Below are 109,192 nucleotides of genomic sequence, written 5' to 3'. Positions count from 1 at the left end.
GCCGAGGTCTTTACCCGGGAGAACCTGGAACGCACCTTTGGCGGCGCCCTGCGGCTGTCTGACGGGCTGCAAGCGGAGCCGCGGCGGCGGGAGCGTGCCTGATGGAAGGGCTGCTGGAACCCCTGGCCTACGGCTACATGAGAAATGCCCTGGGCGCGGCGGCGCTGGTGGGCGGGCTGTGCGCCTTTCTTTCCGCCTACCTGATGCTCAAGGGCTGGTCGCTGATCGGCGATGCCCTGTCCCACGCGGTGGTGCCCGGCGTGGCCGGCGCCTATCTGCTCGGCCTGCCGCTGGCCCTGGGCGCCTTTCTCGCCGGCGGCGCGGCGGCCGGCGCCATGCTCGGGCTGCGGCACTACACCCGACTCAAGGAAGACGTCATCATCGGCCTGATCTTCAGCGCCTTCTTTGGTGGCGGGCTGTTCCTGGTCTCGCTGGCGCCGGTCGCGGTGGACATCCAGACCATCGTCTTCGGCAACATCCTGGCCATTACCCCCGAGGCCAGTCGCCAGTTGCTGACTATCGCCGCCGTCTCCCTGCTGGTGCTGCTGCTCAAGTGGCGCGACCTGCTGCTGGTATTCTTCGACGAGGGCCAGGCGCGCGCCTGCGGTCTCAATCCCACCCTGTACCGGCTGCTGTTCTTTACCCTGCTGGCGCTGAGCACAGTGGCGGCGATGCAGACGGTGGGCGCCTTCCTGGTCATCGCCCTGGTGGTGACGCCGGGGGCGACGGCCTATCTGCTCAGCGATCGCTTCTCGCGGGTGGTGCTGATCAGCGTCGCCATCGGCGTTGGCAGCGGGCTCCTGGGCACCTACCTCAGCTATTTCCTCGACGGCGCCACCGGGGGCTGCGTGGTGGTCTTGCAGACCCTGATCTTTCTGCTGGCCTTCGTCCTGGCGCCGCGTCACGGCCTGCTGGCCAACCGGCGCCGGGCGCGGCAGACGGCGGAGGCGGGCTGATGGACTGGCTGCTGCTGACCCTCGAAGTCGACTTCCTGCGCCAGGCATTGCTGATGGCCGTGCTGGTGGCGGTGCCCACGGCGCTGCTGTCCTGCTTCCTGGTGCTCAAGGGCTGGGCGCTGCTGGGGGATGCCATCGCCCACGCGGTCTTTCCCGGCCTGGTGCTGGCCTCGGCGCTGGGGGCACCGCTGGTGGCGGGCGCCTTCGTCGCGGGGCTGGGTTGCGCCCTGGCCACCGGCTATCTCAAGCGCCACAGCCGGGTAAAACAGGACACCCTGATGGGGGTGGTCTTTTCCGGCATGTTCGGCCTGGGCCTGGTGCTGCACGCCAGGCTGCCCACCGAGCTGCACCTGGACCACATCCTGCTCGGCGACCTGCTGGGGGTGTCCCCGGCGGCCTTCTGGCAGATGGCGGTGATCGCCGGCCTGGTGGTGCTGGCGCTGGCCTGCCGCTGGCGCGACCTGCTGGTGCTGGCCTTCGACGCGGCCCAGGCCCGAGCCCTGGGCCTACGGGTGGGGCTGCTGCACTACGGCCTGCTCGGTCTGATCGCCCTGACCGTGGTCGGCGCCCTGCAGGCGGTGGGCATGGTGCCGGTGGTGGCGCTGCTGATCGCCCCCGGTGCCACGGCCTTTCTGCTGACCCGTTCCTTTGGCTGGATGCTGCTGCTGGCCACCACCCTGGCCGTGACGGCGGCCCTGGGCGGGGTGCTGCTGAGCCTGGTCTGGGACAGCGCCCCGGCGCCCACCCTGGTGATGCTGCTGACGGCCGGTTTCCTGCTGGCTCTGGCATGGCGCCTGTGGCGGGATCGACGTCGTTCGGGCGACAAGGGCGTTCAGGTGGCCTGATGTAATCGACTGACCGGCCCTGCCAGGCACCTCCGGTCACGCTCGCCTCACCTCAGGAGAACCACAATGAAAACCGTCGCCCAGTTGCTTGCCCTGAAGACCCAGCAGGACGTCTACACCATCGCCCCCGACGCCTGGGTGCTCGACGCCCTGCGCCTGATGGCGGAAAAGAACGTCGGGGCGCTGCCGGTGATGCGCGACGGCGAACTGGTGGGCATCGTCAGCGAGCGCGACTATGCGCGCAAGGTGGCCCTGCAGGGGCGCGCCTCCTATGCGACCCCGGTCAGCGAGATCATGACCGAGGCGGTCATCATCGTGCTGCCGCAGCAGACCGTGGGCGACTGCATGCAGATGATGACCGACCACCACCTGCGCCACCTGCCGGTGATGGGCAACGGCAAGCTGATCGGGCTGCTGTCCATCGGCGACCTGGTCAAGGCGACCACCGTCCAGCAGGCGGAGCTGATCCGCCATCTGGAAGGCTATATCCGCGGCGAGTGAATGCCGCTGTCTCAACCTGTCCCAATTTCCGTAACGTCAATCATTACCATCCATGCCCTTTCATCGGAGGGCATGGCTCATGGCCAGGTTGCAACGTTTCATCGCTACGCCGCTGGCGCTCGGCCTGGCCGCCGCCAGCCTGGCGGTCCAAGCCGAAGAGATCACCGATCTCGACACCACGGTGGTCACCGCCGCCGGCTTCGAACAGCGTCTGGAGGACGCACCCGCTTCAGTCACCGTGATCGACGCCGAGACCCTGCGCAAGCGCCCGATCCGCGATCTGGGTGACGCCCTGCGCGACGTCGAGGGCGTGGTGGTCAACGGTGCGGCCAATGAAACCGATATCTCCATCCGGGGCATGCCGGGGGACTACACCCTGATCCTGGTGGACGGTAAGCGGCAGAGCGCGCGGGAGTCGCGGGTCAACGGCAATCGCGGCTACGAGCAGAGCTTCATTCCGCCGGCGGCGGCCATCGAGCGGATCGAGGTGGTACGCGGGCCCATGTCCTCGCTGTATGGCTCCGACGCCATCGGCGGGGTGATCAACATCATCACCAAGAAGAACGCCGCCACCTGGGCCGGCTCCCTGACCACCGACTACATCGCCCAGCAGCACCGCGACCAGGGCAATTCGCGCCAGGGCCAATTCTTTCTGAGCGGACCGCTGCACACCGACCTGCTCGGTCTGCAGCTCTGGGGCCGCTACCTGGATCGCCAGGCCGACGACGACATCGAGCGGACCCAGGGCTTCAGCAAGGCGCGCCATCGCGACCTGACCGGGCGTCTGGTCTTCACCCCGACCGAGAACCAAGAATTCCTGCTGGAAGCCGGGCAGACGCGCCTGCGCAACGGCGACGGCCTGAGCGACAACTGGGCGACCCGCCAGCAGGACAACGACCGCGATCACTGGTCGCTGAGTCACACCGGCCACTGGACCGGCGGGCTGCGCTCGGACGTGTCGCTGCTGCACGAAGAGACCTCTCGCGAAGGCCTTGCCACGCCGGAGCAGACCGATGTCTATGGGCGCAAGCCCCAGGTCGAGAACACCGTGTTCGATGCCAAGCTGGTGACGCCCCTGGATGACCACCTGCTCACCACCGGTCTGCAATACAACCGTGGCGAGGTGCAGGACTGGAACCAGGGGCTGAATGATCGCCGCCAGTATTCCTTTGCGGTGACCCAGCAGGCGCTGTTCGCCGAGGACGAGTGGGCCATTACCGACAGCTTCGCGCTCACCGGCGGGCTGCGCCTGGATCACCACGAGCTGTACGGCAATCACTGGAGTCCGCGGCTCTACGGGGTCTGGCATGCCACCCCTAAATGGACCTTCAAGGGCGGCGTCTCGCGCGGCTTCAAGGCACCGGAAATCCGCGCTGTTGCACCGGGTTACGCCTATCTGCGGCGCAACCGCTTCGTCATGCTCGGCAATCCGGATCTCAAGCCGGAGACCAGTACCAACTACGAGGTGGCGGCGCTCTGGTCCAACCGGCGCAATCTGGAAGCGGCGGCGACGCTGTTCTACAACGACTTTCAGGACAAGCTGTCCACGGTCACCACCACCGAGCGCTGGAATGGCTACATCCGCATGGACCGCATCAACGTCGACGAGGCGGTGATCCGCGGCGTGGAGCTCAGCGGTGGCTGGGACATCACCGAGGCCCTGCGCCTGGGCGGCAACTTCACCTATCTCGACTCGGAGCAGCGCAGCGGTCCCAACCAGGGTGCGCCCCTGGCCCTGACCCCGGAGCGCAAGGCCAACGCCCGCCTGGACTGGACCCTGTCGGACCGGCTCAATCTGTGGACGGCGCTGGATTACTTCGGTGAGGAATACGACGCCACCCTGACCGGCGAAGCGGCGCCGGCCTATACCACCTGGGACGTGGGCGGCGGCTTCGTGGCGACGCGCAACCTGAGCTTCAATGCCGCTATCCGCAACCTGAACGATCGGCGCCTGGACGACGAGACCTATGGCACGGTGAACTATGGTCGCCATCTTTGGGTGAGCGCGACTCTGAGCTTCTAAGGGAACCAGATGCTCCACGTGGAACCTCCACTGCGTTGGTGCCGGAACCGTAGCGTGGAAAACGGAGGAGCCTTTTCCACCAGGGAATCCGCTGTGAGGCACGCCCCGGAGGGAGAAGGCGCTATTCGAGCAGGCGTTCATCTCCAGAATCAGCCAGATCCTGATCGATCAAGGTGGCGCTACCCTGGGAGCCATTGTCCTGGCGCGACAAGGTCTTTTGTTTGGACGATCGCGGCCATGGGCCGCTCCTACGGGATATCTGGCTGCTAGGAGGTCGACGGCAGCAGGATCCGGGCGCAGAGGCCGCCTTGCGGGCGATTGCGCAGCTGCAGCTCGCCGCCGTGGGCGAGGATACAGGCCCGGGCGATGGCCAGGCCGAGACCGAGGCCACGAGCGCTGTCCTGGCCCGGAGGCCGGTAGAAGGGTTCGAAGACCCGTTCCAGCTGGTTTTCCGGCAGGCCGGGTCCGTCGTCGAGGATGTCCAGGCGGAGCAGCTGTGGCGCGGGGCGCGACAGCTCCAGTGTGGCGCTGCTACCGTGCTGCAGGGCGTTGTCGAGCAGATTGCCCAGGGCGCGCTTGAGGGCCAGTGGGCGACCGCGGAGCATTGCCGCGCCGGTGCCCGACCAGGATACCGTCTGGCCCAATGCCTGATAGCGATCCTGCAATGCCTGCAGCAGGGCGACGAGGTCGACATCCTGGTGGCTTTCGGTCCGGCGCTCGCCACGGATGAAGTCGAGGGTTTCCTGCACCATGGCGTCCAGTTCGGCCAGGCTTTCTTCCATGTCGTCGCGCTCGACCGAAGGCTCCAGCAGGGCCAATTGCACTCGCAGCGCAGCCAGTGGAGTGTTGAAGTCGTGGCTGATGGCGGCCAGCATGCGCACCCGATCATCCAGGTGGCGCAGCAGCCGTTCCTGCATCAGCTCGAAGGCCGCGGCCAGCTCCCTGGCCTCGCGTGGGCCCTGACGGACCTCCAGGCGACTGCGCTCGCCCCGGCTGAGTCCCTCCGCGGCGCGGGTGAGTCGTTGGAGCGGCCGTACCAGTTGGCCGATCAACAGCCAGGCCAGCAGCAGCACTGGGAGGGCGCCCAGCAGCAGCGACCAGCCCAGGGCGGTCAGCCAGCCGTCGCTGCGTGCCGGATACTGCACGGCATTGAGCCAGCGACCGTCCGAAAGGCGCACGCTGCTGCGCAAGCGCAGGGGTGCCCAGCCGGCCGGGGTCAGCGGTGAGGCGCGGGCGGCGTCGCCGGCGAGGCCTTCCAGCTGCATCACCAGACCCTCTTCGGCCTGTCCAAGGCGCCGCGCCAGATCCCGGGTCAGGCGGCGTTCTTCCGCGAGCATGGGGAAGGGCGCCACCTCCGGCGTCGTGGCTATCCAGACCTGTGCCGGTGACTCGGCCAGCACCCGCAGCAGGGCTTGCGCCTGCGCCGTCGGCAGGCGCTCGACCGCGGTACGGGCCACCGCCAGGCGCTCCAAGGCCTGGCCATAGGACAACGGATGGACCAGCGCGCCGGTCTGGTGCAGGACCAGCGCCGCGGCCGCGTGCGCCAGCAGCAAGGCCGCGCAGAACAGCAGGCAGAGGCGGGGGGTGATGCCCTGCAGCCAGCTACGCCAAGGCGCGATCATGGGCCGTCCAGGGCCTCCACCGGGCAGTCCAGCAGATAGCCGCGGCCCCAGACGGTCCGCAGCGGCGATTCGCCTGTCGGATCGGCCAACCGCAGGCGCAGGCGACTGACCTGGCGATCCAGGCTGCGGTCTTCCAGCGCGCGATCGGGCGGCTGTACCTGGTGCAGCAATAGATCACGATGCAGCACGGTCTGGGGCTGACACAGGAAGGCCAGCAGCAGGCGCGCCTCCGCCTGACCCAGGCGGCGGGTGCTGCCGTCCGGGTAGTGCAGGCGCTGACTGACGGCGGCGTAGTGCCAGCCCGCGAAACGATAGATCGCCGCCGGTACAGGCTCGCTCGGAGACGTCGGAGCGGTCGCCTGGTAGCGACGATGCAGGGTGCGAATCCGGGCCACCAGTTCGCGCGGTTCGAAGGGCTTGGTCAGGTAGTCGTCGGCGCCCTGTTCCAGGCCAAGCACCCGGTCATCCACCTCGCCCCGGGCGGTGAGCAGGATGATCGGCGTCGTGTCGCGCTGGCGCAGTTCACGGCAGAGACTGAAGCCGTCGCCATCCGGCAGCATCACGTCGAGGACGATGACATCGAAGCGCTGCTGCGCGAGCAACGCCTTCATCCGCGTGGCATCGGCTGCGGTGGTGGCTTCGAGCCCCTGGCGACGTAGGTAGATCGCCAGGGGCTCACGCAGCTTGCGGTGGTCGTCGACGAGTAGGACGTGGATGGCGGTCACGGCAAAGGGAGATTGGTGGTAGCAACCTCTCTAGGATAACGCTTTGCCTGCTCCGTTGGTATTGCTTCTCATTTGCCGGGCGCGACAGCCAGGGCGCTGAGCTGGCGTCCTTCGGCATCGAAATTCTCCGCCGCCAGCCAGCGCTGGAAGCCGGCGTCGACCGTGGGCCATTCGTGATCCAGCAGGCTGAACCAGGCGGTGTCGCGATTGCGGCCCTTGACCACCCGGTGCTGGCGGAACAGCCCCTCAGGGCGCATGCCCAGGCGTTCGGCGGCGCGTTTCGAGCGGGTATTGGCGTTGTCGCACTTCCACTCCAGGCGCCGATAGCCGAGGGCGAAGGCCTCCTGCATCAGCAGATAGAAGGCCTCGGTAGCCAGGGGCGTGCGCTGCAGGCGCCCGCCGAAGGCGACATGGCCGATCTCGATGCTGCCGTGTTCGGGGACGATGCTCATCAGGCTGAGTTGCCCCAGGGCGCGGCCATGGCGGGGATCCACCACGACGTAGAACAAGGGATCACGACCCTGGGCCAGGCCGGCCAGCCAGGTGTCGAAGGCGGCCCGCTCGGTGAAGGGGCCATAGGGCAGATAGTCCCACAGGACCGGGTCCTGGTCGTGCAGGGCTTCCCAGAGATCGTCGCCATGACGCGGCGGGTCCAGGGGTTCCAGGCGTACATGGTGACCCTGCAGCAAGCGGGGCTTGGGCACATGGGCCGGGGTCCAGTCGAGCGGGGTCATGATCTGTCTCCTAGCAGGTGACGGTACTGGATGAAGCCGGAGCGGGTGGCGATGCGATCGTAGAGCTGGCGTCCCGCATAGTTGGTCTCCTGGGTCAGCCAGTGCACCCGGTCGCAGCCGTCCGCTTTGGCATGGGCATAGACGTGCTCGATCAGGGCACGGCCCAGGCCGCCGCCGCGGTGGTCCTGGGCGACATAGAGATCCTGCAGGTAGCAGTAATCGCTCTCGGTCCAGCAGGACGGGTGATAGATGAAGTGCACCAGGCCCAGGGGCCGCTCGCCGTCCCAGGCCAGGGCGCCATGCAGGGGCTGGGCGGGATCGAGCAGGCGCTGCCAGGTGCGGGCATAGGTAGCCTCCGGCAGCACGGTCTCGTAGAAGGCCAGGTAGGCCTGCCAGAGGTCGTGCCAGACGGCGTGATCGGCTTCGCTCAGGGGGCGGATGGTCATGGGTGGCTCCAGGGTCAGGCGGGAGAGGGGATCAGGGCGGCCAGGGTCTGGTCGCCGGGTACCGGGCTGGCGGCCAGACCCTGGCGGACGCCTTCGCGATCGGCGGCGTTGCGATTCTGGCTGAGCTTGGCGAGGCCCTGGAGGCTGTCGAGGGGCAGGCGCAGGCCGCGGATGGCGCACAGCATGCCCTGGACATAATCCGCGGGCGCATCCGCGACCTGCCAGGGCCGGGCACGCCCGGCTTCGTGCTGGTCGGTGAGGCGCTCCAGCAGCTGCAGCAGGCGCTCGGGGTCATCGAACACCTCGACGCTGCCGCGGGCATGCAAGGCCTGGTAGTTCCAGGTCGGCACCACCCGCCCATGTTCGGCCTTGCCGGGATAGAAGGCCGGGCTGACATAGGCCTGGGGACCCTGGAACACCGCCAGCGCGACAGGGGCCTCGACCAGTGCCTGCGCCTGGGGATTGCTGCGTGCCAGATGGCCATAGAGGGTGCCATAGGGACCCTCGTCGGGCGCCAGCCAGAGCGGCAGATGACTCACCAGCGGACCGGCCTCGGTCTGGCTGACCAGCAGCGCCAGGGCGTGATCGCGCAGGTGCTGGTGCAGCCTGGGCAGGTCGTCGAGACAGAAGGCGGGATTGGGATACATGGGCAGTAACTCCAGCGATGTCCGACCATGCTAAGATCGCCTTTGGCTCCCTGTAAGAGCCAATTTCCATGACTTTCAGGGTGCCAATCCATGCTGGGATTCGAGCCGTCGGGGCTGTTGCTGGAGCCGGGTCGGGGGCTGGCGCGCCAGCTCTACCAGGGCCTGCGCGAGCGCATCCTGGCCGGTGAGCTGGCCGCCGGGGTACGGCTGCCGGCCAGTCGCGAACTGGCGCGGCTGCTGGGGATCTCGCGCAATACCGTGACCGCCGCCTACGAGCAGCTGCTGGCCGAAGGTTTTCTCGACAGCCGCCCGGGCGACGGCACCTATGTCGCGCCCTTGACCCGGGCGCTGGCCGCTCCCGAAGCCACGACCAGGGCCGCCCCCTTGCCCCTGGCCAGCGTGCCGCCCGGCGCGCCGTGCGCCTTTCGGGTCGGCCTGCCGGCGGTGGATCTGTTTCCCTTCGCCACCTGGGCGCGGCTGCAGCAGCGTTTCTGGCGCCAGCCGGAGCCGGCGCTGCTGGGCTATCGCGAACCCGGCGGCGAACCGCGACTGCGCCGCCTGCTCTGCGCCTATCTGCGCCAGGCGCGGGGCCTGGTCTGCGCACCCGAGCAGATCCTCATCACCAGCGGCGCCCAGCAGGCCATCGAACTCTGCGCCCGGCTGCTGCTGGCGCCCGGCGCCCTGGCGGCCATGGAGGATCCCGGCTATCGCGCCGCGGGCCTGGCCTTGCAGAGTGGCGGGGCGCGGCTGCAGGGAATCCCGGTGGATGCGGCAGGGCTGGTGGTGGAGCAACTGGCTGGCCAGCGGGACTGCCGACTGGTCTATGTCACCCCTTCGCACCAGTATCCCACCGGCGCCGTGCTGTCCCTGCCGCGCCGCCTGGCGCTCTTGGACTGGGCACGGCAGACGGACGCCTGGATCGTCGAGGACGACTACGACGGCGAATACCGCTACCAGGGTGCGCCGCTGGCGCCCCTGGCCGCGCTGGATCGCCACGGTCGGGTGCTCTATGTCGGCACCTTTTCCAAGATCGCCTTTCCCGGCCTGCGCCTGGGCTATCTGGTGGCCCCGCCCGCGCTGGTGCCGGCGCTGCTGGAGCTGCAACGGGCCGGCATCCGCCATCTCGACAGCGCCACCCAGACGGTCATGGCCGATTTCATCGAGCAGGGTCATTTCCAGCGCCATATCCGGCGCATGCGTCGGGCCGCGCGCAGTCGCCGTGATGCCCTGCTGGCCGGCTGGCCAGAGGTCGCCGGCTGCGCCCCGCCGGGTGTGCCAGTGGCCGGCCTGCATCTGTGCCTGCCGGTCACCCAGCTGGCTCGCGAAGCCGAACTGGTAGCGCGGGCGGCCGCGGTCGATGTGGAACTCAACGCGCTGTCGCGCTACTGGCTGCCCGAGGGCCCGACCCCGCCCGACGTCCGCGCCGGATTGGTGCTGGGCTTCGCGGCGGTGCCGGAGGCGCGGATCAAGGAGGCGCTGGCCAGGCTGCGGGAGGCCTGGAGTGAGTAGTTATGAAGGCAATAACGTTAGTTATGATATTGCCTTGAGATTATTAGGCTGACGCTAGTTTGGCTGTCATTGCAATTGAACCTACTTGTGCTTCACTTGCCATCCCCGATATCGGGATATAATCCAGGCTTCTATCCTGCTAGATAGAGCACCCGCCGTTTTCATGGATGAAACATCATAGGTCGTTTCATCCTGGTTATCCGTTATCTCCAGTAACCAGGAGTTACTTACGTGAGTCAGGCTTCTTTGCTTCCTTCCCGGCCAGTTCGCCTTGCTGCGCTGGCCGTAGCCATTTCCCTGGGCGTTACCGGCTGCGCCACCGTCGATAATTTTTCCAGCGGCCAAAGTCGTACCGTCAACTGTCTGGCTGGCGGTTTCCTCGGCGCCGCTACAGGCGTAGCCGCGGCTGCGCTGGCCAAGGGCGATGGTGCGACGCTGATCGCCGGGGCCGTGGTCGGCGCCTCGGTTGGCTGTGGCGCCGCCCTGGCCTACAAGAATCGTCTCGAGCGACTCAAGCAGATCGCTGAGCAGGAGAAGATCCCGCTTCAGGTGGAAACGTTGCAGACTGCCGCCGCTACGCCTTCGGCTGCGCCCCAAGAAGCGGGGCTGGTGGCTCAGATCGCCGATGAAGGCATGTTCCCGACAGGGAGTGCCCAGCTCAACGACGAAGGTCGCCGCAAGCTCGCCAAGCTTGCCAGTGCCTATGTTGGCAAGGAAGCCACACCCATTCTTATCGTTGGCCATACCGACGCTACCGGCACACCGGCCATCAACCAGGCGCTGTCGGAACAGCGCGCACGGGCGGTAGCAAGCATTCTGGTCGAGCAGGGCATTTCGCGAGATCGCATGTACTTCCAGGGTGCCGGCGCCTCACGCCCCATCGCCGACAACAGCGATCCGCTCGAGCGTGGCAAGAACCGTCGCGTCGAGATCGTCGAGTTGAACGACAAGGCGATGCTGGTCAAGCGTATCAACGCGGAAAAGAACAACGCCAAGTATCTGGCCCATGGCACCGCCACGGAGTCCGTGGCCAAGCCCGAGAGTAAAAAACCGGCTGTTGCCACGGCTTCGTCGAAAACCGTCAAGACGGCTGATGCCGAGGCGCCTCGGCAGGCGAAGCCGAGCGTGGCGAAAATCGATTTCGGCGGTCAGCCGGTTGCCAGCGGTGACTGGAAGCTGGGTCAGGCCCTGCGTCCGAAAAGCGGTGGATTCACGCTGATCTCCACTGCCTACGCCCAGGTGCCCATGAGCAGCTGTCAGCAGGACGCCCCGCGCGTCAGCGGCGAGGTCAAAAGCTTCGCCACCGGCGCTGCGCTATCTGACCATGCCACGCGCGAATACCTGCCAGGCATGAACGGACGCGCCTGGGCCGGCTTGGTCAATGGCCATCTGGTGACCCTGTCGCCGGTTGCCGTGCTGCGTGATAACGCTGCGCTGGTGAAGGATCCGAAAGTCTTCGTCACCCAGAACTATGAAAAAAACAAAGGCGGACCCAGCGATGCCTATACGGCCGTCGCCAATACCTATGAAGGTGAAGACGCCATTCTCTATCGGGTCTTCTTGGAACAACCCGAGCAGGCACCGGTAAGTTGTATTGATGTAGTAATTAAAAAGACCGGCGACAAAAGTATCGACGGCGACCTGTTTTACGACAATGGCACCAAGCCTTACATAGCGACTTACGCGCCTGTGCGCGGCTGATTCCGGGGACGAAACATGGAACTTTTCGAGACGTTGACTACAGCGCTGGCGGCTTATCGCTACGTGATATGGCCGCTGATCAGTCTGTTGGTGCTGGTCGTGGTAATTATCCGCTGGTGGGAGGAGGTCAAGTACTTCTTCCTCAATCTGGGCGTCAGCTTTCCGGTCGTAGGCTTTATCGCCAAGGCGTCCAAGCGCGATCTCATGCAGGATCGCGAAGAAGGAGGGACGGCCTGGTACAAGGCTGAGCGCGAACTGTGCGCGAAATACCATCGCTATTACGAGCGCGTGAACAAGGACGCAGCCTTCTACGACAAATGCGCAAACTATCTGAACAAGGTGGAAGAGCGCGGCCGCAAACCCACGGGATTGCCACTGTGGATTGGCAGCATCTTTCTAGTGATCCTCGAGGCGTTCATCTTCGCCCTGGTACTGGCGCCTTTCATTGCCAACAACATTTCCGCCAACCAGGCGGAATTCTCGGCCATCGTCATCTCCCTGCTGATCGGTACGATTCTGGTTCCTGCTACCCACCTCATGGGCGCCGAGATTCACCGCAACGGCCTTATCAGCAAGGCTCGCGAATGGCATCGGCAGGCTCGGCGCAACAACAATGCCAAGGATCTTCAGGCCGATGCCAACGTCGATCTGGACCGTACCGGTCTCGATGATAAAGAGCCCAAGTACCTGCATATCATCAATCGGGTAAAGCACAACGCCACGGTCTCCCCGACCTGGTGGACCACCATCATTGCTACGGCGCTTATCCTGACGCTGGCCATTGGTGCCTACTTCATCCGAGCCTCCACCATCAACGAACTGGAGACCCAGCAGGTAAACGGTTCGCCCTATGCTTCGGGTAGCGGTTCGGCGCTCACGCCAGACGCCTCGCCTTTCCAACTGCCCAGCGAAGCCACTGCCGATGGGCAGGCGGCTGACCAGCGTGCGGCCAGTGAGGTCGCGGGCGATCGGATCTTCGCCTACAAACTCACCTTCTTCATCCTGTCGGTCATTTTCATCGGCGTGCAGATCATCGGCATCCTGATCGGCGTTTTCCGTTCGTTCGCAGGCACCCAGTCACGGGAAGCAGCGGGCTATATCTCCGGCTTCAGCAGTGCCAGTGAATTCGCGGCCTATCAGCAGAGTCAGCGTGATCGAGTCGCCCGAGATGCCGAGGCCAAGCTCAGCAGCCTGCAAGAGCGGATCGAGCATCGTCATTCTCTAGGCGGTAGTGCTGACCGTGGTCCGCGTCGGAGCTTTGCGCTCTATGCCAACGAGAAGGAGCGGCAGAACAGCGAAAATCAGCAGCAGAAAAAAGCGCGTGCGGCCGCCAACGAGTTGGAAGAAATGCGTAAGGCGCTCGATACCGCCAGGGAAAAGCAGGCCTTGCAACGTGAATTGGCTGCGCTCAACAACGCGGCGGCTATTACTGAAGTCTCAGCTCCTGAGCGCTCGTCGAGCGCGACCGTTGAAGCACCAGCACCAGCACCAGCACCAGCACCAGCACCAGCACCAGTATCTGTACCAGCACCGGTATCGGCACCGGAGCCCACGGCTGCCTTGGACCAGAACGCCTTGATCGCCAATCTGGGCGATCTCACGGTCTATTCGCCCGAAGAACTGACCGCTATTGGCGAAGAGTTGGGTATCGACAACGCCGCGCTGCTGAGCAAGCAGAAAGTGCAGGTGGCGATAAAACGCGCCAAGAAAGAGGGTGCCTGAAATGCGTCTGACCGTAACCCTGGCAATCGCGGGTCTGCTATTGGCGCCTGCGGCAATGGCGGCTGAACGTAACGACCTGCCGAGCTGCTACAGCTATGCGCAATTGGCCAGCGAACAGCCAGCCGCGTCGGGGCGAGCGTTGACGGTGGTCATCGATGAAACGGTCAATATGCCCCAGGCGCTGAAAAGCAGTGCCTGGGAGCACACCCTGAGATACCTGCAGCCCGGCGACAGCATCAAGCTCTATCAATTTTCGGCGCTGTTGCAGAACAACTACATGAAGTTGCAGTTCGCCGGCGTCCTGGAAAAACCGTTGGTTGGCAAGGTGCGTAACCATATCGGCAATGCCAGTCTCAAGAAACTCGATACCTGTCTGCAACAGCAGGCCGCCTTTTTCCAGAAGACATTCGGCAAGCAATTCGTCGAGAGTTTCGGCAAGCCGAACGAGGAGATATCGCGCAGCGAAATCTTCGCCAGCCTCAAGAAAATTGGTGAAGACCTAGGCCAGGAGCCCAGCGCGGATCAGGTCATTCTGCTGGTATCCGACATGCTGGAAAACAGCGACTTCGGCAGCTTCTATCAAGCTAACCGCATTCGTGGAATCGACCCTGCAGCCGAGCTGGCCAAGGTAGAGAAGAAGGAACTGTTCGCCCAACTGCACGGCGCCCGGGTTTATGTGATGGGCGCGGGGCTGATCGGTGACGATGCCAAAGGCGCCTATCGTTCAGGCAAGGTACTGCAGAGTCTCGAACGTTTCTGGCAGGGCTATTTCGAACGTTCCAATGCCACGCTCGTCAGCTTTGGTACGCCAGAGCTGACCACCGATCTCAAGTAACTGCTGGATCCTGCTGCCTTAACTGCAATTTCAAAGGATCACTCCTCCTATAGCGGGTGTGATCCTTTGAAGAGCAGCCTTTTCGACGCTGGCTTCAGCAAATTCGGTCGGCATTCATCCCGGTTGGCGCCCGGTCGATCGGCTTGTACCAGGATCCTATCTCTCTGCCTGCGGCATAGCGGCTTTTGCCTGGGGACCATAGGTGGCTATGGCGTCCTCGATCTGTCTTCGATTGTCGAAGTCCAGACCGTTACGAAGTCTGCGGTATTCGCGCCGCCTGGCCCTCAGCTGATCGACACATACCTGATCCGGCTCTGGTTTTGCCTCTTCTGCATAGATCAGCCGAGAACAGTTGGCCATCAGTGATTCAAGTGCAAAGCGCGCCGTTTCAAAGCGGGCCAGCTTTTGAGTAGTGGTTTCTGTCTCAGTCATATGGCCTCCGGTTCTGCTCATAACAGCAAGGACCAGCCAGTAGTTGGTGGCAAGAAGACTCTATCAAACGCGCTGCCGACGTCGATCGGGCATCGTCCTTTGCCTCCGCCCGACCAAGCGACTCTAACGCCCCCGATACGCCTTCCCGTAGTGCCGCTCCAGGCGCGACTGCAGGAACTCCATGGCCAGGGACATCAGCCAGTAGAGCACCGCGGCGGTGGTCAGCATTTCAAGATAGCGATAGCTGGAGCGGCCATAGGACTGGGCGAGGAACATCACCTCCCAGACACCCATCACCGAGACCAGGGAGGAGTCCTTGAGCATGGAGATGAACTGGCTGGTGGTGGGCGGGATGATGCTGCGCATGGCCTGGGGCAGGGTGACGCGCCAGAAGATCACCCGTGGCGCCAGGCCCAGGGCCAGGGCCGCCTCGCGCTGACCGGCGGGGACGCCGAGCAGGCCAGCGCGAAAGATCTCGCTGAGGTAGGCGCCATAGTTCAGCGACAGGGCGAGGATGCCGGCGCTGATGGCGCCGGGCACCACGCCGATCTGCGGCAGGCCCAGGTAGATCAGCAGGATCTGGATCAGCAGCGGGGTGCCGCGAAAGAAGGAGGCGTAGAAGGTCGCCACGCCATAGGCCAGGGCGCTGGACGACAGCCGGCCCAGGGCCGCGGCGAAGCCCAGCAGCACCGACACCAGGATGGAGCTGAGGCTGAGGAACAGCGTCAGGGCCGCGCCCTGCAGGAAGCCGTTGGGGCCCAGGCGCCAACCCACCAGGTTGGGCAGGCGCGGCCAGACGCTGGCGAACTTGAGGTCGAAGCCGAGCACGAAGACCACGCCCCCGGCCAGCAGCGCCAGCCAGGTCAGCCAGACGCGGGTACGAAAGCTCAGCAGGGGGCGGCGCTGGGCCGGGGGTGGTAGGTCACTCATGGGGCTTGGGTGATGTCGGCGCCGATCCACTTCTCGGAGATCCGCTTCAGGGTGCCATCCTGGCGTAGCCCTTCGATGATCTCGCGCAGCGTGGCGGCGAATTCCGGATCACCCTTCTCGATGGCCACGGCGTTGGGCTCGGCATAGAGCGGCGCGCCGGCCAGTTTGAACTTGCTGTCCTGGGCCAGGCGCGGCTGGGCCGTCACCAGGTTGGTCAGCACCGCGTCCAGGCGCTTGCCGGCGCCCAGGCCGAGGTCCTGGAAGGCGACGTTGTCGTCGGGGAAGGGCACCACCTGGACATCGTCGAAGGGATAGCTCAGCGGCTTGTCTTCCTGGCCCTCGATGGTCAGGTCCTTGTTCAGGTAGCTCTCATAGGAAGAGGCGCTGGTGACGCCGACCTTCTTGCCAGAGAGGTCCTTGGCGCCGTGGATGCGGTCGTCACCGGCGTTGACCACGATCACCGCCGGCGAGGCGTAGTAGTTGACCGGGAAATCGAACACCTGGGCACGCGCCTGGCTGGGCGTCATGGAGCAGATGCAGACGTCGTAGCGACCGCTCCAGCGACCGGCGGCGATCACGTCCCAGGAAGGGGTTTCCAGGCGCAGCTTGACGCCGAGCTTGTCGGCCACGGCCTTGGCCACGTCCACGTCGAAGCCTTCCAGCTGGTTCTGGGCATTGAGCTGGGAGAAGGGCGGATAGCTCTCCATGAGCACATTGACCAGCTCGCCCTTGGCCTTGACGCGGTCCAGGGTGGCCCCGGCCGAGGCCGAGGTGGCGACCAGCGCCAGGGTCAGGCCGAGGGCCGATAGCAGAGCGGTTCTCATGGGGGCGTCCTTTGCAAAGGGTAAGAGGGCCTGGTATTAGAGAGATATGAGAACCGATATTGAACTCCGTTTTGGTTATAAGGAAAAGTGAAATAGCTATATGGCCAACATGAATCTTGTGCTTCTCGACGGTGGCATGGGCCGCGAGCTACAGCGCCGCGGCGCGCCCTTCCGTCAGCCGGAATGGTCGGCCCTGGCCCTGAGCGAGGCGCCGGAGCAGGTGGAGGCGGTGCACCGCGCCTATATCGAGGCCGGCGCCCAGGTGATCACCAGCAACAGCTATGCGGTGGTGCCCTTCCATATCGGCGAAGCGCGCTTCGCCGCCGAAGGCGAGGCCCTGGCCGCGCGGGCCGGCCAGCTGGCACGGCAGGCGGTGGTGGCCAGCGGTCAGCCGGTGCGGGTGGCGGGGTCGCTGCCGCCGCTGTTCGGCTCCTATCGCCCCGATCTGTTCGAGCCGGCGCGGGTGGACGAGGTGCTGCAGCCGCTGATCCGCGGCCTGGCGCCCCATGTAGATCTCTGGCTGGCGGAAACCCAGAGCTCCCTGGCCGAGGTGCGCGCCATCGCCGCCGGGCTGCCAGGGGACGGCAAGCCGCTGTGGCTGTCCTTCACCCTCAAGGACGAAGACGTCGACGAGACCCCGCGGCTGAGATCCGGCGAGCCGGTGGTCGCGGCCGCGCAGCTGGCGGTGGAGCTGGGCGCTGGTGCCCTGCTGTTCAATTGCAGCCAGCCCGAGGTGATGGCCGCGGCGCTGGATACCGCGCGGGCGACCTTTGCCGCGGCGGGTGTCGAGATTCCCTTTGGCGCCTATGCCAACGCCTTCCCGCCCCAGCCGGAAGAGGCCACCGCCAATGATGGCCTCGACCCCCTGCGTCCGGACCTGGATCCGCCCGGCTACCTGAGCTTCGCCCAGGACTGGCAGGCGCGTGGTGCGAGTCTGATCGGCGGCTGCTGCGGCATCGGTCCGGAGCATATCGCCGTACTCAACACGCGATTGCGCGGCTGACGCCCGCATTAGGTCGGCAAAAAAGCGGACAGCGCCCCGGGCGCTGTCCGCTTTTTTCTGGCCGCCAGACGCCGCTCAGACCTGCGCCTGGCCACCATCGGCGAACAGCTCGGCGCCGTTGACGAAGCTGGAATCGCTGGAGGCCAGGAACAGGGCGACCCTGGCGATCTCCTCCGGCTCACCGACGCGACCCAGGGGGATCTGGCTGGCCAGGTGGTCCAGCAGGCCCTGCCGCTGAGCGGCATCCGGACCGGCCAGCTCCACCAGGCCGGGGGTGCGGGTGGCGCCCGGACTCAGGGTGTTGATGCGGATGCCGCGGCCCTGCAGCTCCAGGATCCAGTTGCGGGCGAAGGCGCGCACGGCGGCCTTGGAGGCGCCATAGACGCTGAAGGCCGGGGTGCCGGTACTGGCGGCGTTGGAGCCGGCGAGGATCACCGAGGCATGGTCCGCCAGCAGCGGCAGAGCCTTCTGCACGGTGAACAGCACCCCCTTCACGTTGCGATCGAAGGTGTCGTCGTAGTGGGCCTCGGTCACCTCGGCGAGGGGCAGCATGCTGCCGCCCCCGGCGTTGACGTAGAGCACATCGAGTCGTCCGTGCTCGCGGCGGATGCGCTCATAGAGGGCATCGAGCTGGTCCAGGCGGGAGGAGTCCACGGCGATGCCGGTGGCATTGCCGACCTGGGCGACCGCGGCGTCCAGTTCCGCCTGCCGCCGACCGGTGAGGATGACGTGGGCGCCCTGCTGGGCGAAGAGTTTGGCAGCGGCCAGGCCGATGCCGCTGGTGGCGCCGGTGACGAGGGCGATCTTGTCTGCGAGCTTGAGGGTCATGGCGGGAACTCCGAGGGTTGTGATCAGGTGGAATCAGCCTATCGACCCTGGCGTTCCTGCAAAATAGAATGATTGGCAAGTTATCGTTGCAGAAATGAAATGAACAGATTGCCGGATTTCGAAGGGTTGGCGATGTTCGCCAAGGTCGCCGAAGAGGGCTCCTTCGCCGCCGCGGCGCGGGTACTGGGCGTGTCGGTGGCCACCGTCTCGCGGGCGGTGACGCGCCTGGAGGAACGCCTCGGCGGGCGGCTGTTCAATCGCACCTCGCGGCAGCTGGCGCTGACCGAATTCGGCCGCGAGCTGGCCGCTCAGGCCGGTGATCTCTATCGCCAGGCGGAGGCGACCGAAAGCGCTGCCCAGGCCCGCGCCGTGCAGCCCCGTGGCCAGGTGCGGCTGGCGGTGCCCATGGCCTTCGGCCTGCGCTGGGTGGCGCCGCTGCTACCCGAGCTGCTGCGCCGCTATCCCCAGCTGTCGGTGGATCTGCACCTGTCCGATGCCACCGTGGATCTGGTGGCGGAGGGTTTCGACGCCGCCCTGCGCATCGCCGCCTTGCCGGACTCCTCGCTGGTCGCCCGGCGGCTCTGCGCGGTGAGCCAGCTGCTGGTGGCGGCGCCGGCCTATGTCGAGCGCCACGGCTGGCCAAGCCATCCGCAGGAACTGACCGACCATGCCTGCCTGAGCTATGCCTATCGGGCGCGCAGCCAGGTGTGGCGCTTCAGCGGGGACGAGGGTCGCGAAGAAAGCGTGCTACCCCGTGGCCCCCTGCGCGTCACCAATTCCGAAGCCCTGCTGCCGGTGCTGCTGGAAGGCCTCGCCATCGCCGAGTTGCCGGACTTCATCGCCGCCGACTACCTGGCCGATGGCCGGTTGGTGCAGCTGCTGCCGGACTGGCAGCTGACCCGTGGCGGCCTCTACTTCGTGACCCCCTCGGCGCGCAGCCGACCCACCAAGATCCAGGTGCTGCTCGATTTCTTCGTCGAGCACCTGAGCATCCCGGGCTGGCAGCGGGCCGAACAGCCCCCGCCTGTGTCGGCTTCGTGACATCCGGCAACATCCACTCGCCACCACGCAAGGCTGGCGAAAGGTTGACCTCTTAGGATCCCCTCAAGACCCGCCCCCGTGAGCGGGCGACGTGCCTACAAAAATAACCAGGATTCTTGCCATGTCGTATCTGTCCTTCCAGGCGTCCCCGCGCGCCCCTCTCCCCTGGATTTTCGCCCTCCCCGCGCCCCTGCGCCGCGGCTGATCTTCCTTCTCTTCGCGAAAATTCAGAGGTATTCCCATGCTGACTTTCCTCGGCTTCGCCATGGTCATGACCTTCATGTACCTGATCATGACCAAGCGCCTGTCTCCGCTGATCGCCCTGACCATGGTGCCGATCGCCTTCGCCGTGCTGGCCTGGGCGCTGTCCAGCGAATTCGCCAGCCTCGGCCACGTCAAGCTCGACGCCCTCGGCCCGATGATGCTCGACGGCATCCGCAAACTGGCGCCCACCGGCGTGATGCTGTTGTTCGCGATCCTCTACTTCGCGGTGATGATCGACACCGGCCTGTTCGATCCGGCGGTGCGCTGGATCCTCAAGCTGGTCAAGGGCGATCCGCTCAAGGTGGCCATGGGTACCGTCTTCCTGACCCTGGTGGTCTCCCTGGACGGTGACGGCTCGACCACCTACATGATCTGCGTGGCGGCCATGTTCCCGCTGTACCGGCGCCTGGGCATGAATCCGCTGATCATGACCTGCCTGATGCTGCTCTCCAGTGGCGTGATGAACCTGACCCCCTGGGGCGGTCCGACCGCGCGCGCCGCCAGTGCCCTGCACGTGGATCCGGCCGACGTCTTCGTGCCCATGATCGCGCCCATGCTGCTGGCCATCGCCTGGCTGTTCTTCCTGGCCTACCTCTATGGCCGCAGCGAGCGCGCGCGCCTGGGCATCCTGCAGATCGGCGAGACCGAAGGCGCCGACGTCACCGTCTCCCAGTGCGCCGAGGCCCGCCGCCCGCACCTGCGCTGGTTCAACGGCCTGCTGACCCTGGCGCTGATGGCCGCGCTGATCATGGGCGTGCTGCCGATGCCGGTGCTGTTCATGATCGCCTTCGGCATCGCCATGACCGTCAACTACCGTTGCCTGAACATGCAGAAGCAGCGCATCGCCGCCCATGCCGAAAACGTCCTGGCGGTGGTCTCGCTGATCTTCGCCGCGGGCATCTTCACCGGCATCCTCTCGGGTACCGGCATGGTCGACGCCATGTCCAAGGGCCTGCTGGCGGTGATCCCGGACGCCCTGGGCCCGTACATGGCGGTGATCACCGCCCTGGTCAGCCTGCCGTTCACCTTCTTCATCTCCAACGACGCCTTCTACTTCGGCGTGCTGCCGGTGCTGGCCGAGGCCGCCGCGGCCTATGGCATCAGTCCGGTGGAGATCGCCCGGGCCTCCATCGTCGGTCAGCCCGTGCACCTGCTCAGCCCGCTGGTGCCCTCGACCTACCTGCTGGTGGGCCTGGCCAAGGTGGAATTCGGCGACCATCAGCGCTTCACCCTGAAGTGGGCCACCGTGACCTGCATGTTCCTGCTGGTCGGCGCTTTGTTACTGGGTGTGTTTCCGCTGTACAGCCGCTAGAGTTTTGCCAGAGCTACGACTAGCCTTGCCGGCTGTTCGAAAACGGCGCGTCGCCCGATGCGCCTTTTCCATTAGAGCGCGCGCCCGAGCGCGCCTTAGCTACGAGAGGATTTGCAATGGACTGGTTGACCAACCCGGAAATCTGGGTCGCCTTCTTTACCCTGACGGCCCTGGAGATCGTCCTCGGCATCGACAACATCATCATGATCTCCATCCTGGTCAGCCGCATGCCCAAGCACATGCAGGCGCGGACCCGGTTCTTCGGCCTGGCCCTGGCCATGGTCACCCGCATCCTGCTGCTGCTGTCCATCACCTGGGTGATGCGCCTCACCGCCGACCTGTTCTTCGTCTTCGGCCAAGGCATCTCCGGCCGTGACCTCATCCTCTTCTTCGGCGGCCTGTTCCTCCTGTGGAAGAGCAGCGCCGAGATCTACCACGGCCTGGAAGGCGAGGAAGAGCAGGACGAAGACGCGCCCACGAAGAAGGGCAGCGGCTTCATCGGCACCATCATCCAGATCGCCATCATCGACATCGTCTTCTCGCTGGACTCGGTGATCACCGCGGTCGGCATGGTCAGCCACGTGCCGGTCATGGTCGCGGCGATCATCGTCGCGGTGCTGGTGATGATGCTGGCGGCCGGCGCCATTAGCACTTTCATCGACAAGCACCCGAGTCTGAAGATGCTGGCGCTGTCCTTCCTGATCGTGGTCGGCACCGTGCTCATCGCCGAGGCCTTCGAGGTCCACGTGCCCAAGGGCTACGTCTACTTCGCCATGGCCTTCTCGCTGGCGGTGGAAGCCATCAACATCCGCCTGCGCGGCAAGGCCAAGGCCCGCGAAGCGGTCAAGCTGCGCAAAGAGCAGATCTGAGCCCAGCGGCGGAACCCACCCGGCTCTCCGCCGCCTAATCCAGCAAGTCCCCACGAGCCCGAAGGTGCCCTGCCTTCGGGCTCGTGCGTCTGTGCAGAACGGTCATTACGATTTTGTGACAAGCTCGCCAGGAGCTCTTGGACACGCGCCGGGAGGGCGCCACGATGCTGACACTGCTCAATCTGCTATCCGCTGTGGCCCTGCTGGTGTGGGGCACCCATATCGTGCGCACCGGCATCCTGCGGGTATACGGCGCCAGTCTGCGCCGGGTGCTCAGCCGCAGCATGCAGCGCATGCCGCTGGCCTTTCTTTCCGGTATCGCCGTCACCGCCCTGGTGCAGAGCAGCAACGCCACGGCGCTGCTGGTGACCTCCTTCGTCGCCCAGGGCCTGGTGCCGCTCACCCCGGCGCTGGCCATCATGCTCGGCGCCGACGTGGGCACCGCGCTGATGGCGCGGGTGCTGACCTTCGACCTGTCCTGGCTGTCGCCGCTGCTGATCTTTCTGGGCGTGGTGTTCTTTCTCGGTCGCAAGCAGACCCGCGCCGGCCAGCTCGGCCGGGTCGCCATCGGCCTGGGGCTGATCATCCTGGCGCTGCAGCTGATCGTCGAAGCCGCCTCGCCGATGACCCACGCGGCCGGGGTCAAGGTGCTGTTCTCCTCGCTGACCGGCGACCAGCTGCTTGATGCCCTGACCGGCGCGGTCTTCGCCATGGTCTCCTATTCCAGCCTGGCTGCGGTGCTGCTGACCGCCACCCTGGCCGGCTCCGGGGTCATCTCGCTCAAGGTGGCGCTGTGCCTGGTGGTGGGCGCCAACCTGGGCAGCGGCGTGCTGGCGCTGATGGGCGCGGCCAAGCAGGGCGTGGAGGCACGGCGGGTGGCGGTGGGCAGCCTGCTGTTCAAGCTCGCCGGCTGCATCCTGGTGCTGCCCTGGATCGGCCTCTTGGCCGACTGGCTGCAGGGCTACGACTTCAATGACGCCGAGGTGGTGATCGGCTTCCACGTCGCCTACAACCTGGTGCGCTGCCTGCTGTTCCTGCCGCTGACCGGGCCCCTGGCGCGCTTCTGCACCGCCATGCTGCCGGCCAAGGACAGCGCCGAGACCATCCTGCGGCCGCGCCACCTGGACACCGCCGCCCTCGACACCCCGGCCCTGGCGCTGACCAATGCCTCCCGCGAGCTCCTGCGCATGGGCGACGTCATCGAGCAGATGCTGCAGCACCTGCTGGTGCTGATCAACGCCGGCGACAAGCAGCTGGCCCGCGAGGTGCGCCGTCTCGACGACGACGTCGACGCCCTCTACACGGCGATCAAGTTGTACCTGGCGCGCATGCCGCGCGACGACCTGGACGAGCGCGACAGCCGGCGCTGGGCCGAGACCATCGAACTGGCGATCAACCTGGAGCAGGCCGGCGACCTGATCGAGCGCATGGCTAGCGACGTCGACAGCAAGAAGATCGCCGCCCGCCGTTCCTTCTCGGCTTCCGGGGTGGACGAACTTTCCGCCCTGCACCGGCTGCTGGTCGACAGCCTCAAGCTGTGCCTGTCGGTCTATCTCTCCGGCGACCTGGACGCGGCGCGCCGCCTGCGCCGGCTCAAGCAGCGCTTCCGCCTGCTGGAGCGGCGCTATGCCCATGCCCACGTCGAGCGGCTGCACCAGCAGGTGGTGGAGAGCTTCGAGACCAGCTCCCTGCACCTGGGCCTGCTCAGCGACATGCGCCGGGTCAATTCGCTGTTCTGCAGCATCGCCCATGGCGTGCTGGAGGCGGCCGACGCCGGCTACGCCACCGAGCACGAACTGCCGGTGGAAGGGCGGGAGGAGTCGGGTGGGGCCTGAGGTTGGGTTTAATGGATGAGGCTGCACCGTCATCCACGCGACTGATCTGATCTTGTCAGTACCAATGAAGTTGAGCGCCACTTCGGATGGCCCCCTCTCCCCTGGGGAGAGGGCTGGGGTGAGGGAGCCCCCTGCTGCGAACTCCCAGTGGAAAAGGCTGCGCCGTTTTCCACGCTACGGCTGCCGGTGGAAGGACGCGAGGAGTCGGGCGGGGTTCGAGGCCGCGGTTTGACGCGCGGGTTCGTGGATGAGGCTACGCCGTCATCCATCCTACGGGGCTTCAATGATTTATCGCGGCCATGGCGGTCCGCCGAGGCGGCCGCTCCTACAGATGGCTGTCTGCTCGCATTATCGCGGCCACGGGCCGCTCCTACAGAAGCATCACACCCTGTAGGAGCGGCCCATGGCCGCGATAACCCCTTCGCTCACTGCACCCGGCTATCGAGCTTCTGCAAGATCCGCCACGCCGTCTCGATCCGCGCCGGGATCGGATAATTGCGGTTGGCCAGGATCACCAGGCCGAGCTGGCGCTCCGGGACATACAGCGCATAGGCGCCGAAGCCGTTGGTGGAGCCGGTCTTGTTCAGCAGGCGGGCGCCGCTCGCCGGCAGGGGCGGGTGTTGCCAGTCCACCGGTTGCGGCTCCAGGGCCATCGCCGGGGTGTTGCCGGCCACCAGCTGGGTCTTGGCCAGCGGATAGGGGTAAGCCTCCCAGCCCAGGCCCTGGGTCAGGGGGCCACTGCGGTAGTAGCCCTGCTGGGTGGCGTCGAGCGCCTTGGCCAGGGGTGCCGGCAGCCGACCGGGATTGAGATTCGCCTCGACGAAGGCGAGCAGATCGCCGGCGGTGGTCTTGATGCCATAGGCCTCTTCGGCATAGACACCCGGATTGACCCGCAGCGGCTGATCGTTCTTGCCATGGCCCCAGGCATAGTGGGCCTGCTCGGCCGCCGGCACCTGCAGATAGGTGTGATCGAGTCCCAGGGGCTTCAGCACGTGGCGCTGCAGAGCCGTGGCGAAGGGCTCGTCGAGCCGCTGGGCCGCCAGGGCGCCGAACAGGCCGATGCTGGGATTGGCGTAGAGGCGGCGGCTGCCGGCGGGGAAGGGCGGCTGGAAGGCGCGGTAGAAGGCCGTCGCCTGATCGTCCGTGGTGACGCTATCGGGAAATTGCAGCGGCAGGCCGCCGGCGCTGTAGGTGGCCAGTTGCAGCAGGCTGGCCTGGCCGATGGCGCTGCCGGCCAGGGCCGGGCGGACCTGCGCGGCGGACTCGTCCAGCCGCAGGCGACCGATCGCCGCCGCGTAACCCCCCAGGGTGGCGGTGTAGGTCTTGCTCAGGGAGCCGATCTCGAACAGGGTGGCGGCGTCCACCGGCTGGCCGCTGCGGCGGTCGGCGGTGCCGAAGTAGTAGAGCCGGCGCATGCCCGGGGCGCTGACGCCTATCGCCAGGCCCGGGATGTCCTGCTCGGCCATCACCGCGCGAGCGGCGGCGCGGACCTCGTCGTCGAGGGGATTGGCCGCGTTGGCCAGGAGCGGCAGGGCCAGGCCCAAGCCGAGCAGCAGGGAAAGACGCGGGAAAGCCGACATGCGGGAGCCATTCCTGAAGAGGGGAGACCAGGAGTCTAGCCGAGCGGTGCGGCACCGGTATGAGACGCGGCCAGCGTTGGAAGATTTTACCGCCGCTGCTGTCCATGGCTGGCTGGAGCCCGGTCCTCGACTGGACTACAGTCGCCTCTCACCTTTTCCAGGAGTCATCCCATGTCCGCTGCCCCCCTCGTCGAACAGATCCAACTGGGTCAATTGCCCGTCTGGCGCATCCGCGTCGGCCAGGCCGAAGCCCTGGTGGCCTGCCAGGGCGCCCATGTGCTGCGCTACGGCTTCGACGGCGAACCGGACATCGTCTGGGGCAATCCGGAAGCCGTGTTCGAGCCCGGCACCCCGATCCGTGGCGGCATCCCGGTCTGCTGGCCCTGGTTCGGCGACCTGCTGAAGAATCCGCCCGCGGTCCAGGCCATGTGCACCACCACCGCGGACGCCCCGGCCCACGGCCTGGCGCGGCAGGTCGCCTGGCAGGCCGGCGGCGTCGAGGTGGACACCGACCGGGTGCGCCTGGACTTCCACCACCGCACCTCCGCCGAGACCACCCCGGGCTGGCCCCATGCCACCGAGCTGACCCTGAGCCTGAGCGTCGGTGAGCGCCTGGAGCTGACCCTGAGCGTGCGCAATCTGGAAGATCATCCGCTAGTGCTGAGCCAGGCGCTGCACACCTATTTCGCCGTGAGCGACGTGCGCGAGGTGGGTATCGAAGGCCTTGCCAATGCCGACTACTACGACTGCCTGGACGGCTGGACCCGCAAGCGGCAGAACGGCGAGCCCACCATCACCTCCGAGACCGACCGGGTCTATGTCGGCCTGCCGGCCCGCCTGGCGATCCGCGATCCCCAGTGGCAGCGCCGGCTGTTCGTAGAGACCCGCAACAGCCATTCGGCGGTGCTGTGGAATCCCTGGATCGACAAGGCCGCGCGCCTGAGCCAGTTCGCCGACGACGCCTGGACCGGCATGCTCTGCATCGAGACCGCCCGGGTGATGGACGACGTCCTCACCGTGGCACCGGGCGCCTCCGCCGAGATGGCGGTGAGCCTGTGGCGCGAGGCGCTGTAAGGGACTGAGCGGGCGCCTGGGTCGGCCCTCACCCCGACCCTCTCCCGCAGGGAGAGGGGGCGCTTAAGGGGGAATTTGGTGCGAAGGGCTTGGGGCTTGGAGCTGTTGGGCTTCAAGCGCACCCTCACCCTGGCCTTCTCCCAGAGGGAGAGGGGATGCTCCGATAGGCTTTGGCGTGCTGGGTATTGGCGCATGCGCAGGGCTCACGCCTGGCGTGGCAGGGTCACTGCCGTGCTGCGGCGTATATCCAAACGCCCCCCTCTCCCCCAGGGAGAGGGCCGGGGTGAGGGAGCAGCCACCCCTCAGGCGACGATCACAACTCCTCGCACAGATTCCGCCCGATCCACTCGGCCACCGCCGCGCGCTCCAGGCCGCAGCCGAGCAGGGCGTGCAGTTTGCCCAGGGCGGCTTCGCGGGTCATGCCGCGACCGGAGATGACCCCGGCGTCGGCCAGGCCGCTGCCGGCGGCGTAGGTGCCCAATTCCACGGTGCCACGGGCACCCTGGCTGAGGGCGACCACGGGGACCCCGGCGTCGCGTAGTTCAGCGAGGGCGGCGAGAAAGTCGGCGTCGTCCGCCGGCCCCGTGCCGCTGCCGTAGCACTCCAGCACCAGCCCCTGTACACCACTGCCCATCAGGCCGCGCAGGACCGCGCCATCGACCCCCGGAAACAGCGGCAGCACCGCCACCCGCACCGGCTGGCGCGGCTGGTTGAAGCGCAGCGCGGCAGGTGCGGCGACGAGGGCGTCACCGCTGCGCGGCCGGGCGCTTGCCACGAAGGCCTTCCAGCCGCTGCTGGCCTGCTTGGTGCAGCGCGCCGCGGGCAGGCGTTCGCCATGGAATTGCACCTGGACTCCTGGCGCCAGTCCGCTCGAGAAGGCCGCGAAGCTGTCGGCCAGGTTGCCGTCGGCATCGCTGTCCGGCACGCCGGCCGGCAGCATGGAACCGGTCAGCAGCACCGGAATAGTCAGGCCCAGCAGGCGGAAGGCCAGGGCGGCGGCGCTGTAGGCCAGGGTGTCGGTGCCGTGCAGCACCAGCACGCCGCGACAGGCCGGATCGGTGGCCACGGCCATGATCGCCTGGGCCATGCGTTCCCAGGCGGCGGGGGTCATGTTGGCGCTGTCGATCAGCGGCAGCAGTTCCTGCAGTCGCCAGGCCGGATTCCCCAGCTCCGGACGGCTGGCCAGCAGGGCCTGGATGCGCGCCTCGAAACCGGCGGCCGGAGCCAGGCCGGCAGCGGTCGCCTGCATGCCGATAGTGCCGCCGGTGTAGAGGATGTGCAGGTAGGGTGAGCTCATGAGGGACTTCCTGATAAGACTGCCCCCACACGGGGTGGGGGCAGGAAAGCGGTCGCGGTCCGGGTCAGCGCGACCCGGTGGCGGCGGTCAGTGCGCCTGGCGCGGCTGGGCGGCGCGTGCTTCGGCGACGGTCTCTTCCAGACGCTCCAGCGCCGGCCAGGCCTGGCGATCCAGGTCCAGGTCGCGGAACTGGTCGGCGTCGAACACCGGCTGGTCGACCCCGGCACGGCGCTGGGCGTCGTAGTCGTTGAGCACGCGCATGCCGACCTTGATCAGCATGGCCAGGGCGATCAGGTTGACGAAGGCCAGGCAGGTCATGGTGATGTCGGCGAAGGCGAACACCGTGGTCAGGTTCTGCATGGAGCCCCAGCAGATCAGCACCAGCACCAGGCCGCGATAGCCGAGCAGCACGGCCTTGCCGCGGCCGAGCAGGTAGCGCAGGCCGTTCTCGCCCAGGTAGATGTTGTAGAGGATGCAGGTGAAGACGAACAGCGACAGGGCGACGCTGATGAAGATGCGACCCCAGTCACCGACCACCGCGGCCAGGGAGTTCTGGGTCAGGACGATGCCATCGCCTTCGAAGCCCGGGGTGTAGAAGCCCGACAGCAGGATCAGCAGCGCGGTGCAGGTGCAGATGACGAAGGTGTCGAGGAAGACGCTGAAGGCCTGCACCACGCCCTGGGCGGCCGGGTGCTTGACCGCGGCCACGGCGGCGACGTTGGGCGCTGCGCCCAGGCCGGCTTCGTTGGCGAAGACGCCACGCTTGACGCCCATGGTGATGGCGGCGCCCAGCAGGCCGGCGAAGGCCGGTTCCAGGCCGAAGGCGCTCTTGACGATGGTCAGCAGGGTGCCGGGGACCAGGTCGATCTGGGTGACGATCACATAGAGGGTGACGGCGATGTAGGCCAGGGTCTTGACCGGCACCAGGATGTCGGAGACCGCGGCGATGCGCTTGATGCCGCCGATGAACACCAGGCCCAGCAGGATGGCCAGGGCGATCCCGGTGTACTGCACCGGCAGGCCGAAGGCGTTTTCCAGCGAATGGGTCACGGTAAAGGACTGCAGGCCGACGAAGGCGAAGCCGTAGGTCACCAGCAGCAGCGCCGAGAAGGCCAGCGCCATCCAGCGCTTGTTGAGGCCGTGCTGGATGTAGTACGCCGGACCGCCGACATAGAGGCCGTCGCCGTCGGCGCGCTTGTAGACCTGCGCGAGGGTGCACTCGAAGAAACTGCTGGCCATGCCGACCAGGGCGGTCACCCACATCCAGAACACCGCGCCGGGGCCGCCCAGGGTCACGGCCAGGCCCACGCCGGCGATGTTGCCGGCACCGACGCGACCGGCCAGGCTGAGCATCAGCGCCTGGAAGGAGCTCAGGCCATCACCGCTGTTGCGCAGGGAGTCCTTGAACACGGTGAACATGTGCGGGAAATGGCGCACCTGCACGAATCGCGAGCGCAGGGTGAAATAGCTGCCCAGGCCGACGATCAGCACGATGAGCACGTGGCCGGACAGGAAGTCGTTGAGCATTTCTAGGTAGTGCATGAAGAATCCTCGAGCATGCTAGTGATGCTCCAAGGCCGGCTCGCAAGCCTTGGGGCTATTATTGTGGAATATCCCGCCCGGGTCTGCTCCCGTCGTGGGGAGACGACGGCAACAGGCGCTGGGACGGGTCGGTCCGGGTGGAACGGGCAGTAGGTCGGACCGGGCGCCTAGATTCGGCTATCCCACCGGCGTGAACAATTCCGCGCCTCGCTTCAAAATGGCGCGACTTGATGCTAGTTTTCTGGCCGTCTGTCAAGCTCGGGCCGGACTCATGAGCGACTTTTCCGCCAATTTGCAGCTGCTCTGCCAGCGCCACCGCTCGATTGCCGCCGTCTGTCGCGCCGTCGGCATCAACCGCGCCCAGTTCAATCGCTACCTCAACGGGCAGAGCCGTCCGTCGCCCTACAACCTGCAGCGGCTGGCGGAATTCTTCGGCCTGCCGGTGGGCGATCTGCAGCTGCCACAGCGGCAGTTCGCGGCGCGCCTGGGCGCGCCGGTCGGCCAGGAAACGGGGTGGGCCGGGCAGGCCCTGGCCCTGTTCGGCGAGCGTCAGGAAGGCCTGGCGCGCTACCAGGGCTACTACCACGAATACTATCCGTCGCTGTCGACGCCGGGCGTGGTGCTCTGCGGACTGGTCTGGCTGTTCGCGGAAGCGGGCGTCTTCCGCTACGTGCGCTTCGAGCGCCTGCGTCGCCGCGGCGAGACCACCAGCCAGGCACGCTTTCGCTACCTGGGCCTGGCCATGAGCCTGGAAAGCCGGCTGTTCTTTACCGACTACGAATCCCTCACCGGCAACGAGCTGTCGCAGACGGTGCTGCTGCCCAGCGCGCGCAACCGCATCGATCGCCTCAACGGACTCAAGCTGGGCGTCAGCGCCTCCGACCGGCGCGAGCCGGCCTGCACCCGGGTGGTCTGGGAGTACCTGGGCACCCGGCCGCCACGGGGTCGGGCCTATGCCCGCATCGGCCTCTACGACTGGCAGGATCCCAGCCTGGACGACGATCTGCGCCAGCGCCTGGCCAGCATGGTCCTGATCGATCGGGTCTATCGCCTGGGCTAGAGGGATTCTTCCATCGCTGGGTGGCAGCGATCGCAGTCCTCGAGGATGGCGCGGTCGCGCCCGGCTTGCTTGGCCCAGTAGAGCTGGCGATCGGCGGCTTCGATAAAGCTCTCGGCAGAGTCGTGATCCGGCCGCGCACAGGCGCCGCCAATGCTCACGGTCACCCGCGGACCGGCCTGGGGCCCGAGGTGGGGGATCTCCAGGCGCCGTACCGCGTCGAGCAGGCGCTGCGCCAGCTTGGCGGCATCCTCTTCGCGCGACGGCGTGCAGAGGATGGCGAATTCCTCGCCGCCGTAGCGGGCCAGGCAATCGCCGGCGCGCAATTCGGCGGCCAGGGCGCTGGCGACCTGTTGCAGGCAGCGATCGCCCGCCGGATGCCCATAGCGGTCATTGAAGGCCTTGAAGTGATCGACGTCGATCATCAGCAGGAGTAGCGGCCGGGGCGGGGGATGGGCCAGGGCGGTGGCCAGGGCCTGCATCAGCGCCCGGCGATTGGCCACGCCGGTCAGGGGATCGGTGGCGGATTGCTGCGCCAGGAAGCGGTTGGAAGCGGTCAGCTCTTCGTTGCGCAAGCGGTCGCGCAGGATCAGCAGATAGCCCTGACGGCGGGCGCGCTCCATCCAGAAGTTGTTGAGCAGGGTAAAGCTCGCGGTGGCGAACGCCAGGGTCATGACCAGCGACGCCTCCAGGGCCGGCAGGGTATGCATCTGGGTGGCCAGACCGATGGCCAGCAGGGCGATCAGGGTGTGGACCGCGGCCTGGCGCAGGGGTGGCGCGATGCAGCTGTTGGTGAAGAGCGTCATCAGCGGCATGGTCGCCAGCCAGAGGGCGCGATGCGCGGCATCGGTGGCCTCGACGTCGAGCAGCGGCGGCGCATAGGCCAGCAGGCAGGGCAGGATACCCAGCCACTCGCGCGCGGGATGTTCGGCGGGTATCAACCCGAGCGCCAGCAAGACCAGCCCGCCGCCGATCACCACCAGCGCGCTGAGCAGGCTGATGAGCCAGAAGGCATCGGTCATCAGGATCCAGTCCCAGATCGAGAAGCTGGCGTAGGCGAGGATGGCCACGGTCAGGCTGATGCGCAGGTGCCGCCGGCGCGAACGGGCGATGTCGTGCTGGTAATGCCGTTCCAATACCGGTTCGAAGCGCAGGGCCCAGAAAGGCCGAGCCAGCGCTCGGGTGAGGGCGAGACTGAGGGACATGACGCCGTACCTGGCAGGTAAATCCAATGGGTCACTTCAGCACAATAAGTCCCTTAGCGCGATAGAGGGTTCCCGGACGCGGGGATGTAACTGCCGAATGGTAGCCATTGGCTACCATTCGGATGATCGTGGAGGATTCGACCTTCAATTACCGGCCTTGATGCGACTCCAGGCACGGGTGCGGACCCGCTCGATGGGCTGCGGCAGCGGCTGCACCACATAGAGCTTCTTGAGCATCTCCGGGGTGGGCACCAGGTCGTGGTTGTCGCGGATGGCGGCGGTCACCAGCGGCATGCCCGGCTTGTTGGCGTTGGGGTAGCCGAGGTAGTCGCTGATCCCGGCGATCACCTTGGGCTCGAGCAGGTAGTTGATGAAGGCATGGGCCTGGTCGACATTGGCAGCACTGGCCGGAATGGCCCAGGTGTCGAACCAGATGGGCGCGCCCTCGCGTGGCAGACGCCAGTCCACCACCACGCCGTTGCCGGCTTCCTTGGCGCGATTGCCGAACTGGTAGAAGCTGCCCGAATAGCCCACCGCCACGCAGATGTCGCCGTTGGCGATGTCGGTCATGTACTTGGTGGAATTGAAGTAGGCCATGTAGGGGCGGATCTTCAGCATCAGCGCCGTGGCCTTTTCGTAGTCCTTGGCGTTGGCGCTATTGGGATCCAGGCCCAGGTAGTGCAGCACCACCGGCAGGATGTCCGAGGGCGAGTCCAGCATGGCCACGCCGCAACTCTTGAGCTTGGCCATGTTCTCCGGCTTGAACACCAGGTCCCAGCTGTCCACCGGTGCGTCCGCCCCCAGCGCCGCCTTGACCTTGGCCGGGTTGAAGCCGATGAGGATGGTGCCGTACATGTAGGGCACGCCGTACTGGTTGCCCGGGTCGTTGACCTCCAGCAGCTTGAGCAGCTCGGGATCGAGATTCCGCCAGTTGGGCAGCTTGCTCTTGTCCAGCTTCTGGAATACGCCGGCCTTGATCTGGGTTTCCAGGAACTGGTTGGAGGGAATCACCAGGTCATAGCCGGAGCGGCCGGTGAGCAGCTTGGCCTCCAGCGACTCGTTGCTGTCGAAGGTATCCCAGGTGACGCGGATGCCGGTCTGCTTGGCGAAATCCTTGGGCGTCTCGGGCAGGATGTAGTCGGCCCAGTTGTAGACCCGCAGTTCGCCGGGATCGGCGGCCTGGACGGCGGTGGCGAGCAGGGCGCCACCGAGCAGGGCGGTGAGCGGACGCAGGAGGCTGTGCATGGTCGGATTCCTCGCGATAGGGATCAGGCGCCGTCGAAGGCGGCCAGGACGTTCACCGTGTTGGTGCCGATCTCCGCCACGGCGTAACCGCCTTCCATGACGAACAGGGTCGGCAGGCCGAGCCGCGCCAGGCGTTCGCCCAGGCGCAGGTAGTCGTCGCTCTCCAGCTTGAACTGGGAAATGGGATCGGCCTTGAAGGTATCCACGCCCAGGGAGACCAGCAGCAGGTCCGGGGCATAGTCCTGCACGCGCGCCAGCGCTACCTCCAGGGCGGCGCTCCAGCTGTCCCAGGCGCTGCCGGCGGGCAGCGGCAGATTGAGGTTGAAGCCCTGGCCCGCCCCGCTGCCGGTCTCGTCGGCATAGCCGAGGAAGAAGGGGAATTCGAAACCCGGATCGCCGTGCAGCGAGAGGAACAGCACATCGTCGCGCGCATAGAAGATGTCCTGGGTGCCGTTGCCGTGGTGGTAGTCGACATCGAGGATGGCCACCCGCCGGGCGCCGCCGTCGAGGGCGGCCTGGGCGGCGATGGCGGCGTTGTTCAGATAGCAGTAGCCGCCCATGACATCGGCGGCGGCGTGGTGGCCCGGCGGGCGGCAGAGGGCGAAGGCGCTGCGTGCGCCCGCAGCGACCTCGGCTCCGGCACTCAAGGCCACCTGGGCGGCGCTGTAGGCGGCCTGCCAGGTGCCGGCGGTGATGGGCGCGCCGCCGTCGAAGCTGTAGTAACCCAGGCGCCCGTGCAGGCTGGTGGGCGGCAGTACCTGGCGCAGGGTGCGCGCCGGCCAGGTATAGGGCAGCAGGTCCACGGTCTCGCCGCGGGCCGCCCATTCGTCCCAGGCGCCGGCGAGAAAGTCGAGATAGGCCGTGCTGTGGATGCGTGCCAGTGGCGCCCGGCCGAAGTCCTTCGGCGGCACCACCTCGCCGAGCTGCCTACGGTGACACTCGGTGAGGATGAATTCGACGCGCTGGGGCTTTTCGAAACAGGGCTGCAACTGGCCATCGATCAATTCGCAGCGGCCGTGATGCAGGGCGTGATCGGGACTGTGGTGGATGCGCATGGCGACTCCGGGCGGCGGGCTCTCTCCAGATTCTTGCCAGCCCGGCGGCCCGCGACGAGAGGCGCTGCGGCCAAAAGGGGATAGATCCGGCCAGATTGCGCCCGGCGGCGGCCATCAGCCGCCCTTGGCTTCGTAGACCACGAAGCGCTTCAGGGTCGGCTCCAGCACCTCCCAGGTGCCCTGGAAGCCGCGCGGCACGACAAAGCTGCTGCCGGGCCCGAGACGGGTGGCGTGGCCCTGGTCATCGGTGACCAGACTCACCCCTTCGAGGATCTGGCAGTACTCCTCTTCGGTGTAATTCACCCGCCACTTGCCCACCTCGCTGTGCCAATGGCCGACGGCGAACACGCCGCTGCCATCCTCGTAGTCGAGCCAGAGGCTCTGTAGCGGATCGCCTGCCAGGCGCTTTTCCGCCGGCAGGCGGTATTGATCGGTGGGTTGGCCGCGGTCCGCGAGCAGGGTCAGCGAGGGCATGGGGAATCCTCCATGGGGACGGGAAGCGCTCAGCATACGCCGGCCGCTAGAGTCGATAACCCCGCGGCGACTGGCCGCTCCAGCGGCGGAAGGCATGGCGGAAGCTGGCCGTCTCGCTGAAACCCATCGCCTCGGCGATGCGATAGATGGGCAGCCGCTCCTGGGCCAGCAGGTCGCGCGCCCGCGCGAAACGCAACTCGTCCAGCAATTGCTGATAGCCGCTGCCGCCGGCCTGCAGGTGGCGACGCAGGCTGCGCGGCGCCATGCCGAGGTGGCCGGCCAGGGCCGCGAAGGAGGGCGGGGCCGCAAGGTCCGCACCCAGCAGGGTGCGGATGCGGGCGAGCAGGGCGCGCTGGCGATCCTGTTCGGGGGCGAGACGCCCGCACTGCTCCAGGGCGTCGCGATGGGTCACCGGATCGGCCAGTGGCAGCCCGCGATCAAGCCAGGCAGCGGGAAAGGCCAGGCCGTTGAAGGCGGCGGCGAAGGCCAGGGGCGTGGCGCCGAAGCAGTCGCCATAGCGCGCGCGATAGACCGGCTCGGCGTGCCGAAAGGCCACCTGCACCAGCGGCAGGGACGTACCCAGGAGGTCGCAGCAGATCGCCAGCAGCGACGCCAGACAGCACTCGGCGTTGCAGCGCTCCAGCTCCGGCGCGAAGGGATGGTCGTCGGCCCTGAGCCAGGCCAATTCGCCGTGGCGCTCCAGGCGCAGGGTGAAATAGGCGCCCAGCAGGCTTTGGTGGGCCAGGGCCGCCTGCAGCGCGGCGCCCAGGGTCGGGGCGCTGAGCAGGGCATAGCCGAGCAGGCCGTAGCCGGAGACGCGCAGCCGCCAGCCCAGGAGCAGCCCCAGTTCGGGCGGTGCCATCGGCAGGGCGTTGGCGATGACCCGCTGTTCCTGGGCCAGGGTGATGAGCCGATGGGGCTGTTCGAGATCGTCCAGCCGCAGGCCGCTGCCGGCCAGCAGGGGCGCCGCCCGGGCGGGCGTGTCGGCCGCCAGTTGCTGGAGGACCAGGGACACCAGGTTGAGATTGATCAGACCGGACTGACGCATGCGAAAACTCCCCGGGGCGGTGGCAGCCTTCCAAGCAAGAAGGATACCGCGCCCGCGGGGAGTTGCCGTCGGTTACCGCTCAGGTCTGGCGTGTGGGACTCAGACCTTGGCTTTCAGCGGTACGAGTCTCGGGGCGATCATGTTTTCCGGGCGCAGGATGTCGTCCAGGGTCGCCTCGTCCAGCAGATTCTCCTCGCGCACCAGCTCCAGCACGCCGCGACCGGTTTCCAGCGCCGTCTTGGCGATGCGGGTGGAAGTCTCGTAGCCCAGGTAGGGGTTGAGCGCGGTGACCAGGCCGATGGAATGCTCCACCTGGCGGCGGCAGTGCTCGACGTTGGCGGTGATGCCGGTGATGCAGTGCTCGCGCAGCATGTCCATGGCGCGCTGCAAGAGGCGGATGGAGTCGAAGATCTTGTAGGCGATCAGGGGCTCCATGACGTTGAGCTGCAGCTGGCCACCCTCGGCCGCCAGGGTCAGGGCCAGGTCGTTGCCGATGATCTCGAAGGCCACCTGGTTGACCGCCTCGGGGATCACCGGATTGACCTTGCCCGGCATGATGGAGCTGCCTGGCTGGCGCGGCGGCAGGTTGATCTCGTTGATGCCGGTGCGCGGGCCGCTGGAGAGCAGGCGCAGGTCGTTGCAGATCTTCGACAGCTTCACCGCGGTGCGCTTGAGCATGCCGGAGAACAGCACGAAGGCGCCCATGTCCGAGGTCGCCTCGATCAGGTCGGCGGCGGGCTTGAGCGGCTGGCCGCTGATCTCCGCCAGGCGCTGCACGGCCAGCAGCTGGTAGCCGGGATCGGCGTTGATGCCGGTGCCGATGGCGGTACCGCCCAGGTTGACCTCGGTGAGCAGTTCCGGCGCCAGGCTCTTCAGCCGCGCCAGGTCTTCGCCCAGGGTGGTGGCGAAGGCATGGAATTCCTGGCCGAGGGTCATGGGCACCGCGTCCTGCAGCTGGGTGCGACCCATCTTCAGCACCTCGGCGAATTCCACGCCCTTGGCGGCGAAGGCGGTGATCAAGCTGTCCAGGCTGGCGAGCAGGGCGTCATGGCCGAGCAGCAGACCCAGGCGGATGGCGGTGGGGTAGGCGTCGTTGGTCGACTGCGCCATGTTGACGTCGTTGTTCGGGTGCAGGTGGCGATACTCGCCCTTGGCGTGGCCGAGCAGCTCCAGGGCCACGTTGGCGATCACCTCGTTGGCGTTCATGTTGGTCGAGGTGCCGGCCCCCCCCTGAATCATGTCCACCACGAACTGGTCGTGGAATTCGCCGCGAATGATGCGCGAGCAGGCGTCATTGATCGCCTGGTGCTTTTCCGCGGGCAGATGGCCCAGTCGGTGGTTGGCGTCGGCCGCCGCCTGCTTGACCATGGCCAGGGCCACCACCAGCTTGGGGTAGTGACCGAGGGGTACGCCGGAGAGGCGGAAGTTCTGCACGGCGCGCAGGGTCTGGATGCCGTAGTAGGCATCGGCGGGGACTTCGAGGGTACCGAGGAGATCTTTCTCGAGGCGGACGGATGATGCAGAGTCGGACATGATAGCGTTGGGCTTCAATCGAGCGGCGGGCGCCGCGATGCCCTAGAATCTAGGCTTGCCAGCCGATCTCGGCCAATGCCGATCCGCCAAGCCTCATGCCGGATCGGCATAACTCGGGTTGTGACCTCACGAGATCAGATGACGTATGGGTGCCATGAACATCGAATTCAAATGGCTGGAAGACTTCGTGGCCCTGGCGGCCACCTACAGTTTTTCCCAGGCCGCCGAAAAGCGTTTCGTCACCCAGCCCGCCTTCAGCCGGCGCATCCGCGCCCTGGAGGAAAGCGTCGGCCTGACCCTGGTGGACAGATCCCACACCCCGGTCAGCCTCACCGAGGCCGGGCAATTGTTCCTGGTCACGGCGCGCAGCGTGGTGGAGCAGCTGGGCGAGACGGTGCGCCACCTGCACCACCTGGAAGGCGGGCAGGGCGAGGTGCTGCAATTCGCCGCCGCGCACTCCTTGGCATTGGGCTTCTTTCCGCAGTGGATCGCCGGCCTGCGCGGCCAGGGCCTGGCCCTGGCCAGCCGCCTGGTGGCCACCAACGTCGGTGATGCCATCCACGCCCTGCGCGACGGTGCCTGCGACCTGATGCTGGCCTTCCACGATCCCGATGCCGCCCTGCAGATGGATCCGGAGCTCTTTCCCTCGCTGCACCTGGCGCACACCGCCATGCTGCCGGTCTGCGCCACCGATAGCGAAGGACGACCCCTGTTCCAGCTCGACGGGCAAAGCAGTGTGCCGCTGCTGGCTTACAGCGCCGGCGCCTTCCTCGGTCGCTCGGTGAATCTCCTGCTGCGCCAGCGCAAGTTGCGCGCCGTGACCCTCTATGAAACCGCCATGGCCGACAGTCTCAAGACCATGGCGCTGCAGGGCCTGGGTGTGGCCTGGGTGCCGCAGCTGTCGGTGGCCGCGGAGCTGGCCCGCGGCGAACTGGCCATCTGCGGCGATGCCGCCTGGCAGGTCGGCCTGGAGATCCGCCTCTACCGCTGTGCCCTGTTGCGCAAGCGGCTGGTACAGCAGGTCTGGCGGCATCTCGAAAAGCAGGGGCCCTCAAGCTGAAAATCTAGCCCTGATTGTGCTGATATCGGCTTTTGTCTAGCCGACGTCCTGCAAGCCTTTTGTGCCGATCTGCGCGACACTGGCCTCTCTCTCACGGAGGTCAGCCATGCAGCGCATCCGCGTCATCGACTCCCACACCGGCGGTGAACCCACGCGCCTGGTGCTGGATGGTTTTCCCGAGCTCGGCCACGGCAGCATGGCCGAACGCCGCAGCCGTCTGGCCGGCGAGCACGACGCCTTCCGCCAGGCCTGCATGCGCGAACCGCGTGGCAACGAGGTGCTGGTCGGGGCGCTGCTCTGCGAGCCGGTATCGCCTGCGGCCAGCGCTGGCGTAGTGTTCTTCAACGAGGTCGGCTATCTGGGCATGTGTGGTCACGGCACCATCGGCCTGGTGGTCTCCCTGGCCCATCTCGGCCGGATCGGCCCCGGCGATCACCTGATCGAGACCCCGGTCGGCGACGTCACCGCCACCCTGCATGACGACGGTAGCGTCAGCGTGCGCAACGTTCCGGCCTATCGCTATCGCCACGCCGTCCGGGTGGAGATTCCCGGCCATGGCCCGGTCACCGGCGACATCGCCTGGGGTGGCAACTGGTTCTTTCTCTGTGCCGATCACGGCCAGCGCATCGCCGCCGACAATCTCGACGGCCTGCTTACCTTCAGCCTGGCCCTGCGTGGCGCCCTGGAGGCCGCCGGCATCACCGGCGAGCAGGGCGGGCACATTGATCACATCGAACTCTTCGCCGAGGATCCGGACGGCGCCGACAGTCGCAGCTATGTGCTCTGCCCGGGCCGTGCCTACGACCGTTCGCCCTGCGGCACCGGCACCAGCGCCAAGCTGGCCTGTCTCGCGGCCGATGGCGACCTGGCCCCTGGCGCCGTCTGGCAGCAGGCGAGCGTCATCGGCAGCCGTTTCGAAGCCCATTATCAGCCCGGCGACGAAGGCCGTATCCTGCCGGTGATCCGCGGCCGCGCCCATGTCATGGCCGAAGCCACCCTGCTGCTGGCCGCGGACGATCCCTTCGCCTGGGGTATTCCGGGGTGAAGCAGGTGGCGGACGTCCTCGTCGTCGGCGCCGGCATTGTCGGGGCCAGTTGCGCCGCGGCCCTGGCCGCGCGCGGCTGTCGCGTGCGGGTGCTGGACGCTGGCCTGCCTGGCGCCTCCGCCGCCGGCATGGGCCACCTGGTGGTGATGGACGACGACCCCGTCGAATTGACCCTGAGCGCACGCTCCCTGGCGCTCTGGCGCGAGCTGGTGCCCCAGTTGCCAGCCGCCGCCGACTACCGTAACTGCGGCACCCTCTGGCTGGCCCGCGATGCCGCCGAGCTGGATTTGATCGAGGCGAAGCGCCAGCGTCTGGACGCCCAGGGCGTCGCCAACCAGCCGCTGAACGCTGCGGCGACCGCCGCGGCGGAACCGGCCTTGACCGCCCTGGCTGGTAGCCTGGAGGTGCCCGGCGACGGCCTGCTCTATGCACCCGTGGTGGCCGCCTGGCTGCTACAACGCTCGCCGCTGATCGAATTCCAGCGTGCCCGGGTAAGCGCCGTCGAAGGCAGACGGGTGCGCCTGGATGACGGGCGGTGGCTGACCGCCGACGCCGTGGTGCTCGCCGCCGGCCTGCAGGCCGCCAGTCTCTGCCCGGACCTGCCGCTGGTGCCCAAGAAGGGCCATCTGCTGATCACCGACCGCTATCCCGAGCAGGTCCGCCACCAGCTGGTGGAGATCGGCTACGGCGCCAGCGCCCATGCCAGCAGTGGTGCCTCGGTGGCCTTCAACGTCCAGCCGCGCCCCACCGGCCAGTTGCTGATCGGCTCGTCGCGCCAGTTCGAGCGTCCGGACATGGCCGTGGAACCTGCGGTGGTCGGCCAGCTGCTGCGCCGCGCCCTGGATTTCCTGCCCGGTCTGACCCATACCTCGCTGATCCGCGGCTGGACCGGCCAGCGCGCCGCCAGTCCCGATGGCTTGCCGCTGATCGGCGCCCATCCCGATCAGCCCGGTCTGTGGCTGGCGGTCGGTCACGAGGGCCTGGGCGTCACCACCGCGCCGGCGACCGCCGAAGCCATCGTCAACGGACTGTTCGACGAGGGTTCCACGTTCCACGTGGAACCCTTCGCACCGGTTCGCTTCGCGACCACCCCGAGGAGCCTGGCATGCTGACCCTGTTCATCGATGGCGAGCGCCTGGAGATGCGTCCCGGCAGCCTGCTTACCGCGGCCCTGGCCAAGAGCGGCAATCCCGCCGCGCGCCGTTCGGTAGGCGGAGAAGCCCGGGCCCCTTTCTGCGGCATGGGCATCTGCCAGGAATGCCGGGTACAGGTCGACGGCGTGCGCCGCCTGGCCTGCCAGACGCCGTGCCAGGACGGCATGCAGGTGGAGCGCCTGTCATGAACGCCACGCGCTGCGATCTGCTCATCATCGGCGGCGGCCCGGCCGGTCTCGCCGCCGCCCGCGCCGCCAGTGGTCGGGGCCTGAACCTGGTGCTGCTGGACGACAATCCCTTGCCCGGTGGTCAGATCTGGCGCGCTCGTGCGGGCCAGGTCGCCGCCGAAGTCGGTCAATTGCCGGCAGACGTCACCCTGCTTACCCAGACCCGCGTCGCCGCGGTCCTTGGCTCACACCAGCTGCTGCTGGAAGACGCCCACGGCAGCCGTACCCTGGATTTCCACACCCTGATCCTCTGCACCGGTGCCCGCGAACTGCTGTTGCCGTTCCCTGGCTGGACCCTGCCCGGAGTGACCGGCGCGGGTGGTCTGCAGGCGCTGATCAAGGGTGGCGTGGAGGTGGCCGACGAGCGCCTGGTGGTCGCCGGTACCGGTCCGCTGCTGCTGGCCAGTGCCGCCACCGCGCGCCAGGCGGGTGCCCGGGTCACTCTGGTCGCCGAACAGGCCGAGCGCCGCGCGGTACTCGAGTTCGGTCTGCAGCTCTGGCGTTGGCGGAACAAGCTGCGCCAGGCGCTGACGCTGGCTACTCCTCGCTATAGCCCCGGCACCTGGGTCGAGGCGGCGCTCGGTACCGACCGTCTCGAAGCCGTGCGCCTGCGCCAGGGCGAGCGTCGCTGGGAGATCGCCTGCGACCGCCTGGCCTGCGGCTATGGCCTGGTGCCCAATGTCGAACTGGCCCTGAGCCTTGGCTGCGCGACCCTGGATGGCGCGGTGGCGGTAGATGGCCACCAGCGCACCAGCCAGCCGCACATCCTGGCCGCCGGCGAATGTACCGGTATTGGCGGCAACGAATTGGCCCAGGCCACCGGCCGTATCGCTGGTCTGGTCGCCAGCAGCCGGCTCGACGCCATTGCCAGTGTGCAGGCCGAAGCCCGGGCCTGGCGCCGCTTCGCCGCCCAACTGGCTCGCACCTTCGCCCTGAATCCGGCCATTGCCCGGCTGGCCCAGCCGGATACCCTGGTCTGCCGCTGCGAAGACGTCGCCCTCGGCGCCCTGGTCGGCCATGCCGACTGGACCCAGGCCAAGCTGCGCAGCCGCTGCGGCATGGGCGCCTGCCAGGGCCGCATCTGCGGCCAGGCCACCCGCGTCTTGCTGGGCTGGACGCCCCCGGCGCCGCGCTTTCCCCTGCAACCCACCCGTATCGACAGCCTGTTGGCCCTGACCGAGGACGAGAGATGAACGCCGTCGCCCACCTGGACGCTCTGAACCGCGCCCGGCCCGCCGACCTGCCCGCGCTGCTCGCCAGCCTGAGCCTGGTGGCGCCGCTGCTCGACGCCATCCCCGGCGTGGTGTTCTTCGTCAAGGATCTGGAGGCGCGCTATGTGCTGGTCAACCTGACCCTGGCCCAGCGCTGCGGCTTCGAGGACGTCAGCGAGTTGCTCGGCCGGACCGCCGAGGAAGTCTTTCCCGCACCCCTGGGCGGTGCCTATGCCGAACAGGATCGCCGCGTGCTGCGCGAAGGCCTGGCGCTGGACGATCAACTGGAATTACACCTCTATGCCGGTCGTACCCCGGGCTGGTGCCTGACCCGCAAGCTGCCGCTGCACGATGCCCAGGGGCGGCTGATGGGCATGGCCGGCATCTCCCACGATCTGCAGGCCCCGGCCGCCGATCATCCGGCCCACGCCAAGGTGGCCGAGGTGGATCGCTATCTTCGCGAGCACTATGCCCAGCCGCTCTCGGTGGGCGAACTGAGTCAGAGAGTCGGCCTGTCGGTCTCCCAGCTCGAGCGCCAGTGCAAGCGCATCCTGCGCCTCACGCCCCAGCAGTTGCTGCACAAGGCCCGGCTCGACGCCGCCTCGCGCCTGCTGGCCCGCGACCTGCCCGCCACCGAGGTGGCCCTGGCCTGTGGCTATACCGACCACAGCGCCTTCAGCCGTCAGTTCCGCCGTCTCACCGGCCTGTCGCCCCGGCAATACCGCGACTCTCTCAAGCCCCGTTCCCGTCTGGAGGAAACCCCCGCATGAGCACTCCCCGCGTCAACTGGAGCGGCGTCTTTCCCGCCGTCACCACCCAATTCAACGACGACTTCTCGGTCAACCTGGAGAAGACCCATGGCGTGATCAGCAACCTGGTGCGCGATGGCGTCTCCGGCCTAGTGATGTGCGGCACCGTGGGCGAGAACACCTCCCTGACCCTGGAAGAAAAGATCGCCCTGGTGGAGGTCGCCAAGGACGCCGCCGGTGGTCGCGTACCGGTGATCTGCGGCGTGGCCGAATTCACCAGCCTCAATGCCACCCGCACCGCCCAGGCGGTGGGTCGCGCCGGCGCCGACGGTATCATGCTCATGCCGGCCCTGGTCTACTCGGCCAAGCCCCACGAGACCGCCGCCCACTTCCGCAGCGTGGCCAGCGCCCTCGACCTGCCGCTGATGGTCTACAACAACCCGCCGATCTATAAGAACGATGTCACCCCGGACATCCTCATCTCCCTGGCCGACGTCGACAACATCGTCTGCTTCAAGGACTCCTCCGGCGACACCCGTCGCTTCATCGACGTGCGCAACGAGGTGGGCGACCGCTTCGTGCTCTTCGCCGGTCTGGACGACGTGGTGCTGGAAAGCATCGCCGTGGGCGCCGAAGGCTGGGTGTCGGGCATGTCCAACATCTTCCCTACCGAAGGCGAAACCATCTTCCGCCTGGCCAAGGCCGGTCGCTTCGCCGAGGCCATGCCGCTTTACGAATGGTTCATGCCGCTGCTGCACCTCGATGCCCGCCCGGACCTGGTGCAGTGCATCAAGCTCTGCGAAGAACTCGCCGGCCGCGGCAGCGCCCTGACCCGTCCGCCGCGCCTGGCCCTGCCCGACGCGGACCGCGCCTTCGTCGAACGCCTGATGGCCAAGGCCCTGGAAACCCGGCCGCAGTTGCCTGACGTGGGGATCTGAGGCAAGGCCTTATCGCGGCCATGGCGGTCCGCCGACGTGGCCGCTCTTACAGGTTCAGATACGACTGTAGGAGCGGCCCATGGCCGCGATAAAAACCACCCCTCACGCCGCGCCAATCCGCCCCCTCTCCCGCCTGCGGGAGAGGGCTGGGTGAGGGCGCTCTTCGGAGCGATCCCACCTCAAGCGTCCAGGTATCTAGCCCGCACCTCTCGCCCCACACCACCACCCATCCCATGAGCGCCACATCCTGTCTTCCAACCGACAGGCGATACCCGGCGCAGGGGCACGCTCCGCCCCGCTTTCGTCTATACTAGGCCGCTCATTTCCCAAGCCACGTCCACCGCGTGGCTTCTTCATTTCAGAGGCACGACGATGAGCGCACTCGTAGGCGTGATCATGGGCTCCAAGTCCGACTGGTCCACCCTGAGCCACACCGCCGACATGCTGGACAAGCTGGGCATTCCCCACGAAGTGAAGGTGGTCTCCGCCCACCGCACCCCCGATCTGCTGTTCCAGTACGCCGAAGAGGCCGCCGGGCGCGGTATCGAGGTGATCATCGCCGGTGCCGGTGGCGCTGCCCACCTGCCGGGGATGTGCGCTGCCAAGACCCACCTGCCGGTGCTCGGCGTGCCGGTGCAGTCGTCCATGCTCTCGGGCGTCGACTCCCTGCTGTCCATCGTGCAGATGCCGGCCGGTGTACCGGTCGCCACCCTGGCCATCGGCAAGGCCGGCGCCATCAACGCGGCCCTGCTGTCCGCCAGCATTCTCGGCGGCAAGTACCCCGAATACCACGAGCGGCTCAACGCCTTCCGCGAAGAGCAGACCCGCACCGTGCTGGACAACCCCGATCCGAGGGAGCAGGCATGAAGATCGGCGTCATCGGTGGCGGCCAGCTGGGCCGCATGCTCGCCCTGGCCGGCACGCCGCTGGGCATGAACTTCGCCTTTCTCGATCCGGCGCCTGACGCCTGCGCCGCCGCCCTGGGCGAACACCTGCGCGCCGACTACGGCGACCAAGATCACCTGCGCCAGCTGGCCGACGAGGTCGATCTGGTGACCTTCGAATTCGAGAGCGTCCCGGCCGAGACCGTGGCCTTTCTCTCGCAATTCGTGCCGGTCTATCCGTCCGCCGAAGCCCTGCGCATCGCCCGTGACCGCCTGTTCGAGAAGTCCATGTTCCGCGATCTGGGGATCCCCACCCCGGCCTTCGCCGACGTCCTCTCCCAGGCCGACCTGGACGCTGCCGTGGCCCGTATCGGCCTGCCGGCGGTGCTCAAGACCCGCACCCTGGGTTACGACGGCAAGGGCCAGAAGGTCCTGCGCCAGCCGGAAGACGTCACCGACGCCTTCGCCGAACTGGGCAGCGTGCCCCTGCTGCTGGAAGGCTTCGTGCCCTTCACCGGCGAGGTCTCCCTGGTCACGGTGCGCGGTCGTGATGGCGAGGTGGCCTGCTACCCGCTGGTGCACAACACCCACGAGAGCGGCATCCTGCGCCTGTCGGTGGCCAGTTCCGACCATCCGCTGCAGGCGCTGGCCGAAGACTATGCCCGCCGCGTGCTGGAACAGCTCGACTACGTCGGCGTGCTGGCCTTCGAATTCTTCGAGGTCGAGGGTGGGCTAAAAGCCAACGAGATCGCCCCGCGCGTGCACAACTCCGGGCACTGGACCATCGAAGGCGCCGAGTGCAGCCAGTTCGAGAACCACCTGCGCGCCGTGGCCGGCCTGCCGCTGGGCTCCACCGCCAAGGTCGGCGAGAGCGCCATGGTCAACTTCATCGGCTCGGTACCGCCGGTAGCCGCTGTCACCGCCCTGGAAGACTGCCACCTGCACCACTACGGCAAGGCCTTCAAGGCCGGGCGCAAGGTCGGTCACGCCACCCTGCGCAGCACCGACGCCGCGACCCTGCAGACCCGCATCGCCGCCCTGGAAGCCCTGATCCAGGATTGATGCCAGACGGCTTCCGCACACGGAAGCCGTTTTCCCCTGAACCTCGACGGATCACCGGTGGTCGGAGACTACAACGACGCCTGCTGACCGGCGTTGTCTTACCAGCACTCAAACAGGGGATTCTTCACATGGGCATCATCGCAACCATCATCATCGGTCTCATCGTCGGCCTGGTTGCCCGCTTCCTGAAGCCGGGCGACGACAGCATGGGCTGGATCATGACCATCATCCTGGGCATCGTCGGCTCCGTGGTCGCCACCTACCTGGGCCAGGCTCTGGGCATCTACCGTGCCGGTGAAGGCGCAGGTTTCATTGGTGCCGTGGTCGGCGCCATCATCGTGCTGTTCATCTACGGCATGGTGACCAAGCGTCGCTAAGACGCTGCTTCGCCTCGGCGAAGCCAAGTAGCACAGCATTTTCGCCCCTGGTGTCGCCCGTCGACCCAGGGGCTTTTTCATGGGCGAGGCTCTGCTTTGCGGCCTGGAGACTGGACCCCCGACCTGGCGCGCCTCACACTCGGACTTTTGCGTCCGACCTGCCGACCATGCCCAGACTGCTCATCGCCCTGCTGCTCGCTAGCCTGCCGCTGCTGACCCACGCCGCCAAGGGCGAACCCCCGGAAACCAACTGGCTCGATCTGCTCACCGCGGAGGATCGCCATGCCCTGGAAACCATGCCCGCAATCAGCCACAACAGCCCCGAGGCCCCCGGTGGTTTCGGCTCACCGGGCGGGCTCAAGCAGAAGGACAGTGGCCTGCCCGAGGTGATGCACTCCACCCGCACCGTGGCCGCCCTGGATGGCCAGAACGTTCGGCTGGGGGGATTCCCGGTGCCGCTGGAAACCGACGCCAAGGGCAATTTCCGCGAATTCTTCCTGGTGCCCTATCCGGGCGCCTGCATCCACGTCCCGCCGCCCCCGCCCAACCAGATCGTGCTGGTACGCTACCCCAAGGGCGTGCCGCTTCCCGACATCTACGAGCCCTACTGGGTCATCGGCACCCTGCACATCGAGGCGGTCGACAACGCCCTGGCCGAGGCGTCCTATACCCTGGACGCCAGCAAGGTCCGCAAGGTCGAAGAAAGTGATCTCTAACGATCGTAGGTTGGGTTGAGACAGCTCCACCGTCGCAGCCCAACAGCCAGAGGCAGCCCCGTAGCGTGGACAACGGCGCAGCCTTGTCCACCAACGATCACACGCAGACCCTAGGCCGGCTGCCGCTCGCCGTAGCGCTGCTCCAGATAGGCGATGATGTCGTCCGACTCGTACATCCACACGCTCTGGCTGCCTTCGTCGATCCGCAGGCAAGGCACCTTCACCCGGCCACCACCCTGTTCCAGCTCGGCGCGCAGTTGCGGGTCCTTCTTGATGTCCTTGAGGCGGATCGGCAGGTTCAGCCGATGCAGCGCCCGGCGCGTCTTCACGCAGAAGGGGCAGGCTTGGAACTGGTAGAGCGACAGATTCGCCAGCTCCGCCTCGATGGCAGCCTGAGCCTGCTCAGTGCGCTTGAGCTTGCGTGGCCGGGTCACCAGATCCAGGCCGACGATCACCTGGCCGAGGCCGTTGCGTAGCAGATTGATCAACGCGATTCACCTTGAGGGTCGTTCGAGCCGGGCAGTTTACCCTATCGCTCCCGGGCTGCCGCTCCGCCAGTCGTTACGGAACGTCACCCGCGGGGCAGGGCTCTACTAGAGGGATTAATTCCTTGATGGAGACCTGTTGCATGCCGCTGTCTTCCGCAGAGCGCGAAGCCTTTCGCCAGCTCGCTGCCGATCTTCCGGGTGTCGATCTTCCGGTCTATGAACAGTTCGCCAAAGACCCGCTGGACCCCATCATTGGTCTGGGCGATCCCGATGCGCCGCTAGGCTTCTTTGGTCGCGATCCAGGGCGGGACGAGGTGAAGTACGGCGAACCCTTCATCGGCAGCGGCGGCCAGATCGCCCGCAAGGTCCTCTATACCCACCTGTACGGCCAGCCCCCGGCCGATTTCGAAGCCACCCGCAGCCTGAGCCAGCAATTCTTCTGGGCCAACACCGTGCCCTACAAGCCGCTCGGCAACAAAGCCTGGTCGGAACGGGTGAAAAAGACCTTTCACCCCCTGATGCGCCGCCTGCTGATAGAGCACTGGCACGGCACCCAGCTCATCACCCTCGGCCGTGAAGCCTTCCTCTGGTTCGGCATCGGCCAAACCAAGGAAGAACGCGCCCGCCTGGAAGCTTTCTGGAAAAGCGAAGAGCGCTTCGAAAGTAGCATTGAGGTCACCCTGGAAACGGAAGAGGGCATCCGCAAGACGCTAACGCTTTACCCTCTGCCGCATCCTTCGCCGTTGAATCAGACTTGGTATACGAGGTTTCCGGGGTTGTTGGAGAGCAGGATTAAGAAACTCGTATAGTCTTATAAGACATTCCTAGCCAGATTGGATATTACAATGGAAGAGTTCTGGTCGTTCATATGCTCTATATTTGGGGCGGGACTAGGTACTTTCCTTGTAGGTTTCTTAGGAAAGACTTGGGTGGAGAATCGGGTAAAGGCAAGTATAGATCACGAGTATGCTAAAAGTTTGGAACGAATCAAGGATGAGATAATTAGAGATCAAGCTAGATCATTCGAAGAGTTAAAAAGAGAGCTCCAGATAAGAGATAGAGCGGCAAAGATCGCAGATCTAATTTCTGAATGGTATTCCTGGCTGAAGAGCCAAAAGCAGCTTGACCTATTGACTTTCGAAGCTTTTTTGTGGCTTCCCGATGAAATTCTAGAAGATCTCTCTGCAGTGCTTTCACATTCTCCCGGTGCGCCTGATGTTAGGTAGGTATTGAGTAAGGTTAGAAATCATTTGATAGGTGAGACTAACTTAGATCCGACGAAATTTATTATTTTTACGGAAGAAGCTATCAAGCGTTCTCACGAACGTAATTCCTCTTGGAAATCTTATTCGAAAGGTGTTCCCACTGGAGTGCCATCGCAAGATAGCAGTACGTAGTTCCTAAATAGTCTTAGAAGCCTAAAGCCAACCATATTCCGCCATCGACAAGGGCTCCCCATCCCCCACGATGAAATGATCCAGCACCCGCACATCGATCAGCGCCAGGGCGTCCTTGAGTCGGGTGGTGAGCAGGCGGTCGGCCTGGCTGGGTTCGGCGATGCCGGAAGGGTGGTTGTGGGTGAGGATGACGGCAGCGGCGTTGTGGGCGAGGGCGCGCTTGAGCACCTGGCGGGGGTAGACGCTGGCGCCGTCGATGGTGCCGTGGAACAGGGCTTCGAAGGCCAGCACCCGGTGGCGGGTGTCGAGGAACAGGCAGCCGAAGATCTCGTGGGGTTCGTGGCGCAGGCGGGCCTTTAGATAGTCACGGACCTGCTGGGGGCTTTCGAGGGCCAAGTCGCGCTTGAGGCCTTCGGCCAGGTGGCGGCGGCCCATTTCCAGGACCGCCTGCAACTGGCTGAACTTGGCCGGGCCGTGGCCGAGGTGAGCGCTGAAGGCGGCGAGATCGGCCTCCAGCAGGGCCCTCAGGCTGCCAAATTCCCCGAGCAAGTGGCGGGCGAGGTCCACCGCGCTTTTGCCGGCTACGCCGGTGCGCAAGAAGATCGCCAGCAGTTCGGCGTCGGTGAGGGCCTGGGCGCCTTGTTCCAGCAGTTTCTCCCGCGGCCGTTCCTGGGCCGGCCAATCCTTGATGCTCATGGACGCTCCTTGTCTGGCGGGGCGCCTGCGTCCGGCAGGCGCTGTGCTATCTTAACCGGATCATTCGCGGGTGCGCGCAGGCCTCGATTGGCCGTGCGATGCCCGCTCTAGACGGTTTGAGAACGGAAAGGCTATATGCAGCGGCTCAATCGTAAACGCATCGTGCTGGGCGTCGGAGGTGGCATCGCCGCTTACAAGAGCGCCGAGCTGGTGCGCCGACTCAAGGATCAGGGCGCCGAAGTGCGGGTGGTGCTGACCCGCGGCGGTCGCGAATTCATCACGCCGCTGACCCTGCAGGCACTGTCGGGTCTGCCGGTGCATCTGGATCTGCTGGACCCGGCCGCCGAAGCGGCCATGGGGCATATCGAGCTGGCCCGCTGGGCCGATCTGGTGCTGGTCGCGCCGGCCACCGCCGATGTCATGGCGCGCCTGGCCCAGGGCGTGGCGGATGATCTGCTCACGACGATCGTGTTGGCCACCGATGCCCGGGTCGCCCTGGCACCGGCCATGAATCAGGCCATGTGGCGCGATCCGGCCACCCAGGCCAATGCCGAGCTCTTGCGCAGCCGTGGCATCAAGCTGTTCGGCCCGGCCAGCGGCAGTCAGGCCTGTGGCGACGTCGGCCCCGGCCGGATGCTGGAGGCCACCGACCTTGCCCAGCTCGCCGCCGACTGCTTCCAGCGCCTCGACCTGACCGGTCGCCATGTGGTCATCACCGCGGGGCCGACCCAGGAAAACATCGATCCGGTGCGCTACATCACCAACCACAGCTCCGGCCGCATGGGCTTCGCCCTGGCGGAAGCGGCGGCGGAGGCGGGCGCGCGCGTCAGCCTGGTGAGCGGCCCGGTGCATCTGCCGACCCCCGATCGCGTCGAGCGTATCGACGTGATCAGCGCTCGCGACATGCTGGCCGCCTGCGAGGCGCTGATGCCCTGCGACGTGCTCATCGCCTCGGCGGCGGTGGCGGACTATCGCCCCGAGGTCATCGCGCCGCACAAGCTGAAGAAGGATCCCACCCGCGGTGATGGTCTCCTGCTGGAGCTGGTGCGCAACCCGGACATCCTCGCCACCCTGGCAGGGCGCCCGGATCGCCCCTTCAGCGTCGGCTTCGCCGCGGAAACCCAGAATCTGCTGGAGTACGCCCAGCGCAAGCTGCGCGACAAGAATCTCGACCTCATCGTCGCCAACGACGTGGCCAATCCGGCCATCGGCTTCAACAGCGAAGACAACGCGGTCACCGTGATCGACCGTGGCCTGCACGAGATCCGCTTCGAGCAGACCAGCAAGGGCAAGATCGCCCGGCAGCTCATCGCCCTGATTTCCACCCACCTGAAAGACACCACCCAGAACCATGCATAGCCTTCAAGCCAAGATCCTCGACCCGCGCCTGGGGCGCGATTTCCCGCTGCCGTCCTACGCCACCCCCGGCTCGGCCGGCCTCGACCTGCGCGCCATGCTGCAGGAGGATCTGGTGCTGGAGCCGGGGCAGACCGCGCTGATTCCCACCGGGCTCGCCATCCATGTGGCCGATCCGTCGCTGGCGGCGCTGATCCTGCCGCGCTCGGGCCTGGGCCATAAGCACGGCATCGTGCTGGGCAATCTGGTCGGCCTGATCGATTCGGACTACCAGGGCGAGCTGATGGTCTCCTGCTGGAATCGCGGCCAGACCACCTTCACCGTGAGCGTGGGCGAACGTATCGCCCAGCTGATGCTCGTACCTGTGGTGCAGGCGCACTTCGATATCGTCGACAGCTTTACCGAGACCGAGCGGGGCGCTGGCGGCTTCGGCCACTCCGGTACCCGCTGACGCCAGACACGCAAGGCGCGCCGTGACATAAAGGAGAAGAACGGCATGGCAAGGGGCAAGAACGACAAGGATGTGCGCAAGGCGGCTCCCCGGGTCGCTGGCTTGCCCGGCATGGGCGCGGGACTGCTGCTGGCGCTCGCCGGCCTGCTGCTGGCCGCGCTGCTGCTGTGGTTCCTGGTGTTGCAGCCGCAGGGCGCGCGCAACCAGGAGCAGCAGGCGGACCAGGCGCTGCAGGCGCAGGCGACCTCTCTCAATCAGCTGCTGGTCGGCCTGACCCGCCGGCTGCAGGGTGTCGCCGGGGATGCCCTGGTGCTGCAGGCCCTGCAGGGCGACGATCCGGCGGCGCGCGCGGCGGCGGAAAGCCAGCTGCGCGAGCGCCTCGGCGTGGTCGACGTGCTGGTGGTGCCAGCCGGCATGCGCCAGATCGAAGACGATCGTCCCGGCCCCCTCAACTATGCCGCCCTCGATCTGCTCAAGCGCCTGGAAAGCGGCCAGCGGACCCCGCCGGAAGCCTATCGACTGGGTAATCGCTGGCTGGTCTACAGCGCCCAACCCATCCGCCGCGGCGATCAGCTGCTTGGCAGCGCCGTGCTGGTGGAAGAACTCCCGGCCGTCTTGCAGGGCTGGGCCACGCCACCGGCGAATGTCGGTCAGTGGCGCCTGCTGCAGCAATTTCCCGGTGGCAGCGTGCAGGTGCTGGCCAGTGGCGGCAGCCCGGGTGATCCGGCGCTGATGCGGCGGCTCGCCACCGGCAGCCCGCTCTGGACGCTGGAGCTGGCACCCGCCGCCGAGGCCGGCGCCGATACACCGCTGGGCATCCCCCTGGTGGCGCTGCTGCTGGCGCTGTTTGGCGTGCTGGCGGGCTTTTGGCTGTTTTCCCGGGAGCTGTCACGCCGGCTCCGTGACGACGTCCGCAGTCTGACGGCCTATGCCGAGGAACTAGAAGCCAATCAGATAGCCAAAAGCCCGACTTTGCGCCTGGCGGTAATGGAACCCGTGGCCAAGTCGACGGCCCGATTGGCCAGCCGATCGGCCGGGTCGTCGCCGGACCTGTACGCCACCGCTCCCAGCGATGCGGTGGCCAAGACCCTGGCGGAGTTTGCCGACAGAGGCCGTTCTCAGCAGAGCGAGCCGCTGTTCCAGACCACCGACATCCTCGATATCAGTATCCTCGACGAAGACCAGGATCTCCTGGGATTGGAGAAACCCCCGATGAGCACTACCCCGCAAGCCCCCCAACTCAACGCCAGCATCTTCCGCGCCTACGACATCCGTGGCGTGGTGGGTGACTCCCTGACCGCCGAAGCCGCCTACTGGATCGGGCGCGCCATCGGCTCGGAGAGCCTGGCACGTGGCGAGCCCAACGTGGCCGTCGGCCGTGACGGCCGCCTGTCCGGCCCCGAGCTGGTCGCCCAACTGATCAAGGGCGTGGCCGACAGCGGCGCCAATGTCAGCGATGTCGGCATGGTGCCGACCCCGGTGCTCTACTACGCCGCCAACGTGCTCGAAGGCAAATCCGGCGTCATGTTGACCGGCAGCCACAACCCGCCGGACTACAACGGCTTCAAGATCGTCATCGCCGGCGAGACCCTGGCCAACGAATCCATCCAGCGTCTGCGCGAGCGCATCGAGACCGGTGACGTGGCCAGCGGCCAGGGCCAGATCAAGCAGGTCGACGTGCTCAAGAGCTACGCCGACTACATCCGCAACGACGTGGTACTGGCCAAGAAGCTCAAGGTGGTGGTGGATGCCGGCAACGGTGTCGCCGCGGTCAATGCGCCCCAGCTGATCGAATCCCTGGGCTGCGAGGTCATCCCGCTGTTCTGCGAGGTGGATGGCAACTTCCCCAACCACCACCCGGATCCGGGCAAGCCCGAGAACCTGGAAGACCTGATCGCCAAGGTCAAGGAAACCGGTGCCGACCTGGGCCTGGCTTTTGATGGCGACGGCGACCGCGTCGGCGTGGTGACCAACGAAGGCAAGATCATCTATCCCGATCAGCTGCTGATGCTGTTCGCCAAGGACGTGGTCTCCCGCAACCCGGGCGCCGACATCATCTTCGACGTCAAATGCACCCGTCGCCTGAACAACCTCATCGCCGGCTACGGCGGTCGTCCCATCATGTGGAAGACCGGCCACTCGCTGATCAAGAAGAAGATGAAGGAAACCGGCGCGCTGCTGGCCGGCGAGATGAGCGGCCACGTGTTCTTCAAGGAGCGCTGGTTCGGTTTCGACGACGGCATCTACAGCGCCGTGCGTCTGCTGGAGATCCTCAGCCAGGAGAAGAACAGCGCCCAACAGGTGTTCGATACCTTCCCGGTAGACATCTCCACCCCGGAGATCAATATCCAGGTGACCGAAGAGAACAAGTTCGGCATCATCGAAACCCTGCAGCGCGACGCCCAGTGGGGCGATGCCCAGATCACCACCCTGGACGGCGTCCGCGTCGATTACCAGAACGGTTGGGGCCTGGTGCGTGCGTCCAACACCACGCCGGTGCTGGTGCTGCGCTTCGAGGCAGAAACCCTCGAAGAGCTGGAGCGCATCAAGACGGTGTTCCGCAAGCAGCTGCTGGCGGTACAGCCGGATCTGAATCTGCCGTTCTGACCTTGGGTCAGCGGTAGCACAGAGGGCGCCTAGGCGCCCTTTGTCTTTTCTATGTCGACCTTGAGAGGTGAGCCATGACTCTGAGCCGCGAGGATGCCTCGCACGTCGCCGAGGTGCTGTCCGAGGCGCTGCCCTATATCCGCCGGTTCGTCGGCAAGACGCTGGTGATCAAGTACGGCGGCAACGCCATGGAGAGCGACGAGCTCAAGGCCGGTTTCGCCCGTGACATCGTGCTGATGAAGGCGGTGGGCATCAACCCGGTGGTGGTGCATGGCGGCGGTCCGCAGATCGGCGACCTGCTCAAGCGCCTGTCCATCGAAAGCCACTTCATCGATGGCATGCGCGTCACCGACGCCCAGACCATGGATGTGGTGGAGATGGTGCTGGGCGGCCAGGTCAACAAGGACATCGTCAATCTGATCAACCGCCATGGCGGCAAGGCCATCGGCCTGACCGGCAAGGACGCGGGCCTGATCCGCGCCACCAAGCTCAAGGTCAGCCGGCAGACGCCGGAAATGACCAAGCCGGAGATCATCGACATCGGCCATGTGGGCGAGGTCACCGGGGTCAACACCGACCTGATCAACATGCTGGTGCGTGGCGACTTCATCCCGGTCATCGCGCCCATCGGTGTGGGTCCGGACGGCGAGTCCTACAACATCAACGCCGACCTGGTGGCGGGCAAGGTGGCCGAGGCACTCAAGGCCGAGAAGCTGATGCTGCTGACCAACATCGCCGGTCTGATGGACAAGCAGGGCCAGGTGCTCACCGGGCTGTCCACCGAGCAGGTCAATTCGCTGATCGCCGACGGCACCATCTACGGCGGCATGCTGCCGAAGATCCGCTGCGCGCTGGAAGCGGTGCAGGGCGGCGTGCAGAGCGCCCACATCATCGATGGCCGGGTGCCCAACGCGGTGCTGCTGGAAATCTTCACCGACGTCGGCGTCGGTACCCTGATCTCCAACCGCAAGCGCTGAGCGCTTTCGGTCGGACCAGAAACGGCGCCCCAGGGCGCCGTTTCTATTGCTGGCCCGGATTCAGGACTCCCAACTGGCCTTGGGCAGGGTCAGGCCATGCTGGCCGTTGTAGGCCGCCCGCTTGGGCGATTCCCAACCCTGCAGCAACGCCTCCTCGACCCGGTAGATCTCCACGCCCAACGGGCGGCAGACCTTGAGCGGGTCCTCTGCGTCAGGACCCCACATCGCCAGGGACAGATCGCCGCCCGGGCAGGTGGACAGGGCGCAGAGCACGTCGATCTCGGCGAAGAATTCCAGGTAGTCGCCGGGTTTGGCCGGGCAGGCCTTCATGAAATACAGGTCGTCATGGTTGAGCCCGGTGCACTGGAAGATGTTCAGCACATCGTGGACATCGAACTCGGTGAGACCGTGGGGCAGCACCGCGCGGGTCAGATTCGAGTGGCAGTGGTGGTGGAAGTCCTCGCCGGTGAGCATCTTGTTGACGTAGGGATCGCAGCGGGTGCCGAGCAGATCGTGCAGGCGGCCGCCGTGTTCGTCGATGCCGTAGCCGGCCAGGCTGTCGTCGGTGATGGTCAGCAGCGGACGCAGGAAGGGCAGGTTCGACCAGAGGCGGTCGTAGATGCTGACGTGGGCCCCCTGCAGTTGCCGGGTACGCGCGGCCCACATGCGTTCGCGTGGGTCCTCGGCGTTCCAGACGTTGAAGTCGCCCACCTGGGGACCGTGCGGGGTGGTGACGCGGAACAGATGGCCCGCCGGGACCTTCCAGGCGCGACCGGTACGGATCGGGATCTCGAATTGCTCGATCAGGGTACGCGCGTCCTTGTCCTCGCGCAGGCGATCGTAGAAGGCCTGGTCGACCTGCAGGGCGGAACCCTGGGTGGACTGGTAGGCGGCGGGGTAGTCCTTGTACATGGGAGGTCTCCTCGGTCAGAGCGGCCTGGCTGCGCTCAGCAGATCCAGCAGCCGGTTTTCGGAATCGTCGAGATAGCTGGCCATGGCCTCGGCCGCCGCCTGGCGCTGTCCGGCGGCGAGCAGGTCGTGGATCTGGCGGTCGCGGATGATCCAGGGCCGCTGGAAGTGCTCCTCGTCGGGCGCGAGGGAAAACAGCAGGCGTATCTGGGCGGCGACGGTGGCGAAGAATTCATCGAACAACGGACTGCCCAGCAGGCCGACGATGTGCTGATGGAAATGCAGGCCATGGGTGCCGAGGGCGCGCCAGTCTTCACGCGACTGCGCCAGTTCGGCGGCCTCCAGGGCGTCCAGCATCCGATCGGACTGGTATTCGCGCAGCGGGCGGCTGGTGAGGATGGCCTGCAGTTCCAGGGTGCGGCGCACGGTAAAGAGGTCGCGCACCTCGGCCAGGCCCAGGCGCCGCACCATCACCCCCTTGTGCCGCACATAGGTGGCCAGGCCCTCGCGATCCAGCTGGTGCAGGGCTTCGCGAATGGTGTTGCGCGAGGCGTTGTAGGCCTTGACCAGTTCAGCCTCGACCAGCGCCGTACCGGGTAGCAGGCGACCGCCGATGATGTCCTCGCGCATTTCCTGCAGCAGCTGAGCCCCCAAGGACAGCGCGCCTGCGTCTTTGCCGCTCATAGGTCTTCAAGCCCGATTGTTCAACAATACGTAGAAAATCGAACTGCACGGTACGTGCCAGAATATGGCGTGAAGAGGCGGCAACCTTGTCGTGCCGCCCAGCATGCCATCGGCGGAGGGGGCCGCCGGCAGTGAACGCAGAAAGGCTAGCGATCCGTGGCCTGAGCCGCTTCTAGGCGCTGCATGCGCGCACGATCGGCGTCGAAGGCTGCGCTGGTGCTGGTGCGCAATTCGGCGTAGCGCTGCAGATCGGCCTGCAGACGCACCTGATCGGCCGCCGCGGCGTCGAGGCGGGCCTGAAGGTCCGCCGGCAGCGCCTGGCCATTGCGCTGCTGCACCGCCGCCTGCTCCATCAACTGGCTCTGCAGCTGGCGTGCCGCCTCAAGGTTAGCCTTCTTGATCTGCATCAGGCCATCGAGCTCTGTCAGCTTGCGCGCCTTGGCGCGGTCGACGTCCTCGACATTGCTGTAGAGCTTGCGCAACTGGCCATCGACGACCGCCTGCTGGCGCTCGCGCGCCTGGCGGTCGAGTTCGGCGGCGGGCAGGGCTGGGGCGACCTTGCGGATCACCCGGCCCTGCTCGTTGAGCACGTCATAGCCCTTGCCAGCGTATTCCGGCGGCACGCCCTGGCGGTCGATGACCAGGGTGCCGTTGCGGTCCAGATAGCGGTACAGCTCGGCCGCCTGGCCGGCCAGGGGCAGGGCGATGAGCAACAGGCTGGCAGCGGCGCGACGTACGACCATGGCTGTCTCTCCTGGGGCTAGATGCCGTATTGAGCGCGATAGTCCTGGACGGCGGGGAGGTGACGCTTGAGCTCGGCGTCCTCGGCCAGGTATTCGAGCACCTGATCCAGCGCCACGATGCTGAGCACCGGAATGCCGTAGTCGCGCTCGACTTCCTGGATGGCCGACAATTCGCCGCGGCCACGCTCCTGGCGGTTCAGGGCGATGAGCACCCCGGCCGCACTGGCGCCCTGGCCTTCGATGATCTGCATGACCTCGCGGATGGCGGTGCCGGCGGTGATGACGTCATCGATGATCAGCGCCCGACCGGTCAGGGGCGCGCCCACCAGCAGGCCGCCTTCGCCGTGGTCCTTGGCTTCCTTGCGGTTGAAGCACCAGGGCACGTCGCGGCCGTGGTGATCGACCAGGGCCACCGCCGTGGCCGCGGCCAGGGGGATGCCCTTGTAGGCCGGGCCGAAGAGCACGTCGAAGGGCAGGTTGGTCTGCACCAGCGCATCGGCATAGCAACGGCCGAGCTGGGCCAGGGCCGCACCGCTGTGGAACAGGCCGGCGTTGAAGAAATAGGGGCTGATACGACCCGATTTCAGGGTGAATTCACCAAAGCGCAGAACTCCGCGCTCGATGGCGAAACGAATGAAATTACGCTGATACGCCTGCATATAAGTCCTTGCGCGGCTTGTATTTAGCTAAACCGGTTTAGCTCGGGTATCATACATCCACGATTTTTTGGGGGCCATTTATGCGGATCATCAGCTTGAACGTCAATGGTATTCAGGACGCTGTGGAGCGGGGCCTGTTGCCCTGGCTTAAGGCGCAGAATGCCGACGTGATCTGCTTGCAGGATACGCGCGCCTCTTCTTACGACATGGACGATCCGGCCTATGCGCTGGAGGGTTACATCCTCTATGCCTGCGACGCCGAAGTGCCGTCCCAGGGCGGGGTGGCACTCTATACGCGGGTCCAGCCGAAGGCGGTGATCAGCGGCCTGGGCTTCGAGTCCTGCGATCGCTTCGGTCGCTACCTGCAGGCGGACTTCGACAAGGTCAGCATCGCCAGCCTGCTGCTGCCCTCGGGTAAGCGCGGTGACGAAGACCTGAACATGAAATTCAAGTTCATGGACGACTTCACCCACTACCTGAACAAGCAGCGCCGCAAGCGTCGCGAGTACATCTATTGCGGCTCGCTGTACGTGGCTCACCAGAAGCAGGACGTGAAGAACTGGCGCGACTGCCAGCAGATCCCCGGTTTCCTGGCGCCCGAGCGGGCCTGGATGGACGAGGTGATCGGCAACATGGGCTATGTGGATGCCCTGCGCGAAGTGAGCCGCGAAGGCGACCAGTTCAGCTGGTGGCCGGACAGCGACCAGGCCGAGCACCTCAACCTGGGCTGGCGCTTCGACTACAACATCCTGACCCCGGGTCTGCGCCGCTTCGTCCGCTCGGCGCGCCTGCCACGGCAGCCGCGCTTCTCCGAGCACGCGCCGCTGATCGTCGACTACGACTGGACCCTGAGCATCTGATCCAGACGCTGCTCCAGAACGAAAAAACCAGCCCGAGGGCTGGTTTTTTGTTGGGCGACTATTTCACCAGGATCACCGGCAAGGGCACCTGATGGACCACGCGATGGGCCACCGAGCCGAGCAGCAGGCCGCTGAGCGAGCCCAGGCCGCGGGTGCCCATGACCACGGTGTCCACCTGCAGGCGCCGCGCCGTCTCGCCGATGGTCTCGGCGATGCCGCCGAAGCCCACGTGGGTCTGGGCCTCGATACCGGCTTCGAGCAGGGCCGGGCGCGCCCGGACGAGGATGTCTTCGGCCTTGTCCTGCAGGCTGCCGCGCCATTCGCGCAGGATGCGGTCGTCGAAGGGCGCGCCGTAGATCTCCGGCTCGTTCTGGACGTTGAGCAGGTGCAGCTCCAGCGACAGCCCGGCCTTCACCAGGTCGAGGATGTAGCGCAGGGCGTTGTCGGCGCTGGGGGAACCGTCGTAGGCGACCAGGACATTGTGCATGGGGCATCTCCACGAGAGGGGTATGCCTTCATGCTAGACCCTGGCTGTCAGGGACGCTTGATCCCAATCAAGGCCGCGGCCTCAATGCCCCACCCAGTTGCGCGCGCCCTTGGGAATCACCTCGGATTCGTCCAGCTTGCTGGCGAACATGCTCACGGCTTCCACGGCGTCGCTGGCCCCATCGCGGATCTGCACGATCACCGCACCGGCCTGGTCGGCCAGCTCGACGCCCTTGACCGCTCGACCCTGGGTGCTTTCCATGCTGGCGACCGCCTGCTGGGTCTCGCTCAGGATCCGCCCGATCATCTCGGCGATTTCCGCCGTGGCGCTGCTGGTACGTCCCGCCAGCTGGCGGACCTCGTCGGCGACCACGGCGAAGCCACGCCCCTGGTCACCGGCGCGCGCGGCCTCGATGGCGGCGTTGAGCGCCAGCAGGTTGGTCTGGTCGGCGATGCCGCGGATGGTGTTGACGATGGCGGTGATCTGCTCGGAGCGCTGTCCCAGCTGGCCGATCACCTCGGCGGAGGCGCTGACGTTGTGGGCGATCTCGCGCATCTCGCCGGCGGCCGCCTGGATGATCCGGGTGCCGTGCTCGGCGACCTTCTCGGTCTCGGCGGAGATGTGATAGGCCCGCGAGGCGCTGCGGCTGTCGCTTTCGTGCTTTTCCACCCGCTCGCTTATGTCGCTGGCGTACTTGACCACCTTGTATAGCCGACCGGTGGCGTCGTACACCGGGTTGTAGCTCGCCTCCAGCCAGACCACCCGGCCGTGCTTACCCAGCCGCTTGAACTGGCCGCGAAAGAACTCGCCGGCATTGAGGCGGCGCCAGAAGTCGGCGTATTCACTGCTATTGACCAGGGCCGGCTCGCAGAACAGGCGATGCTGCTGGCCCTGGATCTCCTTTAGGCTGTAGCCCAGGGTGGCCAGGAAATTGTCGTTGGCCGTGAGGATGCGCCCGTCCAGGTCGAATTCGATGCGCGCAAGGGCGCGGTCCAAGGCCTTGAGGTTGCTCTGGGCTTCGCTGTCGCGCTCGACCTGGGCGGTGACGTCGAGGGCGTACTTCACCACCTTGGCGATCCTGCCGCTGCTGTCGGGCACCGGGTTGTAGCTGGCTTCCAGCCAGAGGGTACGGCCCTGGGCGTCCAGGCGGTGGAAAGTGCCGGAAACGAAATCGCCGCGCTTGAGGCGGGCCCAGAAATCGCCATAGTCGCGACCCTGCACCACGTTGGCCGGACAGAGCCGGCGATGGTGCTGACCGACCAGGGTGTCGGCACGATAGCCGGTCAGGCGGAGAAAGTTGTCGTTGGCACGCAGGACGGTACCGTCGGGATCGAACTCGATCACCGCCATGGACCGCTCCAGCGCCTGGGTCAGGCCCTGGTTGGCGTGCAACTCGGCCTCCAGCCGAGCGATGGTCTTCTTGTGGTGCGCATTGAACATGGCAGAACTCGCTGGCCGGGGGAGAGGTAGTCAGCCTATCGGCGCGGATCGGGGCGACTTGATGGCACCCGGCGAACGGCAGAACTCGGCCGTTGAGTGGCTGTCGCAAACGCGCCGGCCCGGGGCGTAAACAGGCATCTTGGGGTCTGGGGCCGGGCCTACCATCGCGGCCAAGGGGGGTGGTTTTCACCGCCACAGACTTTAGGAGCGCCGCGATGTTCAGCAAGCAGGACCAAATCCAGGGCTACGATGATGCGTTGTTCGCCGCCATGGGCGAGGAAGCGCGGCGCCAGGAGCATCACCTGGAACTGATCGCGTCCGAAAACTACACCAGCCAGCGCGTCATGGAAGCCCAGGGCAGCGTGCTGACCAACAAGTACGCCGAAGGCTATCCGGGCAAGCGCTACTACGGTGGCTGCGAGCATGTCGACAAGGTCGAGCAGCTGGCCATCGAGCGCGCCAAGCAGTTGTTCGGCGCCGACTACGCCAACGTCCAGCCGCACTCCGGCTCCCAGGCCAACTCGGCCGTGTACCTGGCGCTTGTGCAGCCTGGCGACACCATCCTGGGCATGAGCCTGGCCCACGGCGGTCACCTGACCCACGGCGCCAAGGTCAGCTCCTCCGGCAAGCTCTACAACGCCGTCCAGTACGGCATCGACACCGACACCGGGCTGATCGACTACGACGAGATCCAGCGTCTGGCCGAAGAGCACAAGCCCAAGATGATCGTGGCGGGTTTCTCCGCCTACTCCAAGACCCTGGACTTCCAGCGCTTCCGCGACATCGCCGACAGCGTAGGTGCCCTGCTGTTCGTCGACATGGCCCATGTGGCCGGTCTGGTCGCCGCCGGGGTCTACCCGAACCCGGTGCCCTTCGCCGACGTGGTGACCACCACCACCCACAAGACCCTGCGCGGCCCCCGTGGCGGCCTGATCCTGTGCAAGGCCAACGCCGACATCGAGAAGAAGCTCAATGCCGCGGTATTCCCGGGTGCCCAGGGTGGTCCGCTGATGCACGTCATCGCCGGCAAGGCGGTGTGCTTCAAGGAAGCCCTCGAGCCGGGCTTCAAGACCTATCAGCAGCAGGTGATCAGGAACGCCCAGGCCATGGCCGGCGTGTTCAAGGCCCGCGGCTTCGACGTGGTCTCCGGTGGCACCGACAACCACCTGTTTCTGGTCAGCCTGATCAAGCAGGGCATCACCGGCAAGGACGCGGACGCCGCCCTGGGGCGCGCCTGCATCACCGTGAACAAGAACGCCGTGCCCAACGATCCCCAGTCGCCCTTCGTGACCTCGGGTCTGCGCATCGGCACTCCGGCCCTGACCACCCGTGGCCTGGGCGTCAGCGAAAGCGAACGCGTCGCCGGCTGGATCTGCGACATCCTCGACCACCTCGGCGATGCCGATGTGGAAGCCCAGGTGGCGCGCCAGGTGGCCGCGCTGTGCCGCGACTACCCGGTTTACCGCTAGTCGCCACGCGCCTGACGCAACCCTTATCCAACCCCTTTCCCCCTTTGCGGAAAGGGGCGTCGTCTGCAGGAGTCTCCAGATGCAACGCTATTCCGGCTTCGGCCTCTTCAAGCACTCCCTGAGCCATCACGAGAACTGGCAGCGGATGTGGCGCACCCCGACGCCCAAGCCGGTGTACGACGTGGTCATCGTCGGCGGTGGCGGTCACGGCCTGGCCACCGCCTACTATCTCGCCAAGCAATTCGGCGTGAAGAACGTCGCGGTGATCGAGAAAGGCTGGCTGGGCGGCGGCAACACCGCGCGCAACACCACCATCGTCCGCTCCAACTACCTGTGGGACGAATCGGCGCACCTCTATGAGCACGCCATGAAGCTGTGGGAAGGCCTGTCCCAGGACCTCAACTACAACGTCATGTTCTCCCAGCGCGGCGTCTACAACCTCTGTCACACCCTGCAGGACATGCGCGATTCCGAGCGCCGGGTCAGCGCCAACCGCTTGAACGGCGTGGATGGCGAACTGCTCGACACCCGCCAGGTGGCCGAAGAGATCCCCTACCTCGACTGCAGCAAGAACACCCGCTACCCGATCTTCGGTGCCACCGTGCAGCGCCGCGGCGGCGTGGCCCGTCACGATGCCGTGGCCTGGGGCTTCGCCCGCGCCGCCGACGCCCTGGGCGTGGACCTGATTCAGCAGACCGAGGTCACCGGCTTCCGCAAGCAGGACGGCAAGGTGATTGGCGTGGAAACCAACCGTGGCTTCATTGGCGCCCGCCGCGTCGGCGTGGTCACCGCCGGCAATTCCGGGCACATGGCCAAGCTGGCCGGCTTCCGCCTGCCGCTGGAATCCCACCCGCTGCAGGCGCTGGTGTCCGAGCCGATCAAGCCCATCATCGACAGCGTCATCATGTCCAACGCGGTGCACGGCTACATCAGCCAGTCCGACAAGGGCGACCTGGTGATCGGCGCCGGTATCGACAGCTGGGTCGGCTACGGCCAGCGCGGCTCCTACCCGGTGATCGAGCACACCCTGCAGGCCATCGTCGAGATGTTCCCGATCCTCTCGCGGGTGCGCATGAACCGCCAGTGGGGCGGCATCGTCGACACCTCGCCCGACGCCTGCCCGATCATTTCCAAGACCCCGGTGGAAAATCTGTTCTTCAACTGCGGCTGGGGTACCGGCGGCTTCAAGGCCACCCCCGGCTCGGGCAACGTTTTCGCGGCGTCCCTGGCCTCCGGCGAGATGCATCCGCTGGCCAAGCCCTTCTCCATCGACCGTTTCCACACCGGCGCGCTGATCGACGAACACGGCGCAGCGGCCGTCGCGCACTAAGGAGCCCGAGCATGTTGTACATCCATTGTCCCCACTGCGGGGAACTGCGCTCCGAAGAAGAATTCCACGCCGCCGGCGAGGCGCACATCCCGCGTCCGCTGGATCCCGAGGCCTGCAGCGACGCGGAGTGGGGCGATTACATGTTCTTCCGCGACAACCCGCGCGGCCTGCGTCACGAGCTGTGGGTCCACGCTTCGGGCTGCCGCCAGTACTTCAACGCGACCCGTAACACCGAGACCTACGAAATTCTCGAAACCTATCCGATCGGCGAGCAACCCCGCTTCACCGCCGAGCGAGGAGAGCGCACATGAGCCAGGTCCATCGACTCACCCAGGGCGGTCGCCTGGACCGCAGCCAGGCCATCACCTTCACCTTCAACGGTCAGACCTACCAGGGCTTCAAGGGTGACACCCTGGCCTCGGCCCTGCTGGCCAACGGCGTCGACGTGATCGGCCGCAGCTTCAAGTACTCCCGGCCGCGCGGCATCGTCGCCGCCGGTGCCGAAGAACCCAACGCCATCATGCAGATCGGCGCCACCGAGGCCACCCAGGTGCCCAACGTGCGGGCCACCCAGCAGGCGCTGTACCAGGGCCTGGTCTCCGCCAGCACCAACGGCTGGCCGAGCGTCAACAACGACCTCATGGGCATCCTCGGCAAGGTCGGCGGCAAGATGATGCCGCCCGGGTTCTACTACAAGACCTTCATGTATCCGCAGAACCTGTGGATGACCTACGAGAAGTACATCCGCAAGGCCGCCGGCCTCGGCCGGGCGCCGACCCAGGTCGATCCGGATACCTACGACAACTTCAACCAGCACTGCGACGTGCTGGTGGTGGGTGGTGGCGCCGCCGGTCTGGCCGCCGCCCTGGCCGCCGGTCGCAGCGGCGCCCGGGTGATCCTGGCCGACGAACAGGAAGAATTCGGTGGCAGCCTGCTGGACAGCCGCGAGCGGCTCGACGGCGCCCCGGCCGCCGACTGGGCCGCCAAGGCCGTGGCCGAGCTGCAGGGCCTGGACAACGTGGTGCTGCTGCCGCGCGCCACGGTCAACGGCTACCACGACCACAACTTCCTCACCATCCACGAGCGACTCACCGATCACCTGGGTGATCGCGCGCCCCATGGCCAGGTGCGTCAGCGCCTGCACCGCGTCCGCGCCACCCGCGTGGTGCTGGCCACCGGCGCCCACGAGCGGCCGCTGGTGTACGCCAACAACGACCTGCCGGGCAACATGGTGGCCGGCGCCGTGTCCACCTACATCCGTCGCTATGCGGTGGCCCCGGGTCAGCGCCTGGTGCTGTCCACCAACAACGATTACGCCTACCGCGTGGCCCTGGACTGGCTCGAAGCCGGTCGCCAGGTAGTGGCAGTCGCCGATGCGCGCCCCAATCCCCGCGGCGCCTGGGTCGAGGAAGTGCGCAAGCGTGGCGTGCGCGTCATGGGCGGTACCGCCGTCAGCGAAGCCCGCGGCAATACCCGGGTGACCGGCGCCAAGATCGCCACCATCGATCTGACCGCCTTCCGTACCCTGGGTGGCGGCGAGTGGCTCGATTGCGACCTCATCGCCACCTCCGGCGGCTACAGCCCGGTGGTCCACCTGGCCTCGCACCTGGGCGGTCGTCCGCTGTGGCGCGATGACATCCAGGCCTTCGTGCCCGGTCCGGCGCCGCAGAAGCGCCTCTGCGCCGGTGGCGTGAATGGCGTCTTCGCCCTGGGCGATGTCCTGGCCGACGGTTTCGAGGCCGGCGCCACCGCCGCGGCCGAAGCCGGTGCCAAGGTGGTCAGCGGCGAGCTGCCCCAGGCTGAATTCCGTCAGGAAGAGCCGAGTCTGGCGCTGTTCCAGGTGCCCCACGACAAGCCGTCGTCGCGTGCCCCCAAGCAATTCGTCGACCTGCAGAACGACGTGACCGCCGCCGGCATCGAGCTGGCCTGCCGCGAGGGCTTCGAGTCCATCGAGCACGTCAAGCGCTACACCGCCATGGGCTTTGGCACCGACCAGGGCAAGCTGGGCAACATCAATGGCCTGGCCATCGCCGCCCGGGTGCAGAGCAAGGCCATCCCGGAAGTCGGCACCACCATGTTCCGCCCGAACTACACACCGGTGACCTTTGGCGCCATCGCTGGTCGCCATTGCGGTGCCCTGTTCGAGCCCAAGCGCTACACCGCGCTGCACGCCTGGCACCTCAAGCAGGGCGCCCTGTTCGAGGACGTCGGCCAGTGGAAGCGTCCCTGGTACTTCCCCAAGGCGGGCGAGGACCTGCACGCCGCGGTCAATCGCGAGTGCCTGGCCGTGCGCCGCAGCGTCGGCCTGCTCGACGCCTCGACCCTGGGCAAGATCGACATCCAGGGCAAGGATGCGCGGGAGTTCCTCAACCGCGTCTACACCAACGCCTGGACCAAGCTGGACATCGGCAAGGCGCGCTACGGCCTGATGTGCAAGGAAGACGGTATGGTCTTCGACGATGGCGTCACCGCCTGTCTCGCCGACAACCACTTCCTGATGACCACCACCACCGGCGGCGCCGCGCGCGTCTTCGAATGGCTGGAGCTGTACCACCAGACCGAATGGCCGGAGCTGGAGGTGTACTTCACCTCGGTCACCGACCACTGGGCGACCCTGACCCTGTCCGGTCCCAACAGCCGCAAGTTGCTGGCCAAGCTGACCGACATCGATCTGGACAACGCCGCCTTCCCCTTCATGGCCTGGAAGGAAGGCCAGGTGGGCGGGGTACCGGCGCGGGTGTTCCGCATCTCCTTCACCGGCGAACTCTCCTACGAGATCAACGTACCGGCCAACTACGCCATGGGCGTGCTGGAGCAGGTGGTCGCGGCGGGCAAGGAATTCGACCTCACCCCCTATGGCACCGAGACCATGCACGTGCTGCGGGCGGAGAAGGGCTTCATCATCATCGGGCAGGACACCGATGGTTCGGTCACGCCCCAGGACCTGGGCATGGGCTGGGCGGTGAGCCTGAACAAGAGCTTCTCCTTCATCGGCAAGCGCGGCATGCATCGCCAGGATTGCGTCCGCGAGAATCGCAAGCAGCTGGTCGGCCTCAAGCCCCTGGATGCCCGCGACGTCCTGCCGGAAGGGGCGCAACTGGTGTTCGAGCGCAACCAGCCGATCCCCATGGACATGGTCGGTCACGTGACCTCCAGCTACCACAGCGCGACCCTGGGCTACGGCTTCGCCATGGCCATGGTCAAGGGTGGCCTGGGCCGCATGGGCCAGACCGTCTACGCCCCGCTGGCCGATGGCCGCTACATCGCTGCCGAGATCGTCTCGCCGGTGTTCTACGACCCCAAGGGTGAGCGGCAGAACGTCGCCTAACGAGGATAGCGCCCCATGAACAACATCAATGTCTACGACCAATACTCCGCCACGGCGCGCGCCGAATCCCCGCTGTTCCACGCCGAGCTGAACAAGCTCGCCGGCCGCGGCCCGGCCACCGCCGGGGTGACCCTGCGCGAGCGGGCCCTGCTGGGGCATCTGGTCCTCCGTGGCGACGCCCATGACGAAGGCTTCACTGGCGCGGTGCAGAGTGTGGTCGGCCTGGAAGTGCCCGGTCCGCTGGCAATCACCCAGAAGGGCGAGAGCTCGCTGCAGTGGCTCGGCCCGGACGAGTGGCTGCTGGTTGTGCCCGGTGGCAGCGAGTTCGCTACCGAGCAGGCCCTGCGCCAGGCCCTGGGCGAGCGCCATGTCGCCATCGTCAACGTCGGCGGTGGCCAGACCCTGGTCGAGCTCAAGGGCCCCAAGGTGCGTGAAGTGCTGATGAAGTCCACCTCCTACGACGTCCATCCGAGCAACTTCCCGGTGGGCAAGGCGGTGGGGACGGTGTTCGCCAAGTCCCAGCTGATGATCCGCCATACCGCGGAAGACACCTGGGAGCTGGTGGTGCGACGCAGCTTCGCCGACTACGTCTGGCTGTGGCTGCAGGACGCGAGCGCCGAGTACGGACTGCGCATCGAGGCCTGATCGGTCGCTGCGTCCAGTCGTTCTCTCGAACCCGACCTGCGTGAGGCGCAGGTCGGGTTTTGTGATTCTGGCTTAATCTCCATGCAAAGGAATTCATCATGAGCCGCACGCCCGATACCTGGATTCTCACCGCCCAGAGCCCGAGTCGCCTCGGCACCGTGGACGTGGTCACGCGCTATCTGTTCGAGCAGGGCTGCTATGTCACCCAGCACCACAGCTTCGACGACCGTGAAGCCCAGCGCTTCTTCATCCGGGTGGAATTCCAGGTACCCAGCGACTTCAACGAAGGCCTGTTCCGCGTCGGTCTGGACCTGCGCTTCACGCCCTTCGACATGACCTTCGAACTGACCCCACCCGGCTATCGTGCCAAGGTCGCCATCATGGTCTCCAAGGCCGACCACTGCCTCAACGACCTGCTCTATCGCCAGCGCATCGGCCAGTTGCCCATGGACGTGGTGGCGGTGATCTCCAACCACCCGGATCTGGAGCCCCTGGCGGCCTGGCACGGCATTCCCTATCACCATTTCCCTCTGGATCCCCAGGACAAGCCGGCCCAGGAGGCCAGGGTCTGGCAGGTGCTGCAGGAGACCGGTGCCGAGCTGGTGATCCTCGCGCGCTACATGCAGGTGCTGTCGCCCGAGCTGTGCCGTCGCCTCGACGGCTGGGCGATCAACATTCACCACTCGCTGCTGCCCGGCTTCAAGGGCGCGCGGCCCTATCACCAGGCCTATGCCAAGGGCGTCAAGCTGGTGGGCGCCACGGCGCACTACATCAACAACGACCTGGACGAAGGCCCCATCATCGCCCAGGGCGTCGAGTCGGTGGACCATGCCCACTACGCCGAGGACCTAGTGGCCCGCGGCCGCGACATCGAGTGCCTGACCCTGGCTCGGGCGGTGGGCTATCACCTGGAACGCCGCGTTTTCCTCAACGCCGGGCGGACGGTGGTGCTCTAGGGTTTTCCACTACTTCTCCAGGCAGGCTGCGAGAGCGCCGAGGCGCTCGCAGCCCGCCTGCCTTGTATTACCTCGATCATCTCCTGGTCGCTCGGCGGCACCGTCAGGCGTTGCCGGGGAAGGCGTCTGCGCGTCTGTTGGCCAGGGTCAAAGGCGTAGCTCAGGGGCACGGGAGGCGGGAGCCGGTCAGGCGAGCCTGCTGGCTCTGCCGGCGATGGAGCAGGAGAGGGGCGCACCCGCCTCTGCAGCGGAGAGGCGGGTGGCGGGGCGGGCGGTCAGCCCGCCTGGGACAGGGTGGAGCGGACCGCGGGCGGGGCGACGTCTTCGCCGGCCTTTTCCAGGTTCTTGCCCAGCAGGGCGTGGTAGAGCTCCTTGTCACCAAGGATGCCCACGGCGCGGCCATCGGTCTCCAGCACCAGCTTGTGCCCGGTGTGGTAGCGGATCTCCAGGGCGTCGCGCATACGGATATCGGCCGGTGCCAGGGTCGGCTGGCGTTGCAGGCTGTTGATCGGCATGCCCGGGGTCCAGCGTTGCAGGGCCAGGCTCTCGCCGCCGCGGCGCAGCGCCTTGACCGTCTGGTTGTCCAGCGCCAGCCAGATGTCGTGGCTGCGCTCCAGGCAGATCTCGTTGCCCTCGCGGCCGCACTTGTCCAGGCCGCGCATCAGGCTGTAGCCGCTGAGCACGTTGAGCGGATTGGTGTGGGCGACGAAGGTGCGCACGTATTCGTCCGCCGGATTGAGCACGATGTCCTCGGGACGACCGTGCTGGATGATGCGGCCGTCCTTCATGATGGCGATGTTGGTGCCGATCTTGAGGGCTTCGTCGAGGTCGTGGCTGACGAAGACGATGGTCTTGTTGACCTTGGCCTGCAGTTGCAGCAATTCGTCCTGCAGCTGCTGGCGGATCAGCGGATCGAGAGCGGAGAAGGGCTCGTCCATCAGCAGGATGTCGGCGTCCATGGCCAGGGCGCGGGCCAGGCCGACGCGCTGCTGCATGCCACCGGACAGGGAGTCGGGCTTCTTGTTGCGCCATTGGGTCAGGCCGACCAGCTCCAGCTTCTCCTCGACCAGCTTCTTGCGCTCGGCGGCCGAGCGGCCCTGCATCTCCAGACCGAAGCCGACGTTCTCGGCCACGGTCAGCCAGGGCATCAGGGCGAACTTCTGGAACACCATGGCGATGCGGGTGGTGCGCATGTCCTTGAGCACCGCGGGCGAGCAGTTGGCGATATCCACCTCGCTGCCCTTGTGCTCGATCAGCAGCTTGCCGCGACTCACGGTGTTGAGGCCGTTGATGCAGCGCAGCAGGCTGGACTTGCCCGAGCCGGACAGGCCCATCAGCACGCAGATCTCACCCTTCTGGACCTCCAGGCAGGCGTCTTCGACACCCAGCACCTGGCCGGTCTCCTGGAGGATCTCGCTGCGACCCTTGCCCTGGTCGAGCAGCTCCAAGGCGCGCTTGTTCTGCTTGCCGAAGATGACATCGACATGTTCGAAACGTATGGCGGTCATGATTTACTTAACCTCGCGAGGGGCGGGTTGCTTGCACACCCGGTCGAGCAGGATGGCGATCAGGACGATGGACAGGCCGGCTTCGAAGCCCAGGGCGATGTCCGCGGTGTTGAGGGCGTTCACCACCAGCTTGCCGAGGCCGTCGGCACCCACCAGGGCGGCGATCACCACCATGGACAGCGACAGCATGATGCACTGGGTGATGCCGGCGCCGATGCTGGGCATGGCGTGGGGCAGCTCGATGCGGGTCAGCAGCTGCCAGCGCGAACAACCGAAGGCCTTGCCAGCGTCCATCAGCTCGGCGGGAACGTCCTGGATGCCCAGGCAGGTCAGGCGGATCGGCGCGGCTACGGCGAACACCACCGTGGAAATCAGCCCGGGCACCACGCCCAGGCCGAACAGGGTCAGGGTCGGAATCAGATAGACGAAGGTGGGGACCGTCTGCATCAGGTCCAGGACCGGGCGCAGGCCGGTGTAGAACCAGGGCTTGTGCGCGGCGACGATGCCCAGCGGTACGCCGACGGCGATGCACACCAGGGTGGCGAAGACCACCTGGGCCAGGGTTTCCATGGTTTCCTGCCAGTACCCCAGGTTGAGGATCAGCAGCAGGGAGACGAGGGCGAAGATCACCAGGCCGATGCTGCGTTGCAGCAGATAGACCCCTACCGCGACCAGGGCAATGAAGGCCAGCGGGTTGAACCACATCAGGCCGGCGGTGAGGCCGTGGATGAGGCCGGACAGCACATCGGAGATCTTGTCGAAGACGCTGGCGCCATGCAGCGTCAGCCAGTCGATGAAGTCGGCGATCTGCTGACCGAGAGGGAGCTTGTGGTCGGTAAGTAACATAACGGTGCCCGTCAGGTAGGAGTGGACAGGTCGAAGCACGAGAACCGCGGATTCGTGCTTCGGCTGTGGCAGTACCCGCCCGAACTGGCGCGGGACAGTCGAATGTTATTGTTCTATCAAGGGGCCAGGGTGGCCTTGGCCGCTTCCAGCGCAGGCTTGCCATCGCGGGTGGTCACGCCGGCCAGCCATTGGTCGAGCACCTGCGGATGGGCCTTGAGCCAGGCCTTGGCGGCGGCGCTCGCGGCTTGTTTTTCGTTGAGGACCTTGTCCATCAGCTGGTTTTCCATGTCCAGGGTAAAGGACAGGTTGGTCAGCAGCTTGCCCACGTTGGGGCATTCCTGGACGTAGCCCTTGCGGACGTTGGTGTAGATGGTGGCGCCGCCGAAGTTGGGACCGAAGACGTCGTCGCCGCCTTCGAGATAGGCCATCTTGAAGCGGGTGTTCATCGGATGGGGTTCCCAGCCGAGGAAGACCACCCACTGCTGGCGGCGCTCGGCGCGCTGGATCTGCGACAGCATCCCCGCCTCGCTGGATTCCACCAGCTTGAACTTGCCCAGGTCGAAGGTGTTCTTGTCGATCATGCCCTGGATCAGGCGATTGCCGTCGTTGCCCGGCTCGATGCCGTAGATCTTGCCGTCAAACTTGTCGGCGTTCTTGGCGATGTCGGCGAAGCTCTTCACCCCGGCGTCGTAGACGTACTGGGGCACGGCCAGGGTGTACTTGGCGCCCTCCAGGTTGGCGCGTACGGTCTCGACACTGCCGTTGTCGGCATAGGGCTTGATGTCCGCCGCCATGCTCGGCATCCAGTTGCCGAGGAAGACGTCGATGTCCTTGTTCTGCAAGGACTTGTAGGTGACCGGTACGGAGATCATGTTGGTCGTGGTCTGGTAGCCGAGGGCGTGCAGCACCTCGCTGGTCACGGCCGTGGTCACGGTGATGTCGGTCCAGCCGACATCGGCAAAGCGCACCTTGGCACAGGAAGCCGGCTCGGCTGCCTGAACAGCGAGTGGCGCCAGCAGGGCAGCACTCAAGAGCCAACGGGAACAACCTTTCATGGACACATCTCCTTGCGTTTGGCGGGGTACCTTTCGGTGCGCCCCACGTGTATTTATCTGTAACCCATCCCCCCAGGCTCGCCTACCGCCTGCGTCGCTACCAGTGTACGCGGCGTCGTAACCAGAAGCGGAGATGTCGTATCCAGCGTGAGCCCCAGGGCACGTCCGCGCCCGGAGCGTTGCGGCAGAGCGAGAGAGGCGGGCAGCAGCGTCCATCGCCGTAGCGGAACGCTGGCCAGAGGCGTTGGCGTCGGCCGGAGCGGCCTTGGATCAGTTGGCCAGACTGGCCTTCACCGCCACGTTACCCGGCGCGCCGCTGCGGGTGGCGACGCCCTTGAGCCAGGCGTCGAGGCGTTCGGGATTGTGCTTGAGCCAGTTGCGCACGGCGCGGCGCGGATTGTCCTTTTCGTTGAGCACCCGATCCATCAGCTGGTTTTCCATGTCCAGGGAAAACACCAGGTTGCCCAGCAGCCGGGCCACGTTGGGGCACTGCTGGGCATAGCCCTTGCGCACCACCGTGTAGACCGTCGCCCCGCCCTGGTTCGGCCCGAAATACTCGTCGCCACCGTCGAGGTAGGCCAGCTTGTGCCGGACGTTCATCGGATGGGGTTCCCAGCCGAGAAAGACGATCCACTGGTGGTCCAGCAGTTCCTTCATCCGCACCTGGGTGAGCATGCCCTGCTCGCTGGATTCATCGAGCTTGAAGTCGCCCAGGCCGAAGGCGTTGCTGGCGATCATCTTCTTCACTAGGGCATTGCCGTCGTTGCCGGGCTCGATGCCGTAGAGGGTGTGATCGAAGCGCTCGGCGAAGCGGGCGATATCGGCGAAGTTCTTCACCCCGGCGTCATAGACGTACTGGGGGACCGCCAGGGTGTAGCGGGCCCCTTCCAGGTTGGCGTGCAGGCGTTCGACCGCACCCGCATCAACCCGCGGCTGACTGAGCTTGGCCTGCGCCGGCATCCAGTTGCCGAGAAAGACATCGGCTTCGCCCGCGGCCAGGGCGTCGTAGGTCTGCGGCAGGGACAGGCGCAGCACCTCGGTCTCGTAGCCGAGGGCGCTGAGCAGATAGCGGGCCGTGGCGTTGGTGATATTGAGATCCGACCAGCCGACATCGGCCAGGCGTACTTGCTGACAATTCTCGGCTTCGCCTGCCTGTACGGCAGCGCTCAGCAACAGACCGGACAACCACAGCGCTGGGGAGATTTTCATCCTGAACTCTAGGGGTCGCGAGGGGAAGGGCCGCTGGCCGCTGCACGTACCGGTCCGTCTGACCCGGGGCCTGGTGGCTTTTCGCCATAAGTGGCCAGAAGGGCGACGGACGGTCGTAGGGCCTGACCTACAACCGTGCCCGTTGAGTCGCCATGCCACATTTTGGCGCGCGTCGGTTACGTCCCGGTGTTACCGATGGCGTTTATCTGGCGAAGTGCCATCGGCAAAGGGTCGGTCTCGGATCAGAAAGGTCGCAAATAAAAACCCTAGCTAATCAACGTCATTGAGCGCTGCTGAATGGGTTGTTCGTGCCAGACAGCTTGCCTGGACAGGGGTTCACCCAGTTTCGGCATGGGAATTGCGACATGACTTATGCGTCCGCGACACATCTTTCGCCCAACGTTGTCCGCCGCACCTCATTAGAGCCCAGCCAAGGGCCCCAGCCTGCGTGAAGGAGATTCAAACCATGTCGCCCATTCCCACCTCGTCACAGGCCCGTGCGATCCAGTCCATCGGCTTTCTGCTGCTGGACAACTTCACACTCATTTCCCTGGCGTCGGTGGTGGAGCCGCTGCGCATGGCCAACCAGCTGTCGGGACGGGAACTCTATCGCTGGTGCACCCTGAGCCTGGACGGCCGACCGGTGCGGGCGAGCGATGGCCTGCAGATCACCCCGGACAGCGCCGTGAGCGCCGCCCCGGTGATGGACATGGTGATCGTCTGCGGCGGCGTGGGCATCCAGCGTAGCGTGTCGCGCGAACATTGCACCTGGCTGCAGAGCCAAGCGCGCCAGGGCCGCAAGCTGGGCGCGGTCTGTACCGGCAGCTGGGCCCTGGCCCGGGCCGGCCTGCTCGACGGCTACGACTGCAGCGTGCACTGGGAAACCCTGGCGGCCCTGCAGGAAGCCTATCCGCGCGTGGTGCTCAGCACCCGCCTGTTCACCATCGACCGCAATCGCTGCACCGCCTCGGGCGGCACCGCGCCGATGGACATGATGCTGCACCTGATCGGTCGCGAGCATGGCCGCGAGCTGTCGGCGGCGATCTCGGAAATGTTCATCTACGAGCGCATCCGCAACGAGCAGGATCACCAGCGCGTCCCTCTCAAGCACATGCTGGGCACCAACCAGCCCAAGCTGCAGGAAATCGTGGCGCTGATGGAAGCCAACCTCGAAGAACCCATCGACCTCGACGAACTGGCGGTCTACGTGGACGTGTCCCGACGCCAGCTGGAGCGGCTGTTCCAGAAGTACCTGCACTGCTCGCCGTCGCGCTACTACCTCAAGCTGCGGCTGATCCGCGCCCGGCAGCTGCTCAAGCAGACCACCCTGTCGATCATCGAGGTGGCCTCGGTGTGCGGCTTCGTCTCCACTCCGCACTTTTCCAAGTGCTACCGCGAATACTTCGGCATCCCGCCGCGTGACGAGCGCCAGGGTCCGACCATCCAGCAGCCCATTGCGCTAATGCCGCTGTCCCAGGAATTGTCGCTGATGCCGGCCTCGTCCGCGCTGGCGGCCCTGAGCCAGGCCCAGGGCGAATCCACCTTTGCCAGCGTGCGGCTGTAAGCCGCCTGCGGCCGCCTAGCGACCGCTGGGCAGGCTGAGCAGCAGCGCCGCCGTCTGCAGATCCGGCTGGCCGTCGAAGCGGCCCGGCCGGTACTTCATCTGGAAAGCGCCGATCACATCGCGGGTGGCCGCATCGAGCACGCCAGTGCGGGGCACCGTATAGCCGATCCGTGCCAGCTGATCCTGGAACCAGGCCGGGGGTGGCAGCACGCCCCCCAGGCTGGCCTGGCGCTGGGCGACCACCGCCGGATCCGGCCAGTTGATCAGGCCCGCGGCGGCCAGGCGCGCCCAGGGAAACAGCGGACCCGGATCCTGCTTGCGCCCCGGGGCGATGTCGCTGTGGCCAACGATGGCGCGGCGATCCAGGCCGTGGCGTTGTTCGATGTCCTTGAGCAGCGGGATCAGCGCCTTGATCTGGGCTTCGCTGAAGGGATACCACTGGCGTCCGGCCGGGGTGTCGCGAAAGCCCAGGTTGACCATCTCGATGCCGATGGAGGTGGAATTGAGCCAGGTGCGGCCTTCCCATTCGCTCACGCCGGCATGCCAGGCGCGGCGATTCTCGTCCACCAGGCGATAGATGGTGCCGTCGGTATCGATCAGGTAGTGGGCGCTGACGCCGGCCTGGGTCAGCAGCTTGAGCGACTGCTTGGAATCGGCCGCAGTGTAGTGCAGCACGATGTACTGCACCCGACTGTCCTGATCGCGGGCGGTGTAGTCGTCATTGATGCGCGGACCGCTGGAACAGCCGGCCAGGAGCAGGCCGCAGAGCAGCCAGGGGAGGAGCTTGAAGGGCTTTCGCACGATTACCTCGCGAACGTGGAAGGGGTCAGGCCACGTCCAGGCGATCGCGTCCGGCGCGCTTGGCGCGGTAGAGCGCCTGGTCGGCACGCTCGAATACGGTATCGGCATCCTCGCCCGGCGCAAAGGCCGCGAGACCAGCGGACAGGGTGATCACCACCCGTTCGCCCTTGAAATGGAAGGGGCAGGCGGCGACCGCGGCACGCAGCTGCTCGATCAGGGTGACCCCGCCGGCGACCGGCGTGGCACCCAGTAGCATGACGAATTCCTCGCCGCCGAAGCGGGCGATGAAGTCGGTCTTGCGCAGGCGACGCTGCAATTCGCTGGCGATGATCTTGAGCACCTTGTCACCGGCCAGGTGGCCGTAGCCATCGTTGATGCGCTTGAACAGATCGACGTCGAGCACCGCCAGCAGCAGGTCGCCGCCGTGGCGCTGCCAGCGGGCCACCTCCAGCTCCAGGCGCTCGCTCCAGGCGGCGCGATTGGGCAACCCGGTGAGGGGGTCGCAGAGGGCTTTCTGCCGCTGTTCTTCCAGATGGCCGCGATACTGCTGGGCCTCGCGCTCCATGCCGGCGACGCGCTCGGTGAGAGCGCTGAGTCTTTCGCTGGCTTCCTGCTCGCGGGTCTCGCGCTGGCTCTGCTGGTCGGCCAGGCTGGTCAGCAGGCCTTCCAGGCGGCTGTCGAGCGACAGCTTGAGGCTGTCCAGGTCGGTCGCCTCCTGCACCTCGTTCTGCAATTCATTGACCTGGCCACGCAGGGCGTCGCCAAAGGCGCGCTCCTGGGTCTGGCCGTCCTGGCGCCCGACATGGACGTCCTGCAAACCGGTCTGGAAGGCGGCGAGGCGCTCGTTGAGGCGGCGCAGGTAGAGCTGGAATTCGCTCTGCCCGGAATGGTTGAGCGCCAGCACCAGCACCGACAGATCGTCGAGCACCGGCACCAGTTCGTACCAGTTCAGACTGCCCTGGATGCGCTGGCGCAGGTGCTCGGCCTGGGGCTTGTGGCTGTCCGGCAGCGCCAGGTCGTCGAGCAGCCGCAGCAGGGTGGCTTCCAGGTGCGGGGCAATGGCGCTGTAGCCGGGTTCGGGCACCGGGGGCAGGGCATAGGCCGGATCGGCCTGGACTGCCAGGGGCTCTACAGGGGCTTCAGATGGCGCAGCGGCTATACCTTCGACCGGCAGCGGCGGCGGTTCGGGCGTTGCCAGCGCCTCCGTCGCTGGCGAGGCTACTGGCGCCGGCGAGGCGTCTGTAGCTAGCGGACTCGACGCGGTCGCCGGCGCCTCTTCCGCCGCCTCGCCTCGACCGCCCAGCAGGCGCTGCAGGAAACCGGCGCGGGCGGGCTGTTCGGGGTGCAGCTGACTCAGCGCCTGTTGCTGCAGACGGCTGAATTCACCGAGCAGCGCGGGCAATTCACCCGGTTGGTCGGCCGCGGCCTGGGCGCGCTTGGCGAAACCCTTGAGCGCCTTGCGCTGGTCGCGCGGCAACTCCAGGGTCTGCAAGAGCCGGCAGAGTTCGGCAAAGGCCTCGGCCACCTGGCGCGCACGCAATTCCCGGCGCTGCTCGGAGTCGAGCACAGTGCGCTCCAGGCGCGGAATCAGCTTGGCGAGGTCGGCGTCGCTGTCGTCACGGCGGAGGATGTCGCGCAGTTCGACCAGGCAGGCGTCCACCGCCGCGTCGTTGCCTTCGGCGGCCAGGCTGCTGCGCACGAGGCCACGACGCACCAGGTCCAGGCGGTTTTCCCACCGGCTTTCCAGGCGTTCGAGATTCTCGAGGCTCTCCAGGTATTTGCTTTTCCAGCGTTCGACGTCCGCGCGCTCCATCCGCCCGCTCCAAAGGCTTGAGGGTGGCCAGCAGGCAGGCACGACGGGGCGGCCAGCCGACTTGATAGTGGCTAGGGTATCGGCGGTTTCGGGGAAAGTTTGAGCAGGACGACCGGAGGCCGCTTGAGAGGGACGAGCTGAGGAGCCGCCGCCGCGGGACGCGGCGGCGGGTAACGCTTACTTGGCGGCGCGTTCTTTCTGGATCAGGAAGTCGGCGACCTTCAGGGTCTCGTCCGGACCACCCGAGGAGCCCAGGTCGAAGCGGTACTTGCCGTTGACCACCATGGTCGGCACGCCGGTGATCTGGTAGGCCATGGCCAGTTTCTTGTCCTTTTCCACCTGACCCTTCACGGCGAAGGAGTTGTAGGTGCTGAGGAACTTGTCACGATCCACGCCTTGGGTGGCGAGGAAATCGGCCATCTCTTCGGGGGTGGCCAGCTTCTTGTGCTCCTTGTGGATGGCGGCGAAGACGGCGTCATGCACCTTGGCTTCCACGCCCATGGCTTCCAGGGTCACGAACAGCTGACCGTGGACGTTCCAGATGCCGCCGAACATGGCCGGCACGCGCTTGAAGGCGACGTCATCGGGCAGCTTCTTGGACCAGGCGTTGAGGGTGGGCTCGAAGGCATAGCAGTGCGGGCAGCCGTACCAGAACAGCTCAACTACTTCGATCTTGCCGGGTTCGGACACCGGAACCGGACTGCTCAGTTCGGTGTACTGCTTGCCGGCCTGGATGTCGTCGGCATGGGCGGCCGCGCCGAACAGACTGGCGGCGGCGAACACGGCGGAGAAAAGCAGGTTGCGCATGGGACTACTCCTGGAAGAAGGCACGCCCACCAACCGGGCATGACGGATTGCGGGCATTGTAGCCGGGTGCATCGCCGCGCCTAGTCGCCGGCGCGCCCGAGGCCGGCCATGTTCAGGCTTCGTTCAGGTTGCCGGGGGCACGGCTCTCGCCCGGCGCATCCGATATACTGCTGGCTTTGCCGCGCGCTCGCGAGTACCCCCATGTCCAGCTTCAAGAATCCCATCGTCGGTCTGTGCCAGCAGGCGTCTTTTCTCATCAGCGCCGCCAAGGTCGATCAGTGCCCGCTCGACAGCGGCCTGGAAGTGGCCTTCGCCGGTCGCTCCAACGCCGGCAAGTCCAGTGCGCTCAACACCCTGACCCACGCCAATCTGGCGCGTACCTCCAAGACGCCGGGGCGGACCCAGCTGCTCAACTTCTTCAGCCTCGACGACGAGCGGCGCCTGGTGGACCTGCCCGGCTATGGCTACGCCAAGGTGCCGATTCCGCTCAAGCAGCACTGGCAGGAGCACCTGGAGGCCTATCTGAGCAGCCGCAATTCGCTCAGCGGCGTGGTGCTGATGATGGACATCCGCCATCCGCTGACCGAATTCGACCGCCTGATGCTGGACTGGGCCCAGGCCAGCTCCATGCCGCTGCACATCCTGCTGACCAAGGCCGACAAGCTGGCCTTCGGCGCCCAGAAGAATGCCCTGCTCAAGGTGCAGCGCGACGTACGCCAGGGCTGGGGCGATACCGCCAGCATCCAGCTGTTCTCGGCGCCCAAGCGTCAGGGCGTGGAAGACGCGCAGCGTGTGCTGGCCCGCTGGCTGGGCCTCGACGAGCCCGTCGCCGAGGCATAAAAAAACTCCGGACTTCCATCGGGGGAGGGGAGAAGTCCGGAGTTCAAGACTGGACCGCCAAGCAGGGGTCCAGCATCTGCCAACACTAAACAGCAAAGGAGCAGAACGGCTATCCAAACCGTTCAGCAGTTCAGACGGGGCGCCAGGAAAAAGGTTCGCCCCGTCCGAGCAGAAAGCCGGCGCCCTGACTAGCGGCCGCTGGCGAGCCCCAGACCCTCGTCGGCGCCCAGGTGCACGTTCATGCACTGGACCGCAGCACCTGCCGCGCCCTTGCCCAGGTTGTCCAGGCGCGCCACCAGCGTCATCCGCTCGGCATTGCCATAGACGAAGAGATCGGCGCGGTTGGTGTCGTTGCTGGCCTGGACGTCGAAGAAGCCATTGTCCAGCTCCTCCTCGGCGGCCACCGGGGCCACCCGAATGAAGGCTTCGCCGTCATAGTGACGGGCCAGCGCCGCCTGCAGGTCGGCAGCGGTGGTGCCCGGGCGCAGCTGGCTGGCATGCAGCGGAATGGTCACCGCCAGGCCCTTGAGGAAGGGGCCGACGATGGGGCTGAACACCGGCGCGGCGGCCAGACCGCTCTGCACGCGCATTTCCGGCAGGTGCTTGTGGCCCTGGCCCATGGCATAGGGGCGCGGACTCAGCAGGCGCGCATCGCCGCCGGCTTCGTAGGCGGCGATCATCTGCTTGCCGCCACCGCTGTAGCCGGTCAGGGAAAAGGCCGACAGCGGGGTGTCCGGGGCCAGCAGACCGGCATCCACCAGCGGCCGGGCCAGCAGGATGAAGGCGGTGGCGTGGCAACCGGGGTTGGCGATGCGCTTGCTGGCGCGCAGCGCTTCGCGCTGACCGGCCGCCAGTTCCGGCAGGCCGTAGGTCCAGCTGCTGTCGGTGCGGAAGGCGGTGCTGGCGTCGATGATGCAGGTGTTGGGATTGGTCACCAGGCTGACCGCTTCGCGGGAGGCGGCATCGGGCAGGCAGAGGAAGGCCACGTCGGCGGCATTGAGGAAGCGCGCACGCTCGGCCGGATCCTTGCGCTTGCTCTCGTCGATGCGCAGCAGTTCGATGTCCGAACGGCCGGTCAGGTAGTCCAGCAGACGCAGGCCGGTGGTGCCTTCCTGGCCGTCGACGAAAACTTTGAAGCTCATGGCGGTGCCTCTCGCGGATGGGCGCTGAAAGCCTCGATTGTAGCGACTCGGACAGATCAGGCATACGCCGCAGGCAGGTGATACAGCCGTATCCCGTCCGACCGGCGCAGTGAGCCGTGCCAGAGTGGTTCGGACAGGAGTGACAGGTACAGATCCGAGATTTGGAATTTTGTACGGATACAGTATTCTTTAGCTGTAAGTGGTCTGGTTCCACGTCAGCGGCGAAGCTGAGTCTCCTCTGCCGCTTCGCTGGATATCGCCATGGATCGCCTTTCGCCCGACAGTGCCATTGCCCGCTCGGTCTCCCCTCGGCGCGGATGCCGCGCCCTGTTCGCGCTGCTCGTCCGCTGGCGCCTGCGTGCCCTGGGCCGGCGGCAATTGCAGCAGCTGGACGGCCGGGCGCTGGGCGATCTGGGTCTGAATCTGGCGGATCAGCGGCGGGAAGGCGACAAACCCTTCTGGCGGGAGTGAAAATCTGCGCCGGGATGCGACTTCCTCGGGCTGACGGTAGTCTCACTCAGGCCTATCCAGACGGGAGTCCCCCATGAAAACCCTGCACCTGGGCGCCGCCGCGGCGCTGTTCTGCCTGTCCACCGCCGCCTCGGCGTCGAGCTTCTATGTCACCACCGACATCATCGTCAACGCCATCGATGCGACCTCGGACACCACCTCGTCCATCACCGGCTCCTTCAAGAACGACAAGCTGGTCCAGGAAGCCCGTGACGATGCGGCCACCTACGTCGGCAGCGCCGGCGACATCCGCGGCGTACGCCTGGAAGCGGCGCTGGACCACCTGCGCAGTCAGGCGCCCGAACTGCGGCAGGCCAGCGATGACCAGCTGGCCCAGGCGATTCTCGCCATCTGACGCGCAACACCGCGATACCCCCCGTACCCCGTGGCTGCTAGCCCGGAGCGGGGGGCTGCGTTAGCCTTGGCGACCATCTGCCACCGGAGGGTCGTCATCCATGCATATCCGTCGTTCTGCCGCGCTGTTGCTCGGCCTCTGTCTCGCCACGCCGGTCCTGGCGTTCGACTCCACCACCGAGGGTCTGGTGAAGACCATCTACGGCACCAGCCAGCTCACCACTGGCCCCTTCCAGAACAAGCTGGTCCTGGCGGCGCGTGACGATGCCGCGGCCTTCGTCGCCACCGACGGCGCCCTGCGCGGTGCTCAGCTGGAGGAAACCCTCCGCGCCCTGCGCGCAGCCGATCCGGCACTGCACGCCTCCGACCGGGAACTCGCCCAGGCGATTCTGAGTCAGTAGTCCGTTTCAATTCCGTGACATCCCTGGAGTATCCATGCGCCGTTCCCTGCTTATCGCCGCTGCCCTGACCCTGGGCGTTTCGAGCCTGGCTCAGGCCCAGACCCTGGTGGCCACCAGTAACATCGTGGTGCGGGCGCTGCAGCGCAGCATCGACTTCACCTCCGATACCACCACCTCCATCCGCGACGCCAAGATGATCCAGGCCGCGCGCGGCGATGCCGCCAGCTTTGTCGCCACCGACGGCGACATCCGTGGCGTCCAGCTGGAAGAAGCCTTCCGCAGCCTGCGCGACCAGTTCCCGGCCGCGCGCCAGGCCAACGACCTGCAGCTGGCCCAGGCCATCCTGGCACTGTGAAGAACCGCGCCGGCCGGCTGCGGCAGTGGCTGGCCGGCCTCGCGGCCGGCCTGGCTCTCGGTGGGGCCCAGGCCGCCCTGCACCTCGAACTCGATACCCAGGGCCTGACGCCCGCGCAGATCCAGGCGACCCAGCAACTGCTGGATGAAGGCCAGGCCCTGCTGCCACCCAGATTCAAGGCGGCGCTGGACGAGCGCATCCCGGTGCGCTGGAGCAGCGAGCTGCTGGAAGAGGCCTATGGCGAAGCGGATCGGCGCAATCTGCTGCTCAATCGCCGCCTGCTGCCCAGCCTGGTCGACGGCAGCGACACCCGCATCCAGACCGGCCGGCCCCATGGCACCCAGCACCGCGAGCTGCTGGCCACGGTGCTGCACGAGCTGACCCACTTCTATGACCGCGAGCGCGTCTGGACGCCCGCGCAGCGCCAGCTGATCCTCTCCTGCGGCGGCCTGGGGCTGACCTCCGACCAGCTGCCGGTGAAATGCCAGGGCCAGGCCGGGCGCAGCTATACCCTGTCCGACGATCCACGGCTGCTGGACCTGGCAGGCTGGCAGGTGAAGACCCGCAAGCACGGCAATCGCGAGTCCAAGAATCTCTTCATCGCCCGCAGTCCCGATCTCTATGAAGTCACCAACCCGAAGGAATTCGTGGCGGTGAACATGGAGTACTTCCTGCTCGACCCCAGCTACGCCTGCCGGCGGCCGGCGCTGCAGCGCTACTTCGCCGAGCACTTCGGCTGGTCGCCCGAGCACGATGCCTGTCCGGGGCGCTATCCCTATCTCAACGCCGGCAACGACTTCGGCGAGGCGCCCCTGGGCTGGCTCGATCCGGAGCGGGTCTATGCGGTGGACTACCTGCTGGCCGAGGGCAACGAGAAGGTCATGAGCCGCTGGGGGCACAGCATGCTGCGCCTGGTGGTCTGCGCGCCCGGCCGGCCGCGTGGCCCGGATTGCCGACTGGATCTGCAATACCACCTGGTGCTGTCGTTCCGCGCCTTCGTCAACGACGTCCAGCTCTCCAGCTGGCGCGGCCTGACCGGCTCCTATCCGTCGCGGCTGTTCGTGCTGCCCCTGGCCCAGGTGGTGGACGAGTACACCAAGGTGGAGCTGCGCGGCCTGCAATCCGTGCCGCTCAAGCTGACCCGTCCGGAGATCGCCGACTTCCTCGAGCGAACCGCCCAGGTGCACTGGAGCTATGACGGCCAGTACTACTTCGTGACCAACAACTGCGCGGTGGAGACCTTCAAGCTGCTGCACGACGGGGTGCCGCGCCTGGCCGATGCCCAGCTCGATGTCATCACCCCCACTGGGTTGATGGATGCGCTGAGGTTCAAGGACCTGGTGGACACCTCGGTGCTAGACGATCCACGTGAGGCGCTGCGGCTGGGCTATCGCTTCGACAGCTTCCGCGAGCGCTTCCAGGCGATGTTCAAGGTGGCCCGAGAGCGCCTGAAGCTGCCCCAGGCGGATGTCGAGGCCTGGCTGGCACTGACTCCGCAGCAGCGTCGCGAGCAGTTCCAGCGCGCCGACCTGCGCGCCAGCGCCGCCTTGCTGCTCTTGGAGCAGGCGGCCTATCGCCGGGCGCTGCTGCAGGCGCAGACCGAGCTCAAGGATCGCTACCTGGGCCAGGACGCGGTGGACAAGGCGCGTTTCGGCAAGGCCGGTGGCGCCCTGGAGCAGATCCTCAAGGACAGCGGCTACCTGAGCCGTCCGGCCGAGCTGCTCGGCACCGACGGCTATGGCCTGCCGCAACCGGGCGAGTGGGAACAGTTGACCGCCGAGAGCCAGAAGCGCCAAGCGCACCTGCGCAGCCTCCGGGACACCCTCAACAACGAGGTCCGCCAACTGCTCTCGCCGGAGGCCCGCGATGGCCTGGACCTGACCGAAGCCAACCTGGACCTACTCGGCAAGCACCTGCGTGAGCTGAACAAGGCCAGTGGCGGGTTAGAGCTCAAGTAAGGCGGTTAAAGCGTTGGGCTTCGCGTTGCTCAATTCAACCTACGAGATTGGTGACGTAGGTTGAATTGAGGCGGCTCTATCGCCGAAGCCCAACAGCCCAAGCATCCGCTAGCGCTTCGGCGCCTTACCCTGGGGTTTGGCGGGTGCCGCGGGTTGCGGGCGCTCCAACAAGGCCAGCAGCTGTTCTGGCGGGACTTCCTGGCCGTTGAGCAGCAGCCGCCCAGCGCTGTAATTCAGGGTAGCCACCAGATCCTCGCCTTCAGCCTTGAGCAGGCCGCTGTTCAGGCCGATGCCGGCCAGCGCTTCGGCGGTGGCCTGAGCCTGCTGCTGCATGGCCGGCTGGGTGCGCTGGGCGCCCGCCTGGAACAGCACGCCATCCACCAGGCTGCCCCGCGCGACCGACAGGCGCGCATCGAGACCGGCCAGCATCTGGGCCGCGAGTTGCTCGGGCGGCAGATCGTAGGTCGCCGGCTTGGCCAGGGTCAGGTCCAGGCGCAGGTGGTTGCTGCCGCCTGGGGTGTCGAGACGCAGATCATCCACCACCAGCTGGGGACGCGCGGCGAGCACATCGCCGAGATGCTGCTGCAGGGTAGCCTGGGTGGTGGGGTCGAGACCTTGCTCGGTATCCAGCTGCAGGTGCTGCAGCAGGGCATTGAGCTGAGCCAGGGCCGGGCTGTCGAGATTGCTGTAGTGACTGCTCAGGGTCGCCTTGCCCAGGGTCTGGCCGGCGATATTAAGCTGACTGAGGCTCGCGTTGAGCGTACCTGCCAGTTGCTGGCCCTGTTGCCGGGTGTCGCCCTGAATCTGCAGATCCCGCAGCTCGACTGCGGGCTTACCGGGCATGGCCAACAGCAGGCGGCCGAGACGCAGCTGCCCTGGACCAAGCCAGAAGCCATCGGCATTGCGACGGTTGTCGCCGGTCAGGCCGAAGCCTTCGGTCTCCAGCTTGGCCCAGCCATCCGGCGTGCGCACATTAAGGCTGAATTGCCCGACGGTGCTGTCCAGGCGCAGCCGACTGGCTTCCATGTCGGTATTGAAGGTGGCAGTCAGGCCGGAGAAGGCCACCGCGCCCTGGGGCTGGTCCACGTGCAGGGCGGCCAGGGCGAGACCGCCATCCACCGCGCGGTCGTAGCCCAGGGTGGCGTCGAGCTGTACAGGTTCGGCGCCCTTGGCCAGGGTGAAGAGATCGGCCGTGACCGGCGTGCGCGCCAGGGTGAAGCGGTTGACCGCCATGACCGGCGCCAACTGCAGGGACTTAAGGCGGGTCAGGGGGAGGGGGCCATGCTGGATGTTGTCGAGCACCCGCAGCACCTCTACGGGCGGCCGATCCTCGGCCTGTACGCTCAGACTGAAGGTGGCGGTGCTGCTGAAGATACCCCGCTGCAACTCGACCAGCTGGAGCTGCAAGGGGTACTCGGGGAGTTGCGCCTGCAGAGCCAGCTGGGCCTGGCTCGCGGCCTGGCGCAATTCGCCTTCCAGCCGAGTGCCGGTGTACCAGGCGCCACCCACGGCTGTGCCGACGGCGACCAGGGCCACACCGGCGAGGGTGGTAAGTAGCGGTTTCTTCATGGTGACCAAATCCTTTTGTATGAGGCTCACGGCGGCGCGCGGCCGATAGGAGGCGGAGTGTACGAGAGCGCCGGGTGGATGCCGAGGGGGAGCAGCCGGTATCGGCTCGCCGGGCTGCAGACTGTGATGGCTTTCCGACCATGCCGGCGCCGAGTCGACGACCAGCTCCGCTGGGTGCTAGCGTGCCGCGATCCCCACTGCCGGAACCTCCGCCATGACCGCTCTCCTGTGCCTGCCTGCCATTTCCATCCTTGCGCTGCCGGGGGTGCCGGCATGAGCAGTCAGCGTCCGGTCGAGGGCCTGCAACTCCCCGCTGAACTCCTGGCCCGCGCCGAGGCGCTGCTGGCCCAGGGTGGACGTCGCCTGCTGGGTATCGCCGGTACTCCCGGCGCGGGCAAGTCGACCGTCGCTGAACTCTTGGCCGCAGCGCTCGGCGAGCGCGCCGTGGTGGTGCCCATGGACGGCTATCACCTGGCCAATCGCGAGCTGGCGCGTCTGGGCCGCGCCCAGCGCAAGGGCGCGCCGGACACCTTCGACGCCCGCGGCTATCGCGCCCTGCTGCAGCGGCTGAAGGCGCCGGTGGCCGGCGAGACCGTCTATGCGCCGCTGTTCAATCGCGAGATCGAAGAGCCCATCGCCAATGCCATTCCGGTCCACGCCGAGACCCAGCTGGTGATCAGCGAGGGCAACTACCTGCTCTTGACCCAGGCGCCCTGGAGCGATGTCGCCGAGGTGTTCGACGAGTGCTGGTATGTGCGTGTCGATCCTGAAGAGCGTCGCGAACGGCTGGTCGCCCGCCACATGCACTTTGGCCGCAGCCGTGCGGACGCCGAAGCCTGGGTGGAAAGCACCGATGAGCCTAATGCACGACTGATCGACGGCGACCGGGCGCGGGCGGATCTGGTGGTGGAATGGCGGGATGGGGCGGCTGCCGGGAAGGCCTGAGCCTGTGCCCGCTGCCATTCGGTCGGGCTCGCGCCGGTGATGCGGCGAAAGGCGCGGGCCAGGGCCGAGGGACTATCGTAGCCGACCTCGTCGGCGATCAGCGCCAGGGGGCGGCGCTGCTGCAAGCGCTGATGCGCACGCGGGCGAATCATCAGCATGAGGCTAGGCTCGACCAAGTCCCGCCGCTCGCCCCGTGCGGTTTCGAAGCTCAGGCGTCCGCCGCGCAGCAGATGGACCTGGCCCGCACCTACCGGCCTAGAGCTCTGGCCCTAGCAGAGGTCAGATCAATGACTCGAAGTTGGAGAGATGCTTAACGAGCTCGGGGAGCTGCTGCTTAAGCAACGTATCGAGTAGCTCGCAGGGCGTATGGGTAGGGTTCTTCAAAGAAGCACGCTGTCTTCGGGCCGCTTCAAGCACAGCTGCTTGATCCAAGTCCCAGATGTCGGACAGGAAGACGTCGGGATGCAACGCCTCGATCTCGAAGCACTTGAGGATTTCAGCAGGAAAATCCCTGAGGTTATAGGTGACGATGACCGAAGCACCGCATTTGATGGCAGCGGCTAATACATGCCGGTCGTCTTCGTCTGGTAGGTCGAGCCCTTTCACCAAAGGCTCATAGTCCTTCACAAGACAGTCAGGAACTGCCCGATTCATGAGTTCGACAGTGCGATCGAGCTGCGCGCTTGTCAGGTCGGGACGGTTCTTCAGCACGTTTCTCGTCCACTCATCATGGATCTGCTCGGACCAGCGCGCTCGATACGCTCCAGTGAGGGCCAGTTGCATCAGCAAATCGCGCAGAGGTGCGGGGTACAGAACACAGGCATCGTAGATGACAGTGAACGGTGAATGTCTCATCAATACCCCATGTTAAGCGCTTGGGCTTGCGCAGCCAGTTCTTCCATAGCGTCCTGACTCGCCCTATCACGGTCAGCTTTGTAGACCATGAGGTCGGTGAACCTAATACGTCGATGGCTACCGGTTTTGGTGTGCGGAATCTGGCCTTCGTCCAGCAGCTTAACGAGATGAGGGCGCGAGACATTGAGCATGTCGGCACATTCTTGGGTCGTCAGCTCTGCATGAATCGGCACTACCTTCACGGTGTTGCCTAAGGCCAATTCGCTGAGTATGTCCCCGAGCAACTTAAGCGCGAGCGTAGGTAGTTCAACAACCTGGCGTTGCTGGGCCTCATCAACCAGTTCAATACGCTGAGTATCTAGCTTCGTTGAAACGAAAGCAGCGATCTGACGGCTTGATTCAGTAGCCGTAGCGATTGCTTTTTCATCCGGGAGAATGGTTCGAGCAAGATCGGCGGTGGTCATGATGTATCTCCCAAAGGCAACGCACATTCCTGGCGTCTCATACGCCACTAGCGTTTATAGTCGAAATAAACGAAACGTGCAATATTCGAAATAAACGAAAGAACGTTGATGCCTACTTATCACTGCTGGAGTGACATGCACGTCGACCACTGATACCTGCCGACCGCGGGAGGCGGCCGGCAATCTTGGTCAGGCAACGGGGATGGGGTTGTCGGCCAGTGCCTGGTTGAACCGGTTGATCAGCGCATGCTCCTGCGGGCCGGCATTGGCCCGCAGCGGCACCACACGATCCACTAGCACCTCGGTCTCGGCAGTGACCAGCTTGTCCAAAGTCTAGGAGACGAAAGCGTCCAGTGGCATGGCGCGGCTGTCGCCAGCAGTTGCTGGTGGAGACTAAGCCCTGGCCATCGAGCCGTTGCTCACACTGCTGGATTTCGTCCGCTTGGCCGGCGCCCAGGCGCGCCGCACAGCGGGGATCTGTACCTGTGGCTTTGCGCTGGTCGCGGCCGGTCTACTCCACCGGCGCCGGGCTACCACCTATTGGTCCTTCGCACGGGCCATGCAGGATCGCTATCCACAGATCCGTGTCGAGGAGGACCGCATCTTCATCGTCGACGGCCCCGTGTGGACCACCGCCGGCCTGGACCTGGCGCTGGGCATGGTGGAAAAGGCTTGGATATGGAGGTAGCGCGCTCGGTGGCGCATCGGCTGGTCATGCAGCAATTCCGCTCTGGCGGCCAGACTTAGCATTCAGAACTGCTGACCCTGATGCCCAAATCGGATCGGATTCAGACCGCGCTCGCATACGCCCGGCAGCACCTGGGCCGCCCCCTGAGTGTTGAGAAGCTGGCCGAGGTGCCTCACCTGAGTCCGCGGCAATTTAGTCGGGTGTTTATCGCCGAGACGAGGTAGTCACCGGCAAAGGCCGTCGAGGGGCTGCGCCTGGAGACGGCACGTTTGATGATAGAGCAGCCCCGTCATTCCCTGGAAACGGTGGCGCGGGAGACCGGCTTTCGCAATCACCGCCATCTGCGCGGATTGTTCATGCGCGGCTTCGGCGTGCCGCCACAGATGATCCGACGCGACGCCCGTCGTCTGGCCTAGCCCAGGCCTTAAACGTTTCACGTGGAACCTGGCAGGTAGCGTTGAAATGGCCTATCCGCATGCGCTATTCAGGCTGCGACTTAGCTTAGAGCCCCTTACGCGCGCTTAACAGGAGGCTTGATCTGCCACAGCTTGAGCGGCCTGAAAGGCGAGATCTCCCAGGATGTCTGCGTGCGCTTCCTGGCCGCTCATCATGTACAGCATCTGTGTCCAGAGCACATCGTAGCTTGAGAGCCAGGTGAGCAGCTCCGGATCCAGCACGTGGACGTGGAGCAGTGCGGTGGCCGCGGCTTGTAAGCGATAGGGCCGCTCATCCGGATAGTGAACGCGATAGGGGCGCTGCAGCGGGCCCTGCCAAGGCCGCCATGGTGTTCCGTCATCGTGTTCTACGCGGAGATCAACGACCAGCTTACCCAGATCCTGCAGCAGCACGGCGTAGACCACCGCGGCCGTCCAGGCTTCGGCTTGCTCGGCCTGCTCCTCGGGTGGCGCGCCGGCAGGTAACAGGCAGGCCTGGCGCAGACGAAGTGCGCAGATGACGCGGTGAAGCGCCTGATCGAGCATGCCTCCGGCGTACCGGTAGTGCCCGTCCTGTGAAGCGGGAAATTCCTGAACCAAATGGGCGTACCGCTGCAGGGGAGCGAGGTACAGCTGTGCGAATTGCTCGCGCGAGACCGCGGTGCGCTGCCAGATTTGTTCGACCAGGACAGTGCGCGCAGGACGCGCCAACAAGACGTCTCCTGGCAGGGGGTGACGTAGGCGTTGAGCCGAATCTGTCGTAGGGCCTGGATCAGGCGGAGAGGCGTCGGTGCGACGATTGAGCCAATGTCTGAGCAGGCTGAGGTCTCTGGTGGCTAATCGCATCACCTGATGGAAAAAGCGTATGTGCTGGTTCACGGGTGGTACCTCGTGCGTCAGGAGTAAGCCTTTACTGCATCCCTTGTCGCAGCGCTTGGGTTCCCTTGCCGCCTGCGCCTCGTGCATCTTGGGTGGCCGTTGCCAGCGCCTGAAGGGCCGCACCGGCCCGTAAGCCTGCCCAGGTCAGAGCCGTTATCCAGAACGTTGGAAAGGCGATGAACATGGTGGCCATGACGAAATTCAGCAGGAGGTCACCGAAGGCGTTGTTCAGGCCGATCAGTGGATCGAAATTTCGATGGGGACGTCCGGCGCCAAAGCCCCAACCATAGAGAGCATCCAGGATGGTGCTGTCTAGCCAACGGGCCAGCTGAAACCAGAACTCCACGAAGAAGAGCGCAAACTGCACGGTGCTAAGCGTCAGCGTGGTCTTGAGGTCGTAGGTGCCTATGACCAGCAGCAAGGGAAGGCCAATCACCAGCGCCATCTTCAGCAGTGACAGCACCATCGGCAGTGCCTGACGCACGACGTCCATGGCTGGAAAGAACCCCAGGGATCCCAAGGCTAATCCCGTGTCGCCCGCCAGGCGTGCGGCCATGTTGGGCAGCGACATATCCACCTGACCACCATAGTCGCTATAGACCTGTCCCTGATTGAGCTTCTGCTGGCGCGGCGCGACGACAGTGCGTATGACCGCATCGTCTACGGTCTGCCGGGAGACAAAGCCTGCCCAGTGTGCCAAGCGGTTCAGCAGTCCAGCATCGACCTGGGTCAGCAATCGCTCGCGCAGCCCGCGCCCCGGATCGGACCACCATTGGCGACAGGTTGGGTAGCCCGCGCCATTCGCGCCCGGTGCCAGGCCCGCATCACGGGTGGGCTCGTAAGGCCAGGCCTGGCGAGGGGTGCGTGCGCGGTCAGTGTCGTAAAAGCCAGGTGAGTTGAGAAAATAGCGAGAGCCGATCCAGGTGACGTCATAACGCTGATCCGCAGCCAGGCCCGGGCGCTGCATGAACAGTCGGGCGCGCGAGGGGCCGTAGCACTCACGGGTAAAGTCGGCTACTTCCTGCGCGAGCAGTGGATCGGCAATGCGTGTGGCATCGAGCTCCATACGGATCTGTCGCAAGTCCGTACCGCAGGGAATGGCCGCGATGGCCGCGCCGGTGACGGCCTTGGACAGCCCATGCACGAAGAACCACCAGACCGGTATCAGGGCCTGCTGTCCATTGAGCTGGGTATAGCTCAGGGCCCAGCCCGTCTTGGAAGGGGCTGCCACATCGACCTGGCATTGGCGGGAGCGGGTCATATCAAACTGAAGGGTGTTTAGCGATACCGGGATCATGGGAATCGCTGCAAAGGCGATGATGCCGATCGCCAGGAGCATGCGGCTTTCGATGCGTCGGGTAGAGAGCAGGCTCTGCTGACTTTCATCCGCACTGATGGTGCGGGTGTGCAGCCATTCCTGGATCACGATCAGCAGAAAGGGCAGCGCAAAGAGACCGCTGGCCAGCAACAGATTCCAGATGCCGTTATGGATAAGCCAGCCGACCAGGGTGAGGTAGTACTCGAGGTAGTCCGTGGTGTAGAGCGTCATGGCAGGGTGTCCTCACTACACGGCGTGGGTCCAAAGGCGCCATTCCGCAGCCGCCAGCGTCGACAGGGCGAGGCCTTCCAGCAGGTACAGACGTACCAGCTCACGCGATGACCTTTCGCGGGCACGTACCCGTTGGTGCAGCCCATACCAGCCCCACGCCGTGAGGCCATACAGGCACAGCCGCCACAGCAACAGGAGCATCGCGTGCGCCTCCAGCCAAGCGGTCCAGGCCTGTAGTCGGTCTAGGGAGGGTTGGCCGAATTGTGGTGCCAGGAGGAACACCACCAAGAGCACCAGCGCGGCCAGTGAGCGACGCCGCAGGCATTGTTTGCGGACCGCACGCCAAATGAGTTGCCTCATGGCGCATCCTCCTGAGGAGCCTGAATCACATCCAGGCGGCGGGGCGTGGCATCACCCTGGAAGATGCCGCCTGAGCGAGCGGCGCGTTCGCGTTGGCGATCTACCACACGCGACGCCGCATTGGTCGTCAGCGTCCTGCGCAGCTCCAGCTCGGTCTTCAGGTTACCGACCTCCTGGGTCAGGGTTTCCTGCTCGGTACGAAGGGTGCGCGTGGCGATCTCATTTGCGGCGACGTTGGGCTCCTTGAGCCCGGTCAGCAGCAACCGCTGGAGCAACAGTGCTTGCTCCACAACGCGTGACAAGGCCACCTCGGAGGCAAGACGCTCGCTTAGTACATCTCGGTCCGGCTCATCGCGTAAGGCCTCGATGACACCTCGGGTGACGGGCAGTGCGCGGCTACCCGCAGCGGCAAGCTGCTCGGAGGTGGTGGGCGTGGTGCCTGCCACGAGGTCGCGCAGCGCGCGCAGGACCTTGTCGTACTCCTCCTGAATCAGCGGCGTCAGGCCTACGCCGGGTGTGGTTTGGGTCTTGGTGCACTGCGTACAGGTTCTGAGTTCGCGCTCTCCCAAGACTCGATTGGCCCAGGCTGTCGCGGCGTGGGGCGACGGCCAGACCTGACAGATCAACCGGTCGTGGCACTGCGCGGGGTCCAGGTCGGTGGTCTCCTGAGCATTTCGCCCGTTGAGCAGGTTGTAGCCTGCCCGGGTGACATCGCTAATCAGGCGGATCGGGGGCTGATCACGTCCTCCCGCTGGCGCGCCGGCCACCCAGGGCACGCCCTGCTGACCCCCGCGGGTTTCAGCCTGCTCGACCGCGGACACTCCGTCGCGACTGGCAAGGGTTTGCTTGAGCGCCATGCCTTCGGCCAGCTGATCCCATCCGGCGCTTCCGCCTGCAAGATCTGCCATGCGACCGGCCAGGGCGCGGCAACTGGCCTTGGAGCGATCGAAGTCCAGGCGCGCCTGCAGGATGCCGTTGGTGAGGAGGTTATACAGGGCAGGATCTGCCCGCTGGATGATGAGCGCGGGCAGTGAGGCCACCGCGCTGGTGGCGTTCTGGATGACGTTGTTCATCAGGCTATGAAAGCCGTTGGTGACGCCATTGAGCTGATTTTGCACCGTGGTCGACAGGCTCATGTCGCCACAGACCAGGTTGCTGTTCCAGCCAACGCCCACACCCAGGCTCTCCATGTTGCCCGCCGGGCTCATGGACACCGCCCGGCCGCCGCCGATGCTGTAGAACACCTCGTCACTGAAGATTGGTCCGCTGAGGTTGATGCCTGTGTTATCCAGGCGAAGTGATTGCGCGCTACTGGTGGTGAGCAGCAGCATGCCTGTGACGAGGTGCAGAGCCCGCCAAAGGCCCATTCGATGAGAAGGGGTCATGGAGATACCTACTGAGATCGCTACAGAAAGTCCTGGCTGCCCAGCAGCACCTGGCCCTGGCGCTCACAGCAGGCATAGGGGCGCCACAACGCCCAGGCGTAGTCGCCCTGCATGGCCTGTGGCCCTGCTTGGTCATGCGGGAACACCACGCAGGTGGACGAAAGCCGAGGCGCCAAGGGCTGCCACCTACCGGTTTGGGCATCGCCCTCTTTGAGCGGGCCGGCGGGCCAGTAACCCGGTTGCGGCTGCGCCCGCAGCGGCTGGTAGACGTGGGGCTGTCCCTCGCGTGTGACGATATCGCCTGCGCGCTGGGCGATGACGGCAGCGCCCTTGTAGTCATCGGCTTGATGCACAAAGCCGGTCCGGGGATAGACGGTGCCCCAGAGGTTGGCTTGCGCGCGGGTGCCAATCTCCCGTAGGCCGGGTGACACCGCTTCAGGATAGGCGCGCTCGGGTATGCCATATCGCCAGGCCAGGGTATCGAGCGTGCTGAGCAAATAGGGTTTGAACGGTGTCCCGGCGCCACCGCAGGTGTAGCCAAACTGGCCGGCAAACTGACCCAGGGCGGCAGCGCCGGGATGACCGATCACATCCGCATTCTTGAATAGGGCAAGGTTGTTTTCATGCACCTCGGCGCTGGTTCCTGCGCCGCCTGAGCGTGCCATGGCAGTCGCCGGACTCAGTGCACGCAGGGCCTGCCACGGGTTTTCACCGGTGTTCGAATAGCTGGCAACGACGGCGTCCGGAACGTAATGCCTGACCTTGAGCGAGGTGCGGACGCTACAGCCGCTTAAGGTGCAGTAAAGCCAGTAACAGATGCCGACAACGCGGTACTGCAGGCAGTCGGGTGAGGCCACCGAAGCCACGATCGCCGGGGTATCCAGCGCCAAAGCCGCGGTCGTGCTGGCAAGGGTGCCGGCCAGCAGCAAAGGGCGCAGGCGAGCAGAGCGCTTCATGGCCGGCGGCCCAGCTGGCGTTCGATACGTGCCACGGCCCGGGCCACGTTCGTATCGCCATAGACGACGTAGCGGTGATCAACCACTACGGCCGGCAGGTGAGTAAGGCCCAGATGCCAGGCCTGTAGGAGGTCTTGGTAGGCATTGGCCAGTTGCGGGGCGAGGGCCGGCGTCTGTTCCAGACGATGGCGAACCCTTTGTTCAGCAGTCGTAAGGTTGGGTGGTAGGTCTCGAGAAAGCGCTTCTTGCAGCCACGAGGCCTCGTCGAGCAGAACGACACGGGCACCTTGAGTCTGGGTAAGTGGATGGTGGCGGTCCGTATAGGCCACAACGTCCACAGCCTCTGCGCGAAGGCAGGCTAGCCCCAGGACCAAGGGTCCCAGACAGGTAGGGCGATACCGGGCATTACGATGGGTCATGGCGGCAGTCGTCTCCAGGCGCGGGGATATGCCTAGTTCAAAAGACGACGAAGCCGAGTACCAGAAAGAATAGGGAAGCGGGCCTTACCGGATTTTTTAGCGACGTTTTTGCTTGAGCGCGCATGCGGTCAGCACCGGAGAACATCCTTTGTGAGCTGCAGTGATCGACGCTCAACGAAAATTCAATTGGCAGCGGGTCTGGACCTCACTGCCCCATGCTGCGTTGTAAGGCTGAAATGAGCGCCAGGCCAGCGCGCAATCGCTCGTAGGTATAGTGCGTTATGCGCCAAACGGCGGTAGTGTATGCGTCAAATGACGCTGGAGGATTTTGTCATGACTACTGTCACCAGCCGGTCGACCAAAGACTACAACCTAGCCAAGCCGACATGGTTTCTCATCCATGTTGATGCTGGCCAGCTTAGTGATTACGACATCTACAAACGCACTACAGAGGGCTTTTACCGTCACGACGTAGATGCATTGATTTCGGCATATCAGCCTCTGGCGCACAAAAAGATCACCAGCCGCATCATTGGCAAATCGATCCGTACGCTGCAACGCCAGAACAGCGCAGGCCGCTCTGAAAGGCTGGATGCTCTTCAAAGCGCTATCGCGTTCCAGTACGCCAAGGTGCTAGAGGACGCGATCAATGTGTTCGGTGACCAGCAGCTTGCAGAGCAGTGGTTGAGTCGGCCCTGTAAGTATCTCGACGGAGACATTCCTTTAGATGTCATCCATAACCCGATGGGGTTTCAGGCGGTCGAGGACTATCTAGAGCGGATTAAGTACGGGGTCTATCAGTGAATGCTTTGCCTTGGTCGGGAGCGTGGCATGCCTGGCGCCTCGACCGTGCTGAGTTTGCGGACACATGGGACAAAGGAATCGGAGCTCATAAGGTGGGTGGCCGATGGAATCCGCCGGGGCGCCACGTTGTGTACGCGGCTGCGGATCCTGCTACCGCGATCTTGGAAGTCGCGGTCCACACCGGGTTTGACCTGCTGGACATCGTCCCGCATGTGCTGACTTGCTTCACTGTGCTTGATCCAGACCTGATCAAGGTCGTGCAACTCGAGGACGTTCCTAACCCCAATTGGTTAACAGGTGCCCGGCCTTCCTCGAATCAGTGTCAGTTCGGGGACAACCTGTTAGATAAGCATCCGTTTGTTCTCATCCCCTCCACGGTATCTCGACACTCGTGGAATCTGCTCATGAGCTGCGATTTGGCAGAAGGCTCATACCGGTTGGAAAGCCAGGAGCGGTTTGGCCTCGATACGAGATTGCTTAAAAAAGTGAGCGAAGAGTAGAAAGATCAAAAGCGTTGCTAACGCAAACCCATAACTCTGATTTGCGTTTCGCATGCTTTCGGGTGGATTTTCCAGCGTGAAACCAGCCTTACGGATGTGAAGCACCGCTCCTGCTGACGGTAAATTACCGCCTCGCTTGGATAAATCGATTTGGCCACGCTTGGGTGGAGCATGCAGATTGGGGTAGGCGTTTTCTAGAAAGCCTATGGCAGCGCGGCGACTGATCATCCCTGCGGATAATGAGCGACAGGTCTGCCTGAGCGCCCGCTCGTTCAGTTAGGCGGCGGCCTAGGAGGATCAAGGAGGGCCGTGGTAATGCCACGCTGCTGGTCAAGCGCCTCTGCCATCTTGAACGCTGCGTCCAACTCGCTGAGCCCGTCCTGTTGCACATAGCGGTAGCGCTCAGCTTTTTCTTCCGGGTCGGTCATGGCCAAGGCCAGAACCAGGCTAGGTGGTATCACGCGAAAGAGCGTTTCCATCGACTTGGACAGGATGACTCCTTCGCTAAACTTGCCGGCTTCCTTGCGTGCCGAGCGCATCAAGGCCTTCTGAGCAGGCGTTAGCTCGCGAAAGCGGGCGATCTTCTCGACCTCATCGGGCGGCATCGACAGGCAGATCCACCACTCGATCATGTTGAGCATGGGTTCAGCCGCCGCTGGCAAATCGTCCAGATTCTGAGTGGCCAGCCAGAACCAGGCGCCGAGCTTTCGCCACATCTTGGTGATCTTGACCACATAGGGTGCCAACAGTGGGTTCTTGGTGATGATGTGTCCTTCGTCGGTGACGTTGATCAAGGGACGCCCCAGGAACTGATCGCGCTCAGCCAGGTTGTTCACGGCGTTGATGAGGCTGACGTAGGCCACGGCAAGCTGCGCGCCATAGCCCTCCCGGGCAAAGGTCGCCAGATCCACCAGGGTGATGTCAGCCTCAGGCCACGGCGTGCCAGGGCGATCAAAGAGTTCGCCGTCGCTGCCCTGACAAAACAGGCTCATGGCTTCGGCCATGTCCAAGAGGCGGGCGCGTCGAGGTTCGGGAAGGGCGTCGTCGCGCGCCTGTTCGCGTAACGTGGCGCAAAGATCGCGGGTCAGCACGGGCTGTCCCTGCGCTACACAACGTTCGGCGGTCGCCAATAGGCACTGACGCAGCAGGCTCCGGTCTGCGCGGGTCATGCGTGCGTCCTCGCGTGGATCTCCGCCGGTGATCATCAGGCGCGCGATGATCTCCAGTTCGCCCAGGACATCACGCTGCTCATCCGACGCCTCTGACTGATTACCCTCTGTACTGTCGAGCGCTTTGGGGGAGGTCGGTGTGACCAGCCGCCAGGCATCGGCGAAGGGTGCCAGGCTGATGCCGCTGCCCGGTGTGAGGGTTACGCGGTGAACGGACAACCCCAGGCGGGCGGCGAAGTCGGCAAACAGTCCAAAGGAGTTACCGGCCTCGACGATGAATAATCGAGGTCGGTACAGCGCGGTCACCTGCTGCAGCAGGTAATTCAAGGTCGCGCTCTTGCCCGACCCGGTTGGACCGAACAGAAACAGGTGGGCGTTCATCTGGCGATCAAGGCGGCTCAGCGGGTCGAAGGTCACCAGACCTCCACCTCGATTGAAGAAGGTGATGCCGGGATGACCCGTTCCCGTACTACGGCCCCAGACAGGGGCCAGGTTCACGGCGTGCTGCACGAACATCAACTGGGTATACCAATGCCGGCGGTCGGCCGCAGGATCAAAGACTGCGGGTAGCCAACGAAGGTAGCTGTTAAGCGGCGCCACCTCCGCGTCTTCGCGTACCACCTGCAGGCCTGCCGTCAGCAGCACGTTGTTAAGCGTGTGGCAGCGTTGGCGCAGACTCTCCATCGCCGGTGCGCGCACATAGAACGCCAGCGCGCCTCGATACAGCTTGTGCTGTCCGCCAATCAGGGCGCGGGCCTGCTCGACGTCCTGGCGGGTGTGCAGGGAGGCCAAAGTGTCGCCCACGGCCTTGCGTGCCAGCGTATTGAGCTGCGCTTCCAATCCATCCTGTGGCGTTGCGACTACCGTCAGGCACATCACCGTGCCCGCTGGTAGCTGATCCATTACCGCATTAAGAGCCTCACCATGCCGCATCTCACCGCTCAGGTGGCCTGCTTCCGGAGGCTGACGCAGTCGATCAACCACCAGGACGCGATGAGGCTGATCGTCGAAGTACCACACCCCTGTTGTTCGGTCTGAGCGAGGTGGCGTGAAGAAAAGGCGCTGCGCAAAATCGGTCCCGCTGGCCAATTCCAGGGCGTCGGGTGGTGTCGTGTCCGGATAGCGGGTCAGGGTATAGAAGCGTGCCTTGTCGGCGTCGGTATGGCCCAGGTGAGTGGGATCGGGATTGAACCAGCGGAGCAGCCAATCATGGATGGCGGCAGCGTCCAGGCGTGTGCTGGACACACCCGCGCTGGCGAGCGCCGCTGTAAGGCGGTCGCAGGTTGCATTCAGATCCTGCTCAGGCGCTGACACAGGGCTGCGGCGCGTGGTGGCGGGAAGGCGCCGGTAGACGACCATCCGGGTACGGCGGTGCTGCCCACGCCAGGGCAACTGGGTCACGGTGGTGTCGTCGAACAGTCCGCCGGGCGTGCTGACGGCCTGCAGGTGGCGGGCGGTCAGGCCCAGGTAGTAGTCCGTGAAGACGCTGTGACGTGCGAGAGGGCGGACGTAGTCGGACAGTGTGTTTAGATAAGTCTCGAAGGTGGGCTCGTCCTGGGCATAGAACTGTACGACCCAGGGGCTCTCGTCGTGCTCATCGAGTGTTTCCTGCAGAGCGGTTTCTACGGCATCGCGCGCTTGCGCGAACCAGTCAGGCTCGCGTCCTTCTGTCGCCAGTGGTTGCAACTCGAAGAAGGCTGCCACCGAGCGGCCATCGTCCAAGAGCATGCACTGCGCATCAGGCAGGTATTCCACCCACGGCAGGAGATCGACGAACGAGGGCGCCTGGGCGTACAGCCTGTCCTGATCCGCTTGGGTGGCAGGCCGGCGTTTGGACGGGTCCAGGCAGGCGCCCGGGGCAGCCAGCCCGTGCTTGGCTAGCCGCATGACATGGGCCTGCCAGGCATCCGATGACTGAGGATCCGGTGTCGTCTGGCGCAGGCGTGGCCAGCGGAGCCAAGCGCGGCGCATCAGTAGTCCTCCACGCGCTCACCGGGCAGGGCGTAGGGTACGTGTCGATAGAGCGGAAATACTGTGCTGTAGCCTGGTACCGGAACTGACTCCTCGCCGGCCAAATGCGGGAAGACATACATCACCAGATCAGGGTTAGGCAGGCGGGGAAACTGCTGGTTGAGGGAATGAGCGCGCTGGCGCAGGTCCGCACGCGGGCCGCTGGAGGGGTGCTCATCTCCGACGGACAACGGACGACGCACCTGCTGCCGGGCCTCGTTCAGGCGAACCTCGGCGCCCTGGACACTGCTCGTGTAGGTACTCCAGAGGTCGAGCATGGTGTGATCACCGGGCGGAAGTAGCATGTCCTTGCTGGCGCAGCCCGTCAGCGCTAGGGCCAGCAGCGGAGTGGCAAGCGCGAAAGTCATGTCAGTCCAAGGGCGCTGCATGGAAGCCTCCTGTCAGGTGATGAACGCGTCGCCCCTGGGGGACGTAATCGAGCGTGACGGGCCGCTCCAGGTGAACCGCAACCTGGGCGCCGGGTTTCACGTACACCGCCGCGAAGGCTTGGCCATAGAACCGATTGACCCACTGCGACAGGTCCTGCATGCCACTGGCCAGGATCTGGTTGAGCGCCCCCTGTCCGGACGTGCTGGTGGTGCCGAACGTGCCGGCGCCGCTGAAGACGGCATGCGTGCCCTTGTCGGCTGACAGGAGCGATGCCGCGCCAGCACCTGCGGCGGTGATCAAGGCTTGCGAGCCCAGGTACTGGGCCGCATTGCTACGCCGTTCACCCGCTACGCAGGGAATGCCGTGGTCATCGCTGATCCAGCCCAGGGCGTTGTCCGCCGACTCACCGCGTCGGGCCTGGCCGCTGGGCGGGTCATCGTCAGGTAGGGTGCGGATCGTGCCGTCGGTAAAGACAAAGGTCAGGCTGCGGATCTGTCCGCGGACGCAGGACAGAGTCCAGTCACCGGAGGCCGTTCCGCTAACCACGGCGCCGGCCACATCGGGTAATTCGATGCCGTTGGCGGTCAGGTTGTCCGGGCCGATCAGCACCTTGAAGGGGTAGGGGTCATTCACCGTGCCGTCGACGGGGACCCGGCCGATCAGGGCCGTCATGGCGACCGAGCCCACCAGGGTGGCATTGGCCGGCAAGGTATAGACCGGTTTGGCCGGAGCATCAGGTGCGTGGCTCATTCGGTTGTCAGGGACTGGGGCGGGTGGCGACTCAGGGGCTAATCCCAGCTGCAGTGGGTGTGCCTGGCTCTTGCTGGACGCAGCGTCAGGCGGCACATCGCTCGGCTCAATCCAGCGCAGTGGTACTTCAGTCGACGCCTCTTGGGTGGGCTCAAGGCCGAGCCCTACCGGCAGCTCCGTGGCATCGTCCTGTGCGGGAGTGTGCAGGCGCTGCTTGACGTCGTTGAGCAATTGTTCGGTTTGCTGCCGTTCACGCGCCAGCTGCTCCTGAGCCTGCTGCCGCTGCGCCCGCTCAGCCTGCAGGGCGTGTTCGATTCGCTGATCAACCAGCGCGGTTGCATCCTCAAGACGGCCGGGCGCATGACGTGAGTGCTGCACATCGCGCGTTGCAGTCTCCAGCTCCTGACGCAGCTGCTTGACCTGAGCTACCAGGGTCGCGACGGTGTCCCGAGGGGAGTCGCCTTCAACCCCCAAAGCGGCGCGTTCCTCTTGGGTCAGCGCATGAGCGGTTTCGGGCTCAACATCAGACGTACTGGAGGACCCGGTGCATCGCGTAAGGCCAACGGCAGTCATCATTCCGGCCAGGGGAATGGCCGCCCATTTGAGTAGGCTACTGGTCTTCATCGACATTACCGTGGCGCAGCGCGGGTAAGACAGGAGGGCGAGGTGCGACGTCTGGGAAGGGCGTGACCCTGGGGAGCACGGCGCCCCGCAGTCCCTGGTGGCGAGTAACGAGATAAACCACTGTGGTATCGGTGGCCTGACCGGACGGGCCAAGGTCGGGGTGCTGGAAGGTGGCAGCCACAAAGTCGCCCTGTAGTGTCTCGGGCACCAACGCGATAGGACGTGCGCTTTGATTGCTCAGGCGAACTGCGGTGACTCGCAGGTGCTGCAGTTGCCAGGCGGCAAGGGCGTGTGCCCTAACCGGTAGCCCCGGCAACAGGCTGTCCAGCGGCAGCTCTTTCTCCACCGCGGCGGGGCGAATGCCCTCGAGTGGCTCAAGGGTGCGTAAGGGTGCATAGAGACGCTGGGCGGCATAGCGGGTCAGGGTCATCGCCAGGGCCGCGTCCGGAGCGCTCTGAGCAGTACCGGCTTCGGGCGTAGTCGACGCGGGCGACGACTCTTCGCCTGGCGCATCCAGAACGATTCGAATCGGCTCCGCTGGCGGTTGACCCGATTTGGCCGGCTCTGCGGCGATGTCGAGCAGGATGATCATGCCCGTCTGCACATCCTGTACCTGCAGCCGCGTGGGCGGAAGCATGGTGCTGGCGCGCAGGTACAGCGCGCCGCCGGTGCTTTGGATACGCAAGCGATCACTCAGAGCTGTAGGGACGCCAACGCGCACCTTGCGGTCAAGGAACACGACACGTTCCTGGCCTACCGTGAGCGGCACCGTGAGGGGCAGGCGCTGCCAGTGCAGGATCTGTGTGGCCTGACCGGATGCTGCCACACCGAGCCCAAGGAACAGCGCGGCGAGCAGGGATAGGGGCTGGCGAGTCATGTGGCGGCTCCTGGGGCTTGAGCAGGCGTCGGGTCCGGATGGCGGTCGATGCGTTGTGGCGGCTGGGCATAGCAGTCCAGCGCAAGGCCGAACGGGTTGTGCTCAGGGTCTTGATCCAGCCGTGCGACCTTGAGCTGGTAGCGCACCAGTGCCCGCTTGATCTGCTCGCTGCTGTAGTACTCATCCGCCGTCAGATCCAGCGTGACGATCCAGTCGCGAGCCGAGATCACCCTGACCCGACGCGCCGGGTCCTCGCCGTAGCCGCGTCCTGGGATCTCGTAGAGGCCCCGGACACGTAGCCGCAGCTCGCCGTTGGCGCGTCGACGCTGATAGTCCTGCTCGAGGAAGTCCTGGCAGGCGGGCGTGAGGTAGGCCGAGAGGGTTTTAAGGTTGCGCGGGTAATCCGCCTCGCCATCGCTGGGCCAGCGCTGCAGCTGCTGCCAGATGTAGAAGGCGAAGGCATAGACGTTTTCGGGAGGTACGTCCCACCAGCGTCGGGTGCTACCTGAACGCAGGTCGGGTGGGATATGGATGGTCAGATCGCGCGGCGCGCTCCACCAGCCAAGGCCCAGTAGCAGCGCCAGTAGGGCCAGGGCAGCGGCGGCCAGGCGAAGGGTGCGTATGTGCGCCTGCAGATGCACGATTTCGTGGCGAAAGCGACTCATGACCAGCGCTCCCCTTTACGCAGGACCGGCCGGGAACGTCGTGTGCTCCAGGTGCCTGAGCGCAGGATCAACGCCTGTCCGCCGACCCAGGTGGCCAGGAGGGGGAGGCGGGTTGCTACCTGCCATTGCAGGTGCCGATGCAGCCAGGTATCAGGTCGTCCGCGCTTGAGGGTCTGCAGCAATCCGCTGCTCAGGTAGAGCCCAACCGCGAGGGTGATGAGGATGCCCGTGGGCAGCACCGCCAGCTGCCCAACCACAACCGCAAGCGGCAGACTCAGCCCTAGCCCGATCAACGCAAACAGGGTGGAGGCAAACCAGAGCTCGTCCGCGGTCAGGCCTCGAACAACGGCCGGTTGGCGATTGAGTCGGTGGGGCAGGAACAGAACCTGGCCGTCTTCGGCGCGTACGGTCTCCATGGTGAGGGGCCGCTCCGCGCGTCAGAGCACACCGATGGCGGTGGTCAGCAGCCAGATCCCCACGACCAATAGCATGGCGCCTACGGCCACGGTAAGACCAAATTGCCCCCAGGTGGCGCGGCCAGTGTGGATCTCGGAGTAGCGGGTATAGGCGTGGTAGCACACGCCGATAAACATGGACGCCACAACCAGCAGGGCGACCAGCATGACGATGTCGTAGCCGTAGTTCTGCAGGGTCTGCAGGATGCCGGTGCCTTGCCCACGGGTGGGCGCTTCCATCTTGGGCAAGCCAGCGGCGTGGGCGCCTTCAATCAGCCCGATACCACTGACGGCCGTCAGGGATTGAGCAAGACGGCGAGGGCAGATGCGCAGCAGCGACGTAGACACGTTCAGGTCCTCCACAAGTCAGGAGAGCAGTAGAAAAATCAGGGCCAGGTACAGGAAGAAAAAACGCACCGCGACGCCCAGCAATTGGCGTTGGGTCATGCGGTGTTCGGCCCAGCTCACGAAGGCCGTACGCAGGGCCCAGACGCCCCAGAGCTGAAAGACGGCAAAGACCAGGCTCAGCACCACCGTGGAGACGGCAGCAGGGGTGAAGCCACCGCTGGCCTGAAAGGCTGCGCTCTGTGCGGCGGAGAGGGTCATGGCGAGGACGCCTCATGTGGATCGACCTCGCGGGCGTAGTCACCTGCCAGCGGCTGCAGATCCCTGGGCTGGGCCCGAGACGGCGTCAGGTAGTGTTCGATGCCCTGGCGGATGCGCCGCAGGTCTTGCTGCAGGCGGGCATAGTCGAAGTGGTAGCGGGTGCCTGCAGGGGCTGTGTGCGCAGCGGTCTGAACGGCCAGGTGTTCAGTGATCGTCAATTGCCGGATGACGGCAGCTAGCTGCTCACGTTCAGCGTCACCGTCGCCCTCCCATGCATGGGGGGCGCTTAGGGCAACCGAGAGCGGTGTGAGGAGGAGTGCCCACTGAAGTAGGGCGAGGCCTTCGCGTTGCCATCTTGCTCGCGTCCTGAGCGATTCGATGGCGCGAAGGTGCCGTTTACGGGAGCGTCACGCCGCAGAAAATCCGATTCAGCGCGTACCCGGTTTTTTGTAGACGGTGGCCTCACCGAGAAAGCGGAGCGCACGCCAGCCGGTTTGTTGGTTGCAACCGGTAACCGCGAACGTTAGATTTTGGCTGTCGTGGTCAATCCCGCGACCGGGCGTGAGAACCTGGAAGTTGTCCAAGGCGCGGTAGCGTCATAGTGCTTAGCCAGTATTTGCATGCTGCGCTAATGCTCCTCTATGGCGGGCCGTGTGAGGCAGGCTTTTGCCTGGCCGGTTCCCTTGGACGCCGGATTCTCACCCTTGCACGGTCCGCCTCCTATGCTCGTGAGAAGGCTGGTAGGCGGTTCCTTAACCTGTCCAAGGATTAAAAGGAAAATGCCTCGTCCTCCTTTCAAGCCCGGGCTCCGCCTGGCACATCCGACTACGTGTCTTACCTCTCGCATGGAGGTGCGCCATGACTAGTCGCACTAGCACCATAGTCCCTTTTCCAACGCCTCTGCTTCGGGCGCGCCAGCCAGACTTCGAGTCGGATACGCCGGATGCCGAAGCTGAGTTGCATGTTTCAGTGCTGAACGATCTGCTTGATCAGTTGGCGTCTGAGTCGGTAGAGAACGGAGAACTTCGTCAGCAACTGCTTGCGTCGATGATGCGCGAGTTGCTTAACGATGTTGTCGTGCTTTACCGCCAAGCCCTGACAGAAGCACGACGTTAACAACCCTCTTGAGCAATGACGCTGCACCTGTCAGATAAGGTAGAGCTGGCAGGTGCGCTACTGTCCTTGCCAAGAAGACAGGTTAATACGTGCTAGTGCTTTGGTAAAAAGCCGGCGGCCTGAAGTTGCTTCGCTCAGCGAAAGATCAACGACTGGTGAGCTGCGCCACCTGTGCGAGCACCGTCGCCGACCGCGATCGCCACGTTACCGGCAGCCACTGCCGCATCTCCGCAGGCAAACACGCCTGCCACACTGGTTTCCCGCATCTGATCTACTGTCAGGAAGTCGCCCAAGGGACCGCTTTCAACGGCAAGGCCCAACTGCTTGATCAGGGGGTTGTTCAGATGCGTGCGTGGTTGGACGAACAGTCCTGCAAGCGTAATCACACGACCACTGGCCAGTGTCACTTCCAACCGCTTCCCACCAATAGAAACAACCTGCTCTTGCTCGAGCGAAACGCCACGCTGTGCAAGCTTCTCGCTTTGCTCTGCATCGGGCTGGAAGGCGCCGTTGAGGAATAAGGTTGTTGCTCCCCAATCAGGCAGCATCAGGGCCTGATGGATAGCGAGTGGTGAGCTGGCCAGGACACCGATGTTTCCTTTGTCCAGCTCATACCCATGGCAGTAAGGGCAGTGGAAGACCTGTCGCCCCCAGCGCTCAGCCAAACCAGGAATATCTGGCAGCTCATCGGTGACGCCGGAAGCCAGAATCAGCCGACGGGCATTGAAGGTGAGGCCATCGCTTGTAGCGATAGAGATCACATCGGCCTGTTTCTCTGCTGCAACCGCAGACGCGTCATGCCAGGTGACGGATGGGTAGGCGAGTAGTTGCCGACGTGCTTGGTCAGCAATTGCATCTGGGCTGTTGCCGTCTTGCCCCAAGAACCCATGAGACGTGGCAGCGAATCGATTACGGCGTTGCGCAGCATCAATCACCAACACAGAACGGCGCGCCCTAGCCAGTTGCATGGCAGCGGACACACCGGCGTAGCTACCCCCCACAACGATCACATCGTAGATCATGGAATTTCCCTCTTGAATTTCAGGAAACAACATAAGTTACGTGATGAGCGAAAGTCTAGGTCTTGTAACTTTTCCTGTGTCGAGAGATGCTGGCCGGCTTGAATGAGGCTTTTGAGCTATGAGAAATGACACGCGCCTATCGCGGATGCTGCATACGCTGATTCACATGGCTCGCCATGAACAGCCTGCGACGTCTGACAGCTTGGCGCAGATGCTGAGTACTAATCCGGTGGTCGTGCGCAGGACGATGGCCCTGCTCAAGGAGCAGGGGTACGTTCGTTCTGAAAAGGGTCATCGGGGAGGGTGGATGCTGGCAAAGCCCCTTGCAGAGATCACACTGCTAGATATCCATCAGGCGCTCGGGTCGTCGTCGATTTTCGCCATAGGTTTGGCGACCGATCATCCTGAATGTCTGGTTGAGCGAGCCGTAAACAATGCGCTGACCGAGGCATTCGATGCCGCGCAGGCTTTGCTGCTGACGCGCCTGCGAAGTATCACGCTGCAGCAGCTAGCGGATGACTTCGAGCAGCATGCTGAGCTACTCGAGACGACCAGAGCGTAACGTCTTCATAAGATTCCGGCTGATCCCCAAAGCCCTGTCTGGAAGCAGCTTCTATCCTCAGGTGATGAAGTAAAAGGACCGCTCGTTGGGCGGCTTATCGTGCTTGGCTTGATGAGCGAACAGCTGGATAACTGCTAAGGGTTATATCTGGGCTCGCACGATCAAGAGACAGTGCAGCGTTCCACGTGAAACGTGTCTTAGCCTGGCTGGCGATAGATGTTCTAGACGTCTTGCCTGAATGGAATAGCCAAAGCTGTTCATCAGAGATGCTTCTTGAAAGTCCCAATGGCAATTGTGGCCATCAGGCCTGACAGGATCGCACTCACAATCGCAAAGCTGGCAATAGACAGGCTGATGGGCAGTACCAGGTACATGAACCCTGGCAGCAGTGTCAGTGGAACGAAGAGGGCCTTCGCGCGGTGATGGAGATAGCCCGATTCACGTTGCACGTTGAAGCGACGCACTTGCCGTCGGACCAAGCCGTCTACGGTACCGACGAGCACGCTCAGTATCAGCAGAGGCAGAGCCTGAAGCAGCAGTAGGCTTCGTATGCCAACGCTCAGCGCGCTGTGCCGGGCTACAGATAAAGCCTCTTTTAGCCCCGAACGTTCTTTTGCCCAAGGCAGGCTCGGCGTTCTGTGGCCAAGGAGGCTGGGTATGGCTTCGAGCCTGCCTTGTAACTCGATCCACGGGTTGGATAGCGCCATGAGCTGTACTGAGCGTTTGGTATTTAGCCACGTACGGGAAATCGACTGCCATCGATCCGGCCAAGGCGTGCGGGCGAGATCGCGTCGATCCTGCTCGTAAAGGATCTGCGCGTGCAGATCGCGGTTATCCGGCCAAACGAACAACATGCCGAAGCCTTCCAGCAAAAGCCGAAGGAGCAGCGCGGCGCACAGTAGGCCCAAGACCGTAAAGGGCAGTAGCAGAAGCTGGGTAAACCCTCCGTAACGACGCGGCCGGATGTCTACGGCATCATTCATGAGCAGATGCCTCAGTAGTCGAAGTCACCGGTGGCTCTGGGGCGGTCGGGAGTGGTGAGTCTGGTTCGCCAGATGGCTCAGCCGTCTTGGATCCGAACGGGCGCCGACGCATGGCAGCGGTCAGCGCGCGAAGATCAGCCGGTAAATCATCATCGGCGTCTGGTAGCGGCAAGGGCATGCGCACCTTCCAAAGCGCACCGCCCTCAAGCAGCGCAAAGCACTGCCCCTTGGGCAACGCGACGAGATGAGCAGGCTCGATGAGAGGCCGGCGGCTGCCCACGAGCTGATCTTGAGTGCTGGAGGTGAAGGCGCTGGCGGCCGCTGGATCAGAGGTATCGGTGACGCTACTGGATTGCGCGGGTGTATAGACGTCGACCTGGGGGAGCTGGCGGGTCAGCAGTTCGGCTGTGGCTGTTTCGCGTACCCTCAACATGAACAGGTTGTTGAAGTTGCCAATCACCTGACCAGCCTTGGCGCGATTACCTAGCCGTGCCTCGATATCCGACAGGGTCTGGGTATAGGCCGTCACCTGAACGCCAGCGCCGCCGCCCTTGTTGACCAGAGGGATAAACTCATCACCCATCAGTTCGTTGAACTCATCGGTGTGCAGATTGATGGTGGGCTTGGTACCTGGCTTGCCGCCGGGTAATCCGCTGTCGACGCCGAACTTGTAGAGGTGTCCCGCCACCGAAACCAGATCCGCAAACATGGAATTGCCTACGGCTGCGGCGACCTCGGCATCGGATAGGGCATCCAAGCCCACATAAACAATGGCGCGTTGGCGAACGACTTGCATCCAGTCGAAGATTGGCCGCGGATCCTGCAGATCCTCGTAGTCAGGCGAGAGCAACTGGACGATCTTGCCGGTGGTGAGCTTCTCCAGCAGGGGCAGGAGCGAAGCCACAATCTTGTCGAAAAAGCTGCGCTCGTAGCGCACGGCGCTGCGCAGGCCATCGAGCACCGGATCGAAGTGATGCGTATTGGAAAGATACTGCTCGAGGGCAACGACCCGGGTCTCCCGTCCAATCATGTGCCGCGGCAGATTACGGTTGTTCAGTCCCGCCTCAAGCTTGAGGATCGCCGCCCACGCCTCGGGTTCGCGTGTGGCGAAGTAGTGTTCGGCGTACTGAATAAACAGCGCATCAATGTTGATGACATAGCGCTGGATCAACCGATAGTCAGGACGCTGACCCAGCTCCACTAGAGCGCGCGCGATGATGTTGACGAAGCGCCAGGCAAACTCGCGAAAGGCGGCGCTATCGCCTTCACCGGAGAGTTGCCCGGCAAGACGAGTAGCCACCTCGGAGATACGACCAAAACGGCCGACGGCGTTGTACCGAGCCGAGCTGTCGGGCCAGCCCAGATGGAACACCAACAACTCCTGCTCACGGCCGACGCGTTTGGCTTCGGCGTACATCCGCTTGAGCAGATCTGCATCGCCTTTGGGATCGAACACGATCACCACTTCATGCTCGCCCTGCGCATTGCGACGGCGGATGTCCTGCGCGATGAAGAGCTCGGCCAGCCGCGTCTTGCCGACCCGCGTGGTACCCAGTACCAGCGTATGACCCACACGCTCGTTCAAGGGTAGGCAGACGTCTTGTTCGTCAGGCTCGACGCCATGCAGACGAGGCAAGCCGCCAATGGCGGCTTGAGTCAGGTGACCGCGCCGCGAAGGCTGTTTGAAGAGGTGTTGGATAAAGCGGTGATACCGGCTTGGCTCGACATAGCGGCGGCATTGCGGCAAATAGGTCTCGAGCAAGCGTTGGGTATGCCGCGCCTCCCAGCGAAATCCACGACCGATGAACAGCGTCTGCGTGCTGACCGGTATCGCAGCACTGGACAGGGTGTAGGCAGGCAGCCGCCGAAGATTGCGTCGGTAGCGCAGGATGCGATGAGCCTGATACAGCCGAGCAGCGGCGAGGCATAGGAATGCCGTTGTGGCGAACGAGGCCATTGGGGCCGAGAGCCCGAGCGTTTCGGGAATGAGTGCAACAATGCCAGCCGCTAGCATGCAGGCGCCAACGCTGTACAACTCCACGGCTGGACGAAGCCAGCGCTTATAGCCGGTCAGATGGGACATGGCCTGCGCTACCTGTCATCCGCCATTGGCAGGAGCAGCACAGGGTAGTGGTGCAGCCCCAGGCGTTGGGCGAGGTCATCCCCCGAGGTTGGAATGAGGGTGACGTCGGGGGCAAGGCGCCGAAGTTCTGCCAAGGCCGCGGCAGTGTCGATATTTACCACCAGGCCAATAGCCTGCTGGTCCTTCAGCTGCCGCCGCTGCTGGCTCAGCCAATGACGTGAGTACTCATCATCACCGATGAGAAACAGGGGGCTAAGCCCAGGTGCTTGGAGCGCTCGTGTCGAAGCTTCGCCTGGAGTCAGTCTTTGTGACCGCACCGGTAGCATCGCGGCCTCAGCCTCATAAGCATCGGCAGGAAATGGGGTCACAGTAGACGTACGTGGTGGAGCTGTCCGCTTGAACGGCTCGAAGTACGGCTGGGTGGAAACACCTCCCTCATGAACCACCACGATGAGTGGGTCCGCCATTGTCTGCAGGGATAGCCATCCCGTACCGAGTACGAACAGCGAGCGTCTTCTGAACCCAGGTCTCACTGCAGTCCTCCCACCTGCAGTTCCTTGGCTACCTGACCCTGTAGGCGATCCAGATGCGCCTGGACGAGGCGCTGATAGCGTGCGGCAAGGGCGCCGCCGGCCGGACGGTGATAGCGGCCGATGGCGGTTGGCCAGTCAGGAGTAACTGCGCGCTGCTCGACGAGGATTGCAGCGGCAATCGCAAGGTTTTGATAGGGGTCTAGCAAGTCACAAGGACGAGTGACGCGATGGCGGTGGTAACCCAGGTTGATCTGGCCGAGACCCACATCGATTTTGCGGTCCGGGGTAGTGTCCATAGCCTGAAGCAGGCTGGTGCACGCCGTATGGCGATTGGCAAAGCGCTTGGCCTCGCCAGCCACGTTCAGGGTCCAGGGCCACGGCACTGATCGTCCTTGCCAGCGTCGCCCGCTTTCCTGCAGTGCTATGGCGTACAGAACCAGAGAGGGAACGCCGGCTTGCTGGGCCGCAAGCTGATAGGCCGGAGGCGGCAGCTGAGCCTGCGCCCAGGTGGCGACGCTGACCAAAGCCGACAACAAAAACGCCAGGCCAGCGACTGCTCGACGGCGCCTTGTTGGCGTGGCTACTGTCGCTGCCATTGTCCATTCACCCGCTGTGCGACGACGGGCAATTCGCCGGCAAGACCTAGCGACTGAAAGCGGCCATTGTCATGGTTGAGGGTGATGGTCCGCTGCTGAACGCGCGTGGGATCCAAGCGGGCCTGACGCGCCCAACGCCGTAGTCGTGCGTCATCGCCTTTA

At 65.4% G+C, this 109,192-nt stretch carries 109 protein-coding genes and 4 pseudogenes (2 of these 113 cut by a window edge); 53 read left to right on the top strand and 60 right to left on the bottom strand.

Translation table 11 applies throughout. The annotated features are described in order from the left end of the window. The 5 genes from POR01S_RS07560 to POR01S_RS07540 form a co-directional block, all read left to right on the top strand. Positions 1-102, top strand: the 3' portion of a protein-coding gene (locus POR01S_RS07560; protein WP_042134939.1) for a metal ABC transporter ATP-binding protein. Its footprint begins 660 nt before the window's first position; only the last 102 of its 762 coding nucleotides appear in the window; the start codon falls outside the window, past its left edge; its stop codon occupies positions 100-102. Continuing rightward, the gene (locus POR01S_RS07555) at positions 102-956 is read left to right on the top strand and encodes a metal ABC transporter permease (protein WP_042134937.1); all 855 of its coding nucleotides are present in this window, start codon (positions 102-104) and stop codon (positions 954-956) included. The genes POR01S_RS07560 and POR01S_RS07555 overlap by 1 nt, the downstream gene beginning before the upstream one ends. Continuing rightward, entirely contained in the window at positions 956-1,801 is an 846-nt protein-coding gene (locus POR01S_RS07550) for a metal ABC transporter permease (RefSeq protein WP_042134935.1), read from the top strand. The genes POR01S_RS07555 and POR01S_RS07550 overlap by 1 nt, the downstream gene beginning before the upstream one ends. 66 nt (positions 1,802-1,867) lie before the next feature. After that, positions 1,868-2,302, top strand: a complete 435-nt coding sequence (locus POR01S_RS07545; protein WP_027598696.1) for a CBS domain-containing protein — start codon at positions 1,868-1,870, stop codon at positions 2,300-2,302. A 79-nt stretch (positions 2,303-2,381) separates the two neighbouring features. Further along, positions 2,382-4,325, top strand: a complete 1,944-nt coding sequence (locus tag POR01S_RS07540) for a TonB-dependent receptor domain-containing protein (protein WP_042134933.1) — start codon at positions 2,382-2,384, stop codon at positions 4,323-4,325. 266 nt (positions 4,326-4,591) lie between these two features. Here POR01S_RS07540 and POR01S_RS07535 read toward each other — a convergent pair whose 3' ends face one another. From POR01S_RS07535 to POR01S_RS07515, 5 genes are all read right to left on the bottom strand, one after another. After that, entirely contained in the window at positions 4,592-5,947 is a 1,356-nt protein-coding gene (locus POR01S_RS07535; protein ID WP_042134930.1) for a sensor histidine kinase, read from the bottom strand. Continuing rightward, positions 5,944-6,672: a response regulator transcription factor gene (locus tag POR01S_RS07530; RefSeq protein ID WP_027600483.1), complete on the bottom strand. Its 729-nt coding sequence runs from the start codon at positions 6,670-6,672 to the stop codon at positions 5,944-5,946. The genes POR01S_RS07535 and POR01S_RS07530 overlap by 4 nt, the downstream gene beginning before the upstream one ends. Positions 6,673-6,740: 68 nt before the next feature. Next, positions 6,741-7,406 carry a GNAT family N-acetyltransferase gene (locus POR01S_RS07525; RefSeq protein ID WP_042134928.1) on the bottom strand — a complete coding sequence of 222 codons (666 nt, stop codon included), beginning with the start codon at positions 7,404-7,406 and terminating at the stop codon, positions 6,741-6,743. Further along, complete coding sequence (locus POR01S_RS07520; protein ID WP_042134925.1) at positions 7,403-7,852, bottom strand: GNAT family N-acetyltransferase; 450 nt, start codon at positions 7,850-7,852, stop codon at positions 7,403-7,405. Before POR01S_RS07520 ends, POR01S_RS07525 begins: the two co-directional genes overlap by 4 nt. A 14-nt stretch (positions 7,853-7,866) precedes the next feature. After that, positions 7,867-8,499 (bottom strand): FMN-binding negative transcriptional regulator, encoded by a 633-nt coding sequence (locus tag POR01S_RS07515; RefSeq protein WP_042134923.1) that lies wholly within the window; start codon positions 8,497-8,499, stop codon positions 7,867-7,869. 90 nt (positions 8,500-8,589) lie between these two features. On the opposite strand from POR01S_RS07515, the gene pdxR reads away from it, so the two are divergent. From pdxR to POR01S_RS07495, 4 genes are all read left to right on the top strand, one after another. Next, the gene (gene pdxR / locus POR01S_RS07510) at positions 8,590-10,008 is read left to right on the top strand and encodes a MocR-like pyridoxine biosynthesis transcription factor PdxR (RefSeq protein WP_042134921.1); all 1,419 of its coding nucleotides are present in this window, start codon (positions 8,590-8,592) and stop codon (positions 10,006-10,008) included. Between the two features lie 231 nt (positions 10,009-10,239). After that, positions 10,240-11,709 (top strand): OmpA family protein, encoded by a 1,470-nt coding sequence (locus tag POR01S_RS07505; protein WP_147302575.1) that lies wholly within the window; start codon positions 10,240-10,242, stop codon positions 11,707-11,709. Between the two features lie 15 nt (positions 11,710-11,724). Beyond that, the gene (locus POR01S_RS23670) at positions 11,725-13,431 is read left to right on the top strand and encodes a hypothetical protein (RefSeq protein ID WP_042134917.1); all 1,707 of its coding nucleotides are present in this window, start codon (positions 11,725-11,727) and stop codon (positions 13,429-13,431) included. Position 13,432: 1 nt separating this feature from the next. Next, positions 13,433-14,266 carry a hypothetical protein gene (locus POR01S_RS07495; RefSeq protein ID WP_042134915.1) on the top strand — a complete coding sequence of 278 codons (834 nt, stop codon included), beginning with the start codon at positions 13,433-13,435 and terminating at the stop codon, positions 14,264-14,266. Between the two features lie 156 nt (positions 14,267-14,422). On the opposite strand, the gene POR01S_RS23665 is transcribed toward POR01S_RS07495, so the two are convergent. From POR01S_RS23665 to POR01S_RS07485, 3 genes are all read right to left on the bottom strand, one after another. After that, positions 14,423-14,698 (bottom strand): hypothetical protein, encoded by a 276-nt coding sequence (locus POR01S_RS23665; RefSeq protein ID WP_145249010.1) that lies wholly within the window; start codon positions 14,696-14,698, stop codon positions 14,423-14,425. A gap of 123 nt (positions 14,699-14,821) precedes the next feature. Beyond that, on the bottom strand, positions 14,822-15,628 hold the full coding sequence (locus tag POR01S_RS07490) for an amino acid ABC transporter permease (RefSeq protein WP_042134914.1): 807 nt from the start codon (positions 15,626-15,628) through the stop codon (positions 14,822-14,824). Then, positions 15,625-16,452 (bottom strand): ABC transporter substrate-binding protein, encoded by an 828-nt coding sequence (locus tag POR01S_RS07485; RefSeq protein WP_042134911.1) that lies wholly within the window; start codon positions 16,450-16,452, stop codon positions 15,625-15,627. Before POR01S_RS07485 ends, POR01S_RS07490 begins: the two co-directional genes overlap by 4 nt. 100 nt (positions 16,453-16,552) lie before the next feature. Between POR01S_RS07485 and POR01S_RS07480 the strand changes: the two genes are divergently transcribed. After that, positions 16,553-17,455, top strand: a complete 903-nt coding sequence (locus POR01S_RS07480; RefSeq protein ID WP_042134909.1) for a homocysteine S-methyltransferase family protein — start codon at positions 16,553-16,555, stop codon at positions 17,453-17,455. Positions 17,456-17,530: 75 nt separating this feature from the next. On the opposite strand, the gene POR01S_RS07475 is transcribed toward POR01S_RS07480, so the two are convergent. Then, entirely contained in the window at positions 17,531-18,283 is a 753-nt protein-coding gene (locus tag POR01S_RS07475) for an SDR family oxidoreductase (RefSeq protein WP_042134907.1), read from the bottom strand. Between the two features lie 99 nt (positions 18,284-18,382). Between POR01S_RS07475 and POR01S_RS07470 the strand changes: the two genes are divergently transcribed. From POR01S_RS07470 to POR01S_RS07450, 4 genes are all read left to right on the top strand, one after another. After that, complete coding sequence (locus POR01S_RS07470) at positions 18,383-19,324, top strand: LysR family transcriptional regulator (protein WP_042134904.1); 942 nt, start codon at positions 18,383-18,385, stop codon at positions 19,322-19,324. A 241-nt stretch (positions 19,325-19,565) separates the two neighbouring features. Further along, positions 19,566-20,900, top strand: coding sequence for a CitMHS family transporter (locus POR01S_RS07460; protein ID WP_027598679.1), 1,335 nt, complete (start codon positions 19,566-19,568; stop codon positions 20,898-20,900). Positions 20,901-21,016: 116 nt separating this feature from the next. Continuing rightward, a complete protein-coding gene (locus POR01S_RS07455) occupies positions 21,017-21,769 on the top strand; it encodes a TerC family protein (protein WP_027598678.1) in 753 nt (250 codons plus the stop codon). 164 nt (positions 21,770-21,933) lie between these two features. Beyond that, positions 21,934-23,604, top strand: coding sequence for a Na/Pi cotransporter family protein (locus tag POR01S_RS07450; RefSeq protein ID WP_027600470.1), 1,671 nt, complete (start codon positions 21,934-21,936; stop codon positions 23,602-23,604). 425 nt (positions 23,605-24,029) lie between these two features. On the opposite strand, the gene ampC is transcribed toward POR01S_RS07450, so the two are convergent. After that, on the bottom strand, positions 24,030-25,184 hold the full coding sequence (gene ampC, locus POR01S_RS07445) for a class C beta-lactamase (protein WP_042134900.1): 1,155 nt from the start codon (positions 25,182-25,184) through the stop codon (positions 24,030-24,032). Positions 25,185-25,355: 171 nt separating this feature from the next. Between ampC and POR01S_RS07440 the strand changes: the two genes are divergently transcribed. Further along, on the top strand, positions 25,356-26,258 hold the full coding sequence (locus POR01S_RS07440) for a D-hexose-6-phosphate mutarotase (RefSeq protein WP_042134898.1): 903 nt from the start codon (positions 25,356-25,358) through the stop codon (positions 26,256-26,258). A 313-nt stretch (positions 26,259-26,571) separates the two neighbouring features. On the opposite strand, the gene POR01S_RS07435 is transcribed toward POR01S_RS07440, so the two are convergent. After that, positions 26,572-27,555, bottom strand: a complete 984-nt coding sequence (locus POR01S_RS07435) for an asparaginase (RefSeq protein WP_042134896.1) — start codon at positions 27,553-27,555, stop codon at positions 26,572-26,574. Positions 27,556-27,642: 87 nt separating this feature from the next. Then, complete coding sequence (locus POR01S_RS07430) at positions 27,643-29,097, bottom strand: alanine/glycine:cation symporter family protein (protein ID WP_037006575.1); 1,455 nt, start codon at positions 29,095-29,097, stop codon at positions 27,643-27,645. A 271-nt stretch (positions 29,098-29,368) separates the two neighbouring features. On the opposite strand from POR01S_RS07430, the gene POR01S_RS07425 reads away from it, so the two are divergent. Further along, positions 29,369-30,157 carry a helix-turn-helix domain-containing protein gene (locus tag POR01S_RS07425; protein ID WP_042134893.1) on the top strand — a complete coding sequence of 263 codons (789 nt, stop codon included), beginning with the start codon at positions 29,369-29,371 and terminating at the stop codon, positions 30,155-30,157. Here the strand turns inward: POR01S_RS07425 and POR01S_RS07420 are convergent. The 6 genes from POR01S_RS07420 to POR01S_RS07395 form a co-directional block, all read right to left on the bottom strand. Continuing rightward, positions 30,154-31,359, bottom strand: a complete 1,206-nt coding sequence (locus POR01S_RS07420; protein WP_042134891.1) for a GGDEF domain-containing protein — start codon at positions 31,357-31,359, stop codon at positions 30,154-30,156. The genes POR01S_RS07425 and POR01S_RS07420 overlap by 4 nt on opposite strands. Positions 31,360-31,503: 144 nt before the next feature. Continuing rightward, the gene (locus POR01S_RS07415; RefSeq protein ID WP_042134890.1) at positions 31,504-32,604 is read right to left on the bottom strand and encodes a polyamine ABC transporter substrate-binding protein; all 1,101 of its coding nucleotides are present in this window, start codon (positions 32,602-32,604) and stop codon (positions 31,504-31,506) included. A gap of 23 nt (positions 32,605-32,627) precedes the next feature. Next, positions 32,628-33,659, bottom strand: a complete 1,032-nt coding sequence (locus POR01S_RS07410) for a histone deacetylase family protein (RefSeq protein WP_042134888.1) — start codon at positions 33,657-33,659, stop codon at positions 32,628-32,630. A 114-nt stretch (positions 33,660-33,773) separates the two neighbouring features. Beyond that, positions 33,774-34,133, bottom strand: a complete 360-nt coding sequence (locus POR01S_RS07405) for a cupin domain-containing protein (RefSeq protein ID WP_042134886.1) — start codon at positions 34,131-34,133, stop codon at positions 33,774-33,776. A gap of 46 nt (positions 34,134-34,179) precedes the next feature. Continuing rightward, a complete protein-coding gene (locus tag POR01S_RS07400; RefSeq protein ID WP_042134884.1) occupies positions 34,180-35,181 on the bottom strand; it encodes an AraC family transcriptional regulator in 1,002 nt (333 codons plus the stop codon). Between the two features lie 99 nt (positions 35,182-35,280). Then, complete coding sequence (locus POR01S_RS07395; RefSeq protein ID WP_027598670.1) at positions 35,281-36,714, bottom strand: aspartate ammonia-lyase; 1,434 nt, start codon at positions 36,712-36,714, stop codon at positions 35,281-35,283. Positions 36,715-36,868: 154 nt separating this feature from the next. Between POR01S_RS07395 and POR01S_RS07390 the strand changes: the two genes are divergently transcribed. The 11 genes from POR01S_RS07390 (at position 36,869) to POR01S_RS07340 (ending at position 46,137) form a co-directional block, all read left to right on the top strand. Continuing rightward, positions 36,869-37,774, top strand: coding sequence for a LysR substrate-binding domain-containing protein (locus tag POR01S_RS07390; protein ID WP_027600461.1), 906 nt, complete (start codon positions 36,869-36,871; stop codon positions 37,772-37,774). A 106-nt stretch (positions 37,775-37,880) separates the two neighbouring features. Then, positions 37,881-38,819 carry a 4-hydroxyproline epimerase gene (locus tag POR01S_RS07385; RefSeq protein WP_027598664.1) on the top strand — a complete coding sequence of 313 codons (939 nt, stop codon included), beginning with the start codon at positions 37,881-37,883 and terminating at the stop codon, positions 38,817-38,819. Further along, entirely contained in the window at positions 38,816-39,931 is a 1,116-nt protein-coding gene (locus POR01S_RS07380; protein ID WP_042134881.1) for an NAD(P)/FAD-dependent oxidoreductase, read from the top strand. The genes POR01S_RS07385 and POR01S_RS07380 overlap by 4 nt, the downstream gene beginning before the upstream one ends. Then, a complete protein-coding gene (locus POR01S_RS07375) occupies positions 39,925-40,161 on the top strand; it encodes a (2Fe-2S)-binding protein (RefSeq protein ID WP_042134880.1) in 237 nt (78 codons plus the stop codon). Before POR01S_RS07380 ends, POR01S_RS07375 begins: the two co-directional genes overlap by 7 nt. Further along, positions 40,158-41,393: an NAD(P)/FAD-dependent oxidoreductase gene (locus tag POR01S_RS07370; protein WP_042134878.1), complete on the top strand. Its 1,236-nt coding sequence runs from the start codon at positions 40,158-40,160 to the stop codon at positions 41,391-41,393. Before POR01S_RS07375 ends, POR01S_RS07370 begins: the two co-directional genes overlap by 4 nt. Next, positions 41,390-42,181, top strand: a complete 792-nt coding sequence (locus POR01S_RS07365; protein ID WP_081875180.1) for an AraC family transcriptional regulator — start codon at positions 41,390-41,392, stop codon at positions 42,179-42,181. The genes POR01S_RS07370 and POR01S_RS07365 overlap by 4 nt, the downstream gene beginning before the upstream one ends. Continuing rightward, positions 42,178-43,098, top strand: coding sequence for a dihydrodipicolinate synthase family protein (locus POR01S_RS07360; RefSeq protein ID WP_042134876.1), 921 nt, complete (start codon positions 42,178-42,180; stop codon positions 43,096-43,098). The genes POR01S_RS07365 and POR01S_RS07360 overlap by 4 nt, the downstream gene beginning before the upstream one ends. A gap of 372 nt (positions 43,099-43,470) precedes the next feature. Beyond that, positions 43,471-43,965 (top strand): 5-(carboxyamino)imidazole ribonucleotide mutase, encoded by a 495-nt coding sequence (gene purE, locus POR01S_RS07355; protein WP_027598658.1) that lies wholly within the window; start codon positions 43,471-43,473, stop codon positions 43,963-43,965. Beyond that, positions 43,962-45,044, top strand: a complete 1,083-nt coding sequence (locus tag POR01S_RS07350; protein WP_042134874.1) for a 5-(carboxyamino)imidazole ribonucleotide synthase — start codon at positions 43,962-43,964, stop codon at positions 45,042-45,044. The genes purE and POR01S_RS07350 overlap by 4 nt, the downstream gene beginning before the upstream one ends. Before the next feature lie 128 nt (positions 45,045-45,172). Further along, complete coding sequence (locus POR01S_RS07345; RefSeq protein ID WP_007160058.1) at positions 45,173-45,421, top strand: GlsB/YeaQ/YmgE family stress response membrane protein; 249 nt, start codon at positions 45,173-45,175, stop codon at positions 45,419-45,421. Positions 45,422-45,588: 167 nt separating this feature from the next. Next, on the top strand, positions 45,589-46,137 hold the full coding sequence (locus POR01S_RS07340; protein ID WP_042134872.1) for a DUF3299 domain-containing protein: 549 nt from the start codon (positions 45,589-45,591) through the stop codon (positions 46,135-46,137). A gap of 110 nt (positions 46,138-46,247) precedes the next feature. Here POR01S_RS07340 and POR01S_RS07335 read toward each other — a convergent pair whose 3' ends face one another. Then, the gene (locus tag POR01S_RS07335; RefSeq protein ID WP_042134870.1) at positions 46,248-46,625 is read right to left on the bottom strand and encodes a glutaredoxin family protein; all 378 of its coding nucleotides are present in this window, start codon (positions 46,623-46,625) and stop codon (positions 46,248-46,250) included. A 140-nt stretch (positions 46,626-46,765) separates the two neighbouring features. Between POR01S_RS07335 and POR01S_RS07330 the strand changes: the two genes are divergently transcribed. Both POR01S_RS07330 and POR01S_RS23660 read left to right on the top strand, forming a co-directional pair. After that, entirely contained in the window at positions 46,766-47,434 is a 669-nt protein-coding gene (locus tag POR01S_RS07330; RefSeq protein ID WP_042134867.1) for a uracil-DNA glycosylase family protein, read from the top strand. 36 nt (positions 47,435-47,470) lie between these two features. Next, positions 47,471-47,851, top strand: coding sequence for a hypothetical protein (locus POR01S_RS23660; RefSeq protein WP_147302577.1), 381 nt, complete (start codon positions 47,471-47,473; stop codon positions 47,849-47,851). A gap of 192 nt (positions 47,852-48,043) precedes the next feature. On the opposite strand, the gene radC is transcribed toward POR01S_RS23660, so the two are convergent. Further along, a complete protein-coding gene (gene radC / locus POR01S_RS07325; RefSeq protein ID WP_042134865.1) occupies positions 48,044-48,718 on the bottom strand; it encodes a RadC family protein in 675 nt (224 codons plus the stop codon). Between the two features lie 135 nt (positions 48,719-48,853). Here radC and coaBC point away from each other — a divergent pair, with 135 nt between their 5' ends. From coaBC to argB, 4 genes are all read left to right on the top strand, one after another. Next, entirely contained in the window at positions 48,854-50,077 is a 1,224-nt protein-coding gene (gene coaBC, locus POR01S_RS07320; RefSeq protein ID WP_042134862.1) for a bifunctional phosphopantothenoylcysteine decarboxylase/phosphopantothenate--cysteine ligase CoaBC, read from the top strand. Next, a complete protein-coding gene (gene dut, locus POR01S_RS07315) occupies positions 50,070-50,525 on the top strand; it encodes a dUTP diphosphatase (RefSeq protein WP_027598635.1) in 456 nt (151 codons plus the stop codon). Before coaBC ends, dut begins: the two co-directional genes overlap by 8 nt. Positions 50,526-51,737: 1,212 nt before the next feature. Beyond that, positions 51,738-53,132: a phosphomannomutase/phosphoglucomutase gene (gene algC / locus POR01S_RS23905; protein WP_197027426.1), complete on the top strand. Its 1,395-nt coding sequence runs from the start codon at positions 51,738-51,740 to the stop codon at positions 53,130-53,132. A gap of 74 nt (positions 53,133-53,206) precedes the next feature. Continuing rightward, positions 53,207-54,109, top strand: a complete 903-nt coding sequence (gene argB, locus POR01S_RS07305) for an acetylglutamate kinase (protein WP_007160051.1) — start codon at positions 53,207-53,209, stop codon at positions 54,107-54,109. 60 nt (positions 54,110-54,169) lie between these two features. Here the strand turns inward: argB and POR01S_RS07300 are convergent, their stop codons facing one another. The 4 genes from POR01S_RS07300 to pyrE all read right to left on the bottom strand — a co-directional run bounded on the left by POR01S_RS07300 (position 54,170) and on the right by pyrE (position 57,104). Further along, entirely contained in the window at positions 54,170-55,021 is an 852-nt protein-coding gene (locus POR01S_RS07300; RefSeq protein ID WP_042134858.1) for an urea carboxylase-associated family protein, read from the bottom strand. A gap of 15 nt (positions 55,022-55,036) precedes the next feature. Beyond that, positions 55,037-55,702, bottom strand: a complete 666-nt coding sequence (locus POR01S_RS07295) for a GntR family transcriptional regulator (RefSeq protein WP_042134856.1) — start codon at positions 55,700-55,702, stop codon at positions 55,037-55,039. 146 nt (positions 55,703-55,848) lie between these two features. Continuing rightward, positions 55,849-56,445 carry a hypothetical protein gene (locus tag POR01S_RS07290; protein WP_042134854.1) on the bottom strand — a complete coding sequence of 199 codons (597 nt, stop codon included), beginning with the start codon at positions 56,443-56,445 and terminating at the stop codon, positions 55,849-55,851. 17 nt (positions 56,446-56,462) lie between these two features. After that, entirely contained in the window at positions 56,463-57,104 is a 642-nt protein-coding gene (gene pyrE, locus POR01S_RS07285; RefSeq protein ID WP_042134852.1) for an orotate phosphoribosyltransferase, read from the bottom strand. An 80-nt stretch (positions 57,105-57,184) separates the two neighbouring features. Here pyrE and crc point away from each other — a divergent pair, with 80 nt between their 5' ends. Further along, positions 57,185-57,964: a catabolite repression control protein Crc gene (gene crc, locus POR01S_RS07280; RefSeq protein ID WP_007160046.1), complete on the top strand. Its 780-nt coding sequence runs from the start codon at positions 57,185-57,187 to the stop codon at positions 57,962-57,964. 58 nt (positions 57,965-58,022) lie between these two features. Here the strand turns inward: crc and POR01S_RS07275 are convergent, their stop codons facing one another. The 3 genes and pseudogenes from POR01S_RS07275 to POR01S_RS24250 form a co-directional block, all read right to left on the bottom strand. Then, complete coding sequence (locus POR01S_RS07275; RefSeq protein ID WP_007160045.1) at positions 58,023-58,451, bottom strand: universal stress protein; 429 nt, start codon at positions 58,449-58,451, stop codon at positions 58,023-58,025. Positions 58,452-58,532: 81 nt separating this feature from the next. Continuing rightward, positions 58,533-59,009, bottom strand: a pseudogene (locus POR01S_RS24255) (methyl-accepting chemotaxis protein); the annotation flags it as partial. Positions 59,010-59,120: 111 nt separating this feature from the next. Then, positions 59,121-59,891 (bottom strand): annotated as a pseudogene (locus POR01S_RS24250) (PAS domain-containing protein); the annotation flags it as partial. Positions 59,892-60,106: 215 nt separating this feature from the next. Between POR01S_RS24250 and glyA the strand changes: the two are divergent. From glyA to purU, 6 genes are all read left to right on the top strand, one after another. Next, positions 60,107-61,360, top strand: a complete 1,254-nt coding sequence (gene glyA / locus POR01S_RS07265; protein WP_042134847.1) for a serine hydroxymethyltransferase — start codon at positions 60,107-60,109, stop codon at positions 61,358-61,360. 79 nt (positions 61,361-61,439) lie between these two features. After that, a complete protein-coding gene (locus POR01S_RS07260; protein ID WP_017639231.1) occupies positions 61,440-62,690 on the top strand; it encodes a sarcosine oxidase subunit beta family protein in 1,251 nt (416 codons plus the stop codon). 11 nt (positions 62,691-62,701) lie between these two features. Continuing rightward, on the top strand, positions 62,702-63,001 hold the full coding sequence (locus POR01S_RS07255) for a sarcosine oxidase subunit delta (RefSeq protein ID WP_017639232.1): 300 nt from the start codon (positions 62,702-62,704) through the stop codon (positions 62,999-63,001). After that, positions 62,998-66,018, top strand: a complete 3,021-nt coding sequence (locus tag POR01S_RS07250; RefSeq protein ID WP_027598627.1) for a sarcosine oxidase subunit alpha — start codon at positions 62,998-63,000, stop codon at positions 66,016-66,018. Before POR01S_RS07255 ends, POR01S_RS07250 begins: the two co-directional genes overlap by 4 nt. A gap of 15 nt (positions 66,019-66,033) precedes the next feature. Beyond that, positions 66,034-66,663 (top strand): sarcosine oxidase subunit gamma, encoded by a 630-nt coding sequence (locus tag POR01S_RS07245; RefSeq protein ID WP_042134845.1) that lies wholly within the window; start codon positions 66,034-66,036, stop codon positions 66,661-66,663. 98 nt (positions 66,664-66,761) lie between these two features. Continuing rightward, positions 66,762-67,619, top strand: coding sequence for a formyltetrahydrofolate deformylase (gene purU / locus POR01S_RS07240; protein ID WP_042134842.1), 858 nt, complete (start codon positions 66,762-66,764; stop codon positions 67,617-67,619). A 275-nt stretch (positions 67,620-67,894) separates the two neighbouring features. Here purU and choV read toward each other — a convergent pair whose 3' ends face one another. From choV to choX, 4 genes are all read right to left on the bottom strand, one after another. Continuing rightward, complete coding sequence (gene choV / locus POR01S_RS07235) at positions 67,895-69,127, bottom strand: choline ABC transporter ATP-binding protein (protein ID WP_027598622.1); 1,233 nt, start codon at positions 69,125-69,127, stop codon at positions 67,895-67,897. A gap of 3 nt (positions 69,128-69,130) precedes the next feature. Next, complete coding sequence (gene choW, locus POR01S_RS07230; protein WP_042134840.1) at positions 69,131-69,973, bottom strand: choline ABC transporter permease subunit; 843 nt, start codon at positions 69,971-69,973, stop codon at positions 69,131-69,133. Between the two features lie 116 nt (positions 69,974-70,089). After that, entirely contained in the window at positions 70,090-71,028 is a 939-nt protein-coding gene (locus tag POR01S_RS07225) for a choline ABC transporter substrate-binding protein (RefSeq protein ID WP_027598620.1), read from the bottom strand. A 270-nt stretch (positions 71,029-71,298) separates the two neighbouring features. Further along, a complete protein-coding gene (choX, locus tag POR01S_RS07220; protein ID WP_042134838.1) occupies positions 71,299-72,237 on the bottom strand; it encodes a choline ABC transporter substrate-binding protein in 939 nt (312 codons plus the stop codon). Between the two features lie 466 nt (positions 72,238-72,703). Here choX and gbdR point away from each other — a divergent pair, with 466 nt between their 5' ends. Then, positions 72,704-73,801: a choline metabolism transcriptional regulator GbdR gene (gbdR, locus tag POR01S_RS07215; protein ID WP_037006569.1), complete on the top strand. Its 1,098-nt coding sequence runs from the start codon at positions 72,704-72,706 to the stop codon at positions 73,799-73,801. 15 nt (positions 73,802-73,816) lie between these two features. Here gbdR and POR01S_RS07210 read toward each other — a convergent pair whose 3' ends face one another. From POR01S_RS07210 to POR01S_RS07200, 3 genes are all read right to left on the bottom strand, one after another. Continuing rightward, positions 73,817-74,602, bottom strand: a complete 786-nt coding sequence (locus POR01S_RS07210) for an N-acetylmuramoyl-L-alanine amidase (protein WP_042134837.1) — start codon at positions 74,600-74,602, stop codon at positions 73,817-73,819. A gap of 25 nt (positions 74,603-74,627) precedes the next feature. After that, positions 74,628-76,415 carry a diguanylate cyclase gene (locus tag POR01S_RS07205; protein WP_042134835.1) on the bottom strand — a complete coding sequence of 596 codons (1,788 nt, stop codon included), beginning with the start codon at positions 76,413-76,415 and terminating at the stop codon, positions 74,628-74,630. A gap of 177 nt (positions 76,416-76,592) precedes the next feature. Next, positions 76,593-77,222 (bottom strand): thiol:disulfide interchange protein DsbA/DsbL, encoded by a 630-nt coding sequence (locus tag POR01S_RS07200; RefSeq protein ID WP_027598615.1) that lies wholly within the window; start codon positions 77,220-77,222, stop codon positions 76,593-76,595. A 201-nt stretch (positions 77,223-77,423) separates the two neighbouring features. On the opposite strand from POR01S_RS07200, the gene yihA reads away from it, so the two are divergent. After that, on the top strand, positions 77,424-78,062 hold the full coding sequence (gene yihA, locus POR01S_RS07195; protein ID WP_027598614.1) for a ribosome biogenesis GTP-binding protein YihA/YsxC: 639 nt from the start codon (positions 77,424-77,426) through the stop codon (positions 78,060-78,062). A gap of 188 nt (positions 78,063-78,250) precedes the next feature. On the opposite strand, the gene argC is transcribed toward yihA, so the two are convergent. Then, complete coding sequence (gene argC, locus POR01S_RS07190; protein ID WP_042134831.1) at positions 78,251-79,204, bottom strand: N-acetyl-gamma-glutamyl-phosphate reductase; 954 nt, start codon at positions 79,202-79,204, stop codon at positions 78,251-78,253. A gap of 261 nt (positions 79,205-79,465) precedes the next feature. Here argC and POR01S_RS07185 point away from each other — a divergent pair, with 261 nt between their 5' ends. The 5 genes from POR01S_RS07185 (at position 79,466) to POR01S_RS07165 (ending at position 82,782) form a co-directional block, all read left to right on the top strand. Beyond that, positions 79,466-79,675: a DUF1127 domain-containing protein gene (locus POR01S_RS07185; RefSeq protein ID WP_042134830.1), complete on the top strand. Its 210-nt coding sequence runs from the start codon at positions 79,466-79,468 to the stop codon at positions 79,673-79,675. Between the two features lie 73 nt (positions 79,676-79,748). Next, complete coding sequence (locus POR01S_RS07180; RefSeq protein WP_007160027.1) at positions 79,749-80,069, top strand: DUF2388 domain-containing protein; 321 nt, start codon at positions 79,749-79,751, stop codon at positions 80,067-80,069. A 100-nt stretch (positions 80,070-80,169) separates the two neighbouring features. Further along, positions 80,170-80,469 carry a DUF2388 domain-containing protein gene (locus POR01S_RS07175; protein WP_037006567.1) on the top strand — a complete coding sequence of 100 codons (300 nt, stop codon included), beginning with the start codon at positions 80,170-80,172 and terminating at the stop codon, positions 80,467-80,469. 34 nt (positions 80,470-80,503) lie between these two features. Continuing rightward, complete coding sequence (locus POR01S_RS07170) at positions 80,504-80,824, top strand: DUF2388 domain-containing protein (RefSeq protein WP_007160025.1); 321 nt, start codon at positions 80,504-80,506, stop codon at positions 80,822-80,824. Then, positions 80,821-82,782: a DUF7844 domain-containing protein gene (locus POR01S_RS07165; RefSeq protein WP_042134828.1), complete on the top strand. Its 1,962-nt coding sequence runs from the start codon at positions 80,821-80,823 to the stop codon at positions 82,780-82,782. Before POR01S_RS07170 ends, POR01S_RS07165 begins: the two co-directional genes overlap by 4 nt. Positions 82,783-82,890: 108 nt before the next feature. Here the strand turns inward: POR01S_RS07165 and POR01S_RS07160 are convergent, their stop codons facing one another. Further along, positions 82,891-84,351 (bottom strand): YdgA family protein, encoded by a 1,461-nt coding sequence (locus POR01S_RS07160; RefSeq protein ID WP_042134826.1) that lies wholly within the window; start codon positions 84,349-84,351, stop codon positions 82,891-82,893. A 273-nt stretch (positions 84,352-84,624) separates the two neighbouring features. Between POR01S_RS07160 and POR01S_RS07155 the strand changes: the two genes are divergently transcribed. Continuing rightward, positions 84,625-85,296, top strand: a complete 672-nt coding sequence (locus POR01S_RS07155; protein WP_042134825.1) for a nucleoside/nucleotide kinase family protein — start codon at positions 84,625-84,627, stop codon at positions 85,294-85,296. Positions 85,297-85,307: 11 nt separating this feature from the next. Here the strand turns inward: POR01S_RS07155 and POR01S_RS23345 are convergent. From POR01S_RS23345 to POR01S_RS07145, 3 genes and pseudogenes are all read right to left on the bottom strand, one after another. After that, positions 85,308-85,433, bottom strand: a pseudogene (locus POR01S_RS23345) (helix-turn-helix domain-containing protein); the annotation flags it as partial. 142 nt (positions 85,434-85,575) lie between these two features. Then, positions 85,576-86,151 carry a PIN domain-containing protein gene (locus POR01S_RS07150; RefSeq protein ID WP_042134822.1) on the bottom strand — a complete coding sequence of 192 codons (576 nt, stop codon included), beginning with the start codon at positions 86,149-86,151 and terminating at the stop codon, positions 85,576-85,578. Continuing rightward, entirely contained in the window at positions 86,151-86,615 is a 465-nt protein-coding gene (locus tag POR01S_RS07145; RefSeq protein ID WP_042135427.1) for a helix-turn-helix domain-containing protein, read from the bottom strand. Before POR01S_RS07145 ends, POR01S_RS07150 begins: the two co-directional genes overlap by 1 nt. A gap of 454 nt (positions 86,616-87,069) precedes the next feature. Between POR01S_RS07145 and POR01S_RS07140 the strand changes: the two are divergent. After that, positions 87,070-87,719 (top strand): annotated as a pseudogene (locus tag POR01S_RS07140) (GlxA family transcriptional regulator); the annotation flags it as partial. A gap of 105 nt (positions 87,720-87,824) precedes the next feature. On the opposite strand, the gene POR01S_RS07135 reads toward POR01S_RS07140, so the two are convergent. The 6 genes from POR01S_RS07135 to POR01S_RS23335 all read right to left on the bottom strand — a co-directional run bounded on the left by POR01S_RS07135 (position 87,825) and on the right by POR01S_RS23335 (position 93,285). Continuing rightward, positions 87,825-88,583, bottom strand: coding sequence for a TraI domain-containing protein (locus POR01S_RS07135; protein ID WP_255211819.1), 759 nt, complete (start codon positions 88,581-88,583; stop codon positions 87,825-87,827). Between the two features lie 64 nt (positions 88,584-88,647). Continuing rightward, a complete protein-coding gene (locus POR01S_RS07130; RefSeq protein ID WP_042134818.1) occupies positions 88,648-90,165 on the bottom strand; it encodes a conjugal transfer protein TraG N-terminal domain-containing protein in 1,518 nt (505 codons plus the stop codon). Between the two features lie 15 nt (positions 90,166-90,180). After that, positions 90,181-90,525, bottom strand: coding sequence for a hypothetical protein (locus POR01S_RS07125; protein WP_042134816.1), 345 nt, complete (start codon positions 90,523-90,525; stop codon positions 90,181-90,183). Then, positions 90,522-91,856, bottom strand: coding sequence for an integrating conjugative element protein (locus tag POR01S_RS07120; RefSeq protein WP_115946406.1), 1,335 nt, complete (start codon positions 91,854-91,856; stop codon positions 90,522-90,524). Before POR01S_RS07120 ends, POR01S_RS07125 begins: the two co-directional genes overlap by 4 nt. 74 nt (positions 91,857-91,930) lie before the next feature. After that, positions 91,931-92,866 (bottom strand): TIGR03756 family integrating conjugative element protein, encoded by a 936-nt coding sequence (locus POR01S_RS07115; RefSeq protein ID WP_042134813.1) that lies wholly within the window; start codon positions 92,864-92,866, stop codon positions 91,931-91,933. Next, on the bottom strand, positions 92,863-93,285 hold the full coding sequence (locus tag POR01S_RS23335; protein ID WP_081875179.1) for a TIGR03757 family integrating conjugative element protein: 423 nt from the start codon (positions 93,283-93,285) through the stop codon (positions 92,863-92,865). The genes POR01S_RS07115 and POR01S_RS23335 overlap by 4 nt, the downstream gene beginning before the upstream one ends. Before the next feature lie 333 nt (positions 93,286-93,618). Between POR01S_RS23335 and POR01S_RS07110 the strand changes: the two genes are divergently transcribed. Continuing rightward, complete coding sequence (locus POR01S_RS07110) at positions 93,619-94,089, top strand: Xre family toxin-antitoxin system antitoxin (RefSeq protein ID WP_042135426.1); 471 nt, start codon at positions 93,619-93,621, stop codon at positions 94,087-94,089. Beyond that, positions 94,086-94,589: an RES family NAD+ phosphorylase gene (locus POR01S_RS07105; RefSeq protein WP_042134811.1), complete on the top strand. Its 504-nt coding sequence runs from the start codon at positions 94,086-94,088 to the stop codon at positions 94,587-94,589. The genes POR01S_RS07110 and POR01S_RS07105 overlap by 4 nt, the downstream gene beginning before the upstream one ends. 272 nt (positions 94,590-94,861) lie before the next feature. On the opposite strand, the gene POR01S_RS07100 is transcribed toward POR01S_RS07105, so the two are convergent. The 9 genes from POR01S_RS07100 to POR01S_RS23330 are packed head-to-tail and all read right to left on the bottom strand — an operon-like array spanning position 94,862 to position 102,515. Then, on the bottom strand, positions 94,862-97,729 hold the full coding sequence (locus tag POR01S_RS07100; protein WP_042134809.1) for a conjugative transfer ATPase: 2,868 nt from the start codon (positions 97,727-97,729) through the stop codon (positions 94,862-94,864). Next, on the bottom strand, positions 97,729-98,157 hold the full coding sequence (locus POR01S_RS07095; RefSeq protein WP_042134807.1) for a TIGR03751 family conjugal transfer lipoprotein: 429 nt from the start codon (positions 98,155-98,157) through the stop codon (positions 97,729-97,731). Before POR01S_RS07095 ends, POR01S_RS07100 begins: the two co-directional genes overlap by 1 nt. Further along, positions 98,138-99,532 (bottom strand): TIGR03752 family integrating conjugative element protein, encoded by a 1,395-nt coding sequence (locus tag POR01S_RS07090; RefSeq protein WP_042134805.1) that lies wholly within the window; start codon positions 99,530-99,532, stop codon positions 98,138-98,140. Before POR01S_RS07090 ends, POR01S_RS07095 begins: the two co-directional genes overlap by 20 nt. Beyond that, a complete protein-coding gene (locus POR01S_RS07085) occupies positions 99,519-100,409 on the bottom strand; it encodes a TIGR03749 family integrating conjugative element protein (protein ID WP_042134803.1) in 891 nt (296 codons plus the stop codon). Before POR01S_RS07085 ends, POR01S_RS07090 begins: the two co-directional genes overlap by 14 nt. Next, positions 100,406-101,074, bottom strand: a complete 669-nt coding sequence (locus tag POR01S_RS07080) for a PFL_4703 family integrating conjugative element protein (protein ID WP_042134801.1) — start codon at positions 101,072-101,074, stop codon at positions 100,406-100,408. Before POR01S_RS07080 ends, POR01S_RS07085 begins: the two co-directional genes overlap by 4 nt. Then, positions 101,071-101,490, bottom strand: coding sequence for a TIGR03750 family conjugal transfer protein (locus POR01S_RS07075; RefSeq protein WP_042134799.1), 420 nt, complete (start codon positions 101,488-101,490; stop codon positions 101,071-101,073). The genes POR01S_RS07080 and POR01S_RS07075 overlap by 4 nt, the downstream gene beginning before the upstream one ends. Before the next feature lie 21 nt (positions 101,491-101,511). Continuing rightward, positions 101,512-101,883 (bottom strand): TIGR03745 family integrating conjugative element membrane protein, encoded by a 372-nt coding sequence (locus POR01S_RS07070; protein WP_042135424.1) that lies wholly within the window; start codon positions 101,881-101,883, stop codon positions 101,512-101,514. Positions 101,884-101,895: 12 nt separating this feature from the next. Beyond that, a complete protein-coding gene (locus POR01S_RS07065) occupies positions 101,896-102,135 on the bottom strand; it encodes a TIGR03758 family integrating conjugative element protein (protein ID WP_007160000.1) in 240 nt (79 codons plus the stop codon). After that, a complete protein-coding gene (locus POR01S_RS23330) occupies positions 102,132-102,515 on the bottom strand; it encodes an integrative conjugative element protein, RAQPRD family (RefSeq protein WP_081875178.1) in 384 nt (127 codons plus the stop codon). Before POR01S_RS23330 ends, POR01S_RS07065 begins: the two co-directional genes overlap by 4 nt. A gap of 478 nt (positions 102,516-102,993) precedes the next feature. Between POR01S_RS23330 and POR01S_RS07055 the strand changes: the two genes are divergently transcribed. Then, on the top strand, positions 102,994-103,251 hold the full coding sequence (locus POR01S_RS07055; RefSeq protein WP_042134795.1) for a hypothetical protein: 258 nt from the start codon (positions 102,994-102,996) through the stop codon (positions 103,249-103,251). A gap of 134 nt (positions 103,252-103,385) precedes the next feature. Here POR01S_RS07055 and POR01S_RS07050 read toward each other — a convergent pair whose 3' ends face one another. Beyond that, on the bottom strand, positions 103,386-104,273 hold the full coding sequence (locus POR01S_RS07050) for an NAD(P)/FAD-dependent oxidoreductase (RefSeq protein WP_042134793.1): 888 nt from the start codon (positions 104,271-104,273) through the stop codon (positions 103,386-103,388). A gap of 118 nt (positions 104,274-104,391) precedes the next feature. Between POR01S_RS07050 and POR01S_RS07045 the strand changes: the two genes are divergently transcribed. Further along, positions 104,392-104,835, top strand: coding sequence for an Rrf2 family transcriptional regulator (locus POR01S_RS07045; RefSeq protein WP_042134791.1), 444 nt, complete (start codon positions 104,392-104,394; stop codon positions 104,833-104,835). Between the two features lie 260 nt (positions 104,836-105,095). Here the strand turns inward: POR01S_RS07045 and POR01S_RS23100 are convergent, their stop codons facing one another. From POR01S_RS23100 to POR01S_RS07025, 5 genes are all read right to left on the bottom strand, one after another. Then, positions 105,096-105,818 carry an IncC plasmid conjugative DNA transfer DtrJ family protein gene (locus POR01S_RS23100; RefSeq protein WP_052382640.1) on the bottom strand — a complete coding sequence of 241 codons (723 nt, stop codon included), beginning with the start codon at positions 105,816-105,818 and terminating at the stop codon, positions 105,096-105,098. Then, complete coding sequence (traD, locus tag POR01S_RS07035; protein WP_042134788.1) at positions 105,811-107,901, bottom strand: type IV conjugative transfer system coupling protein TraD; 2,091 nt, start codon at positions 107,899-107,901, stop codon at positions 105,811-105,813. Before traD ends, POR01S_RS23100 begins: the two co-directional genes overlap by 8 nt. Positions 107,902-107,909: 8 nt before the next feature. Continuing rightward, positions 107,910-108,368, bottom strand: coding sequence for an integrating conjugative element protein (locus POR01S_RS23325; RefSeq protein WP_081875177.1), 459 nt, complete (start codon positions 108,366-108,368; stop codon positions 107,910-107,912). A gap of 62 nt (positions 108,369-108,430) precedes the next feature. Continuing rightward, complete coding sequence (locus tag POR01S_RS07030; RefSeq protein ID WP_042134786.1) at positions 108,431-109,030, bottom strand: transglycosylase SLT domain-containing protein; 600 nt, start codon at positions 109,028-109,030, stop codon at positions 108,431-108,433. Beyond that, on the bottom strand, positions 109,015-109,192 hold the 3' portion of the coding sequence (locus POR01S_RS07025) for a TIGR03759 family integrating conjugative element protein (protein WP_042134784.1). It continues 536 nt past the right edge of the window; the window shows 178 of its 714 coding nt (coding positions 537-714); the start codon falls outside the window, past its right edge — the gene reads right to left on this strand; the stop codon is at positions 109,015-109,017. The genes POR01S_RS07030 and POR01S_RS07025 overlap by 16 nt, the downstream gene beginning before the upstream one ends.

Source organism: Pseudomonas oryzihabitans NBRC 102199 (assembly GCF_000730625.1).
Lineage (GTDB): Bacteria > Pseudomonadota > Gammaproteobacteria > Pseudomonadales > Pseudomonadaceae > Chryseomonas > Chryseomonas oryzihabitans.
Note: the sequence above shows the minus strand (reverse complement) of the source record. Positions and strands in the feature narration are given on the sequence as shown.

Coding starts and splice junctions, on each gene's coding strand:
- POR01S_RS07225 (WP_027598620.1), bottom strand. CDS start 71,028: ATGAAAGGTTGTTCCCGTTGGCTCTTGAGTGCTGCCCTGCTGGCGCCA.
- glyA (WP_042134847.1), top strand. CDS start 60,107: ATGTTCAGCAAGCAGGACCAAATCCAGGGCTACGATGATGCGTTGTTC.
- gbdR (WP_037006569.1), top strand. CDS start 72,704: ATGTCGCCCATTCCCACCTCGTCACAGGCCCGTGCGATCCAGTCCATC.
- POR01S_RS23325 (WP_081875177.1), bottom strand. CDS start 108,368: ATGGCGGACCCACTCATCGTGGTGGTTCATGAGGGAGGTGTTTCCACC.
- POR01S_RS07115 (WP_042134813.1), bottom strand. CDS start 92,866: ATGAAGCGCTCTGCTCGCCTGCGCCCTTTGCTGCTGGCCGGCACCCTT.
- POR01S_RS07080 (WP_042134801.1), bottom strand. CDS start 101,074: ATGAGTCGCTTTCGCCACGAAATCGTGCATCTGCAGGCGCACATACGC.
- POR01S_RS23665 (WP_145249010.1), bottom strand. CDS start 14,698: ATGACTGAGACAGAAACCACTACTCAAAAGCTGGCCCGCTTTGAAACG.
- crc (WP_007160046.1), top strand. CDS start 57,185: ATGCGGATCATCAGCTTGAACGTCAATGGTATTCAGGACGCTGTGGAG.
- POR01S_RS07160 (WP_042134826.1), bottom strand. CDS start 84,351: ATGAAGAAACCGCTACTTACCACCCTCGCCGGTGTGGCCCTGGTCGCC.
- dut (WP_027598635.1), top strand. CDS start 50,070: ATGCATAGCCTTCAAGCCAAGATCCTCGACCCGCGCCTGGGGCGCGAT.
- POR01S_RS07125 (WP_042134816.1), bottom strand. CDS start 90,525: ATGAGGCAACTCATTTGGCGTGCGGTCCGCAAACAATGCCTGCGGCGT.
- POR01S_RS07490 (WP_042134914.1), bottom strand. CDS start 15,628: ATGAGTGACCTACCACCCCCGGCCCAGCGCCGCCCCCTGCTGAGCTTT.
- POR01S_RS07515 (WP_042134923.1), bottom strand. CDS start 8,499: ATGTATCCCAATCCCGCCTTCTGTCTCGACGACCTGCCCAGGCTGCAC.
- POR01S_RS07540 (WP_042134933.1), top strand. CDS start 2,382: ATGGCCAGGTTGCAACGTTTCATCGCTACGCCGCTGGCGCTCGGCCTG.
- choV (WP_027598622.1), bottom strand. CDS start 69,127: ATGACCGCCATACGTTTCGAACATGTCGATGTCATCTTCGGCAAGCAG.
- POR01S_RS07340 (WP_042134872.1), top strand. CDS start 45,589: ATGCCCAGACTGCTCATCGCCCTGCTGCTCGCTAGCCTGCCGCTGCTG.
- algC (WP_197027426.1), top strand. CDS start 51,738: ATGAGCACTACCCCGCAAGCCCCCCAACTCAACGCCAGCATCTTCCGC.
- POR01S_RS07485 (WP_042134911.1), bottom strand. CDS start 16,452: ATGAGAACCGCTCTGCTATCGGCCCTCGGCCTGACCCTGGCGCTGGTC.
- POR01S_RS23100 (WP_052382640.1), bottom strand. CDS start 105,818: ATGAATGATGCCGTAGACATCCGGCCGCGTCGTTACGGAGGGTTTACC.
- POR01S_RS07440 (WP_042134898.1), top strand. CDS start 25,356: ATGTCCGCTGCCCCCCTCGTCGAACAGATCCAACTGGGTCAATTGCCC.
- purU (WP_042134842.1), top strand. CDS start 66,762: ATGAGCCGCACGCCCGATACCTGGATTCTCACCGCCCAGAGCCCGAGT.
- POR01S_RS07260 (WP_017639231.1), top strand. CDS start 61,440: ATGCAACGCTATTCCGGCTTCGGCCTCTTCAAGCACTCCCTGAGCCAT.
- POR01S_RS07345 (WP_007160058.1), top strand. CDS start 45,173: ATGGGCATCATCGCAACCATCATCATCGGTCTCATCGTCGGCCTGGTT.
- POR01S_RS07545 (WP_027598696.1), top strand. CDS start 1,868: ATGAAAACCGTCGCCCAGTTGCTTGCCCTGAAGACCCAGCAGGACGTC.
- yihA (WP_027598614.1), top strand. CDS start 77,424: ATGTCCAGCTTCAAGAATCCCATCGTCGGTCTGTGCCAGCAGGCGTCT.
- POR01S_RS07555 (WP_042134937.1), top strand. CDS start 102: ATGGAAGGGCTGCTGGAACCCCTGGCCTACGGCTACATGAGAAATGCC.
- POR01S_RS07155 (WP_042134825.1), top strand. CDS start 84,625: ATGAGCAGTCAGCGTCCGGTCGAGGGCCTGCAACTCCCCGCTGAACTC.
- POR01S_RS07475 (WP_042134907.1), bottom strand. CDS start 18,283: ATGACCCTCAAGCTCGCAGACAAGATCGCCCTCGTCACCGGCGCCACC.
- pdxR (WP_042134921.1), top strand. CDS start 8,590: ATGCTGGGATTCGAGCCGTCGGGGCTGTTGCTGGAGCCGGGTCGGGGG.
- radC (WP_042134865.1), bottom strand. CDS start 48,718: ATGAGCATCAAGGATTGGCCGGCCCAGGAACGGCCGCGGGAGAAACTG.
- POR01S_RS07110 (WP_042135426.1), top strand. CDS start 93,619: ATGACTACTGTCACCAGCCGGTCGACCAAAGACTACAACCTAGCCAAG.
- POR01S_RS07520 (WP_042134925.1), bottom strand. CDS start 7,852: ATGACCATCCGCCCCCTGAGCGAAGCCGATCACGCCGTCTGGCACGAC.
- POR01S_RS07030 (WP_042134786.1), bottom strand. CDS start 109,030: ATGGCAGCGACAGTAGCCACGCCAACAAGGCGCCGTCGAGCAGTCGCT.
- POR01S_RS07525 (WP_042134928.1), bottom strand. CDS start 7,406: ATGACCCCGCTCGACTGGACCCCGGCCCATGTGCCCAAGCCCCGCTTG.
- POR01S_RS07480 (WP_042134909.1), top strand. CDS start 16,553: ATGGCCAACATGAATCTTGTGCTTCTCGACGGTGGCATGGGCCGCGAG.
- POR01S_RS07055 (WP_042134795.1), top strand. CDS start 102,994: ATGACTAGTCGCACTAGCACCATAGTCCCTTTTCCAACGCCTCTGCTT.
- POR01S_RS07495 (WP_042134915.1), top strand. CDS start 13,433: ATGCGTCTGACCGTAACCCTGGCAATCGCGGGTCTGCTATTGGCGCCT.
- POR01S_RS07145 (WP_042135427.1), bottom strand. CDS start 86,615: ATGACCACCGCCGATCTTGCTCGAACCATTCTCCCGGATGAAAAAGCA.
- POR01S_RS07275 (WP_007160045.1), bottom strand. CDS start 58,451: ATGCACAATGTCCTGGTCGCCTACGACGGTTCCCCCAGCGCCGACAAC.
- POR01S_RS07430 (WP_037006575.1), bottom strand. CDS start 29,097: ATGCACTACCTAGAAATGCTCAACGACTTCCTGTCCGGCCACGTGCTC.
- POR01S_RS07365 (WP_081875180.1), top strand. CDS start 41,390: ATGAACGCCGTCGCCCACCTGGACGCTCTGAACCGCGCCCGGCCCGCC.
- POR01S_RS07400 (WP_042134884.1), bottom strand. CDS start 35,181: ATGCGTCAGTCCGGTCTGATCAATCTCAACCTGGTGTCCCTGGTCCTC.
- POR01S_RS07095 (WP_042134807.1), bottom strand. CDS start 98,157: ATGCAGCGCCCTTGGACTGACATGACTTTCGCGCTTGCCACTCCGCTG.
- POR01S_RS07360 (WP_042134876.1), top strand. CDS start 42,178: ATGAGCACTCCCCGCGTCAACTGGAGCGGCGTCTTTCCCGCCGTCACC.
- POR01S_RS07290 (WP_042134854.1), bottom strand. CDS start 56,445: ATGGTCGTACGTCGCGCCGCTGCCAGCCTGTTGCTCATCGCCCTGCCC.
- POR01S_RS07075 (WP_042134799.1), bottom strand. CDS start 101,490: ATGGAGACCGTACGCGCCGAAGACGGCCAGGTTCTGTTCCTGCCCCAC.
- POR01S_RS07370 (WP_042134878.1), top strand. CDS start 40,158: ATGAACGCCACGCGCTGCGATCTGCTCATCATCGGCGGCGGCCCGGCC.
- POR01S_RS07085 (WP_042134803.1), bottom strand. CDS start 100,409: ATGACTCGCCAGCCCCTATCCCTGCTCGCCGCGCTGTTCCTTGGGCTC.
- POR01S_RS07405 (WP_042134886.1), bottom strand. CDS start 34,133: ATGCCCTCGCTGACCCTGCTCGCGGACCGCGGCCAACCCACCGATCAA.
- traD (WP_042134788.1), bottom strand. CDS start 107,901: ATGTCCCATCTGACCGGCTATAAGCGCTGGCTTCGTCCAGCCGTGGAG.
- POR01S_RS07120 (WP_115946406.1), bottom strand. CDS start 91,856: ATGCTGCTGCTCACCACCAGTAGCGCGCAATCACTTCGCCTGGATAAC.
- POR01S_RS07045 (WP_042134791.1), top strand. CDS start 104,392: ATGAGAAATGACACGCGCCTATCGCGGATGCTGCATACGCTGATTCAC.
- purE (WP_027598658.1), top strand. CDS start 43,471: ATGAGCGCACTCGTAGGCGTGATCATGGGCTCCAAGTCCGACTGGTCC.
- POR01S_RS07435 (WP_042134896.1), bottom strand. CDS start 27,555: ATGAGCTCACCCTACCTGCACATCCTCTACACCGGCGGCACTATCGGC.
- POR01S_RS07425 (WP_042134893.1), top strand. CDS start 29,369: ATGAGCGACTTTTCCGCCAATTTGCAGCTGCTCTGCCAGCGCCACCGC.
- POR01S_RS07450 (WP_027600470.1), top strand. CDS start 21,934: ATGCTGACACTGCTCAATCTGCTATCCGCTGTGGCCCTGCTGGTGTGG.
- POR01S_RS07250 (WP_027598627.1), top strand. CDS start 62,998: ATGAGCCAGGTCCATCGACTCACCCAGGGCGGTCGCCTGGACCGCAGC.
- pyrE (WP_042134852.1), bottom strand. CDS start 57,104: ATGCAGGCGTATCAGCGTAATTTCATTCGTTTCGCCATCGAGCGCGGA.
- POR01S_RS07255 (WP_017639232.1), top strand. CDS start 62,702: ATGTTGTACATCCATTGTCCCCACTGCGGGGAACTGCGCTCCGAAGAA.
- POR01S_RS07375 (WP_042134880.1), top strand. CDS start 39,925: ATGCTGACCCTGTTCATCGATGGCGAGCGCCTGGAGATGCGTCCCGGC.
- POR01S_RS07130 (WP_042134818.1), bottom strand. CDS start 90,165: ATGACGCTCTACACCACGGACTACCTCGAGTACTACCTCACCCTGGTC.
- POR01S_RS07065 (WP_007160000.1), bottom strand. CDS start 102,135: ATGACCCTCTCCGCCGCACAGAGCGCAGCCTTTCAGGCCAGCGGTGGC.
- POR01S_RS07550 (WP_042134935.1), top strand. CDS start 956: ATGGACTGGCTGCTGCTGACCCTCGAAGTCGACTTCCTGCGCCAGGCA.
- POR01S_RS07470 (WP_042134904.1), top strand. CDS start 18,383: ATGAACAGATTGCCGGATTTCGAAGGGTTGGCGATGTTCGCCAAGGTC.
- POR01S_RS07535 (WP_042134930.1), bottom strand. CDS start 5,947: ATGATCGCGCCTTGGCGTAGCTGGCTGCAGGGCATCACCCCCCGCCTC.
- POR01S_RS07170 (WP_007160025.1), top strand. CDS start 80,504: ATGCGCCGTTCCCTGCTTATCGCCGCTGCCCTGACCCTGGGCGTTTCG.
- POR01S_RS23670 (WP_042134917.1), top strand. CDS start 11,725: ATGGAACTTTTCGAGACGTTGACTACAGCGCTGGCGGCTTATCGCTAC.
- POR01S_RS07150 (WP_042134822.1), bottom strand. CDS start 86,151: ATGAGACATTCACCGTTCACTGTCATCTACGATGCCTGTGTTCTGTAC.
- argC (WP_042134831.1), bottom strand. CDS start 79,204: ATGAGCTTCAAAGTTTTCGTCGACGGCCAGGAAGGCACCACCGGCCTG.
- POR01S_RS07350 (WP_042134874.1), top strand. CDS start 43,962: ATGAAGATCGGCGTCATCGGTGGCGGCCAGCTGGGCCGCATGCTCGCC.
- POR01S_RS07175 (WP_037006567.1), top strand. CDS start 80,170: ATGCATATCCGTCGTTCTGCCGCGCTGTTGCTCGGCCTCTGTCTCGCC.
- POR01S_RS07090 (WP_042134805.1), bottom strand. CDS start 99,532: ATGAAGACCAGTAGCCTACTCAAATGGGCGGCCATTCCCCTGGCCGGA.
- POR01S_RS07385 (WP_027598664.1), top strand. CDS start 37,881: ATGCAGCGCATCCGCGTCATCGACTCCCACACCGGCGGTGAACCCACG.
- POR01S_RS07455 (WP_027598678.1), top strand. CDS start 21,017: ATGGACTGGTTGACCAACCCGGAAATCTGGGTCGCCTTCTTTACCCTG.
- POR01S_RS07390 (WP_027600461.1), top strand. CDS start 36,869: ATGAACATCGAATTCAAATGGCTGGAAGACTTCGTGGCCCTGGCGGCC.
- POR01S_RS23335 (WP_081875179.1), bottom strand. CDS start 93,285: ATGACCCATCGTAATGCCCGGTATCGCCCTACCTGTCTGGGACCCTTG.
- POR01S_RS07135 (WP_255211819.1), bottom strand. CDS start 88,583: ATGCGATTAGCCACCAGAGACCTCAGCCTGCTCAGACATTGGCTCAAT.
- POR01S_RS07100 (WP_042134809.1), bottom strand. CDS start 97,729: ATGCGCCGCGCTTGGCTCCGCTGGCCACGCCTGCGCCAGACGACACCG.
- POR01S_RS07295 (WP_042134856.1), bottom strand. CDS start 55,702: ATGAGCGGCAAAGACGCAGGCGCGCTGTCCTTGGGGGCTCAGCTGCTG.
- argB (WP_007160051.1), top strand. CDS start 53,207: ATGACTCTGAGCCGCGAGGATGCCTCGCACGTCGCCGAGGTGCTGTCC.
- POR01S_RS07395 (WP_027598670.1), bottom strand. CDS start 36,714: ATGTCCGACTCTGCATCATCCGTCCGCCTCGAGAAAGATCTCCTCGGT.
- POR01S_RS07415 (WP_042134890.1), bottom strand. CDS start 32,604: ATGCACAGCCTCCTGCGTCCGCTCACCGCCCTGCTCGGTGGCGCCCTG.
- POR01S_RS07200 (WP_027598615.1), bottom strand. CDS start 77,222: ATGCGCAACCTGCTTTTCTCCGCCGTGTTCGCCGCCGCCAGTCTGTTC.
- choX (WP_042134838.1), bottom strand. CDS start 72,237: ATGAAAATCTCCCCAGCGCTGTGGTTGTCCGGTCTGTTGCTGAGCGCT.
- POR01S_RS07420 (WP_042134891.1), bottom strand. CDS start 31,359: ATGTCCCTCAGTCTCGCCCTCACCCGAGCGCTGGCTCGGCCTTTCTGG.
- ampC (WP_042134900.1), bottom strand. CDS start 25,184: ATGTCGGCTTTCCCGCGTCTTTCCCTGCTGCTCGGCTTGGGCCTGGCC.
- POR01S_RS07245 (WP_042134845.1), top strand. CDS start 66,034: ATGAACAACATCAATGTCTACGACCAATACTCCGCCACGGCGCGCGCC.
- POR01S_RS07330 (WP_042134867.1), top strand. CDS start 46,766: ATGCCGCTGTCTTCCGCAGAGCGCGAAGCCTTTCGCCAGCTCGCTGCC.
- POR01S_RS07300 (WP_042134858.1), bottom strand. CDS start 55,021: ATGTACAAGGACTACCCCGCCGCCTACCAGTCCACCCAGGGTTCCGCC.
- POR01S_RS07185 (WP_042134830.1), top strand. CDS start 79,466: ATGGATCGCCTTTCGCCCGACAGTGCCATTGCCCGCTCGGTCTCCCCT.
- POR01S_RS07460 (WP_027598679.1), top strand. CDS start 19,566: ATGCTGACTTTCCTCGGCTTCGCCATGGTCATGACCTTCATGTACCTG.
- POR01S_RS23660 (WP_147302577.1), top strand. CDS start 47,471: ATGGAAGAGTTCTGGTCGTTCATATGCTCTATATTTGGGGCGGGACTA.
- POR01S_RS07410 (WP_042134888.1), bottom strand. CDS start 33,659: ATGCGCATCCACCACAGTCCCGATCACGCCCTGCATCACGGCCGCTGC.
- coaBC (WP_042134862.1), top strand. CDS start 48,854: ATGCAGCGGCTCAATCGTAAACGCATCGTGCTGGGCGTCGGAGGTGGC.
- POR01S_RS07180 (WP_007160027.1), top strand. CDS start 79,749: ATGAAAACCCTGCACCTGGGCGCCGCCGCGGCGCTGTTCTGCCTGTCC.
- POR01S_RS07205 (WP_042134835.1), bottom strand. CDS start 76,415: ATGGAGCGCGCGGACGTCGAACGCTGGAAAAGCAAATACCTGGAGAGC.
- POR01S_RS07050 (WP_042134793.1), bottom strand. CDS start 104,273: ATGATCTACGATGTGATCGTTGTGGGGGGTAGCTACGCCGGTGTGTCC.
- choW (WP_042134840.1), bottom strand. CDS start 69,973: ATGTTACTTACCGACCACAAGCTCCCTCTCGGTCAGCAGATCGCCGAC.